This is a genomic window from Paractinoplanes durhamensis (assembly GCF_016862175.1).
In the GTDB taxonomy this organism is placed as follows: Bacteria; Actinomycetota; Actinomycetes; order Mycobacteriales; family Micromonosporaceae; genus Actinoplanes; species Actinoplanes durhamensis.
In genome coordinates this window covers 55,627-165,850 of the sequence record NZ_BOML01000012.1, presented here as the reverse complement: position 1 = coordinate 165,850, position 110,224 = coordinate 55,627, and the positions used below count along the sequence as shown (strand labels likewise).

Sequence of the window (110,224 nt, the reverse complement as noted above, 5' to 3'; positions counted from 1 at the left end):
ACATGGGTGCGCAGGTGTCGGTGCCCGACCTGGTGGAGACCGCGCGGGCGCAGAAGGCCGACGCCGTCCTCGTCTCCCAGGTCGTCACCCAGCGCGACGCCCACCTGCAGAACACCCGGGCCATGTCGGCGGCGTTCCGGGAGGCGCTGCCGGCCGGCAAACGGCCGCTGCTGATCGTCGGCGGCCCCCGGTTCGACGAGCTGATGGCCGACGAGCTGGGCGTCGACCGGATCTTCACCCGCGGCACCACCCCGCGCGAGGTGGCCTCCTACCTCGTGCACGCCATCGTCGGAAGCGAGAGTTCGAATTGATCACCGTGACGCACCGTCGCTACGTGCCGTACTCGCATGCCCACTACGCCGGCAACCTCGTCGACGGCGCCTACTCGCTCGGCCTGTTCGGTGACGTCGCCACCGAGGTGTGCATGCAGCTCGACGGCGACGAAGGGCTTTTCGCCTCCTACGACGACGTCCAGTTCAAGGCGCCCGTGCAGGCCGGCGACGTCCTGGAGATCACCGCGACCGTGGTGAAGATGGGCACCCGCTCCCGCAAGATCGCATTCGCGTCGACGGTGGTGTGCCGGGGCAGCGGCGGCTCCTCGGCGACGGTCCTCGCCGAGCCGATCGTCGCGGTCACCGCCACCGGCACGGTCGTCGTCCCGCCCAAGGCGTGACCGCCTGCACCGAGCGGCACCCAGCGGCACCGAAGAACGGCGTCGCAGGCGAGGGCCAGAAGGGCATGCACAAGGAAGGCACAGCATGACCGCAGCCGTCTGCGTCGATGTCGGCTCCACCTACACCAAGGCCGCCCGCATCGACCTCACCAGCGGGGAGATGACCGGCCGGGCCGAGGTTCCGACAACTTCCGCGAGCGACGTCCTGGCCGGCCTGGATGCCGCCGTCGCGGCCGTCGGCGGCTCCGCCGGGGATGAGGTGTACGTCTGCAGCAGCGCAGGCGGCGGTTTGAGGCTCGCCGTCGTCGGCTACGAGTCGCTGGTCACCGCCGAGGCCGGGCACCGGGTCGGGCTGTCGGCCGGCGCCCAGGTCGTGCACGTCGCCGCCGGCCCGCTCGACGGCGCCGCCGTGGCCGCGCTGCGGGCGGCGAAGCCGGACGTGATCCTGCTGGTCGGCGGCACCGACGGCGGTGACGCGGCGACCCTGCTGCACAACGCGCATCGCCTGGCCACCGGACGGCTGCGGGTGCCGGTGGTGGTGGCCGGCAACGCCGACGCCCGCGCCGAGGCCGCCGCCGAGCTGACCGGCCGCCGCATCCCGGTCACGGTGACCGCCAACGTCCTGCCGCGGATCGGCGTCCTCGACCCCGGCCCGGCCCGCGCCGCGATCCGCGACGTCTTCCTGCGGCACGTCATCGGCGGCAAGAAACTGTCGACGGGCGGCCGGTTCGCCGCCCTGGTCCGCTCGGCCACCCCCGACGCCGTCCTGGCCGGGGTGGAGCTGCTCGCCGACCTGACCGGTGCCGGTGTCCTGGTCGTCGACGTCGGCGGCGCCACCACCGACGTCTACTCCGCGCTCGTCCCGGACGCCGAGGCCGAGAACGGCCCGCAACGCGACGTCGCCGGTACCCTGTGGCGGTCCCGGACCGTGGAGGGTGACCTCGGCGTCGCTGTCGGTGCCGGCGGCACTGTGGCCGCCGCCACAGTCGAGAAATTGGCACTTCCGGTACCCGGAAACGGCCCGTCGGCGGAGCGTGACCGCACCCTCGCCGCCGCGGCCGCCATGATCGCCCTGCGCCGGCACGCCCGCGGTCACTCTCCGGGACCGGGGCAGCCCCGCACCGGCGGCCGCGATCTGCGCGACGTGCGCCTCGTCGTCGGCTCCGGCGGGGTACTTCGCCACGGTGGCGGCGGTTTCGTCCTCGACGCGGTGCTCGCCGACACGGCCGGCGGCTGGGCCGCGCCGACCACAGCCCGTACGGTGATCGACCGGCAGTACGTCCTCGCCGCCGCCGGCCTGCTGGCCGCCGATCATCGACACGCTGCGATCAGTTTGCTGAACACGCTGTAACCCGATCGGGTACGGGACATGACACGCCGAACAACGCGACACGCCAGAGGGCGGGGGAGGCGGTTGACAGCGTGCCGGGGGCCGGACGTACCGTCTTCGAGTCCTGAGCACGGCACGCGATCGATGTCTACTTCGTTCCTCCACCCACTGGCCGCAGTCCTCGCAGGGGTCGCGCGTTCAGCCAGGTCCAGTGGGAGGGGGTCGGCGGGGCGGCAGCGGACCGATCGCACCGTCGGTGGGGCAGGGGGTCGTGACGGCGCCAGTAGACAACGGCTCGGCGGGGGCAGCCAGTCCCCGGTGACTCGGAACGAAGGCGCAGGTGACCACCCGCTGACCCACCGCCCGTGCCCGGGAGCACGGAGAGCACCCGAGGCGCGGCCATCACGGCCGCGCCTTCTCCGTTCCCGCAGTTCCGCGTGGGGGTGCGGCCCGGTAGCCTTCCGCGGGTGGAAATGACGCTGCAGCCACCGGCCGCGCCCCAGGTCAGCGCACCCGGCGACGGCCCCGCACCGCTGCGGCTGAAACTCGCCCTGCCCCTCGCGCTGCTCGCCGGGGTGGCGCTGCTGCTGGCCCTGCCGCCCTACGACCTGTGGTGGCTGTCCCCGGCCGGGGTCGCGCTGCTCGGCGTGGCCACCCACCGGCGCCGCCTGCGGGCCGGTTTCGGCCTCGGCTTCCTGGCCGGCGTCGTGCTGTTCTTCCCCCTGCTCAACTGGACGAGTTTCGCCGCCGGCTGGGCACCCTGGGCGCTGCTGTCGCTGGCCGAGGCGGTCTACGTGGGGCTGACCGGGCTGGCCACCGCCTGGCTGTCACCGATGCTCGACCGCCGCCGCTACCTGTGGCCGCCGCTGCTCGGCCTGCTCTGGGTCACCCAGGAGGCGCTGCGCGACCGGGCCCCGTTCGGCGGCTTCCCCTGGGGGCGGCTCGCCTTCAGCCAGGGCGACGCCCCCAGCCTGCGCCTCGCCGCGTACGGCGGCGCGCCGCTCGTCACGTTCGCCGTGGCCGCCGCCGGTGGCTGCCTGGCTGCTCTCCTATGGCAGCGGCCGTCCCGGCGCGGCCTCGGCTATCTGGCGGCCCTCGCCGCCCTCGCCGTGGCGCCCGCCGCCCTCCCGCTCGCCGGTCAGGGCGGCACCACCAAGGTCGTCGCGATCGTGCAGGGCAACGTGCCGCGCCTCGGCCTCGACTTCAACGCCCAGCGCCGCGCCGTCCTCGACAACCACGCCAAAGCCACCCTGCAATTGGCGGCCGAGGTCAAGGCGGGCACCCAGAAGCAGCCCGACCTGGTGATCTGGCCGGAGAACTCCAGCGACATCGACCCGCTGCTCAACCAGGACGCCGCCCAGGTGATCGCCGGCGCCGCCGACGCGATCGGCGCGCCCATCCTGGTCGGCGCGGTCCTGCGCACCGACAACCCGGCCGACATCAAGAACGCCGGCATCCTGTGGAACCCGGCCACCGGCCCCGACCTCGACCAGACCTACATCAAGCAGCACCCGGTGCCGTTCGCCGAGTACATGCCGATGCGCTCGGTCGCCCGGCTCGTCAGCGACAAGGTCGACCTGGTCCGCAACATGCTCGCCGGCGACCACACCGGCATCATCCGCACCGCCGGGCTCACCCTCGGCGACGTGATCTGCTTCGAGGTCGCCTACGACGGCATCGTCCGCGACACCGTCACCGGCGGCGCGCAGATCCTCGCCGTGCAGACCAACAACGCCACCTTCAACGCCGCCGAGGCCCGCCAGCAGCTCGCCATGGTGCGGCTGCGCGCCGTCGAGCACGGCCGGGAATCACTGATGGCGTCGACGGTCGGAGTTTCCGCATTTGTCGGCACCGACGGTGCCGTGCACGACGAGAGCGGCTTCAATGAAGCATCGGTCATGGTGCGCGACATGCACCTGGACGGGTCGCGTACGCTAGCGACTCGCTTGGGCGTATGGCCCGAGATCGCGGCCGTCGCATTGACGGCGGTGGCCCTGGCCGGGGCATTTCTGCTGCGGCGCAACCGGCGCACCAGCGGAAACAACGGGGAAGAGAAGGCGGAGGCACGGTGAGCGAGGCGGAAGGCTACCCGGGAGTTGGACGGGTCCTCGTGGTCATCCCGACGTACAACGAGGCGGACAACATCCGCAAGATCACCGGCCGGGTGCGCAGCGCCGTGCCGTCGATCGACATCCTCGTGACGGACGACAACTCACCCGACGGCACCGGCACCATCGCCGACGAGCTCGCGGTGGCCGACGACCACATCTTCGTGCTGCACCGGCAGGGCAAGGAAGGCCTCGGCGCCGCCTACAAGGCCGGCTTCGCCTGGGCCAAGAACAAGGGGTACGACGCGGTCGTCGAGATGGACGCGGACGGCTCGCACGCCCCCGAGGAGCTGACCAAGCTGCTCGACGCGCTGCGCGACACCGACGCCGTCCTCGGCACCCGCTACATCCCCGGCGGCAGTGTGCACAACTGGCCGATGCACCGGCTGCTGCTCTCCCGCGGCGGCAACATCTACATCCGGATGGCCCTGGGCATGCCGTTCCGGGACGCCACCGGCGGCTACCGCGCCTACCGGATGCCGGTGCTCGACGCGATCAACGTCGACACCATCGCCTCCACCGGCTATTCGTTCCAGGTCGAGCTGGCCTGGCGCAGCTACAAGAACGGCTTCCGGATGGCTGAGGTGCCCATCACGTTCACCGAGCGCGAACACGGCGTCAGCAAGATGAGCGGCAACATTTTCAAGGAACAGCTGCTCAGGGTCACCATCTGGGGTCTGCAGTCGCGCCGGGCCGCATTGATGAACCGCCTCGGCCGCACGCCGAAGCAGGGTTCCACCTGGCCGTGAGCGGGCACCGGCGTGTCATGCTGGATCGAGAAGGCATGACCCCCGGAGGACAGCATGCAACGTCGAGGAATAGCCCTGCTGCCGTTGGGGCTCGCCGTGCTCGCGATCGCCGAGATCGCCGTTTTCATCAGCGTCGTGCACCTGATCGGCGGCGCCTGGACCCTGCTGGCTCTCGCGGTCGGTGAGATCGCCGGCATGCTGCTGCTGCGCCGCGAGGGCATCAAGGGGTGGCGGGCCTTCCGGGCCGCCGCCGCCGAGGGCCGGCCGCCGGGCGCGCAGGTTGCCAACTCGCTCGCCGGGCTCGCCGGTGCGCTGCTGCTGGCCATCCCCGGTTTCATCACCTCGGTCGCCGGTCTGCTCCTGCTGATCGGCCGGCCGGTCGCGCGGAAGACGATCGAGCGGTACACCGAGCGCCGGGTCGGCGCCGCCGTCGCCGGTGACCTGTTCGGGCCGCGCCGGGTGAAGGTCCGCCGCGGTGAGCCGGTCGTGGTCGTCGAGCACGACGACACCCCCGTGCACGCCCCGTCGGTGCCGGCCGCCGCCATCGAGGGCGAGGTCGTGGAGGGCGAAGTCATCCGCTGAGGCCTCCCGGGGCGAGGGCACGGAAATGCACGAAGGCCGACCCGGAGCGGGTCGGCCTTCGCTGTCGGTGCTTCGTGATCAACGGCCCCGTCGGGTGCGAACCTCCTGGAGCCGCTCGTTGAGGATGTCCTCGAGTTCCGAGATCGACCGGCGCTCCAGGAGCATGTCCCAGTGGGTGCGCGGCGGCTTCGCCTTCTTCTGCTCGGGCTCGCTGCCGTCCACCAGACGGGCGACGCTGCCGTCGAACTTGCACTCCCAGGTGGTGGGCACCTCGGCGTCGACGGCGAACGGCACCTCGAACTGGTGACCCTTGACGCACAGGTACTCTCGGGTCTGCCGGGGCGCCAGCTCGGTGTTGCGGTCGGACTCGTAGCTGACTGCGCCAAGACGGCTGCCGCGCAGCATGCGTTCGCCCATGATTGGCTTTCCCCTCGCTCGTGGTGCTGCTCTCGTTGGTGTAACGAAAGGGACGGCCGCGGGATTCCACGGTCGCCGAGGCTATGGCCCACCGTTGTGACGGTGGTGTTAACGCTACGAGCGTAACCGGCATCGGCCCTTACCGGGCATCGGCCGCCCCCGACGAAGTGGACCTTGGTCCACTTTACGGTGTTATGCGTGTTCTGCAGGTGGTGCGATGTCGGTCACTCGTTGGGTTAACCGGGCAATCCGTCGCCCTGTTTCGCTTCCTGCCCGGAGCTATTCGTCCGGCGTTTGCCGGAACTGAGCGGAGTGCAGCCCGGAGATTGTCCACCTTGGTGGTGCGGAAGCGCTGCCCCGCAGTGAGAATAAGCACTCATCCGGCGGCGGGGGCCGTCTCGGGCGTGCCGGCGCGGGTCGGCTGGGCCGGTGCCGGGCGGGTGCCCAGCGATGCCAGGGCCGACGCCAGATCGCTCACCTGGGTGGAGAGCTGGGCGGCGCGGGTCTGGGCGGTTTCCGCCTCGGCGCGGGCAGCGGCGAGGCGGCGTTCCAGGTCGGCGACGTCCTGCCCGGCGCGGTCGGCGGTGCGCTGCAGGTCGTCGCGGGCCCGGGTGGCGGCGTCGCGTTCGGCGGCGGCCGCCGCCAGGTCCTGCCGGACCTGCGCGATCTCCACCTCGGCCCGGGTGTGTGCGGTGGCGGCTTCCTGGCGTACGGCGGTGAGCTGCTCGGTGAGATCCCGTTGCGCCGCCTTCAGGTCGTCGGACACCTGGCGCAACTCGTCGGCGCGGGCGGTGGCGTTCTGCGCCTCCCGCACCGACCCGGCCAGGTCCCGTTCGATGCTGTCCCGTTCGCGGCGCACGTCCTGCAACTCCCCGCGCACCGTGGCCAGTTCGTCGCGGGCCGACTCCCGGGCGGCGGCCAGCTCCTCGCGGGCGGTGTCGCGCTCGGCGGCCAACTCGGTGCGGGCCGTGTCGCGCTCGGCCTCGGCCCGCTCCCGCAGGGCGGCCGCGGCGGTGGCCTCGCGGCGGGCCTCGTCGCGCAGGGCGGTGGCCTCCTCGGCGGCCTGCACGGCGGCGGTGGCCCGGCGCTCGGCCTCCTCGGCGCGCTGGGCGGACTCGTCGCGTTCGGCGGCGGCGGCCGCGGTCAGCTGCTGGGCGGTGGCGACCGCACCGTCGGCCCGTTCGGCGTCGCGGCGGGCGTCGTCGCGTTCGGTGTGGGCGGCGGCGATCTGCCCGGACGTCTCGGCGCGCAGCTCGGCCAGCTGGCGTTCCACTCCGGCGGGGGAGAGCTCGGAGTGCAGCGCGTCGGTGAGGGTCTCGACGAGCGTGTCGAGCCGGTCGACCACCTCCCAGGTGCGGGCCACCTGCCCGGCCAGGCCGGGCGAGGAGCGGTGCCGCATCCGGGTGTTGCGGGAGGCGCGCTGGCACTCGCCGTCGTTGTCCCGGCAGTACCGGAACGGCCGTCCGGCCGAGGACCGCTGCGGGACGGGGCGTCCACAGTGGGCGCAGGGACGGTTCTCCAGGGTGGCGTCGTTGTCGCTCATCGCCTGCTCACCCTAGGGGCGCCGACCGCCCGAGCCACGCCACCACACCGGCACAAATTTCCCCCGGCGGTATCATCCTAGGACGCTCTACGCGACGTGCGCTACGCCACTCGGGCACGCTCGAACCCAACAAACCAAAAAGGAATCAACGACCAGCCACCTTTTGATTTCCGGGCGGCCGTGCTTTCGGGGACGGCGTCGTCGGGGTGGGGGTCGGGCGAGCGGCTAGTCGGTCGCCGGCTCGACCGGCGGAGCCTCGCCGCGGGCGCGCTCTCGAATGACTCGGTCGCCGGCTCGACCGGCGGAGCCTCGCCACCGGCGGGCTCTCGAATGACGGGGTGCGCGCGGTGACGTCGTATTCGGACGCCCGCGGGCGTGACGACCTCGACGGCTGACGTCCTGCTGCGCGACGATCCGCGCTTCGTGATGCTGCCCGAGCCTGGGCACCGCGATCTGGACGGTTGAGGGCGCGGTGCCCAGGGTGGGGCTCTGTCCGTGGGGCTACGAGGACCGGCGGTGTGTCGCCGCGGCGGTCGACCGCGTGCTTATCGTCTTGTCTCGTAGCGGGTCAGCAGGATGCCGCCGGGGAAGGTCCGGGTCTCGACCAGGCTCAGCTTCACCCAGCTGTCCAGTGCGGTGAAGAACGGCGTGCCTGCGCCGACCAGGACCGGGTGGGTGACCAGGACGTACTCGTCGATCAGGCCGGCCCTCATGGCGGCCGCGGCGAGTGTTGCGCCGACGACGTCCATCGGGCCGGCGTTCTCGGTCTTGAGGCGGGTGATCTCGGCGACCGGGTCGCCGCTGACGAGGCGGGTGTTCCAGTCGACCTTGTCGATCGTGGAGGAGAACACGACCTTCGGCATGTCGCGCCAGCGGCGGGCGTAGTCGATCTCGGCCTTGGTGGCGCCGGGCCGCTGGTCGGCGGTCGGCCAGTGGGAGCTCATCGCCTCCCACAGCTTGCGGCCGTAGAGCGCCGTCGCCGTCGCGGCCACCCGGTCGGACCACCACTGGAAGAGCTCGTCGTTCGCCGATTCGTCCGGTCCGTCGCCTCCGCTCCAGCCGAGGTCGTCGCCGGGTGCGGCGATGTAGCCGTCCAGGGTCACATTCATGCCGAAGGTCAGTTTCCGCATCCTGCCAGCCTCTCGTAAGTCGATCTCATCCGTACAGACCGGCGCGGCGTGGAAATCTCATCGGTGCGCGATCTGCGTCCGCAGTCTCTTCGGGTGCCGCTGGCCCTGGCCGTGCCGCACGGTGACCGCGGCCGGTGTAGCGGGGTCCTGGTGCCGCTCGGATGCGAAAAGCCGGTTTCGGCCTGAGGTGGGTCGTTACCAGGCGATCGGGGACTGGGTCAGGGCTTCGTCGGCCCATCGGGCTGCTACGGCCAGGACGGGGGCGCGGCCGGTGAAGGTGGCTTCGAGGTCGCGGGTGTCGTAGGCGGCTTTGCCGGGGCGGGGGGTTTCGGCTCGCATCAGCATCACGGGGGCCAGCCAGAAGTATTTGGCGGCCCCGGTGGTCTTGATGGCGTGGGTGACCAGGGCCGGGTCGAGGGCGCCGGCCATGCCGTCGGCGTAGGCGGTGGTGACGGTGGTGAGGACCTCGTCGAGGTGGGTGAGGTCGATGAGGCCGTCGAAGAAGGTGTCGAGGGCGAGGTTGGCGGCGTCCTCGCCGATGGCGCCGGGGCCGGGGAAGGACCAGTCGAGCAGGGCGGGGCCGTGGTCGGTGTGGATGACGTTCATCGGCCAGACGTCGTGGTGGCAGAGGGTGCGGGGGAGTTGGTCGGCGAGGGCGAGCAGGTCGTGGCGGTGGGTCCAGAGGCGGTGCAGGGCTTGGCGGAGGGCGGGTGGCCAGGTGGCGACGGCGACCGGGTGGTCGAAGTCGGGGTCGGTGGTGTGGGGCTGGGCGAGGGTGTAGTCGCGTAGCCAGTCGCGGGGGAACCAGGGGGCGGCGGGTGGGTTGCCGAGGTGGGTGGCCTGGGCGGTGCCGAGGCGGTGGGCGAGGTCGGCGAGCTGGGTGGGGGTGCTGTGCCGGCCGGGGGTGCCGTGGACGTCTTCGAGCCACATGGCGATGTGGTCGCCGTGGTCGTCGAGGGCGTGCAGGCGTGGGGCGCTGATGGTCGGGAAGGCGGTGGTGGGGAGGGCGGCGGCGTAGGCCTCGGGTTCGCGGCGCCAGTAGTTGAAGTGGCCGGGGTCGGTGCTGGCGGCGAGGTGCGGGGCGGCGCCGTCGCGGTGGGCGGTGGCGATTTTGAGGATGGCGGTGTCGTGGTCGCGGTGGATGCGCCAGACGCCGCCGGTGACTTCGTTGGCTTTGCTGTGGGTGAGTTCGTCGGCGGTCCAGCCGGGTTGCAGGAGGTGTTCGATCCCCGTTGTCACGGGGCTGATCTTACCTCTGGACAAATTTATTTGTCGGTGGGAGGGTGGGGCCATGCACGACGTCGCAGTGATCGAGGACCCGGCCGCCGCCGAGGTCAGTCTCGACCCCATCCGCAGCCGGCTGCTGGCCGAGCTGGCGGTGCCGGGGTCGGCCACGATGCTGGCCGGCAAGGTCGGCCTGCCCCGGCAGAAGGTCAACTACCATCTGCGGACGCTCGAGCAGCACGGGCTGATCGAGCTGGTCGAGGAGCGCCGTAAGGGCAACGTGACGGAGCGGCTGATGCAGGCGACGGCCGCGTCGTATGTGATCTCCCCGGCGGCGATGGCGGCGGTGGCGCCCGATCCGGGTCGGGCGCCGGACCGGTTGTCGGCGCGCTGGCTCCTCGCCCTGGCGGGGCGGCTGGTCCGGGATGTCGGGTCGTTGATCACCGGGGCGGGGCAGGCGAAGCAGCGGGTCGCGACGTATGCGATGGACGGGGAGGTCCGGTTCGCGTCGCCGGCCGACCGGGCGGCGTTCGCCGAGGAGCTGACCGCGTCGGTGACGCAGCTGCTGGCGAAATACCACAGCGCGGACGGCCGTAAGCATCGACTGGTGGTGGCGGTGCACCCGGCCACCGATTCTCTTTCGGAGCGTTCGGATGGGTAAGGAATTCGAGTCCCGGCACGAGGCGGTCGTCGAGGCCACCCCGGAGCAGGTGTGGGCGGCGATCGCGACCGGGCCGGGGATCACCTCGTGGTTCGTGGGGCGCACCGAGGTCGACGGGGATGTGGTGCGCACCGATTTCGGCGACGGGTGGATCCCGGCGGGCACGGTGACCAGCCGGGACGAGCCGCGGCATTTCGCGTTCGGGGGTGCGCCGGCGGCGGACGGGCGGTTCGTGGCGAACGAGTTCCTGATCGAGGGCCGGGACCGGTCGGCGACGGTGCTGCGGGTGGTCAACAGCGGGTTCCTGCCGGGGGATGACTGGGCCGGCGAGTTCGAGGCGATGCAGTGGGGCAACGCGATGTTCTTCGCGACCCTGGTGGAGTATTTGCGGTTCTTCCCGGGGCGGGCGGCGACGCCGGTGACCGTGTTCGGGCCGCCGGTCGCGGACTGGCCGGCCGCGTGGGCCGCGCTGTACAAGAAGCTCGGCGTCGGACCGTCGCCGCGGATCGGTGACCCGGCGGCGGGCGGTGAGGTGTTCTTCGTGAATGCGCACACGCTGGGGGTGCGTACATCAATCGGCTTCTATCGGTTTTTGCGGGGTTTCCATGGGGCGATGGTCGTCAGCCATGAGTTGTTCGGCGACGATCCGACCGATTGGGCCGCGTTTCTCCGTGAAGGGACCTGAATCATGCCTTCCGTGACCTCTGCCGACGGCACCGTGATCGCTTACGAGACGGTCGGGTCGGGCCCGGCGTTGATCTTCGTCGACGGCGCCATGTGTTATCGCGACAGCGGGCCGTCCCGGGGGATCGCGGCGGCGCTGGCCGACAGTTTCACCGTGTACCTGTATGACCGTCGGGGGCGTGGCGGGAGCGGTGACACGCTGCCGTGGTCGGTGGAGTGGGAGATCGAGGATGTCGCGGCGGTGCTGGCCGCCGCGGGTGGAGAGGCGCCGGTGCTCGGGGTGTCGTCGGGGGCGGTGCTGGCCGCGGATGCCGCGAACCGGTTGCCGGGGATCACCCGGGTTGTTCTCTATGAGCCGCCGTTCATCGTCGACGGCACCCGGGAGCCGCGGGAGGCGACGTTCACCGCGGACACCGAGGCGTTGCTGGCGCGCGGTGACCGGGCGGGTGCGGTGAAGAAGTTCATGAAGCATGTGGGGGTGCCCGGGTTCGTGGTGGCGGTGATGCCGTTGATGCCGCCGTGGCGGAAGATCACGGCGGTGGCGCACACGCTGCCGTACGACCTGCGGATCCTCGGGGACACCGGGCGCGGGAAACCCCTGGATGCGGCGCGGTGGGCGGGGGTGACGGTGCCGGCGCTGGTGATGGACGGCGGGAAGAGCCCGGCGTACATGCGCAACGGGACGCGGGCGTGGAGCGAGGCGCTGGCGAAGGGCGACTACCGCACCTTGCCGGGGCAGACGCACATCGTGAAGCCGGCGGTGCTGGCGCCGGCGGTGACGGAGTTCCTGGCGGTGCCTCGCTAGCATCCGGGCGGTGACGACGACACCTTCGGCGCGCGCCGAGCAGCAGTATGCGAGCTCCACCGGCAATCTGACCGCGCGGATGGCGTTGCACTCCTACGGCACGAACCCGCAGACGTGGTTCTCGTGGCTGGCCGGGCGGCTGTCACCGGCCGGCCGGGTCCTGGAGGTGGGGGCCGGCACGGGGGAGTTGTGGCGGCATCTCGATCACGGCGGCGTGGATCTGACCCTGGTGGATTCCTCGCCGGCGATGTGCGACCGGCTGGCGGGTGTCGCGGGGGCGTCGGTGCACCGGTGCGACGCGGGGGCGTTGCCGTTCGCGGACGGCAGTTTCGACATGGTGATCGCCAACCACATGCTCTACCACGTCGACGACCCGGCGGCGGTGCTGCGGGAGTTCGCCCGGGTCTCGCGGCCCGGCGGCCGCCTCGCGGTGGCCACGAACGGCGGCGGGCACATGCGGGAGATCACCGAGTTGGGTACGCGGATCGGCCGCCCCGACATCATGCTGGGCCGCTCGGTCAGCGACTTCACCGCGGAGAGCGGCCCCGGCCTGGTCGCCGCGGCGTTCCAGGATGTGCGGGTGGAGGAGTTCCCGGGGGATCTGGCGGTGCCGGACGCCGGGCCGGTCCTGGCCTACCTGGGCAGCATGGCCCTGTCCCCGCTGAGCGATGGGGAGCTGGCGGCGGCGCGGGCGATCGTCGAGGAGCGGATCGCCGCGGACGGTGTCTTCCGGGTCCGGAAGCACACGGTGCTGATCACCGCGGCGGCCGGGCGCGGGTGAGGCGACCGGCCGCTGTCTCGTGCGTCAGACGGTGACGGCCTCGCGGGCCGCCTGCTCCCGCACGGGGCGGGTGGCCAGGGCGGCGAAGCCGAGGCCGAGGGCCGACCACATGACGGCCTGGGTGCCGAGCGACGCGATCCGGAAGTTCCACAGCAGGGTCGCCGGGAACGTGTCGGGCACCTCGTCGATGGCCGGCAGCAGCAGGTAGCCGACGGCGACGACGATCAGGAAACCGGCCGCGGCGGCGAGGGCCTGACGCCACTCGGCCGGCTGGGTGCGGGCGGCGATCACCCCGGCCCACACGGCGACCAGGCCGATCACGACGATCGCCAGGTAGCTGATGGTGCGCTGGTTGATCGTGTCCGGGTTGCCGACCGCGGGCGGGTTGGGCGGATATTTCAGGTACGGCACGAGGACGATGCCGAGCAGGGCCGCCCCGGCCAGGCCGAGAGCGGCGCGGGTGTCGCTGGTGGTGCGCAGCCGGCGGCGCAGGACGGTGTAGGCGGTGGCGAGCAGGCCACCCATCGCCGCCCCGTACAGGCCGGTGGCCAGGAACAGGCCGCCCTTCTGCCCGTCGCGGCCGACGAGTTCCTCGTCGTGGTGGCCGTCGGCGGCCGCACCGGCGGCGTGCGCGTTGGCCTCCTCGATGGCGATGGCCGCGTCGACCTTGGGTTCTCCCACGGTGTAGGCGAACACACCCGCCAGCAGGCCGGCGATCAGGCCGGCGAGCAGGCCCCGGAGCAGCAGGGCGCCGTAGGTCGGCGCTTTTCCGGTGGCGCTCAGTGACACGGGACACCGAGGAGGTGCCGGCCGTCGTGCATGAGCTCGTGAAGGTACATCCCGCTGCGGGACACCGCACCCTGGTCGAACGCGACCAGGTAGCTGATCAGCAGCATCAGGGCGACCACGGTGAGCGCGGTGAGCAGCAGTCGCCGGGAGATCGCGGGGGTGCTGATCGGGCGGACCGTCTGGGTGTGTGGCATGGCTCGAGAAACCTCCTTGCGGGATGACGCGTCCCGTTGTGCAGGCTGCGGCGCGCGAGCGTCCTGACTCACGGGAAAACGTTCCCGTTCACAGTGGCGCGACCGCACCGGACTTTCACCGGTTTCCCTCACGACGCCGCAGATTGGTGCCCACAACCTAACCGGGGGTCGTGGGCGGGCACAACCGGGTGTCGCACCCCCTCGGTACCATCCACCGGAATCGTTGGAACGGGGGACAGTGGTGCGCAGGGGAGCTTGGGCGGCGGGTGCGGGCGTGGTGGTGCTGCTGGTGCTGCCGGCACCGGCGGCGTGGGCCGCGAACGTGTGTGACACGGCACCGAAGGCGGCGGAGGTCTTCAAGGGCACCCCCCTCGAAGACCTGGTCTACGGGCCGAAGCGGATCGCTGAGTTCGCCACCGGTCAAGGGGTGCGGGTCGCGGTCATCGACTCCGGAGTGGACGCCGGGCATCCACAGCTCAGGGGCCACGTCGACGACGGCAAGGATTTCCTGCACAAGGACACCGACTCGAAGCAGGACTGCGTCGGGCACGGCACCGGGGTGGCCAGCGTGATCGCCGCGCAGCCGGTCGGCGAGACCGGATTCCAGGGCCTCGCCCCCGGGGTGACGATCGTGCCGGTGCGGATCAGCGAGCAGCAGGAGATCGACGGCAAGGCGGTCGGGGACCGTGGTTCGCCGGCGCAGTTCGCGCAGGCCATCAACTGGGCGGTCGACGAGGGCCGCGCCCAGGTGATCAATCTCTCGCTGGTGATGACCGACCCGAACGACCAGGTCGCGGCGGCCGTCAAACGCGCCCACGACAAAGGGGTGGTGGTGGTCGCCGCGGTCGGCAACCACGCCAAGGAGGGCAACCCGACGCCCTATCCGGCCGACGACGACGGCGTCATCGGGGTCGGCGCGGTCGACTCGTCCGGGGAGCTGGCCGATTTCTCCCAGCACGGCGACTACGTCGACCTGGTCGCCTACGGCAAACCGGTGACGGTCGCGGCCCGCGGTCAGGGCCACGAGAACCAGCAGGGCACCAGTTTCTCCGCGCCGTTCGTGTCGGCGACCGCGGCGCTGCTGCTGCAGAAGTTCCCCGGGCTGAGCCCCGATCAGGTGCTGCGGCGCATGCAGGCGACCGCCGACCCGGCGCCGGGCGGGTCCCGCAGCGACGAGTACGGTGCCGGGCTGCTCAACCCGTACCGTGCGCTGACCGAAACCCTCGGGCCGGGCGTGCACGAGTCGGTGGCTCCGGTGGTGATGAGCCCGAACGACCCGGCCGCCGAGGCCCTCGCCGCCCGGCGGGCGAAGGCGCAGGACGCGGCGTTGCTGTTCGCCGGGATCGGCGGCGGCCTGGTGCTGCTGATCGGCATCGCCGCCGTCATCATCCGCCAGGGCCGCCGCCGCGGCTGGCGCCCGGCCGGACCGGACGCCCCCTGACCTCTCAAGCCGGCCGGATCTCCACGAACGCGATACCCGGGTTGGGCAGGTCGACGGTGACCTGCTCGCCCGGTCCGAGGCGGCGGGCCGGTGCGGCCTCCGGCAGCACGTCCGCCGCCGTCAACGACGCCCACTCCTGATCGGTCGGCCACTCGCCCTGCCAGTGGGCGGCGATGTTGCCGTGGACGGCGTCGACCCGCCACAACCGCAGCGTGTGCGGGCCGGGCAGGCCCGGGTTCAGGTGCACCCGCCGGTTCAGCTCCGTGCAGCCGGCGGTCTTGCTCTGGTCGAGGGTGCTGTTCCACACCAGCACCCCGACCCCGCCGTCCGGGTAGCGCGACGCCCACGCCTGCACCAGGCTGCCGCCGCCGTCCCCGGACACCGTCACCGGCAACTCGACGTCGCCGAGGCGCTGCGCCAGCCACAGCGCCCAGAACTTCGGCTTCGCCAGGTTCCCGACCGTGAGCAGCCCGAACCCGCCGTGCAACAGCCGCTGCGGGCGGCCCAGCTCCTCGAAATGATCCGACGCCACCCACGGTGCGAGGGCGGCGGTGCGGCCGGCCGCCGAATGCATGCCGGACAGCAGGAACGCCGCCGCGAACACGGAATCGTTGACGGCGCTGCCGTGGGTGGCGGTCACCCCCCACTCGGTCCACAGGATCGGCCGGCCGTCCGCCCACGGCCGCAGGTCCAGCGGCAGCGTCCCGTAGACGTGGGTGGACAGGAAGTCGACCGGGGCGTCGACCTGGAGCTGGTCGTCGATCCAGCCGACCGCGGCGGTCGCCGGGCCACCCACCCGCAGCTGCGGATCGACCGACTTGATCGCCCGGGCGGCCTCGGTGTAGAGCCGCCAGTAGTCGGCGGGGGTGCCGGACCAGAACACCGACAGGTTCGGCTCGTTCCACACCTCGAACCGCCACCGCGCCCGTAACTCCGCCACGCCGTAGCGGTCGGCGAGGTGGGCGGTGAACGCCCGGATCAGGTCCGCCCACCGGGACCAGTCGGCCGGTGGGGAGATGATGCCGCGGTAGGTGAACACCGTCGCCGACGGGTCCGCGGCCAGGGCGCCGGGCATGTAGCCGAACTCGACGACCGGGACCATGCCCAGGGACAGGACGGTGTCGTACACCTCGTCGACCCGGCGGAAGTCAAAGCCGTCGTCGCGGCAGATGGCCAGGTCGTCGCCGAGGATCGCGTGCGCCCGCACCGACCGCACCCCCAGCTCGTCATGCACCCGCCGCAGCGCTTCGCGGAGTTCGGCGCCGATCGGGCGGCCGCCGGTCGTGTCCGTCTGCAGGAGGTGGCTCAGGTGTTCGGAGCCGACCATCTCCTGCCAGATCCGGTGCAACGGCATGCCCTGCGCGCCGACCGTCACGGTGACCGCCGGGGACGGGCCGCCGCCGTACGGGCCGCTCGGCGCGACCCGGGTGCCGAGCGCCGCCCCCTGCACCTGCACCGCCGGATGGGCGGTGACCGGGACCGGGTCGGACAGCGGGCCGATCGCGTTGACCGTCCGTAGCGCGGCGACCGCATACCAGCCGCCGCGGCCGTCGGTGGTGTCCGTGTACGGGCCGTGCGGGACGGCCAGGACGTCACCGCCGCCATGATCGACGACGGTGAACGGGCCGGACCGGGACTCGGCGCGGTGCACGGCGTAGCCGATCGCCCCCGGCACCGGCTCCCACCGGAGGGTCACCTGGCCACGCCCCGACACCGCGCTGACGCCGGCCGGGGCGGGCAGGCCGGCCGCGACCGGCTCGCCGGACGTGCGGTCCTGGGCGCCGCCGCCACCCATCAGCGCCGCCCACTGCGCGCGGGCCTGCTCCTCGATCGTCATCGGCGGCCACCGCCGAGCTGCGGCAGGCGCTGCCCGGCCGGCACGTTGAACGTCTCCTGCGCCAGCAGCGGCCGCACCGCCCGTTCGAAGTCGCGGGTCACGAACGCCCGGCGCAACACGTCGTGGGCGAGGACGTTGCCGACCGCGCCCATGATCATCGACTGGTCGAGGGACAGGTAGCGTTTCGCGACCGTGCCCGACCGGACGGCTATCGAGTCGTAGAAGCCGCCCGGGCCGTACGCGTCGAAATCGGATTTGATCTTCGCAAGGTTGTCGGTGGCGGCCTTGCGGGCATACGGCAGGGCCAGGAACGCGGCGTGCGGGGTGATGACGCCGTCGCCGTAGACCGCGGCCGGGCCCGGTGGGCGGCAGTCACCGAAACCGGCGTCGTACCTGCCGCCCTGCACGTCGGAGGGGTAGCCGTCGGTGTCCATGCCCATCGCGTCCACGCCGTAGGCGGCGTAACCGCCGAACGGGTTCGACGCGGGGGAGAAACCCCAGTAGCCGTAGCCGGCGTCGCCCAGGCCGTGTTCGATCTGCGCGGCCACCGTCGCCGGGTGGTTGCGGCCCCAGCTGTTCGGGCCCCACGTCTCCTCCGGCACGAACAGGTCGGGCATCAGGGCCTCGAACATGTCGCCGCCCCAGCTCGGCACGAACGTGATCCCCCGGTACCGGTAGGAACCCTCGTACACGGTGCGGCCCAGATGGGTGGTGGTGAAGCCCTGCGGCTGCATCTCCTGCCAGGCGTAGTCGCAGGAGTCGGGCAGGGTGCGCATCGCGTCGAAATAGGCGGTCGCCGGGATCTGGCCGGCGCCGATGCCCAGGTAGGTGGCGATCCGCGGCTCGGTCACCGTGATGTCGTAGTGGTTGCAGGTGAACCACACCCCGTCCTGGGCGACCGAGCAGCCGGGGGGCCGGGTGTCCCAGAAACCGCCGCGGATCAGGCCGCGGGTGCCGATCGGGGAGGTGGCGGCCGGGTTGAAGAAGAACCCGAAGTTCATCGTCGACAGGATCCTTGTCGCCTGCGGCTTCAGCGACGGGACCGCGCCGGCGACCACGTGCAGGGCGGCCGCGAGCCAGCCGTTGTCGACCGACGACAGGAACGGGGTGACCGTCGAACCGTCCTCCGGCCAGGTGGTGACGACCGCGCCGGTGTGCGGGTCGTACCAGTTGTAGAACATGCCCGAAATTTCGTGATGTTGCAGGGTGCTGAGGGTGGTCAAAGTCTGGTTTATCCGGGCAGTCGCTTCCCGGGACGAGATGATCCCCAGCTCGCGGGCCACCACCGCCGACCACAGGTAGCCGCCGATGTTGGTCGGCGAGGTGTAGGTGGATTTAGTGGACAAATCCCCGGACAGGTTGTCGGCGACCAAGCCCGTCGCCGGGTCGGTCATCGCGACGAGGGAACGCCACGTGTCGCGGGCATAGCCGCGCAGCGGGTCGGGCCTGGTGGCCGCCGACATGCATGCCAGAAGGACCACGGAGGTCAGAACAACCAGTAGACGTCTCAACGGAACCGCCTCACTTGAGTCCGGTGGTCGCGATGCCGCGCAGGAAGTGCCGCTGCAACGCGAGGAAGACGATCAGCACCGGCAGCACCACCACGACGGCCCCCGCCAGGAGCAGCCCGAAGTAGATGCGGTTCTGCCCGATGCTGTAGAGGGCGAGCGCGACCGGCAGCGTGTACTTGTCGTCGGTCGTGGCCACGACGAGGGGCCACAGGAAGTTGTTCCACGACGCCAGGAACGTCAGGATGCCCAGCGTGGCGAGGGCCGGTTTGCACAGCGGCAGCACGATCCGCCAGAAGATCCGCCACTCGCCGGCGCCGTCGACGCGGGCCGCCTCGATCAGGTCGTCGGGGATGGCGAGGAGGAACTGCCGCATCAGGAACACCCCGAACGGCCCGGCGAGGAACGGCAACACCAGGCCGGCGTACGAGTTGGCCAGGCCCATGTTGCTGATCAGCACGAACTGCGGCACGAACGTCACCATGCCCGGCACCATCAGCATCCCCAGCACGGTCAGGAACAGCGCCTTACGGCCGGGGAAGTCGAGCTTCGCCAGGGCGTAGCCGATCAGCGAGCAGAACAGCAGATTCCCGAGCGTCACGATGATCGCGACGATCGCCGAGTTCGCGAAGTACTGCGGGAAATCGAGGCGGGAGAACAGGTCCCGGTAGTTCGTCAGGGTCCAGTGCGACGGCCACCACGTCGGCGGCACCGACCGGATCTCGCCCTCGCTCTTGAACGACGACAGCAGCATCCACACGAACGGGCCGACCACCACGATCAGCGCGGCGACCAGCACCGCATAGAGAACGATCTTCGCGTACCGATCCCGTCTAGTCATTGCGGCTCCCCAGCAGGCGGAACTGCAGCACCGACAGGGCGACGATCGCGACGAACAGCACGTAGGAGGCGGCCGCCGCGTAGCCGTAGTTGCCGAACCCGAACTGGTTGTACACGTGATACGACACCGACAGTGTCGATGACAGCGGCCCGCCCTGGGTCATCACCAGGGGTTCCTCGAACAGCTGCAGGTAGCCGATGCCGGTGATGACCGCCCCGAACAGCAGCGCCGGGCGCATCAGCGGCAGCGTGATCCGCTGGAACTGCTGCCACCGGCCGGCGCCGTCGAGGGTGGCCGCCTCGTACAGATCGTGCGGAATGCCCTGCAGCGCCGCCAGGAAGATCACCATGAGGGAACCGAAGTTCCGCCACGCCGCCATCACGATGATCGACGGCAGCGACGTGCGGGGATCCTGCAGCCACGCCGGCCCGTCGATCCCGGCCGCGGCGAGGAGGCTGTTGACGATGCCGGCCTCCGGGTCGAGCAGGAACCGCCACACCACCGCGATCGCGACGATGCTGGTCACCACCGGCAGGTAGAACCCCACCCGGAACAGGCCCCGCAGCCGGATCAGCCCCGAGTTCAGGCCGTTCGCCGCGGCCATCGCCGCGACGATGGTCAGCGGCACCCCGATCACCACGAAGATCAGCGTGTTGACCGCGGCCCGCCGGAACAACTGGTCGTCGAACAGCCGCAGATAGTTGTCGAGCCCGACGAAGTTGACCGCGAGGGGGTGGCGCAGGTCGGTGGCGCGCAGGTCGGTCACGCTCATCACCAGCGACGCGACCACCGGCAGCAGCGCGAACACCAGGAACAGGGCGGTGAACGGGGCGGCGAACGACCAGCCGGTGACGGCCCGCCGCCAGCGCGGCACGGTCGCCGGCACGTCAGGCCCCGGTCCCGATCGCCGACGCCTGCTGCTGCACGTTCCTCAACGCCGCCGCCGGGTCCTCCCCGCCGACGCACACCTTCTCCACCTCGGTGTCGAACACCGCCGACACCTGCTCCCACGTCGGGTACGACGGTGGTGCCTTCGCCGACTTCAGCTGCGTACCGAAAACCTGCAGGATCTTGTCGCCGGACAGCGCCGGATCGTCCCAGGCCTTCTGCACGGCCGGCAGGTCGGCCGCGGCCTGATACCACTTGACCTGGACCTCCGGCCGGGCCAGCCAGGCCAGGAACTTCCACGCGCCGTCGCGGTTCTTCGCGTCCTTGAACACGGCGATGTTGCTGCCGCCGATGAACGACGTCGACGACTTCCCGGCCGGCATGCCCACCACCGAGTACTTGCCGGCGAAGTCCTTGCCGCCCTGCTCGTTGAGGATCCCCACATGCCACGGCCCGGACATGAACGCGCCGATCTCCCCGCGCACGAACGCCGGCTCCAGGGCCCCCTGCGGCAGGTTGTCGGGCGCGATTTTCTGGGTGAAGAACGACTGGTAGTACTTCAGCGCCTCGGTCAACTCCGGGGTGTCGAACGTGTACCTACCGTCCGCGGCGATCTCCGCGCCGTTCGACCAGCCGAACGGCAGCACCGACTGCCAGCTGCCCGTCTTGCCCGGCTGAATGTTCAGCCCCCACTTCGCGCCGGCCTTGGACTGCATCGCCTTCGCCATGGCGGTGAGGTCGTCCCACGTCTTCGGCCCGTCCGGGAAACCGGCCTTGGCGGCCAGGTCGGTGCGGTAGTAGATGCCGCGGGTCTCCACATACCAGGGCACCCCGAACGACGTGCCGTTCACCAGCGTGGTGTCCCAGGCGCCCGGGAAGAACGCGTCCTTGCCGAACAGATCGGCCGGCGTCGGATCGAGGGCGCCGGTCTTGGCGAACTCGCCCTGCATCGTCGTGCCGATCATCGACACGTCCGGGGTCTGCTTCGCCGCGATCGCCCCCGAGATCTTCTGGTGCGCGGCATCCCACGGCACCGCCGTCACCGACACCTTCGCGTCCGGGTTCTCGGCGGTGAACGCCTTCGCGAACGCGGCGAGCTTCTCACCCTCCGTACCCATCGCCCAGACCGTGATGTCCCCGCTGGCCTTGCCGTCGCTGACCGCCTTCGCGGTCTCCTTCTCCGTGCCTGCGTCACGGCCGCAGCCGGCCGCGCCGCTCAGCACGATCACCGCGGCAGCGGCGACGGCAACGATCGATCGTTGGTTCATCGGTGAACCTCCGGGGAGTGGATGCCGCAGCTGCGCCGGACGACGAGCTGCGTCGCAAGGACCCGCCGCCGGGCAGCGGCAGGCATGTCGTCGGTGATGCGCCGGTTCAGCCAGCGGGCGGCGGTCGCGCCCAGCTCCCGCATCGGCTGGCGCACCGTGGTCAAGCCGGCGAACCGGGCGGCGAGCAGGTCATCCCAGCCCGTCACGGCCAGGTCCTGCGGAACCCGCAACCCCGCCTCCTCGGCGGCGAGCAGCACACCGAGCGCCAGTTCGTCGTTCGCGCACACGACTGCCGTTCCTGGTTGCAGGGCCTTCGCTGCTTCTTTCCCGGCTTCAAGATCAAAACCTTTGGTGGGTACGAGGTCAGCAGGCTCGACGCCCGCGCGTTTGAGGCCCGCGCGGACGCCGTCGTAACGCCCCCGCACGTCGGGGGAGCCGGCCGGGTCGCCGAGGAACGTGAACCGGCGGTGCCCGTGGCCCAGCAGATGCTCCACCAGGCTCCGCGCCGTCCTCGCGTTCTGCGCCCGGACCGTGTCCACACCGGGCACCGGGTCGCGGGCCAGCAGCACCACCGGCAGCCGCAGCTCGGCGATCACCTCGTCGGAGACGGTCTGCCCCATCACGGTCAGCCCGTCCACCCGGGTCGCCAGCTCCCGCACCGCGGCGTCGGCGTCGGTGCGGCCGCCGGTGGCCAGGATCAGCACACTCGACCCGAACCCGGCCGCGGTCGCCTCGTAGCCGAGGATCACCTCGGCGTAGTAGGGGCCGACCAGATCCGGGAAGACGATCCCGTTGGCCGCGTGCCGGCCCTCAGCCAGCGACCGGCCCGCGCGGCTCGGCGTGAACCTCAACTGTTTCGCCGCCGCCAGGACCCGTTCGCGGGTCTGCTCGGTGACCAGATCGGAATCCCGCATCGCCCGCGACACGGTGGCGATCGACACGCCCGCCAGCTGCGCGACCTGATAGATCGTCGCCTTTGAAAGCGCTTTCATCGCCATCGCCGGAACGTAACCCCGGGGCGACAATGCCGAAACTCGGGAAATTCACGGATTCACGATCCGCGATTTCCGCCAAACCCGGCGGCCCGCTCCAGCGCCCCTGCGGGCGCCGTGACCGCCGGACTCGGTGCACTGCGCGACCAGCGCGTCCGCGTGAACCGTGTGGACAGACCATGCCGGACACTCTCGCGGACGCTTGCCGATCCGTGCTAACCATGAGGCGTGGCGTCCACGCGCACCGTAGTCCGGGCCACCGGCCGTGCCCTCGCGAGCCTGGCCCTGATCGTGGCCGGGCTCTACCTGGCCTGGCGTGGTTTTCTGCTGCTGCACGCACAACTCGCCACCGCCCACGCCAAACCTGTCTGGGGTGGGCTCGGGCTGTGCGCCGCCGCCGTGGTCGCGGTCGCGTGGGGACTCAGGATGTACCTTCCCCGCCCCCGGCTGCCCCTCCTGCTCGGGTCGGCCGTGGCGATCGACGCCGGGCTGACCGTCCTGGGCGGTGCGTGGCTCGTCCACGACCAGGCCGTCGCCGGGGCGATCGCCGGTGGGGTGGCCGCCGTCGTACCCGCGCTGTTCCTCCTCGGTCTGATGGTCTTTCTGGGGGACTGGGAGCTCTACGAGGACGACACCTGGCAGATGGGCATCGCCGCGGCCGTCCTGGCCGAGGCGACCGCGATCGCCGTGGCCGTCACCGCCGCGGTGGGCGGCCACCCCGCCCCGGCGTGGATCTTCGGATCGGTGGCCGCGCTCCCGGTCGCCGCCTGGCTCGCCTACGCCCTGTTCCGCATGGTGGCCTCCGCGCTGCGGGTCAGCGGCCGGCGCACCCCGCCGCCGCTGACCACCCAGCTCGCCGGGCTGCTCGTGCCGGCCGGTGCGATCGTCGCCGCCGGGATCGTGCAGACCGGCAACCCCCTGCACCGCGACCTCGGCAGCCTGTTCGGCACGTTCGGCACCTGGGCCCTCGTGCTGGTCGCGGCGTTCACCGTGCAACGGCTGGTGCTCAACTGGGTCACCGTCGACATCGCCGCCGAACCCCGCTACGAACCGGCCGGCGGCGACTACCGCCGCCGGGCCGAGATCGAGGACGAGATCGGCCGGCTCCAGCAGGAGATCGGCCGCCGGAACATGCGGGCCGCCGACTACGACACCCTGCGCCGGCTCGAGGACCGGCTGCGCGACCTGGAACGCGAACCCTTGATCCGGCCGAGCCGCCGGCCCCACCTCCGCGACACCCTGGCCCGGCCGGCGATCACCGACGGCATGCTCGAAGCGGTCGAGGTCACCGCGCACCGCACCGGCCTCGGCCTCACCGCCGTGTGGCCCCGCATCGAACTGGTCCTGCCGGCCGAGGCCCGGGCGCCGTTCCGCCGCGGCGAACGCTCCGTCAACGCGCTGCGCGTCGGCGTGGCCGGCGCGGTCACCACCGCCCTCGCCGTCCTGCTGCTCACCCGGGACACCGGCCCGTCCACCCTGCTCACCGCCGTTCTCGGGCCGCTGCTCGTCGGGGCCGCCCTGCTCGCCGGGCTGCGGCAGAGCGCCACCACCCTCTACGGGCAGCGGGCCGCCGCCGTCGAGCTCTACCGGTTCGACCTGGCCCGGTCCCTGCACCTGCCGATCCCGCGCGACCCCGAGGAGTTCCGGCGGGCCGCCCCCGTCCTGATGGGCCGGGTCCGCCCCGACGAACTCGTGCCCACCGACACCACCGGCCCGGCGATCGTCAACATCGAACAGTTCAGCGGCATCCGCGACGACATCGCCGGCGAGATCCACCGGACGCTGCTGCCCGAGATCCGTGACCTCCAGCAGCGCCAGGACCGGCTCGCCGCGCAGATCCGCAACCCCGAACTCGACGACGCGCAGATCTCCGCCCTCGCCGCGCAGGCCGCCGAACAGCTTTCCTTCGACGTACGCGAACGCATGGAAACCCTGCAGCAGGCGTTCTACCAGCGCGTCGGCAAACTCATCGAGGACGGCATCGAAGCCGCCGTCATCGGGCCCGCACCCGCCAACTTCACCGGCTTCATGGTCATCGACCGCAAGGGCGACGTCGGCCGGCCGTCCGCGACCCCCGGCGAGATGCTCACCGCCACCGCCGGCAGCATCCTGCAACTGTCCTTCTTCGTCATGAACGACGAGAACGCCCGCGGCACCGCCCCCACCCTCGAATCCGGCGACCAGTTCTTCATCGCCGAACCGATCACCATCGACGGCGGCCGCCCCGAACGCAACGTGGAATTCGACGCCGTCGCCGACAGCCCCACCCTCAAACCGGTCCCGAACCGGCGCGGCATGACCGTCGCCCTGCCGGCCGGCGTCGCCGAAACCGTGTTCGCCTTCCAGATCCCCGACGAGGCCGGCCGGCACGAGATCTGGTTCCAGCTCTACCAGGCCGGCCGGCTCGTCCAGGCCGTCGTCGTGCACGTCCGCGCCGTCCTCGCGCCGGTGCACGGGTGAGGCGTACCGCCCCGGCCGTCACGATCCGCACGGTGCGCGCCAACGACGGCCTGTATCTGCACTTCCACGCGGCCCGCCCCGGCTGCGCCGACCTGCGGATCACCCTCGACGACGAAACCGTGCTCCGCGCGGCCCGCACCGACCTCGACCAGCGGCTCACCGCTCTGAAGGACGAGTTGTCCGGCATGGAGGTCACCGACGCCGACGCCGCCGAGGTCTACCGGCGGTTCTGGCAGATCGGCAACCGGCAGCTCTTCCTGATCTTCCACCGCCGGGTCGCCGCCGAACTCACCCGCTGGTGGCGCAGCGCGCTGCCGGCCGCCCGCAACCCCCGCTTCGTCCCGATGATCGAATGCGTCGGCGAGCTGGGCGCGATGCTCCCCATCGAATACCTGCCCCTGCTCGACCCCCGCCCCGCTGACGTCCGCACCCGCGCCGACCTGGTCCGGGCATGCCGCAACGTGGTCGGCTTCACCGCCATGGTGCGGCGCTCCTTCGGCAACCTGCCGGTGCCCCAGAACATCACCCTGCGCGCCACCGAACACGGCCGCCTGCCGGTGCGTTTCTTCCAGCACGACGGCCTGCCCGGCGCCCGCCTGGAACTGAAATGGTTCACCACCGCCGCCGAACAACACGCCCAGGTGACCACCTTCCCCACCGCGGAAACCGACGGCCCGACCCTGGCCGACCAGATCAGCGCCCCGTGCCCCGCCGCCGGCGGCACCCCCGACGCCCTGCAGCATTTCGCCTGCCACTGCTACACCAGCGCGGACCGGCCGATGGCCAACGAGATCGAGCTGTCCGGCGGCGGCCGCACCGTCCGGGTGACCCTCGACGACCTGATCACCACCGCCGCCGGCCATTTCGGACGAGACGACACGCCCGCCGAGATGCCACTGGTCATGATGAACGCCTGCGGTGCGTCCCGGCTGGCGGCCGGCAGCGCCCTGTCGTTCCCATGGTTCTTCCTGCGCAACGACAACCGAGGTTTCGTCGGCAGCGAGATCGAGATCCCCGACGACGTGGCCGCCGAATTCTCCACGGCCCTCTACACCAGATTCATCCTGCTGCGCGAGTCCCTGGGCGAGGCCGTCCACCACGCCCGCAACCACCTGCTGGACCGCTACGCCAACCCGTTGGGCATCAGCTACTCGACATACGCCGACCCGGACCTGCGCGTCGGCCCTCACCCCAGGAGCGACCAGTGACCGACCCCACCGACCAGCCCGGCCCCGAGCAGGCCGGCCCGCCCGTCGTCCGGATCTTCGGGCTCGACGACGGCGACGCCGGCCGGGTCGACCGGCGGCCGTTCCAGCGGGCCGACGACCTGCGGCTGGGCTGGGGCGAAGTGCCGGTGGACAAGTTGCGCCAGCGCGTCGGGGAGTTCCTGACGAGCATGCGCGCGGTGCTGGCCGACGTGCCGGCCGGCATCGGCGAATACCGCCTCGACCAGGTGCAGATCAGCGCCGAGGTCAGCGCCAAGGGCCAGATCTCGCTGCTCGGCACCGGCGGCGAGCTGGCCGGCAAGGCCGGCCTGACCTTCACCTTCAAACTCGACGACAAGGAGTAGCCCCCCTTTCCCGCGCGGCGATCATCCGATGGTCACGCCCCACCCGGGTACGGGACGGCGGCCCGGGCGGCACGCAATGCCTGCGCCCACCACGACAGCTGGCCCAGAAGCGTCTTGGCGTAGGCGGCTGCCGCGGCGTCCCGCGGGGCACCGTCCTGCCAGGCGGTGAAGTAGTTGGGGAAGGCCAGGCCGTCGCGGATGGTCACCGCGTGCAGTTCGGTCAGCACGTTCTCCAGGTGAAGCACCGCGTGCCGGCCACCGGCCGCACCGCCGTAGCTGACGAACGCCACCGGTTTGGCGGTCCACGGGGTGAAGTGCCAGTCGATGAGCGCCTTGAGCGACGCCGGATAGCTGTGGTTGTACTCGGGAGTGACGATGATGAAGGCGTCGGCCCGCGACAGCGTCCTGGCGAGGTCCTTCATGCCTTCCGGACGGGGGTAGTCGTCCCCGGCGAACTTCGGCGAAGCGGCCGGCAGCACCAGCGGAATGTCCACCCCGGCCAGATCGACGAGGTCGACGTCGAAACCACCGTGCGACCGAATCTGCTCCGTCACCCAGGAGGCGACGACCGGCCCGAACCTGCCCTCACGGACGCTACCGACGATGACCACGAGTCTGCTCTTGTCGCTCATGCCGTCGACGATCTGTCGTTTCCGGGCGAGCAGCCAGACCGGGTGCAGGCTGGCCCCCGCAGGGCCACCCTGCAACCGCCGGCCGGACGTAAGCTCCCCGGTATGGGTACGCCGCTGGGGGACTTCGTCCGGGCCAAGCGCGACAGCATCCGACCGGACGAATTAGGCTTTCCGGCACTCCTGCGACGACGTGCTCCCGGGCTACGACGTTCGGAGTTGGCCTCGCGGGCCGGGGTCAGCGTCGAGTACCTCACCAGAATCGAACAGGGCCGCGACCGCAACCCGTCGCGTTCGGTCGTCAACGCCATAGCTGCTGCGCTCGATCTCGACACCGCCGAACGCACCCATCTGGGCTACCTCGCGAAGATCACTGGTGGTGCGTGCGCCGGGCACGCCCGGCCGACACCGCCCGAGCGCACCGTGCGGCCGGCCGTCCGCCAGATACTCACCCTTCTGGAGCCGGGCATCGCCTTCGTCACCAACCGCACCGGTGACGTGCTCGCCCATACCGACGGCTTCGGCACGGTCATGCGCGACACCGGCCTGCTGGACGCCGACGAGCCCAACCTCACCAGGTATGTCTTCACCCATCCTCAGGCCAGGACCACCTTCGTCGACTGGGACCAGATCGCCGACGAGCAGGTCTTCAACCTGTGGCTCGGGCCCTCGGCCGAAACCTTCGCATGGTTCACCGCCGATTTCGCGACCGTGGCCGGCGCCGAGTTCACCCGGCGGCTGCACCGCCACGTCCCGCCGGCCCGGGTCCCGCTGAGGATGACGCACCCGCGCGCGCCTCACCTGCGATGGGATCGGGAGGTCCTCGAGCTACCTGCCGCGGACGCCCAGCAGCTGATCCTTCTCCTGCCCGCTGATGACGCGACCGCCGCGGCGCTGGATCACCTGCGTGAGCGCCCACCCCGCCCTGCCCTGCGCGCTGTCTGACGCCTGCGCGCCCGCGGAAGCGACGGGATTGTTCTTCGACGGCATCGGGGTCCGGAAGCCGTCGAAGGTCTTGCCGACGGGCCCGCCCGGTGGTGGCGCGCGGAGCTTTCGTTGCAGCCGGCGGGGCTGAGCGCCGGGGACTCGTCCGGCGCTCGTACTCACAAAGAAGCCGGCGGCTGGACGCCTGGCTGATGGATCTCGGACAGCAGACGCAGCGCGTCGGCGGTGGATTCCTTCGCCGCCGGCATCAGCGGCAGCCGCACGTCGGGGGTGGGGATGCGGTTCTGGGCGTGCAGGACGGCCTTGATCACCGTCGGGTTCGGCTCGGCGAACAGGGCGGCCGACAAGCGGGCCAAGCGGTGGCCCAGCGGGCGGGCCGTCGCCACGTCGCCCTGCCGCCAGGCCTTGATCAAGGTGGCGAAATCGGACGTCGCGACGTGGGCCGAGGCCAGGATGCCGCCCTCGGCACCCAGTGCCAGCAGCGGGGAGATGACGATGTCGTCGCCGCCGAAAACGCCGAAACCGGCGGGTGGGGCGGACATCAGGGCGATCACATCCGGGTCGATGCTTCCGGTGGCCAGCTTCAGGCCGGCCACCCCCTCGACGGCGGCGATCCTGGTCAGCGCCCGCGCGGTCAGCGGCTGGGCCGTGCGGTACGGGACGTGGTAGACGATCAGCGGGACCGGGGACGCCGCCGCCAGGGCCGTCAGGTGGGCCAGCACACCCTCCTCGCCGGGGCGCAGGAACGGCGGGACCAGGCTCAACGCGGCCGCCACCGCCGGACGGTCGGCGAGGATGCGCAGGTCGTCGGCCGTGTTGGCGCCGACCGTCAGCGGGGCACCGTGCTCGCGGCAGACCGCGGCGAGCAGGTCCAGGACGTCGCGGCGCTCGTCGGCGGTCAGCGAGCCCGGCTCGCCGGTCGTGCCCAGCGCCACCAGGCCGGTCGCGCCCTCCCGCAGGACATCGCGGGCCAGCGCCTCCAGCGCCGGCCAGGCCACGGCGCCGGCCTCGTCGAAGGGGGTGATCATCGGAACGTGCAGGCCGGTCGGAAGCATGCGTCCCACGCTGCCGGTCCGGACGGGTTAGGTCCAGTTAATTCTGCTGCCTCATGCTTAAGCAGCACTTAAGCATGAGGTTTTGCTGATTTCCGCCCTCCGTGCGCGGGCGGGCGGAAAGACGGCAAACCATGGTGCCGGTCCGCACCGCGGCGAACACATCGGCGTGCACGCCACCGTCGTCTGTTCGGCCCCGGGCGACGGCGGCCACGAGCCCGAGATCGGCCTCCAGTTCATGATCACCGAACCGGCCCTGGAGCAACGACTTTCGGCGTACGTCCAAGGCGTCCTCGACGTCGTCGTCGGCTGATCCTTATCCGTCGCTGCCGCGAGACCCGGTTACCCCGTTTCGCTGGCCGGCGTCGACGCCGGCCAGCACGCGACGCCCTTGCGGCGGTGATCAAAGCGGTCGACGGCAGCATGCAGGACGTACGGCTGTCCGCGGGCGAGATCCTGATCATCGACAATCTGCGCAGCGTTCACGGCCGGCGCCCATTCACAGCGCGCTACGACGGCCGTGATCGGTGGCTGCGGATCGTGCAAGAAGCCGCCGACCTACGCCGGTCCGAGGGTCTCCGTACCGGTGACCACGGTCGTGCCGTTATCGCTGACCTGGGCCTGGTCGACCGGTAGGGCGTTCTCCCACAGCTCCTTGAACCGTTCGACACGAAGCAGGGCCTCTGTCTCGTCGAGCAGGATCCGCGTGGTCAACCGCCGGGGAGCACTCGGCGCTTCGGGGCGAGTCACCTGTGTCGTGTCGTAGCAGATCTGCGCGTCGAAGACCACGAAGTCGGAGAGCCCGCCGTGCTGTGCCTTCTCGCTTTCCTGGCTGATCCGCACCTGGACGCCGGCGCTGCGCTGCATCTCGATGGTCCTGCGCAACTCCGGCTCATTGATCAGACCCGGGGATTCGACGACGAAGATCCGTCGAATGTCCACATCGCGGCGGACGGCGGCCCTTTGCACATCGAGGTAGCGGGCACCGAGGTCGCTCAGCCAGAAACCGGCCTCGATCCCGACGACATCCGCACTGACCGTTGCCCAGCTGACGGCGAACAGCGAACTGCTCGTGCCGCGGGCCAGCGCGAGGATGAACTCGCGATCCTCACCGTCGTAGAAGAGTTCATGGCCGTCGGACAATGACTGCAGCGTGTCGGCCAGACGTCTGGTCTCGCTCTCGGCCAGGAACCGGACGAGCGGCAATGTCCGGGGTGTGATCCGCGCGGACCTCCGGATGACCTGCTTGAGAAGGTCGTGCCGGATGATCGACTGCTCGATCTCGGACATCAGTTCGGTCGCTTCATCGACGCTCGCGAAGCCGCGTCGAATCAAGCTGTGCAGATTTTCGACGGCATCGCGCTGAACGCGCTCGGACTCGTCGATCCGGCGCTCGAAATCGGCGAGGTACTGAACCAGGAGAGCGACTCCGCCGATCAGGACCGTCACGATGAGCTGCTCGGCGAGACCGACTTCGAAGACCTTGTCGAGCATTCCGGTGATGCTGAAACTGAGGAAACCGGCGAGCAGTGTCCAGGCGATCTTTCGCAGGAGGCTGGTGCCGTGGGTCATCGCGACTCCCCTCTCGCCCCGATGGTATCGACGAAAACCAACAGGCAGGGTTTGAGTACGGTGGGTATATGTCGACGGCTACCGCGTGGGGAGTGGACGCGGCCGAGAAGTCGGCGGCGTACGGCTGCGATGTGATTTCGCCGGCGCCGGCCGAGCAGTGGTTTCGCGGGGTCGGCGTGCGGGCGCCGCAATCGCATGTCTTCCGGTGGCTGTGTCAGCTGCGGGTGGCGCCCTACAGCTACGACTGGGTCGACAACCGTGGGCGGCGCAGCCCGCGGGAGCTGACCCCCGGCGTCGAGCAGCTCGAGATCGGGCAGCGGTGGATGACCATCTTCACCCTCGCCGGGTTTGAGACCGGGCAGGCGCTCACCTTCCGGATGACGGCGCCCGGGGCGCTGCTCGCGTTCGGGCCGCTCAGCCTCACCTACGCGTTGTTCCCGGCCCCCGCGGCGACCCGGCTCGTGGTGAAGATGAACCTGGGCGCTCGCGGGGACGGGGTGCCGCAGTGGGCGCGGCGGCGCCTGCTGGCCTGGCCGGACCTCGTGATGATGCACCGGCAGCTGACCAACCTGCGCGACCTCGCCGAGCAGACCTACGCGCGCTGACGCTCCGCCCGCTGCCGGGCCAACTCCTCGACGGCGCTCGGCAGGGTCGTCTCGAAGTCGATCAGCTTCGCCCACGTCGGCGTCACCACGACGCGGACCATGCCGTCGTGGTACAGCGAACGCACCTCCGCCTCCCACTCGACGCGTTGCTCGGCGCCCATCTGGTCGGAACGTTGCGGGGAGTGCCGTCCTTGGCGACGTAGGCGAGACGGGTCAGGTCGCGCCCGAGCAACTCCTGACTGATCGGACGGCTGAGGATCTCGGCGAGCTCCGCGAACCGCATTGCCGGATAATTATCGGATTACGATTAACGGTAATCCGATAATCCAAAAACGGACATAACGTTGATTGCACCATAATGACAGTTATGTTGTCTTCGGCTGGATGATCTCGTACTCGCCCGACGTGGACACGACGGTTCTTGTCTCGCCGGCCTCGATGCTGACCAGGTAGCCGTCGACCCGGACGGTGGTCGCGCCGCGGAACCGCACCGTGCGGTTCAGCCGGCCACCGGGGGCCGGGTCGATCAGCCGCAGCCTCGTCGTCTGCGGCTTGGCCGCGGTCGGTGTCGCGGCCGCGCGGCGCAGATAGTCGACTGCCGCCAGCAGGCTGTCCTCGCGATCGCCGAAGTGACCCAGCGCCGCGTTGCATCCCGTGCACAGCAGCCCCCGCACCGCGCCGGTCGCGGCCGCCACCGTAGACGCGGGGTACGACGGGGAATCTTCGGAAGTAGCCGTCGTGGAGGGCGGGGTGGGGCTTTCATGGGGAGAAGACGACCCATGACGGCTGTTTCGGGGGACCTGTGACGATCGAACACACCGGGCTTACGGCGCCGGTCACCTTCGGGCCCACCGTCGTTGAGCTCTCGCGGCGGGCCCGGCTGGCGGTCACCGATGCTCAGCGGCTTGTCGAAGCGGCCGTGGAGGCCGGCTGGGACAACCCGGACGGGTTCGCGGCCGGGGACCCGCATGCCGCCGTCGACGCCGCGCTGTGGCTGTGGACGCTCAACTCGTCGGCGCTGCCCGGTGTCGCGGTGCTCTCCGACGGCGGGGAGGCCGGGTTCTCCCGGGTGCCGGGGCGCGGCGGGGACGTGCCGGACTTCGCCGCGCTGTTCCCGGATGCGGAAGCGTCGTGGCCGGTCACCCCGCGGACCGCGGCCCGGCTGTGGCGGGTGCTGCGGCGGCTCGCCGAGCAGGCGTACGGCGACGTCGACAAGCACGGTGACGAACCGGTCGGGGCGGCCGTCGACTGGGATGTCTTCGACCGGCTGCCGAGTGCCACCTGGGGGCAGGACGGGCCGTGGCGGCGTGGCTTCGGGCGGGCCGCGGAGGACTTGGCCGGTGATCTCGCGGCCGGCCGGCTGCCCCGCGCGCGCTGTATCGCCGAGGAGTTCTGCCTGCATCTGGGGATCGCCGACGGGCGTGAGTCGGCCGACGACCCGGGGCGGGGGCTGCCGAAGTACTCGCACGACTTCGCCTGGGACGAATGTGCCGACGCGTTGTTCCGGGACCTCGACGCGGCGGCGGCCGGACCGGACTCCTGGTTCGTGCCGTTCGGCAGCGCGGAGGTTCGCCGCTGAGGATCTACCCTCTGCGATGTGCGGATCGAATTCACGTTCAGCCGGGGGCCGGACTACTTCTCGACGATCATGGTGCCGGGCAATGTGCTGCGCACCCGGCCGCTGTGGGTGACCGGCTGGTTCGGCGTCGTCGCCGGGCTGGCCCTCGCGGTGCTGCTCGGCGGGGAGTTGCGCGCGCTGGGCGTCGGCGCGGGGCTGGTCCTGGCGGGTGCGGCACTGCTGCTCGTTCGCACCTGGTTGATCCGGGCGGACCGGGTCCCGGAGTCGTTCCTGTCGTCGCGGCGGTGGCTGCTCACCGATGAGTACGTCGAGTCGCGCACCGACCTGACCGTCGCCCGGCACTACTGGGCCGGTTTCCGGGCCGCCGCCATCCTCGACCACCTCTACATGCTGTTCTGCGACCGGGGGCCGATGCTCGACGTGCCCCGCGAGCCGCTCACCGCCGAGCAGGACGAGCAGTTCGCCGCGTTCCTGCGCGGCCGCGGCCTGCTGGGCGCGCAGCGATGACCGACATGCGCATCGAGGTGTCCTCGGACCTGCCGCCGGTCGGGACACCGCCGGACGGCAAGGTGCCGGTCTGGGTTTGGGCGGTCTCGGCGGCGATGATCGGATCGGCCGTCGCGGGTGCCGGGTGGGCGGGGGTTCCGCTGCCGGTGGCGCTGATCGCGGCCGTCGTTCTGCTGCTGGTGCTGGCCCTGGCGAACGTCCGCCGGTTCGCGCCCGTCCGGCGCCGGCCCGCTCCGCCCCGGGTGGAGCGGCGCTGGATCGTCACCGGGACGGGCATCGAGCTCACCGAGGCCCAGGCCGTGTCGGGCTGGCGCTGGCCGGCGCTGGTGGCGGTCGACGAGACCCCGGCCGCCTACGTGTTCCGGCAGGCTGACCGCCGGACGGTCAACCTGCCACGGGCGGGCCTGACCGAGGAGCAGGAGACGCAGCTGCGCACCTTCCTCAGCGAGCGCGGCCTGCTGATTTAAAACCTTTCGGGGGGTACGCCGTGGGACGGCCGGTCGTGCATTTCGAGATCGGTGATCGGGCCGCGGCGGCCGGATTCCGCATACCTTCCTCCATCAGGGACATCAGATCGTGATCAGCCGCAAGCTGCCGGACGGCCCATCGAAGGCCGAGTGCCGCGCCGCCCTGATCGCGGTTTTCCATCCCTGACACCCGTCACATCCGGCGGCCCTGGCTCGTCCCTTCCGAAACCGATCCGGGGGAGAGCTTGTGTACGTCATCGTCACGATCATTGCCGCGTTCGTCAACGGCAGTGCGGCCGTCACCTATCTGATCGGCCATGACTATCCGAAGGCGCAGGCCGACATGAAGCGCATCCCGCGCTCGTGGGTGCCGGTCCTCGGCTCGCTGCTGGCGGCCGGCACCGCCGGTCTGCTGGCCGGGTTCGCGGTGCCGCTGCTGGGCATCCTCGCGTCGGCCGGCCTGGTCCTCTACTTCACCGGTGCGCTCGTCGCCCACCTGCGGGTCGGCTCGCGCAACCTGATCGGCTGGGCGGTCTTCTTCGTGACCGCGGTCGCGGCCCTGGTGGTGAACGTCGCGTTGCACGGCTGAGACGCCTATAGGCGCAGGGCGAGCGCTTGTGTACGTTCGTACGTATCTTGCCAGCGCCCAACCAGAAGGACCCCCGCTCGTGGATCTCGCCACGTCTCGCCGCCGCCTGGCCCTGTTCGGCCTGTTCCTGATCCCCGGGCTGGCCCTGTCGTCGTGGGTGACCCGCACCCCGGACATCCGGGACCTGCTCGGCGCGTCGACCGCCGAGATGGGTCTGGTGCTGTTCGGGCTGTCCGCCGGGTCGATGATCGGCATCCTCAGCTCGGGTGCGCTGGTGACCCGGTTCGGCACCAAGCCGGTCATCGCCGTCGCCGCCCTGACCATCGTGTCGTGCACGCCGGTCGTCGGGCTGGGCGCGGCGATGTCGCAGAGCATCGTCGTGGCGGCCGGGCTGTTCCTGCTCGGGCTGGGGTTCGGCGGCGGTGAGGTCGCCATGAACGTCGACGGCGCCGACGTGGAACGCATCATCAGCCGGCCGGTGCTGCCGATGATGCACGGCAGTTTCAGCCTCGGCACCGTCGTCGGCGCGCTGATCGGCATGCTGTTCACCAAGCTTGAGGTGCCGGTGGTGTGGCATCTGGGCGGGATGGCCCTCGTCACGCTGCCACTGTGCCTGTTCTCGCTGCGCTGGGTGCCCGGCGGCACCGGCCGGGAGGAGCAGCACGCGGCGAAGGTGCCCGGCCCGCCCGTGTGGCGTGACCGGCGGCTGCTGCTGATCGGCGTGATCGTGCTGGGCATGGCCCTGGCCGAGGGCGCGGCCAACGACTGGCTGCCACTGATCATGGTGGACGGGCACGGTCTCGACCCGGCGCTGAGCTCCGGCGTGTACGTCGTGTTCGTGGCGGCCATGACGATCGGCCGGTTCACCGGCGGGTTCTTCCTGGACCGGTTCGGCCGGGCGGCGGTGCTGTGCGCCAGCGCCATCATCGGCGCCGTCGGCCTGGCGGTCGTGATCGCGGTGGACAGCCCGATCGCGGCCGGCGCCGCGGTGCTGCTGTGGGGGCTCGGGTCGGCGCTGGGCTTCCCGGTGGCGCTGTCCGCGGCCGGTGACTCCGGCGCCAACCCGACCGCGCGGGTGTCGCTGGTCGCCACGGTCGGCTACGTGGCGTTCCTGGTCGGCCCACCCGGCCTCGGCTTCCTCGGCGAGCACTTCGGGCTGCGCGGCGCGATGCTGGTCGTCCTGGCGTTCCTGGTGGCAGCAGCCGCGGCCGCACCGGCGCTGGGCGGCCGGAAGCCGGCCGCGGCGGCGCTCTAAAATCGTCGACCATGCGGCTCTACGTGGGATGCGCGATGTGGTCGCACAAAGCCTGGCAGGGCAAGGTCGTCTCGGCCGACGGCAAACCGCTTCGGGCGTACGCCGGGTGGTGCAATGCCGTGGAAGGCAACACGACGTTCTACGCCACGCCGTCGCCGGCCACGGTGGCGTCCTGGGCCGAGCAGACGTCCGCCGATTTCCGGTTCCTGCTCAAGCTGCCGAAGCCGGTCACCCATGAGCGTCGGCTGGTCGGTGCCGAGCCGGAGGTGCAGCGGTTTCTGCAGGTGATGGCGCCGCTGCGGGAACGCATCGGTGCCTACTGGATCCAGCTGCCCGGTTCGTTCGGGCCGGCCGAGCTGCCGGTGCTGCGGCGGTTCCTGCGCGAACTGCCGGCCGGGCATCGCTATGTCGTCGAGGTCCGGCATCCCGATTTCTTCGCCGAGCCCGGCGACCTCGAAGATGTGCTGCGTGGTGCCGGGGCGGAGTGGGTGCCGTTCGACACGACGGCGTTCTTCGCGAAGGCGCCGACCAGTGACGCCGAGCGGGACGCGTGGACGAAGAAGCCGCGCATGCCGCGCCGCGACACCGCGCTGACCGCGCATCCGGTGGTCCGCTATCTCGGCCGGGACGACACCGCCGAGACGGTCGCGGGCTGGCAGCCGTGGGTGCGGGCGGCCGCGGCGTGGCTGCGCGAGGGCCGCGAACCCACCGTCTTCCTGCACACCCCGGACAATGCGGATGCGCCGGCGCTGGCCCGGATCTTCCACGGCGAGGTCCGGGCGCTGGTGCCGGAGCTGGATCCGCTGCCGGCCCCCGAAACGGTCGAGCAACCGTTGACACTGTTCTGATGACCCGCCTCGCCGCCCTGCTGTTGATCACCGCGATGCTGGCCGGTTGCGCCGGCGGCGAGGACGAGCCTGCGCCGGCGGCCTCGAGCGCGGCGGTGACGTCAAGCCCAGCGGTGACGCCGAGCCGCGACGCGACGCCAAGTCCGGCGGCGGCGCCGGAACAGGCCTGGGAACTTCCGCCCGCCAACGGGCGGTTCGACTATCAGCTCGGCGGCGCCTATCCGCCGGACACAAACGTCAAGATCGTCGACCGGGACCGTACGGCAAAGCCCGCGCCCGGCGTCTACTCGATCTGTTACGTCAACGCGTTCCAGACGCAGCCGGGTGAGAACTCCTGGTGGCAGCGGCACCACAACGATCTGCTGCTGCGCGAGAAGGACGGCTACGTCGAGGACGAGGACTGGCCGGACGAGCGGCTGCTCGACATCTCCACCGCCGCGAAGCGCACTGCCCTGGCCGGGATCATCGGCGGCTGGTTCGCCGACTGCGCGAAGGCGGGTTTCCGGGCGGTCGAGCCGGACAACCTCGACTCGTACACCCGCTCGAAGGGACGTCTGCAGCGGGACCAGGCCATCGCGTACGCGCAAATGTTGAAAGCAAAAGCCCACGGCGCGGGCCTTGCCATCGCGCAGAAGAACGCGGTGGAGATGACCGGGCTCGGGTTCGATTTCGCGGTGGCCGAGGAGTGCGCGGTCTATGACGAGTGCGGCGGCTATCTGAAGATCTACGGCGATCTGGTGTACGAGGTGGAGTACACCGACAACGGGGTGGCCGCCTACCGCAAGGCGTGTGCCGGCCATGGCGCCCGGATCTCGATCATCCTGCGGGATCGGGATGTCGTTCCGGTCGCCACGGCCGGCTACCACTACGAGTTCTGTTAGCGGGTCACCTTCACCGTGGTCTGGGCGGTGGCGCCGGTCTCGTAGCGGGTGCGCACGGTCAGCGTGTGTTTGCCGCCGGCCAGTTTGACGGTCCGGCTGCGGGTGGCGGCGCTGACGGTGACCCATTTTCCGGTGTCGGTGCGGACGTCGTAGCCGGTGACCGCCGGGTCGCCGGTCTTGACCGCGGGGGCCGCCCATTTGAGGGTGACCGACGCGGCGACCTTGCCCGCCTTCGGGGCGGTGATCTTGGCGGCGGTGGCGGTCCAGGTGCGGGCCACGGTCACCGTGGAGGTGGCGGCGGCGGAGGCGACCCCGCGGGCGTCGTAGGAGCGGACCGCGACGGTGTGGGTGCCGCGGGCCAGGGTGAGGACCAGTCTGGTGGTGCCGGCCGGGACGGTCGTGGTGATGCCGCCGACGGTGACGGTGTATTTGGTGGCGCCGGTGGTGGCCTGCCACCGCAGCACGGTCCTGGTACTGCCCTGCGGCGGGAGGGTGACCTTGGGGCTGGCCGGGCGGGTGACGGCGATCGCCGCCGAGGTGAGCGGGGTGCCGGTGGTGTCGTCGGCGGCGACCGGGGTGATCCGGGCGTAGTAGGTGCCGGGCTGCACGGCGACGGTCGCGCTGGTGGCGGTGGTGCCGGTGGAACTCCACACCTGGTCGCCGCTCGCGGTGGTCAGTTCGGCGTGGTAGGTGGCGGCGGTGCCGGCCCAGGTCACCGTGATCGCGGTGGCCGAACTGGCTGCCTGGCTGCCGTTGACCGACGTGACGGTGGGGGTGGGTGCCGGGGTGGGTGCCGGGCTCGAGCTCGACGACGACGGGCTCGGCTGCGGGGCGGAGCTGCTCGCGGTGAACGTGCGGGTGGTGGTGGCGAACCGGCCCTGCACACCGATCGTGGTGACGCTGATCTGGTGGGTGCCGGCCGCCAGGCTCAGCTGCCGCACCCGCATCTCCGGCGTCGTCACGTACTGGGTGCCGTCGACGACGAGCAGGTACCCGGCGATCGCGTCGGCGCTGGTGGTGGCGGGGGCGTTCCAGGTGACCGTGGTGGTCAGCGGGGTGGTGGCGCCGGCCGCCGGGCTCTGCACACCGGGCGCGGCGACCGTGGTGGCGGTGGCGGCGCGCAGGTAGACGACGGCGCCGCCGGCACTCTCGGACTGGTTGACGACCTCGTAGCCGGTGCCGGGCAGCGCCATCGCCCGCCCGGACGGCAGGGCCGAGCTCTGCGGGTCGGAGTCGTCGGTGTAGCGCAGCCCGGGCAGCACGGTGCTCAGCCCGCCGGCGCTCTTGCGGATCTGCACGCCCGGCGACGGGGTGTCCCCTTCGCCGGCGACGGTGCCGTTCGGGTTGGGCCGGAACTCCACGTAGTAGGTGCTGCCGCCGCCGGACACCTTGAGGGCGCGGACGCCGTTCCGGGCCGACCGCGGCGCGATGGTGACCTTGGTGCCGGCCGCCGGGGTGACCGAGTTGAGCAGGCCGAGCTGGTCGGCCTTGGCGGTGTTGAGGCCGGAGCCGTCGCCGTAGCGGGCGTAACCCATCACGTCGTAGTCGCCGTATTCGACGGTTTCGCAGTTCTGCGTGACGGTGCTGCCGGACACGGCGAACGCGCAGCTGCTGTCGCCGGCGTGGTCGAGGCCGAGGTTGTGGCCGAATTCGTGTTCGAGGCCGTCGGCGTAGTTGTACCCGTTGAGCCAGATGATGTTGCCGGGCTGGTAGCCGAGCCCGGCCCAGGTGCAGGTGCTGGCACCGTCGGCCATGTAGACGACGAGGTGGTTGCGGCCGGTGAAGTCGGCCTCGGTCTTGCCGAGGGTGTCGAGGGCGGCGGCCTTCCACTGGTCGGCGTCGCAGTCGTTCGGGGTGACCTGCGAGCTGGTCGCGGTGACCCAGGCGTGCACGTTGATGCCGCTGTCGGCGACGGTCAGGCCGCCGGAGGTCTGCGCCGACCAGAAGTCCCCGAGCTGCCGGCCCATGGTCTGCAGCCGGGTCACGGTGGTGCCGTCGTCGCTGCCGAGGCTGATCGGGACGATGGTCAGGGTGTGCGCGCCGGCCAGCGCGGACGGCAGCGCCGCGGAGGTGGCGGCGGCCGCGGTGACCTCGGCCCGGCCGTCCTGCACGGCGTCGGCGACCTGCCCGGGGGTGCCGGTGGCGCCGCGGACGGTGGCGGTGACCTTCTGCCCGGGGGTCAGGTCGTCGGTGACGGCCGGGTCGACGGGAACCGTCTGCTCACCCATGACCAGCACCGGCTGGGTGCCGCCGCCGGCAACGGCGTCGGCGAGCAGGGTGTACGTCGCTGCGACGGTCGTGACCGGCTCCGCGTGGGCGGGGGCGGCCGCGGTCAGGGCGGCGATCAGCGCGGTGGCGCCGACGGCAGCGGTACGAACGATCATGGGTTACCTCCGACCGCGAGAGATCGGCGGCACCGCGGGCGATGTGAAGGATTCGGCCCCGGTATCGTCGGAGCGTTGCGCGGAAGGAGCGTTGCCGGATGGACGACCAGCGGTGGATGAGCCACGCGATCACGCTGGCGCACCGGTCGCCGCGGTCGGCCACGGCGTTCGCGGTCGGTGCCGTCCTGGTCGATGAGACCGGCGCCGAGATGGCGGCCGGCTGGTCCCGCGACACCGACCCGCTCGTGCACGCCGAGGAGTCGGCGCTGCTGAAAGCGGCCGGTGATCCGCGGCTGGCCGCCGCGACGCTGTACAGCACCCTGGAGCCGTGTTCGAAGCGGGCGCACCGGCCGGACGCGACCTGCACGGCGCTGATCCTGGCGGCGCGGATCCCCCGCGTGGTGCTCGCGTGGCGTGAACCGGACGTCTTCGTCACCTGCGAAGGGGTGGCGTTGCTGATCGCCGCCGGCGTCGAAGTGGTCGAACTGGCCGAGTTCGCGGCGGCGGCCCGGGCGGTCAACGGTCACCTGCCGGGCGTCTGATTTCGGGCGGGGTGCCCGGTTGTGGGAAGATCCCCGCCGTGGGTGACACCGAAGGGCCGCTGAGCCCCCGCGACCTGGTCCCCGCCGCCGGCGGGGAGTGGCACGGGCTGCTGTTCGACAATCAGACCGTCGGCCTGCCGCCGGCGCTGACCTGGAATTTCCGGGTGCCGTTCGCGCCGGTCGGCGGCCGGCCGGCGGAGCTGACCGTGGAGTGGCTGCCCCTGGCCGCCAACAGCTGGCAGGACCTGGCCGGGCGGTCGTCGGCGTGTGATGCGTTCGCCGAGCCGGCCGAGGCCAGCGTCCACCACACCGGTCATCACCGCTACGACCGGGTCGAGCTGCGGGTGACCGAGCAGGACGGGCCGCGGATCCGGGTGGCGGTCACCGTCGCCGGGGACATCGACGGCCTCGGCCCGGCCGAGATCACCGCCGACGCGTGGCTGACGTTCACCGGGATAACCGTGCAGCTCAGCGGGGCCGACACGGCCGCCGCCGGCCTGACCCGCCTCGCCGAGTTCACCGATGTCACCGGGCTGATCGAGGTGCCGGACCCGCGCGGGATCGCATTCCGGTTCGGCCCCGCGCCGGGCTGAAGCGCATCGATTTCTGTCGTAGGGTCGCGGCATGACTACCGATGTCGTGGTGCTTCCGGGCCGGATGGGCGGCACGCTCTCACCACTGCCGCTCTACACCAGCGATGCGGCGGAGGCGCGCGGGGCGACGGTGCACCGGCACGAGTGGGTGGCCACCCCGCCGGGTATTCCCGAGGTGTACGAGCCGAGCACGATGGAGTGGGTGCGCGGTGAGGTGACGCCGCTGCTCGACCGGGTCGGCGGGCGGCCACTGCTGATCGGTAAGTCGCTGGGCACGAACGCGTCGGTGCTGGCCGCCGAGCGGGATCTGCCGGCGATCTGGCTGACCCCGCTGCTGCACCTGCCGCACGTGGTGGCGGCCCTGGAACGGGCGACCGCGCCGATGCTGCTGATCGGCGGCACCGGCGACCGGTCGTGGGACGGTGCCGTGGCGCGGCGGCTGACCCCGCACGTGTTCGAGGTCCCGAACGCCGATCACGGCATGTATGTGCCGGGCCCGGTGGTCGCGTCGATCGGCGTGCTCATCCAGGTGGTGCAGGCGACCGAGGAGTTCTTCGACGAGATCGGCTGGCCGCACGATATTTCGGTGTCGCGATCGGGGGCCGGGCCGGATACTGGCCGCCGGTAGTCAGCGACGAAAAAGGGTGAGACAGATGAGCCGGACTGTCCGGGTCACCGTGCGGGGTGCGTTCGACAAGCTCAGCGCCGGCCAGCAGGCCGAGCTGGTCGCCGAGCAGGAGCAGCACACCCTGCATCACACCGAGTACACGGCGGACGGCTATCTGGCGTACGACCTGCCGGGCCGGCCGTTCTTCACGTTCCGGTTCCTCGCCGAGGCGCAGCAGGAGGACGAGATCCCCCTGCTCGCTCTGGAGGCCGAGGAGAAGGCGGCGGCGTGGATGGCGCAGCGGGGTTATCCGGTGAAGAACCTGACCTCGCAGTCCGTCGACATGTCCGAGGTGCCCCTCGGCAAACGCGGCCGCCGCGAGGCCGACAAACGCGCCTGAAAGGCCCCACGGGCGGGGTTTAGTCGGCTGGGGGCTCGGTGAGTGGGCGGTCGGCGGCGCGGGCCACCCCGTCGTCGGGATCCAGGCGGAGCTGGGCGAGCACGGCGGCGGGGGCCTTGGGGTTGCCGGCCACCGCTCGGCGCACGCTCGGCCGGCGGTCGGTGGCCAGCCGAAGCAGCAGGGCTTCGCCGGCGCTGCGCTTGCGGGCCACCATCTCCCGTACCCGCACGTCCGGGTCGGCGGCCAGCAGCTCCAGCACCGAGCGGGGCACGGTTTTGTTCTGTGCCACCCAGAAGCGCATCTCCGGATGGGTCGCGACGACCTGGAGCCACACGTCGAGCGGCGCCGGCTCGTGGGCGGCGCGGCGGTACTCCTCCGGCACCTCGCTGGTGCGCAACCGGACGAACTCCTCGGCACTGGTGATCATTGGATCGGGATCAGCTCGGACCAGGGGATGAACTTGCCCGTAGGCCCCTTGTGCTTACCCACGATGAAGTCGCCGAACTCGTCGGCGTCCGCCTTCCAGTGCAGGCCGTCATTGCCCTCCTCGAAGACCTTCCACTTCGAGCCGCCGTGCCCCTCGGTGTCGCGGGACCACCACAGCCCGTCGCTCTTGGACTTGTCGTAACGGCCCATCTTCCCGCGCCGGGACTCGGCTGTGCCTTCCTTCGTGATCTTCCATTCGCCGCGCTTCTTGCCGCCGCCGCCACCGCCGCCTCCCCCACCGCCGGACGCGTTGCGGAACATCGCGGCGGCCAGCGCGCCGCCGTGCACGACCACGGCCGTGCCGGCGGCCACGGTCACCACTGCCACCGGCATGATCACCAGGCCGACGCCGCCGGCCGGGGTGGTGGCGATGCCGACCATCATCTCGCCGGCCCCGCCGGCGACGATCGCGGCGCCGCCGACGATCTCGGCGGCCGCCTGCAGCAGCGAGAGCAGGTGCCCGCCGCCCCGGCCGATCCGGTACGCCACCGAGTCGGGCGGGATGCCCAGCAGCGTGGCCAGCGGCTGCTCGTGCGGCGGCAACCCGAGCGCGGCCCAGTTGTCCTCGAGCCACGCGTCCACGACGCCGACCGCGGCGTAGCCCAGACCCTTCAGCGCGTCGCCGATGTCGTCGATGATCGGGATGCGGACCGGCTCGATCGGCTTCTCGTCGACGAAGACGATCTCGCCGGCGGTGTTCCGGATCTCGGTGTAGCCGCCGCTGGACCGCCCGTACGCCACCACCAGGCCGCCGCGGTGCGGATCGCGGATCGGCTCCCAGCGGTCGCGCTCGCCCCACACGACCTTGCCGTCGACCTCCTTGCCGATCTTCTCCTTTTCCTCGGCGCCGGTCTTCTCCCACTCCGAGGCGGTCAGCCGGAACGCCGGGCGCCACTTGGGCAGCAGCGTGCTGTAGAAGACCTCGACTGAGTCGTGGCTGAGGTAGTTGATCGGGACGGTGGTGATGCCGTACAGCTCGAGCGAGATCTGCTCGTCGGTGTAGTCGCCGAGGACGCGGATCTGGGCCGGGCTGACCGGCATCGGCTCGAGCAGCACGTCGCCGGGCGTGCTCACGAGCCGGGCGATCGCGGCGTTCCCGCCGTCGGCCGGCACCGGCGCGCTGCGGGCTGCGGCCGGCGTCTTCTCCAGGAGTCTTTCCCGGTCCACGACCGACAGTCTGGCATCGATAGCGGGCCGGCGCGTTGTTGTAGACCACGACGATGCAGAACGTGGCATGCCCGACGATCACCGAGAACAGGCCCTTCGAAGTTCCGCGATCCGGACGCGATCGCCCGCGAGAAGGTCGCACCGGCGGTCCACCAGGCGCTGCTCGGCCGGCCCCTGTTTGTGGTGCTCGGTCAGCTACACAAGCGCGTGGCCTGAAACCGGTTGCGAGGGCCACCACTGCCCTGATCTGCTGATCCGGCCACTGCCGAGCGAAAGGAAACCGAGATGCGCGCTGCGTTCATGTCCGACCTGGAAGGAATCCGGCTCACCGTGAGGGACATGACGCTTGCAAACGCTCAATCTCGGCATCCTGGCGCACGTCGACGCCGGTAAGACCAGCCTCACCGAGCGGCTGCTGTACGCCGCCGGTGTCATCGACGAAACCCTGATCTTCGTGCACAAGGTGGCCGGGGAGAAGGTCGCCTACCTGCGGATGTTCGCCGGCACGCTGCGGGTCCGCGACACCGTCGGCGCGGACCGGGTCACCGGCCTGCAGGTGTTCGCCGACGGCGCGACCCGGGCGGCGGCGGAGATCCGGGCCGGTCAGATCGGCACGGTGCGCGGCCTGACGAAAATCAAGATCGGGGACCCGGTCGGCGTACGCCATCAAGCAGCGCGGAAAGCGCAATTCGCGCCGCCCAGCCTGGAGACCGCGGTGCTCGCGGCCCGCCGGGCCGACCTGCACGCCGCCCTCGCCGAGCCAACCCGTTCCTGGCCACCGCCGGTCCGCGGGCCGGCGCCGTCGCGGGACCGCACGGGTCCGGATCCGCAGAATCGCCGGGAGTATCTGTTGCGTGTGGTGCGCCGGGCCGGGGCCAGGGAGGCGTCATGAAGTTGCGCGACGGGGAACTCGACATCACCGCGGGCCTGGCCCGAGGGCTGGTCGACCGGCAGTTCCCGGGGTGGGCCGGGCTTCCGCTGCGGCCGGTGCCCGACGGTGGCACCGACAACGTCATGTTCCGGCTCGGCGAGGACCTGGTGGTGCGGCTGCCGCGGATGCCGCACGGCGGGGACACGGTCCGGATGGAACACCGGTGGCTGCCCTATCTGGCGCCGCGGCTGCCGCTGGCCATTCCGGAGCCGGTCGGGCTGGGTTCGCCGGGCGTGGGGTATCCGTTGCCGTGGTCGGTGTACCGGTGGCGGCCCGGTGATCACCGCGCCGGCGACCTCGGCGACACGGCCCGCGCGTTGGGCGGGTTCGTGGCCGCCCTGCAGAAGGTTCCGGTCCCGGCCGGTGCGCCGGCGGCCTACCGGGGTGGCTCGTATCGCGGCGCGGACGACGGGGTGCAGGCCGCGCTGCGTGACCTGGACGTGCCCGGCGCCGCTCCGGTGTGGCGGGCGGCCCTCGACCTGCCGGGCTGGGAGCGGCCGCCGGTGTGGGTGCACAGCGACCTGCTGCCGACCAACGTGCTGTTCCGGGCGGGCCGCCTCGACGCGGTCATCGACTTCGGGTGCGCGGGGGTCGGGGATCCGGCCTGCGACCTGATGGCCGCGTGGGCGATCCTCGACCCGGCGTCGCGGCCGGTGTTCCGGGCTCAGCTGGACGTCGACGACGTGACCTGGGAACGCGGCCGCGGCTGGGCCCTCGTCTTCGGGCTGGGCGCCTGGCACTACTACCTGACCCGTAAGCCCGGCTTCGCCGCGCTGGGGCGGCGCACCGTCGAGCAGGTATTGATGACCCCCTGACGGATGTCATGGCGCAGTGATGACGCGTGGCCCCCGGTCCGGCAACCGGGCCGGGCCAGGATGATTGACATGACCCTCACCGCTTCACCCGGCACCACGGGCCGCGACACCGCGGACCTCGCCGTCGACCTCGACGGCGTGGTCAAGCGCTACGGCACGGTGACCGCCGTCGACGGCATCAACCTGAGCATCCGGCCCGGCGAGGTGGTGGCGCTGCTCGGCCCGAACGGGGCCGGCAAGACCACCACGGTCGACATGCTCCTCGGCCTCGCCCAGCCCACCGAGGGCACCGTCCGCGTCTACGGCCGTAAACCGCACAACGCGGTCGCGCTCGGCCTGGTGTCGGCGGTCATGCAGACCGGTGGGCTGCTCAAGGACTACACGGTCGAGGAGACCGTGAAGCTGACCGCGGTGCTGTTCGGCAAGCCGCCGTCGGTCGTCGGTGAGGCCCTGGAGCGGGCCGGGATCGCCGACATCGGTAAACGCCTGGTCGGCAAGTGCTCGGGTGGGCAGCAGCAGCGGCTGCGGTTCGCGATGGCGTTGCTGCCGGACCCGGAGCTGCTGATCCTCGACGAGCCGACCACCGGCATGGACGTCGGCGGGCGGCACGACTTCTGGCAGGCCATCCGCCGGGACGCGGCCGGCGGGCGGACGGTCATCTTCGCCACCCACTACCTGGAGGAGGCCGACGCGTACGCCGACCGGGTGGTGTTCGTGCGCCGCGGGCAGATCGTCGCGGACGGGACCGCGTCGCAGGTCAAGGCCCTCGCGTCCGGTCGCACCGTCCGCGCCACCCTGCCGGGGGCGGTGGCGTCGGAGCTCGAGTCCATCGCGGGGGTGGACACGGCCGAGATCCGCGGCGACACCGTCTACCTGCACGGCCGTGACACCGACGACATCGCCCGCTACCTGCTCAACTCCACCGCCGCCCGTGATCTGGAGATCACCTCGCGGAACCTCGAAGAAGCCTTCCTCACCCTGACCGCCGACGATGCCGGGGGCTCCCGATGACCACTGTTGCCGCACGCTCGCTGCCCCGCTTCGGCGGGTTCACCCTCGGCATGATCCGCCTCGAACTGCGGCGGATGGTCCGCAACCGACGCACCGTCATCTTCACCCTCGTCATGCCGGCCGCGTTCTTCCTGCTCTTCGGCACCAACGCCGCCTCCCGCACCGAGAGCATCGGCGACGGCGGCAACGTCACCGGATACATCCTGGTCAGCATGGCCGTCTACGGCGCGATGCTGGCCACCACCTCGGGCGGCGCGATGGTCTCCATCGAACGTGCCGCCGGGTGGAGCCGGCAGCTTCGCCTGACCCCGCTCAAACCGATCGCCTACATCGCCGTGAAACTCGTCCTCGCGATGATCATCGGGGCGGTGTCGGTGGCGGTCGCGTTCCTGGTGGGGTCGGTGTCGGGGGCGAAGCTGCCGGTCCACGCGTGGATCGAATGCGGTCTGCTGGCCTGGGTGTGCGCGCTGGTGTTCGCCGCGTTCGGCCTGTTCATGGGCTACCTGCTGCCGAGCGAGAACGTCATGCAGATCCTCGGCCCGGTCCTGGCGGTGCTGTCGTTCGCCGGTGGCCTGTTCGTGCCGGTCGACAACCTCGGCCACACGTTCGCCACCATCGCCAAGTTCACCCCGGTCTACGGGGTCGGCGAGATCGCCCGCTACCCCCTGACGCACGACGGGAACCTGTGGCTGGCGGCGCTGAACGTGATCGTGTGGACGGCGTTGTTCGCCGCCGGCGCGATCTGGCGATTCCGGCGCGACACGGCCCGGGTCTAGCCTCATGGCCATGACCGGTGCGGCTGCTCCCTACTCGCGGGCGCGGTTCGGGTGGGTCTTCGCGGCGATCTGGCTGTTCTACCTCGGTGACACCCTCGGCCAGCTGGTCAAGCAACCGGACCTGGTGTGGCGCACGGTCGGGATCGTGGCGCTGGTGGCGTTCGCGGCGAGCTACCTGTACATGGTGCGGCTCGCCGCGACACTGCGGCAGTCGCTGGCCCTGCCCCCGGGCTACCTGACCCGGGCCGCGCTGGGCATCGTGGTGATGCTGGCGCTGTTCGGCCTGCAGATCCCCGGCGCCGGCGCACACGCCCTGACCTGTTTGGTGTATATCGCGGCGTTCGGGATGATCAGCCTGCCGCTGCCGGTGGCGATCCCCCTGGCCGTGGTGCTCACCGCCACCGCCGAGGCGCTGCCGGCGGTCGTGCCGGGCTGGGACGACAACGGCTACGGCCTGGCCGTGCTCCTCGGGTCGCTCGCGTCCGGCGGGTTCCGGCTGGCCGCGGTCCGGCAGGGCCGGCTTACCGACGCCCAGCAGGAACTCGCCGACCTGGCCGTGCAGAACGAACGGGCCCGCATCGCCGCCGACCTGCACGACATCCTCGGCCACTCGCTGACCGTGGTGACCGTCAAGGCCGAGTTGGCGCAGCGCCTGCTCGACGTCGACCTGGAACGCGCCCGACGCGAACTCGCCGACCTCGAATCCCTCGCCCGCGACGCGCTCGCCGACGTCCGGTCGACCGCCATGGGGGTGCGCGGCATCTCGCTGCCGGGGGAGATCGCCGCCGCCCGTGAGGCCCTGGCCGCCGCGAACGTCGAGGCCGTCCTGCCGGGGGCGGCCGACGAGATCCCCAGCCGCAACCGGGAGTTGTTCGCCTGGACGATCCGGGAAGCGGTCACCAACATCGTCCGGCACAGCCGGGCCCGGCATGCCTTCGTCAACCTGACGCCGACGGCGGTGGAGATCCTCGACGACGGCGTCGGCAACGCCGTGGTGTCCTCCACCGACGGGCAGGGCCTGACCGGCCTGCGCCGGCGGGCCGAGGCCCTCGGCGCCGAACTCACCGTCGGCCGCCGCTCCGACCAGCCGGGATTCCGGGTACGCGTGGAGGTCCCCTCATGATCAAACTGTTGCTGGCCGACGACCAGGCCCTGGTCCGCGGGGCGATGGCCGCCCTGCTCGACATGGAGACCGACCTGAAAGTCGTCGCCGAGGTCGGCCGCGGTGACGAGGTCCTGGCCGCGGCCCGCGACCACGACGTCGACGTGGCCCTGCTCGACGTGGAGATGCCCGGCCTCGACGGAGTCGCCGCCGCCCGGGAGCTGCACAAGCACCTGCCCGCGGTGAAAGTCCTGATGGTGACCACCTTCGGCCGGGCCGGCTACCTGCGGCAGGCGATGGCAGCGGGGGCCAGCGGCTTCATCGTCAAGGACACCCCCGCCCGGCAGCTCGCCGACGCCGTCCGCCGCGTACAGGAAGGCCTTCGGGTGGTTGATCCTGAACTTGCGGCCCAATCGCTGGCCCAGGGGGAGTCGCCGCTCACCGACCGTGAATCGGACGTGCTGCGGGCCGCCCGAGACGGCGGAACGGTCGCCGACATAGCCCGTGACCTGCGACTTTCCGAAGGAACGGTCCGTAATCACCTGTCCTCGGCGATCGGCAAGACCGGCGCCCGCACCCGCGCCGAAGCCGTCCGCCTCGCCCTGGACAACGGCTGGCTGCTTTCTTGAGAAGAAATTCCGGCTGCTACTGACCCGCAACCATGAGTGACCGTTAGCTGCACCCGGCGCAACGAAAAGTTCCCCCTGCAACCAACAACGGGGGGATCTGAACATGAGCGCCGCGACGAACATCGTTACCCGCGAGCAGGAGACGCTGATCCGCGAGAACATGGCCCTGGTCGGCCACATGGTCCGCGAGATGCTGTTCAAGGTTCCGCCGCACGTGCACCGCGACGACCTCGCCTCGGCCGGCTACACCGCCCTGGTGACCGCGGCCAAGGCCTTCGACACCGGCCGGGGCATCCCGTTCGGCAAGTTCGCCGCCATGCGGGTCCGCGGCGCCCTGCTCGACGAGCTGCGCGGCATGGACTGGGCGACCCGCTCGGTCCGGGCCCGCGCCCGCCGCGCCGACGTGGCCCGCCAGGAGCTCACCACCCAGCTCGGCCGCACCCCCACCCCGACCGAGCTCGCCGAACTGCTCGGTGTCGCCGTCGCCGAGCTCGTCACCGTCGACGAGGACGTGCAGCGCGCCGCCGTGCTGTCCCTGCAGGGCTTCGCCACCGGCAGCGACGACATGGTCACCGAGAGCGCCCTGAACCCGGAGGAGATGCTGCTGCACCGCGAGCGCATCGGCTACCTGCACGACGCCGTCGCCGTGCTGCCCGAGCGGCTGCGGTTCGTCGTCGAGGCGTCCTTCCTGCAGGAACGCCCGCTCGTCGAGGTCGCCGCCGAGCTCAGCGTCACCGAGTCGCGGGTGTCGCAGCTGCGCACCGAGGCCCTCGCCCTGCTGAAGGACGGCCTGGCCACCCACATGGAGCAGCAGGAGACCGGCAAGGCCAAGGACGGCTGCGTGTCGCGCCGCCGGGCCGTCTACGCCGCGCAGATCGCCGCCCGCAGCACGGTGGCCACCCGCCTGTCCGCCACCGACGCGCACGGTGAGCGCCGGTTGATCGCCGCCTGAGCGGTGGGCCCCCTTGTGATCAACTCGTAGGATCGGTCCTCGTGACCGACACGACAGTGGTGAGCCTGCAGGACATCCGCGACGCGGCCCACCGGATGGCCGGGGCCGTGCACCACACCCCGGTGATCCGGTCCCGCACCCTCGACGCTTTGCTGGGCTCGCGGGTGTACCTGAAGGCGGAGAACCTGCAGCGCATCGGCGCGTTCAAGTTCCGTGGCGCCTACAACGCCATCGCCCAGCTCAGCCCGGCCGAACTGTCGCGGGGCATCGCCGCCTACTCGTCCGGCAACCACGCGCAGGCCGTCGCCCTCGCCGCCGCCGAACTCGGCAGCACCGCGGTCATCCTGATGCCCGCCGACACCCCGGCCGTCAAACTCGACGCGGTCGCCGGGTACGGCGCCGAGATCGTCACCTACGACCGCTACACCGAAGATCGCGTGCAGATCGGCGCCGCACTGGCCGCCGACCGTGGCCTCACCCTGATTCCGCCGTACGAGCACCCGCACGTCATCGCCGGGCAGGGCACCGCCGCGCTCGAACTGCTCGACGAGGTCGGCGACCTCGACGCCCTCGTCGTCCCGGTCGGCGGCGGCGGGCTCATCGCCGGCAGCGGCATCGCCGCCAAAGGCCTGCAACCCGGCATCCGCCTCGTCGGCGTCGAACCCGAAGCCGGCGACGACACCCGACGGTCCCTCGCGGCGGGGGAGCGGGTCAGCATCCCGGTGCCGCGCACCATCGCCGACGGGCAGGCCGCCGCCACCCCCGGCGAACTCACCTTCTCCATCAACCGGCACCTCATCGACGACATCGTGCTGGTCAGCGACGACGAGATCCGCGACGCGCTGCGGTTCGCCGCCGACCGGCTCAAACTCGTCCTGGAACCCAGCGGCGCCACCGGCCTCGCCGCGCTGCTCGCCGGCCGGCTCACCCCCGCACCCGCCCGCATCGGGGTGATCCTCTCCGGCGGCAACGTCGGCGCAGCCCGCCTCGGTGAGCTACTCGCCTAACACCTTCGCCTCGATCGCCGGGTCGAGGCCGACCTGGTCCCGGTCCGCCCGCAGCGGCGCGTCGCCCGGCAGCGACCGCAGCCACTGCCAGGTGTCGGCGACCGTGTCGTAGATCGGCCGGCACCGCAGCCCCACCTTGAGGGCCTTGGTGACGTCGCCGCGGTGCAGGAAGTCGTGGTCCGGGCCCGGCGGTAACCAGATCGGCAACTGCGACCAGCCCGCGATGCCCGCCGCGGCGATCACCGACGGGTCGGCCCACCGCAGCTGCGCCCGGTTACCGGTCACCTCCCGGGCCACCTCCAGCAACTCACCCATCGTCGTGTGACCCGGTTCGCTGACCACGTTGTACGGGCCCGACAACTGCGAGACCGCCGCGTTCAGCATGAAGATCGCCAGGTCGCGGGCGTCGATGTACTGCAACGGCAGCACCCGCGGCCCCGGCGCCAGCGTCGGCCCGCCCCGGGCGAGGCGGTTCAGCCACCACGGCAGCCGGCCGATGTCCTCGTGCGGGCCCAGGATCAGCCCCGCCCGGCCCAGCATCACCGGCCCGTCGAACGAATCGGCGGCGTTCTCCCCGCGCACCTTGTCCCCGGCATAGCCCGGCTCCCGCGGGTCGGCGAGGGGGGAATCCTCGGTCAGCGGCAGCGGCGTACCCCACCGGTACACCGACCGGCTCGACACATACCCGTAGTGGCCGGCCCGCCCGGACAGCAACCGTGCGGTCCGGCCCACCGCACCGGCCCCCGCCGACCACGTGTCGATCACCGCGTCCCAGCTCTGGTCGACGTTCAGCGCGGCCAGGCCGTCCGGGGACATCCGGTCGCCGTGCAGCACCCGCACCCCGGCCGGAGTGCCGCGCTGCCCGCGGTTGAAGACCGTGACGTCGTCCCCGCGGGCGACCGCTTCCTCGGCGACCGAGCGACCCACAAAACCGGACCCACCCAGAATCAGCAGTCTCATGGCGATCGACCATGCCCGATGTCTGCCGGTCTCAGGAAGGGCTATCGCTCAGAGCGGAACCTTTTCAGTGCGCTCACCACGAGGGCGTGGTCGTCGGCCTGGGGGAGTCCGGACACCGTGACCACCCCGACGACCCCGACATTCCGGATACGGATGGGGAAAGCGCCCCCGTGCGCCGCGTAGTCGGCCGGGTTCACCCCCATCCCCGCATCCAGCTCCTGGCCCTTCGCCGCCAACCGCCGTCCCACGAGGTAGGACGACGCTGCGTAACGCTCCACCACCCGCACCTTCCGGGCGATCCACGCATCGTTGTCGGCCGCACTGCCTTCCAGGCCCGCATGGAACAACTGCTGCGTTCCCCGCCGGATGTCGATCGCCACCGGCAACTCACCGGCCATCTCCACCAGCAGGCAACCCAGCCGCCACGCATCCGCATTCGAGAAACCGTCGAAGACCAGGTCGCGCTCCTGCGCCTCCAGCTCCGAGATCACATCATCGCTCATGGCGATCATTATCGGCGGCGCTGCTTCTGCAACCAGATCCCCAGCGCCGCGACCACCACGAAGATCATTGCCGAACAGCAGAGCAACTTGATGAACAACTGCGCCTCCCGGTTCGTTAGGGTCGGTACTCGTGCGACTGGCCACCTTCAACCTGCTGCACGGACGGTCACTGTCCGACGGCACCGTACACGCCGACCGGGTCCACGCCGCCATCAAAGAACTCGACGCCGACATCCTCGGCCTCCAAGAGGTCGACCGCGCCCAGCCCCGCAGCGGCCTGCTCGACCTCACCGCCATCGCCGCCGACGCCCTCGGCGCCCACACCCACCGCTTCGCCGCCGCCGTCGTCGGCACCCCGGGGGAGACCTGGCACCCCTGGCGCAGCGACGACGACAACGCCCACCCCCTCTACGGCATCGCCCTGGTCAGCCGCTACCCGGTGCTGCGCTGGCAGATCACCACCCTGCCCGGCGCACCCATCCGCTCCCCGGTCTACACCGGCGACGGCATCCGCCTGCTCAAGGACGAACCCCGCGTCCTGCTCGCCGCCGTCCTCGACACCCCCGCCGGGCCGGTCACCGTCGCCACCACCCACCTCAGCTTCGTCCCCGGCTGGAACCTGCGGCAACTCCGCCACGCCGTCCGCGCCCTGCGCACCCTGCCCGGCCCGCGGCTGCTGCTCGGCGACCTCAACATGCCCGCCGGCCCGGCCCGCGCCGTCACCGGCTGGCGACCCCTCGGCAAAGCACCCACCTACCCCGGCCCGTCACCACGCGCCCAGCTCGACCACATCCTCGCCGACCCGCGCGCCGCCGCCCGCCTCGGCCGCGTCGTGCAGGTCGCCACCCCACGCCCGGACATCTCCGACCACCGGCCACTCATCGTGCAGCTGGACGCATGAAGACGTCCTCCAGGCCGTCCTCCGGATCCCACTGCTCACCGATCTTCTTGAACCCGAACCCGGCGATCGTCGCCCGCGACCCGGCATTGTCCGGCCGGATACTCGCCCGCACCGCCGTCACCGACGGGTCGGCATCCACCCGCGCGAGCAGCGACCGCAGCATCGCCTTCGCGTAACCACGCCGCCGGAACGCCGGATCCACCGAATAGGCGACCTCCACCACGCCTTCGGTGTCCGGCGGGCCGTGGAACCCTCCGTGACCGACGACCTGACCGTCCGTGACCGCCGCCCGGGCGATCCAGTCCGCGCTCGACGGGTCCTCGCCGATCTGCTCCAGCCGGATCCGCCACAACCAATGCTCATCCACCAGGTACTGCGACAGCGTGGCACCGGCGGACACGCTCGCCGCCGATAGGTCCCCGTCGATCAGCAGCTGCAACGTCGCGGGGGAGAGCTTCACCCAAGTGATGTCGGACACGCCAGGCATGATCACACAGGGTGGTGATCAATGCCACGTTAGTTGTGCACAACTGAATTGGGCACTACCGTTCTCCCCATGGAGGACGCCGACACCACCGGACTCGAGCAGATGATCTGCTTCGAGCTCTACGCCGCCAGCCGCGCCATGACCGCCCTCTACCGGCCCGCCCTCGACGACGCCGGCCTCACCTACCCGCAATACCTCGCCATGCGCGTCCTCTGGCACCGCGCACCGGTCACCGTCCGCGACCTCGGCCAGATCCTCCACCTCGACAGCGGCACCCTCTCACCGCTGCTCAAACGCCTCGAAACCGCCGGCTACCTCCGCCGCGAACGAGGCACCACCGACGAACGCACCGTCTTCCTGCACCTCACCGACGCCGGACACCTCCTGCAGAGCCAGGTCGAAGACGTACCCGAGCAGATCATCTGCGCCCTCGACCTCAACCTCGACGAATACCGGCAACTGCACCACCTCCTCGGGCGCATCCGCGCCGCCACCCCCGGAAAGGACCAGTAATGGCCAGCGTCTACACCGCCTCCTCCACCGCCAGCGGCGACGGCCGCAACGGACACGTCCGCTCCACCGACGGCGTCCTCGACCTCGACCTCGCCGTCCCCAAGGAGATGGGTGGCCCCGGCGGCGCCCTCACCAACCCCGAACAACTCTTCTCGGCCGGCTACGCCGCCTGCTTCCACAGCGCCCTCAAAGCCGTCGCCCGCGCCCAGAAGATCACCCTCACCGACACGGCCGTCACCGTCGACGTCGGCGTCGGCCCCAACGGCAACGGCGGCTTCCAGCTCGAGGTCGCCATCGAAGCCGAGATCGGCGGCGTCGACGAAGCCACCGCCAAGGCCCTCATCGAAGCCGCCCACCAGGTGTGCCCCTACAGCAACGCCACCCGCGGCAACGTCGAGGTCGCCCTCTCCGTCGCCTGATCCGTTACAGCCCCCGCAGCGCGCGGTTCGTGCGGTTCGCCCGCACCGCCGCGCGCTGCTGCTCCGCCGTCACCTCGATGTAGCCCTGCGACGTCGTCAAACTCGCGTGCCCCAGCAGGCGCATAATCTCCGACGCGTTCGCGCCGTCCTCCGCCAGCCGCGTCGCGAACGTGTGCCGCAACGCATGCAACTGCGCACCCCGCGGGACCCGATCGGTCACCCCGGCCCGCCGGTAACACGACTCCACCAGATACTGCAGACCGCCGCGCTTCAACGCCGCACCCTTGCGATCCACCAGCAACGGCGCATGCGACCCGGCCCGCCCGAAACGCAGCCGGCGACTGTCCAGGTACCGCTCGATCAACACATCCAGCTCCGGCTCGATCGGCACCGTCCGCGGCCGCCCACCCTTACCGGCCACCTCCACCCGGCGCTCACCCGGGCGGCCCAGCACATCCCCGGTCCGCAACGCCAGCAACTCCGACAGCCGCAAACCCGCACACAACGCCAGCGCCAGCACCGCCACATCGCGCTCCGGCCACGGATCACGCTGCCGCTCATCCACCTGACTGACAGCGGAGAGTAACTGCTCCGGCGTGTCCTCACCGCGCAGCGGCTTAGGGGAGTGGGCCGGCAATCTCGGCTTGTCGACCGCCGACATCGGATTACCCGGCAGCACCTGCTCGGTGACCAGGAACGTGAAGAACGCATTCCACGACGACCAGGCGCGGGCCACCGACGCGGGGGCGCGGTCGGCGGCGAAACGGGCGAAAGCGCCCCGCAGCGAGCGAGGGGAGAGGTCACCCAGAGTGACTATCTCCGGGCCCAGCAAACCGACGATCGACAGCAAATCCCTTTGGTACGCCTGGAGCGTGTGTTGCGAGGGCTTCCGGGTGGCGCGGGCCGCCAGGAAGTCGTCGATCAGTACGTGTACCGCCGAACCCGATTCTTGCTGCATAAGTCATATTATGCAGCGTTTAGACGTTTTTGGGCAGGTAGATCCGGGCGTCCTGTTTGGGTATTTGAGACGTGTGCTGCGCAGTTCGCTGTCGCACGCCGCCATCGGCTCGGTTCGGCTGTCGCTTCGCCGACCCGCACGCTGCCGCCGCGCGATGGCGGGAAGCCCGCTAGTGCGGGGCCGAAGGACTTCAGCGACAAGTGGATCTGGATCTTGACGGGGATCGACGGCTTCTGGGTATCGCCGGGGCTTATCCGAGCAGCGCCAGGCGCTCATTCCGCCTCAAAGCCGGCCGGAATGGCTGGGCCGGCTGGGCGAAATCTTCTCTCCGGCGTTCCTGGGGAACTTGTCGCGGCTCGAGCTCGTTCCGGGTGATCCGGTGCGGTGCCAGGGCTCGGAACTGCACGGCTCGGGCTCGGGTCGGCGTGGGCCTGGAACTGCCGGCGACCGACGCGAGCGGCGCGAGAGCCCGCAGTCTGCGGTCGGCTCGGACCTTGCGCCGGTCTCTCGGGCCGCGCGGATCTCCGCGGCGCTGGATGCGGTCGCTGGTAGCTCTCGTTCGGGTGACGGTCCTCGGCATGAGCAGGTCGGGGCTGCCTTATGCCGCGTGGGGAGTCGTCACGCGTACTCCTCGCTTGATCCTCTGAATTTTGGTTCTAGTTGACATAATGTCAATTATCGACCTGGAAGATGATCTATGGATCGAGCAGGAAATCGGCCAGGATTCGCGCGTGATTGAGCTGTGGGTCGCGCACGCTGTAGAGCAGCGTCACGGTGTCGGCCGGCTCTCGTAGCTCGGCGACCGCCGGGTTGGCCGACAGCTCTGCCCGATAACGCCGCGCGAACTCGTCGAACTGGTCGGTGTGCGCGTGGAACCACGTGCGCAGCTCCGTGCTCGGCGCCACGTCTTTCGCCCAGGCGTCGAGGTGTGCGCGTTCCTTCGTGACGCCGCGCGGCCACAACCGGTCGACGAGGATGCGGCGCCCATCCCCCGGGCTCGGCTCGTCGTAGACGCGTTTTGTCCGGTAAGTCGTCATCCGGCCTCCAGGATGGCCAGGTCGCGTTCGGCGTAGAGTCGGTGGTGCCACTCCTCGTTCAGGAGCACCAGCAGGCATTTGCGGACCGGGAAGCTCTTCGGTGGCGGCCAGCCCGGCGCCTCGACGGCAGGCGTGTCGATGTCGAGCTGTTCGGCGGTCAGGCCGGCCAGGAGGCTGCGCACGCCGGCCGCCCGATCCTCGCGCAGCGCGAGAACGGTTTCCAGGGGCGGCTGTGCGGTGCGGTCGCGGGGAACGCCGGGTATGTCGGGCATCTGCTCCCACGGGAGCGCCAGCGGGTGCCATGGTGCCGGCTGGCGCTGGATGGCGCGGCGGACCCAGCAGTCGGTCACGAACACCATGTGGCGCAGGGTGTCGATGAAGGACCACTCCCCCTCGACCGAGGTGTGCAGCAGGGCCGGGTCGAGGCGGCGGGCGCGGGTGAGGGTGTCGGCCCAGAGTCGTTCGGTGATGGCGTGGGCCTCGCGGAAGCCGTCGGGGGTGGTGGGGCGCATCTTGGCGCGGTCGGGGTGGTGGGGCGCATCTTGGCGCGGTCGGGGTGGTGGGGCGCATCTTGGCGCGGTCGGGGTGGCGGCGGTCGAGTTCGGCTTCGATCAGTGGGGCGATGTCGATGCCGTTGACGATGACGCGGGTCAGGTGGCCGTCGATGGGCGGGTGGCGGGGCTTGCGCGGGCTCACGGTTTTGCCGATGTGGTCGGGGTGGGCACGTCGCCGGGGCTGGTCGAGCGGGCGCGGCGGGATCTGCCGGATGTGACGTTTCGGGTGCTGGCCGAGCCGCCGCTGCTCCCCTGGGCTGATGCGAGTTTCGATGCGGTGTTGCTGCTGGCGGTGCTGACGTGTGTGCCGTCCGATGCCGGTCAGCGGCGGCTGGTCGGTGAGTTGGCGCGGGTGTTGCGGCCGGGTGGCGTGCTGTATGTGAGTGATCTGGTGTTGCAGTCGGACGAGCGGAGCCTGGCGCGTTATCGGCGGGATGCCGGGGTGTATGGGACGTATGGCGTGTTCGAGGTCGGTGATGGTGTGGTGTGCCGGCATCACCGTGCTGAGTGGCTGCGTGGTCTTCTGGAGGACTTCTCGGTGGTCGCGTCGCGGGCGCTCGTGGTCGAGAGCATGAATGGGCATCCGTTGGAGGCGTTGCAGTTGCTGGCTCGTTTGCCTGACGTGTAACCCATTGGTTACGCTTCCGGGTGTGGACGAGGTGGTGGGGGCGATCGCTGACCCGGTGCGGCGGGAGATTCTGCTGATGCTGCGGGATGAGTTGCTCTCGGCCGGGGAGATCGCGGAGCGGTTCGCGATCAGCCGGCCTGCGGTGAGCCGGCATCTGCGGGTGTTGCGGGAGGCGGGGCTGGTGCGGGACACCGCCGATGGGCGTCGCCGGGTCTATGCGCTGGTGGCCGGGCCGCTGGACGAGTTGTCCGGGTGGTTGGCGCAGCTGGTGCGGCCGTCCGGCTGGGAGCACCGTTTCGACGCGTTGGAGACCGAGGTTTATCGCACTCGCCGTTCGCGGCAGTCGGCCGTGCGGCGGCCGGAATCCCATGAGGAGATCGCATGAGTTTGACCCCTACCGGCCGGTTGTTCGGTACGGACCTGGTGCTGACCCGTACGTTCCGGGCGCCGGTGGCGGATGTGTGGGCGAGTGTGACCGATCCGGAGCGGACGGCGCGCTGGTTCGGCCCGTGGGAGGGCGAGGCGGGGCCGGGACGGACGATCAAGGTGCAGATGGTGCAGGAGGAGGGCAAGCCGTGGATGGACATGACCATCGAGGCGTGCGAGGAGCCGTCGCGGCTGGTGTTGTCGGCCGGTGACGAGGGCGACCGGTGGCTCCTCGAACTGGCGCTGTCGGAGGCGCAGGGGGTGACCGAGTTGCGGTTCACGCAGCATCTGAGCAGCACCGGAGCGGTCGGTGAGGTGGGTCCGGGCTGGGAGTTCTACCTGGATGTGCTGGTGGCGTCCCGCGATGGTGAGCCGGTGCCGGTGTTCGGCGACTACTACCCGGCGATGAAGGAGTATTTCGAGGCGCAGCGGTAATTCGGTGTCGGGGTGCGGCCGGGTGGTGGTAGACACCCGGGCGTGCAGACGACGCTGGGGTTTTCCGAGGTGCTGGGCGCGCTGCGGGCGGCCGGGCCGGACGCCGGGTGCTGGACCTGGTGGGATCGGGCGGAGTCACCGCGGACCAGTGGTGCGGTGGCCCGGCATCAGCTGCAGGAGGTGGCGGTGCACACCTACGACGCGCAGTTGGCGGCAGGTGCGCCGCAGCCGCTGCCGGGGCGGATCGCCGTCGACGGTGTCGACGAGTTCTTGCAGACGTCCTGTGCGGGGGCCTACCGCTGGCCGTACGGGCCGGCGACTCTCGACTATGTCGCCGAGGGGCATTCGTGGCGTCTGGAGCTGGGGGCCGACGGGGTGCGGTTGGTCCGCTCCCCCACCGGTGTTGCCGGCACCTCGGTGCGGGCGACCGCCGGGGAGCTCGTGCTGGCGTTCTACGGCCGGGTCGAGGTGGACGCGCTGAAGGTCGAGGGTGATCCGCGGCTGCTGGACCTGCTTGTGGAGTGGGATCCGGATGAGCCGGTCAATGGTTGATGCAGCCGCCCTGGATGGTGGTGGTCTGCAAGACGTCGCCCGAGCTGGGGTCGATCGCCACGCTGACGGAGCCCGAGCCCGGTAGGCGATTCAGGTAGGCGCAGATGTCCTCGTTGAAGGTGTCCGGGCTGGTGCCGGGCTCGCCGGGGAGGCTGAGCAGGGCCAGCGCCGCGGCCAGCATGATCGGGACGCGCCGGCTCCGGGTCGGGGCGGGTCTGGCTGGGGCGTCGAGGTCGATGACGGGCACGCCTGGGATCCTAGGGGCCGGCGGCGAAGGGGTGCGGGTATGCGGGTGCGGTGGGTTACCGGGTTTCTGGACTCCCCTACCAGCGAGGTGGAGTCGTTCTGGCTGGCGGTGACCGGGACGACCCTGTCGCCGCGGCGTGGTGACGGGGCCTTCGCGACGCTGCTGCCGGCCGACGGGGACGCGTTCCTCCGGGTCCAGGTGATCGGGTCGGGGCGGCCCGGGTCGCATCTGGATCTGCACGTCGACGATGTGCCTGCGGCTGCCGCGGAGGCGCAGGGGTTCGGGGCGTCGGTGGTGTCCGTGCAGTCGGATCTGGTGGTGCTGGCGTCCCCGGCCGGGGTGGTGTTCTGCCTGGTGCGGTGGGATGGCGAGGCGGTGCGGCCGGCGGCGGTGGAGTGGGCCGGCGGGCAGCGCAGCCTGGTGGATCAGTGGTGTCTGGACATCCCGGCCGTCGACCATGACGCGGAGGTCGCGTTCTGGGCGGCGGTGACCGGGTGGGAGCGGCGGGCGTCGGATCTGCCGGAGTTCTCGTTCCTGCAGGGGGACGCGTCGCTGCCGTTGCGGTTCCTGGTGCAGCGTCTCGGGGACGGTGCGGCGGGCGTACATCTGGATTTTGCCTGTGATGGGGTTGATGCCGAGGTGGCGCGCCATGTCGGGCTGGGGGCGTCGGTGGTGCGGCGGGTGCCGGGTGACTGGACGACGTTGCGGGATCCGCTGGGGCGGGAGTATTGCGTTACCGGGCGGGCGCCGTTCCGTGGGCGTGGATGATCTGCCGGTGGGTGGTGACGGCGGCGGTCAGGTGCCGGCCGGGCAGGGCTTCGGGTTCGGCGGGCTGCCAGTCGGGCACGTGTGGGAGCCAGTACCGGTGTGGGCGGTGTCGGTCCACCGGCCGGTCCATGTCGATGACGGTATTGGCGGGGGCAACCGGGTTTCCGGTGCGGCGCGGGTGACAGGATCTTGCCGGGTGCGGGAAATTGTCGGTGCCTCCTGCTAAAACTACTGGAACAAACGTTCGAATGATCGGAGTGGTGGCGTGGCCCCGGGTTTGAGCACCGATGAGTTGACGGCGATCCGTGACGGGGTGGCCGCCGGGCGGAAGCCGCGCGTGCAGTTCACCGAGGCGGCCGGGCAGGTCGCCGGGAAGATCGGGCAGGTGGTGTCGTTGGGCGACCCGGCCGAGACCGACGATTTCCTGGTGGTGCGGTTCGGCCGTGACGAGTTGCCGTTCTCCCCCGCCGACCTGCGGGTCGCCCCGCGTGGGGCGGTGGTCAAAAAAGCGGAGCCGCCGGCCGCTCCGCCGGAGCCGGAGTTCGTGATCGACAAACCGTTGCCCAGCGTGGCGCCGGCCCCGGCCCAGCGGAGCAGGGGTGAGGATGGTGCGGTGCGCAATGGTGGAGATGACGTGCCGGCCCCGGCCCCTCGCAAGGTGACCCCGGCCCGGCCGGTGAAGACGAAACCGTCGCCGGCGCTGACGGTCACCCTCGCCTATGGGGAGGGTGAGTGGACGGTCGCGGCCGCGCAGGGCAGCAAGGTCCTCGCCAAGCCGTATGTGATTCGCCCGGCCGAGGCGCTGCGGATGGTGTCGCTGGTCGACGTCCCCGGTGTGCAGGAGGCCGTCGAGCACATTCTGTCGGCGGAGCGGGCCGAGGCGGAGAAGGAAGCGCAGCGGCTGCGTGCCGAACTGGCCGAGGTCGAGGCGCGGCTGGCGGAGCTGGGTGAAGTCGGCGGTTCAGGTGTCGAGGTCGGGCGGTAGCGGCAGGCCGAGAGCGGTGACGAAGCGGGCGGTCTTCACCTCGGCGAAGACTTCCGCGTCGTCGAGGTCGCCGTCATCCAGGTCGTCGTCCTCCGGGTCGACGTCCTGGGCGAGGAACGTGACGATCTGCTCCTCCGTGGCGAGCTGGTCACCGCCGGGGTGGAGCAGGGACCGCCAGGCGGCGATTCCGGCCGCTTCGCGGAAGACGTCGGTCGGGGCGGACGCGGCCGGGTCCTCGAAGTAGGTGCGCGGGGTGATCCCGAGGTAGGCGGTGCCCGCGCCGGGCGGGGCCGGGTCGTAGGTGACGATGGTGAAGTCGCTGTCGTGGATGTCGAGCAGCATCCATGGCCGGTCGTCGGTGGGGCGGCTGTCGGGGTCGGCGTCGTGCCAGTGTTCGCCGTCGTAGAGGTATGTCCCGAAGAACCCCATGCTTTGCCCTTCTGCGCGGCGCCCGTCCACCCCGAGGATGGCAGTTCGGGTGTCAGGCGGGGGCGGAACCGGGCGACACCGACGGTCCGGGGTCGACGGCCGGCAGCGGCGGCAGGGTCCGGCCGGGCCGCGGCCGGACCCGGGTGTAGTCCTGGGTGCGGGTTTCGTCGACGATGTGCGGGAGTTCCATCTCGCCGTCGCGGAGCTGGGCGAGGGTGTCGTCGATGCCTTCCATGATCAGGCGGGTGGCCTGCATGGCGCGGGCGCCGGGGGTGCCGGTCACCGTCGACAGGTCAACCGGCTTCGACCCGAAGCGGACGTGCACGACCGGCCGGTGGCGCATCGCCTGCCACAGCGAGCGGAGCAGGTTGTTCGGGGTGTCGTAGGGCAGGACGGCGTGCGCACCCCACTGGGCGACCGGCAGCACCGGCGCGCCGGACAGTGCCGCCATCCGGGCCACGCCGGTCTTGCCGCGTTCCGGCCACATCCACGGGTCGAGGCCGATGCGGCCCTCCGGGTAGACCAGCACCATCGCCCCGCCGGCCAGGGCGTCCGCGGCCGACGGCAGCGCGTCGGCGACCCGGGTGGTGCCCCGGTCGACGCGGATGTGCCCGGCCGCGCGCATCGCGGCCCCGGCGATCGGGGCGTCGAAGATGCCGCCGGTGGCCAGGATCCGCGGCGCGATACCGATCTTGTGGCAGGCGGCGGTCATCACGATCGGGTCGAACGGGCTGACGTGGTTGGCGGCCAGGATCACCGCGCGGCCCCGGAATTCCGCGGGCACGTCACCGGACACCCGCAGCCGGCACAGCGGCCACACCAGAAGCCGGCCGAGGACCAGCATGAACCGCCACATCGTGGGGGTCCGCCAGGTAGAGCTCTCCATAAGGCCGTCAATAATCGCATGCGGCGGCGCCGAAATCCGAACGGTGCACCCGGGTGGCAAAGCCGCGGAACAGCTGTAACCGGATTGGCGTCCAGTTGGACTCGGCGGTCCGGTACCGGCGGTGCGATCATGTCGGCCATGAGGGCGCAGACGGCGGCGGTCGAACGTGTGGTGACGCTGCCGGACGGGCGGCGGATCGCGGTCCGCGAAGGCGGCGACCTCGACGGTGTGCCGGTGCTGTTCCAGCACGGCACCCCCGGGTCGCGGCACCAGGCGGGGCTGGTCGAGGCGGCGGCCCGCCGGTGCGGGGTGCGGCTGATCTCGGCGAACCGGCCCGGCTACGGCACCACCCCGGACACCGCGCCCAGCCTGACGTCGGTCGGTGCGGACGCGATGCTGATCGCCGACGAGGTCGGCGTCACCCGGTTCGGCGTGGCCGGGGTGTCCGGCGGCGGGCCGTATGCGCTGGCCACCGCCCTGGCCGGGCCGCACCGGGTGAGCCGGGTGGCGGTGGTGGCGGGCATCGGGCCGTGGCGTGGCCTGCGGCCGGCGGTGCCCGGCGACCCGGAACGTGACCTGCTCGACCTGGCCGACCAGGGCCGCGTCGAGGCGGCGCTGACCGGGTTCCGGGCCCTGTTCACCACCGACCATCGTGGGCTGCTCGACATCGAGGACGACGAGGCCCTGGTCGACGCCTATCTCGACGGGGCGCCGGCCGCCGATCTGGGCTGGCTCGACCGGGAGAAGAAGCTGAGCTGGGCGGCCGACCTGCGTGAGGCGCTGACCCGCCCGGACGGCTACGCCCGCGACAACGTCGCCTGGGGCGGTGACTGGGACATCGACGTCACCGCGGTGACGTGTCCGGTGCGGCTCTACTACGGCGGCGACGACCGGCTCGTCCCGGCCGCGCACGGGCACTGGCTGGCCGACCGGCTCCCCCTGGCGACGATGGTGCTCTACCCGGCGGCGGGGCACGGCACGACCAGCTTCGCCTACTGGGACGAGGTACTGCGGGCGGTAACCGAGTAGACCGGCTGCTGCGCGCCCAGCAGTCCGGGCCGGGCCGGACCGCGCACTTCCGGTTGTTCTCGGCTGCCTGGTGTCCTGTGTCAACCCTGAGCGTCTGGGTGGGCTGCGCTGAGCGGCCGGCAGCGGGCCAGCGAGGGTGCGGCGGCGCCGGAGACGATCTCGGTGGCGACCAGGCGGCCGACGGTGGGAGCGAGGCACACGCCCGAGTGCATGACGGCCGCGTAGACGTCCGGGGTGAGCGGGCCGATGATCGGGCCGCCACCAGGCATCGGCCGCACCCCGACCCGCCATCCCGCGAGCCGCGGCGGCGGGCCGTCGAACGTGGTTTCCAGTTCGTGCAGAGCCTTGGCGGCCAGCTCGCGCTGCTCGGACCACGACCACCGGCCCCCGGGTGCGAGCGCGGCGGCGATCAGCAGGTCCCGGTCGCGGACCTCGCGCACCTCCAGGCCCGGCGTGGCCACGATCCCCCGCACCAGCCCGGCGTGCCGTGCCCGCACCCGGATCAGCAGCGCGGGCGAGGTGGCACCGAGCCGGGCCTCTCCGCGCGAGGGGGACAACGAAGCCAACCGCACGGTTCCTGCCCCGGCCGCCAGCACGACAACCGACGCCGGGAGGAACCCGGCCGACGTCTCCACCCCGCCGGTCCGCATCCCGCGCACGGTAACCCCGCTCACCACATGCGCGCCGAGACCGCGGGCCGCGATCAGCAACGCCCGAGCCGCTCCCGCCGGATCCACACCGCCATCCTCCGGGGCATAGATCGCCCGGTCCGGAAGTGCGCGCAGATGCGGCTCGAGCGAGCCGATCGCCGCGGCGCCGACCTGATAAGGGCCGCCGACACGCACGTCATCGACATCCGGGCCGCCGGCGCCGGTGACCGGCCACCGCAGCGACCCGGTCCAGCGCACCCCGACCCCCGGAACCTCCGCGGCGAGCCGCCGCCAATCGCCCAGCACGGAACCGGCCAGATCCGCCGCCCCGCCCGGCCAGTCCCCGCGCTCGTCGCCGCCGATCCACCCGAACGACGCCGCCGTCACCCCGGCATCGCGGCCGACCGCGACGACCGGCTCACCGAGCCGGGCCAGGTGATAGGCGATGGACGCGCCCACGATGCCGGTACCGACGACCACGACCGGTTTCACCCGGCGGCCATGCCCTCTTCCGCGACCGTCAGCCACTTCTCGACGGTGGCCGCGTCGTGGTGCCGGATCGACCAGTCGACCTGCCGCAGGCTCATGTGCGCCCAGTAGGCCCGGCGGCGGCGTTCGGAGATCAGCGCGAGCCGGTCGTCGACCATGCCGGTCAGGTGCGGCGCGACCCCGCCGAGGTAGAACCGCAGCGTGGTCAGGTCGAGGTGCCGGTCACCGCGGACCGCGCCGTCCCAGTCGACCACCCCGGTCAGCCGGCCGGCGTCGACGAGGACGTTCCCGGCGTGGAAGTCCATGTGGACCAGGTCGTCACCGATCATCTGCGACCCGGACGAGGCACCCACCGACCGGATCCAGGCGAGGAGCCGCGCCGACCGGGCACTGTGGGTTTCGAGGGGACCGTGCAGGCAGAACCCGGGCCCGTCGCCGGTCAGATACAGCTCGGCGGGCTGCTCCGGCGGCGGCCCGGCGAACAGGTCGGCGAGCTGGCCGTTGACCTGCAACATCTGCCGCACCACGGCGGCGTCGACGGTGGCCGGCGGCGCCCCCGGCAGCCGCTGCTGGACCACCACCCGGACCCCGTCGACGCGGGCGGTCAGCTCGTGGCGGGCGGTCGGCACCCCCGCCGTGCGGGCCCGGTCGGCGAGCGGACCACATTGGGTCCGCGCCGCGGTCAGCACCGACCGGCGTCCGTCTGGCCAGCGCACATAGGCCGCGCCGACCTCACCGCCCGGGCACGGTCCTTCCAGGACCAGCCGCACCCCGGTGATCGCGAAGATCCGGTCGAGGACGCGCGGTGCGTCGAGGCGCGCCGCACGTGGCCACGCCTGGGTGGGCCCGGCAAAGGTCACGACGGCCCCCGACTCGTGACGGCAACAGAATCCTGCCGCATCGACCCTAGTCCTGCGGGCCGCGCTGCGGTGTCAGCCAAACGACCGTAGTCGATCCGGGCTGAGACGGCACTGAGATTATTGGCCGGGGCCGCGTTGCCGCAGGTAGGCGAGGACCGCTTCGCGGGTGGTGCGGACCCCGAACAGGGCGCGGGCCTCGGCGATGCGCCGGTTGGCGGTGCGCAGCGACAGGAACTCCGCCGCCGCGGCGGCCGCGATCGTGTCGCCGGCGGCGAGCCGGTCGAGCAGCGCCCGCTGCTCCGGCACCAGGTCGGCGGCCGCGTTGCCGTCGGTGCCGGGCTCCGGTGCCGGACCTTGGCGGACCGGGCCCAGCCGGGTCAGATCGTCCACGAGTGCCCTCCCCAGGGTCGACTCGGCGTCGCAGATCGCCACGACGCCGGCACCGCGCGCGGCCGCGAGGACCGCCAGCTGCAGGCTTTCCGGGTCGGTGATCCGGCCGTGCAGCACGAGCCGGTTACCGGTCACGTCCCAGGCCGGGTCGGGCAGGGCGAAGCCTTCGCGGGCCACCCAGCCGTCGCGGATCAGGCGGCGCAGCACGGTGTCGGCGTCGCCCGGGTTGGCGACGACGTGGCGAGGGGCGTCGGGCTGTCTGGTCACCGGCCATCCTTGTGCATCTCTGGGGAACTCGGGAAGGTGGCGAAGGCGAGGGCGGCGGCTTCCGTTCGTGTCCTGGCGCCGAGCTTGCGCATGCCGGCGCGGATGTGGGTGTCGACCGTCTCGGCGGAGATGCCGAGCTGCCCGGCGATGCGCCGGGTCGGTTCCCCCGCGGCGACCAGCTGCAGCACGTCGGTTTCCCGGCGGGTCAGCTGGTCCCCGGAACGGGGGCTTCGGGTGTCGCGGTGCACATGATGCCGGCGCAGACCACGCCGGGCACGCCCGGCGAGAACGGTCAGCCCGGCCGCGTCGGCGAGCCGCTCGGCGTCGAGCAGCGCGGCGACGGCCCGGCCCGGGTCGGCTTCGGTCAAACCGGCCGCGAGCAGGCACCGCACCTGCTCCCGCAAGGCGACGGGCCGCCACCCGTCGGCGGCTGCCGCAAATCCGGTACCGGTCGCCCACGCGGTCAGGGTGCGCCGCGCGGGAGTCGGTAGCCCCGGCGGAATCGGTGGAGCACCCACCGCGCCGAGATCGTAGGCGGCCCATCGGGCCGTGATCGCATGAAGCCCGGCGAGAAGGCCGGCGCTGTCGGAGGCCGTGTCCTTGGCGGCCCGGTCCGGTTGCCCGTCGAGCCACGCGGTCTCCCGCGCCACCCATCGGGTCGCCGGATGCTGCGGCCCCGCGTCCAGCCGGGCACGTGCCGCACCCAGCAACCCGGTGTCGGCCTCGACCAGCGCGGACGCCGCGGTCGCATAACCCCGGGCTTCGTCGGGGATGGCCCGGTCGGTCAGGTTCCCGGCCCGCCGGAGAACATCATCGGGCCCGGCCTGCGGGATCAGGTTCCCGCCTTCTTCGAGTACGCGGCCGGATCGTTCCCCATCAGCAGTGGCCGAACCCGCCGCTGCGCCGGCCTGAGCGGTCGGCACGCTCACCGCGCCGCTACCGGCGGCGTGCGGAGCCGGCACCTGCGCCCGCCCCGACACCGACCCACCCGGAACCGGCACACCCGGCCCGTCCGAGCCGAATTCGGCCGGGGGCAGGATCACCTGGCTGCTGCCGTGCAGGGCGATCGCCCAGTCCGCGGCCGCCGCGAACCGGGTCTGCCAGCCGTACGCCAGGTCGGCGGCGCAGTCGTCGGCCGCCCGCAGCGCCGCGGTGGCCGCTTCGGTGAGCCGGCCGTCGGCGGCGAGGTGCTCGACCAGCAGCCACGCCGTCCACCGGCTGATCTGCGGGTCGCCGCCGCCGGTCGCGACCGCGGCCAGCGCGGTGTCCCAGCCGGGCGTGTGGTTGGCGGCCTGCACGGTCGCGACCGCCGCGGCAACCCCTTGCGGCGGGTGCGGGTAGCGGGCGCTGATCTTCCCGGCGAGGTCGAGGGCGCCGGCCGGGTCGGTGGCGAGTTCGGCGAGCAGCAGCACCCGGTCCCGGGCGGCGAGGACCGGCGCCGGCGACGCGTCCGGCACCGAGGACACCGCCGCCCGGGCCGCGGCGGGTGAGCCGGCCTGCAGCAGGGCTTCCCCGCGCAGCACGTCGGCCTCGACCCCGAGGGGGGTGCCGGTGGTCAGCACCTGGGCGGCGGCCGCGGCCCGCCCGGCGGACAGGGCCGCGTCGGCCGCCGCGAGCCGCACCCGCGGGTCGATCGGGGTGTCCAGGTCGCAGGCGAACAGCAGCAGCGCCGCCCGGTCCCCGCCGGACGCCTGATCGGCGGCGGCCAGGGCGGTGCGGTGCGCGCCGGCGAGGTCACCGGCGGCGGCGAGGTGCCGGGCCGCCTCGGCCGGCGGGGTGAGCTGGGCGAGGCGGGTGTGCAGCTCGACCCGGCCGGCCGCGTCGAGCAGCCCGGCCGCGGTCTCGGCCACATACGTCGAGGTCGGCAGCAGTGACCCGGCCGGCCCGGCGGTGATCAGCCCGGCCGCGTGCAGGTCGGCGGCACCGGCCCCGAGCAGCGCGCCCGGCGCGGGCCGGCCGAGCAGCCCGAGCGCGGCCAGGGCGGTGCGGGCCGGGCGGGGCAGGTCGGCCAGGGCGGTGGCAATGGCGTACGCCACCTGGTCCATGCCCGCGGCCCCGGCGGCGCGGCCCGCCGCGGCCTGCCGGGCCAGCGCGGTGATCGCGAGGGGGTTCCCGCCGGCCCGGTCGGCGACCGCGGACAGCGCCTCCTCGGACAGGCCACCGGCGGTGCGCCGGGCCAGGTCGAGCGCGGCCGCCCGGTCGAGCGGCGGCACGGTCAGCCAGGCCGCAGCGGCGGCGCGCAGGGCGTCGGCGACCGGGCCGGGCAGCCGGTGCGGGGTGCGTAACGCGACCAGGACCCGGCAGTGGCCGGCCAACAACGGCAGCGCGGCCAGGGTGGCCGGGTCCGCGTACTGGATGTCGTCGAGAACGAGCAGGCCACCGCGCACCCGGGACCGGACCGCTTCGGCGAGCAGGTGCACGTCGTGGGCCGGCAGCCGGGCCCGCACCGCCCGGGACAGGGCGAGGGCCGGGGTGGACCGCAGCATGGCCAGGCCACCGCCGGTGTGCGCCGGGCCGGGCACCTCGGCGGTCAGCCGGCGCAGGCCGGTGGTGCGGCCGCTGCCGGGCGGGCCGGTGAGCACGACCAGGCCGGGACGGTGCAGCAGGGCAGCGGCGGAGGCAAGCGGGTCAAGATCTTCCGCCACCTGGGCCCCTCCCCTTCGCTACGTCGACCGGCTGTGGCACGAACACGGGATCCCGTGCCGGACGGTCGTCCGTAGGCTGTGCCGTGGCGGGCACCGGCTCGCCGCGTGAGCGGGAGGGCAGAGGTGACAGCCGTGGTCTTGCCATTGTCGCCGACAGTGTGCACGGCTGACGAGTCGACATGAGCGGCCCCCTCAGTTCGACCGTTGCCACTCTCTGTGACGAGATTGCCGGCAAGATCGGCCCGGAAGCCGGTGGCCAGCTCAGACAGATAGGTGAGCGTCTCGGTGAGCCGTTACGCGTCGCAATCGCCGGTCGTCTAAAAGCCGGAAAGTCGACACTCGTCAACGCCCTGATCGGGCGGCGGGTGGCACCCACGGCGGTGGGTGAATGTACGAGAGTGGTCACCCGCTTCCGGTACGGGCCCGCCGACCGGGTCGATGTGGTGTGCCGCGACGGCCGGCGGATCAGCCTCCCGCTCGACGACGACGGCATGATCCCGCAGCGTCTGGGCGTGCCCGCTACCCGCGTCGCCTACGTGGACGTCACCCTCACCAGCGAGAAGCTGCGCGACCTGACCGTGGTCGACACCCCGGGCCTGGCATCGACCGACACGATGGTGTCGGCCCGCGCCGAGGAGGCGGTCGGGGTGTCCACCGCACCGTTCGACGCCGACATCGACGCCGACTCCGCCGGCGAGGTCGCCGCGGCCGAGGCCGTCGTCTACGTGTTCACCCAGGCGGTCCGGGCCGACGACGTGCGCGCCCTGGACGCGTTCCGGGACTCCTCGGCCCGGCTCGCGTCGAGCCCGATCAACGCGCTCGGCGTGTTCGGCAAGGTCGACACCCTGGTCGGCGGGCCGGGTGACCCGTGGCCGGTGGCCGGGCCGCTCGCCGAGCAGCAGGCCGGCCTGCTCGCCCGCACCGTCTCCGACGTGGTGCCGGTGGTGGCGTTGCTGGCCGAGACCGCCGAGGCGGGCCGGCTCACCGCCGCCGACGGCGCCGCCCTGCGTGAGCTGGCGGAACTGCCGATGGAGCAGCTGCGGGTGATGCTCGCCTCGGTCGACCTGTTCCGCACCCGCCCGGCCCCGCTGGACGCCGCCCAGCGGGAGCGCCTGCTTTCGCTGCTCGACCTGTACGGCATCGGGTTCGCCCTGGCGCAGTACGCGGCCGACCCGCAGCTGAGCACCGGTGAGCTGGTGCGCCGGCTGGTCGCCGCGTCCGGGTTCCCGCGGCTGCGGCAGACCCTGCAGGAGTCGTTCCGCTGGCGCGCCGACGCGATCAAGGCCGGGTGGGCGCTGGGCCGGCTCGAACGGCTCGCCGGGCACACCCGCGACGAGAAGGACCGGGAGATCCTGCGCGACGCCGTCGAACGGCTGCTGCGCGACCCCGCCTACCACCGGCTGCGGCTGCTCGACGCCGCCCAGCGGGTCGCCACCGGCACGGTGCGGCTGCCCGCCGACTGGGAGGCCGAGCTGACCCGCCTGGCCACCTCGGAGGACCCGCGGTGGATCCTGCGGCTGCCGAACGCGAGCGCCGACGAGCTCGCCGCGGCCGCCCGCGACGCCGCGAACCGGTGGCGGGTGTACGCGGTGGCCGGCGCCGGCCCGGCCCAGTCCCGGATCGCGCAGGTCGCGCACCGCGGCTTCCACCTGCTCGCCCAGCAGGTGACCCGATGACCGCCGACCTGACGAAAACCCTCGACACCACCGTCCGCGACACCCTCGCCTACGTGCGCGCCCAGGACCCGGACGCCGGCGCCGACCTGGCCGAACTGCGCCGCCGCGAGCTGATCCGCCCGTCGCTGGTGGTGGTCGGCGAGACGAAACGCGGCAAGAGCTCACTGATCAACGCGCTGATCGGGGTGCCCGGCCTGTCCCCGGTCGACGCGGCCGTCGCCACCGCCACCTACCTGCAGTTCGTCCCCGGCCCGTATGAGGTGCGGGCCTGGCTCGCCGGATCTGCCGACCCGATATCGGTCGACGACCTGCGGCACTGGGCGACCGGCGAGCAGAAGGCCCGCCGCATCGAGGTCCAGCACCCCGCGCCGCTGCTGCAGTACGTGAGCCTGCTCGACACCCCCGGCGTCGGCGGCCTCGACCCCGCCCACGCCACCGTCGCCCTCGCCGCCGTCGACAAGGCGACCGCCCTGCTGTTCGTCGCCGACGCGTCCGCGCCGCTGTCCGAACCGGAACTGACGTTCCTGGTCGCCGCGAGCGAACGGGTCGACGCGGTGGTGTTCGCCCTCACCAAGATCGACGCCTATCCGGGGTGGCGGCGCATCGCCGACGACAACCGGGCCCTGCTGCGCGCCCACGCCCCCCGCTTCGCCGAGGCCCCCTGGTTCCCGGTGTCGTCCGCCCTCGCCGAGTTGGCTCTGGTCTCTCCGCCCGGCGAGCAGGCCGCCCTGGTCGACGCGTCGCGGATCGCCGAACTGCAGCACGCCCTGGTCGACCTGGCCGGCCGCGGCCACCAGCTGCAACTGGCCAACGTGCTGCGCACCGCCCGCGGCGAACTCGCCCGCCTCACCGCCATCGCGACCGGCAAGGTGCAGGCGGCCGAGGCCGACCCGGCCCGCAACGCCGCCGTCCGCGCCGAACGGGCCGCGCTGGCCGCCCGCAAACGCACCGAGTCCCGGCAGTGGACGCTGCTGCTGAGCACCGAGACCCAGCGGGCCCGCATCGACACCGTCGGCCGGCTGCGGTCCCGGGTCGCCACCCTGCAGCAGGACTTCTCCGCCCGGGTCGACACCGGCCGCGGCGAAGCCCTGACCAAACTGCCGGACGCGGTCGACGCCGAGCTGCAGGCCCTCGCCGCCGAGCTGTCGCAGGGTTTGCAGGACACCTTTCACCAGGTCGCCGAGAAGGTCCTCGCCGAAGTGTTCGACGACCAGGAACGGGCCGGCATGCTGGGCCGGCTCAACGCGACCCTGCGGCACGCCCTGGCCGCCGCACCACCACGCGACGGGTCCGGCGACAACATGCTGATCGCCCTGTCGGCCGGCGGGATAGCGTTCATGGCCGGCCGCGGCGCCATCCTCGGTGCCTCCGCCCTCGCCGTCGGCGGGGTGCTCGTCCCGGTCGCCGGTATCGGCCTCGGTCTCGCCGCCGGCGGGTACGTGTTGTGGCGGCGGCGGGTGCAGACCGACCGGCAACAGGCCCGGATCTGGCTGCGCGACGTCCTCGGCGAGGCCCGCGCCGCCCTCGCCGACGAGATCGCCAACCGGTTCACCGACCTGCAGTACGCCCTGTCGGTGGCCGTCGACGACGCCGTCGAACGGCGGCTGCGTGACCTGGACGCGCACATCGCCGACATCGACGCCGCGGCCGCCGAGGACGCGGCCGGCCGGCAGAAACGCCGGCAGAGCGCCCAGCAGGAGCTCGACAGCGTGCGCGGGAAACTACGCCACGTGGACGACGTGCTGATCCGGGCGCGGGCGCTGACGCCCGTCCCGCAAGACGAGGAGAACCGATGACGGATCACCACGACTTCGCCGACCACTTCGGCGACGACCACCACGAGGCCCTCCCGTTCGAGGACCAGCCGCTCGCCGAGGACCACGAGGTCCACGACCTGTGGGACCACACCACCGACGACCAGCACCATCTCGAGCTGCCTGACCACGAGGACGACCAACCCGCGTACGTCGCCGACGACCACGCGGACGTTGCCGAGCCTGCCGAGGCCGTACACCAAACCGGGGTTGATCTGCCGGAGGCGGATCTCAGCGACAGCGTCTTCCCGCCCGCCGTCGACGTCGGGGAACTCCCCGAACCGGTCGACGGATTCCCGTGGATCGACTCCGGCAGCCTCGGCCTCGCCGACATCCAGGCCGCCCTGCACGAAGCCGACACCACCGAAGCCGTGCAGCCTGGCGACCTCGCCGAATATGCCGCCACCGACCTGCCGCCCGGCGCCGACCCGTGGGCCCACCTGGCCGGATCCGACGACCCGGCCACCGCCGCCCTCGCCAAGTGGTGGTCGCAGCAAAACTGAGTACCCGGCACCTCCCGCTCGCCGCCTGGGGGATGGCAATATGACCCGGCCACCGATCGACGACCGGGAGACAGACCCCCATGGCCGCACCCACCGGCACCCCCACCGACAGACCCGCGGCCGGCCGCCGGGAACGCACCGGCTGGTACTTCTACGACTGGGCCAACTCGGCGTTCTCCACCACCGTCCTGACCGTCTTCCTCGGCCCGTTCCTGACCACCGTCACGAAGCTGGCCGCCGGCTGCGAGCTCGGCGCCGACGACTGCACCGGCCGGGTCCACCCCCTGGGCATCTCGGTCGCGGCGGGTTCCTTTTATCCGTACGTCGTATCGCTGTCGGTGTTCCTCACGGTTTTTGTTCTTCCGGTGATGGGGGCCATCGCCGACCGGGCGCCGCGCAAGAAACTGCTCCTCGCCGTCAGTGCGTTCACCGCGTCCGCCGCGACCGTCTGCTTCGCGTTCGTCACCGGTGAGCGGTATCTGCTCGGCGGGATCCTGTTCCTGATCGCGAACATCGCCGGCGGCGCGTCGATCGTCGTCTACAACTCGTTCCTGCCGCAGCTGGCCGGCCCCGACGAACGCGACAAGGTGTCCTCGCGCGGCTGGGCCCTCGGCTACCTCGGCGGCGGTCTGCTCCTGGCGTTCAACCTGGTCGCGGTGACGATCCTGTCGATCGACGGCAACGACCAGCGCACCCTCGACATCGCCCGCTGGTGCATCGTGTCGGCCGGCGTCTGGTGGGCGGTCTTCACGGTGATCCCGCTCGCCTGGTTGAAGGAACACCCGGGTGCGGAGTCGAGCGCCGAACGCGGCAACGTGCTCATCGACGGGTTCCGGCAGCTCGGCGGGACGATCCGTAACATCCGGGCGTACCCGTTGACGTTGTTCTTCCTGCTGTCGTATCTGATCTACAACGACGGCATCCAGACCGTCATCGCCCTGGCCAGCCAGTACGGCACCGAGGAACTCGAACTCGGCCAGTCCACCCTGATCATCACGATCCTGCTGGTGCAGTTCCTCGCGTTCGGCGGTGCGCTGCTGCTGGGTGCGATGGCCGCGAAGGTCGGCGCCCGCAAGACCGTCCTGTTCAGCCTCGCCCTCTGGCTGGGGGTGGTGGTCGCCGCCTACTGGCTGCCGGCCGGTGAACCGCTGCCGTTCATGCTGCTCGGCGTCGCCATCGGACTGGTCCTGGGCGGTTCGCAGGCGCTGAGCCGCTCGCTGTACTCGCAGCTCATCCCTTCCGGGCGGGAAGGCGAGTACTACGGCTTCTACGAGATCAGCGACAAGGGCACCAGCTGGCTCGGGCCGCTGCTGTTCGGCCTGGTGTTCCAGCTGACCAACAGCTACCGCTTCGGCATCATCTCCCTCGTGGTGTTCTTCCTCGTCGGTGGCGTTCTGCTCGCGCTGGTGCCGATCCGCCGCGCCATCGTCGCCGCCGGGAACACACCCCCCAAACTGCTCTGATGGACATCCACATCGACCCCGACTCGGCGACGCCGCCCTACGACCAGGTGCGGCGGCGCATCGCCGAACTGGCCGCCGACGGCACCCTGCCGGCCGGCACGAAACTCCCACCGGTGCGCACGCTGGCCGCCGACCTGAGCCTGGCCACGAACACGGTGGCCCGCGCCTACCGGGAGCTGGAGGCGGCCGGCCTGGTGGAGACCCGGGGCCGGCTCGGCACGGTGATCACCGCGCGGGCGACCGGCACGAGCGTGCAGGCCCAGCAGGCCGCCGAACGCTACGCCGAACGCACCCAGGCCCTCGGCGTCGCACCGGAGACGGCGTTGTCGCTGGTCAGGGCCGCACTGGGTCTCTGAAGCCTGGGTCTCTGAGTTCGGTGATCAGGCGGGTCACCAGCGGGCGCAGCGCCGCCGACCGGGCGCGGCGCCACGCGGAGATCTGCGGCATGACGGTGTCGGGGACGGTCGCGGCGCGGATGGCCCACATCCCGGCCAGCCCGACGACGAACCGTGACGCCTCCGGCGGCAGGGTCCGTAACAGCCGATAGGCGCGGTCGGTCGCCGCCTGCGGGCCGAGGGTGTGCCCGGTGCCGACCACGTCCGCCGCCAGCTGGGCGAGGTCGATCCACGGGGCGCCGGCGGCCGCGTACGCCCAGTCGAGCAGCACCGCCGCGTCGCCGTCGACAGTGGTGTTGTCGAGGCGCAGGTCGCGGTGGACCAGGGCGTCACCGGCGGTCCAGCGTCCCCACCCGGTCACCACCTCGGCAGCCGGCCCGGCGTGCGCGGTCTCCCAGTCGTCGGCGGTGCCCAGCCCGAGCAGCCGGGTCCAGCCGTCGAAGTCGAAGATCCGCTCGGCGACCGGCGGCAGAGTGTCCGGCGCCCGATGCCCGCTCGCGGTCGCCCTTTTTCTTGATTCCGGGGTCTCGCAGCGGGTCGGAGGCACCGATTTTCAGGATGTCGGGCTCTGTGCTCGCGGCGAGGCCCCGAGGTTCTGGAAATCGGTGTGATCGGGCCTCGGGAAGATGTCCGGTCCCCTGGCTCGGCGACCAGGACGGAGCTCGGGTGCCGGTCGGGAGGTGTGGCGTGGCTCCGCGAGCTGGAAGCGGCCGGACCCGGGTAAACGTGCGGCCGGCTTGGCATGGTGGTCGACGACCGGCCCGAGAGCGTGCCGGGCCGGCCTTGGCACCCCGGTTCGGCGGCAACTCGCCCGCAGACAGCGTCGTCGAGGTTCAGAGGCGTTCGCGGACCTTCAGAGTGGCGGCGCGTGGGTGTGGTGGCCACAGGCGGCGGCGGGACGGGCGGCGGGGCGGGGCCGGGATGCGGGGCAGGCGGACGGTGAAGGTGGCGCCGCGGCCCGGGTGGCCCTCGGCGGTGATGGTGCCGCCGTGGCCGGTCACCACCTCCTTGAGCAGGGCCAGGCCGAGACCGAAACGGCGGTCGCCGGCGGCCGGGCCGCGGTGGAAACGGTCGAACAGCCGGTCGGCGTCGGCCGGGTCGAATCCGTCGCCGGTGTCGGCCACCACCACCTCGGCGGTGTCGCGGACCGCCTTCACGGTCACCGTGATCTCGCCTCCGGCCGGGGTGTGGGTCAGGGCGTTGGCGAGGAGTTCGGCGATGACCCGGTGCAGGGCGGAGCGGATCCCGGCGACCGGCAGCGCAGCGCCCGGGGTGGACAGGGTGACCGTCACCTGCCGTTCGGCGGCGCGGGCCGTCTCGGTGGCGGTGACGTCGGTGGCCAGGGCGGTCAGGTCGACCGGTTCGCGGGCCGGGCCGTCGTCGGGGGCGGCGGCCAGGCGTGCGGACAGCAGGAGTTCGTCGACGATCTCGCCGAGGCGGCGGGTGGTGCCGACCAGGCGTTCCAGGTCGCGGCGTTCGGCGGGGGCGCTGTGTGAGCGGCGGGCGATCATCTGGGCGCGGGTGTGCACCTGGGCGATCGGGGTGCGCAGCTCGTGGCTGGCGTCGGCGACGAACCGGCGCTGCCGGGCCAGGGCCTCGGCGAGCGGGGCGACCGACCGGTGCCCGACGATCCAGCCGGTGACCGACGCGGCCAGCAGGCCGAACGCGGCGGCCAGGGTGAACGCCCACAGCAGGTGCCGGCGGTCGGCGATCTGGTAGCGGGCGTCGAACACCACCTGCACGGCGCCGGTCGCCGTGGCCTGGGTGCGCACGTGCAGGACGGTGCCGGGCACGTCGACGGTGGTGATCTGGGTGGGGGCGCCGGCGGCGACGTGGTCGAGGGCGTCGCGTTGCGGGAAGCCGGGCGGCGGCGGCACCGGCCCGGCCCGGACGATGCCGTCGTCGAGGCGGATGATCCAGTTGCAGCCGACCGGGCCGGAGATGCTGCCGTATGTGGCGCCCCAGGCGAGTTCCCGCTGGATCTGCCGTTCCTGGCTGGTGACCAGGGTGGCGTAGGCGATGGCGCCGACCACGGTGAGCAGGGTCCCGACGGCGAGGCCGACGAACACCGCCATCCGCAGCCGGGCCCGCGCGACCATGGCCCGCTCGGAGGAGATCACAGCGCCCCCAGCCGGTAGCCGAGGCCGTGCACGGTGCGGACCACGTCGCGGCCGAGTTTGCGGCGCAGGTAGTAGACGTACGTGTCGACCAGCGACGCGGCGGCGGCCTCGTCGAAGACCCGGGTGCGCAGCTGGGCCCGGGAGTGGACCTGGTGCGGGCGGGCGGCGAGCACCCGCAGCAGCTCGAACTCCCGGGCGCTGAGCGCGACCCGGCCGCCGCCGGGCAGCACGACGTCGCGGACGGCCAGGTCGATCAGGCCCTGCCCGACGCGCAGCGCCCCGGCGGTGTCGGGGACGCGCCGGCACAGGGCGCGCAGCCGGGCGCTGAGCTCGTCGAGGTCGAACGGTTTGGCCAGGTAGTCGTCGGCGCCGGCGTCGAGCCCGGCGATCCGGTCGGCGACGGTGCCCAGGGCGGTGAGCATCAGGGCCCGGGCCGGGACGGCGCGGGCCCGGAGTCGGGCGAGCAGGTCGAGGCCGTCGAGGGCGGGCAGCAGACGGTCGATGACCATGACGTCGTAGGACCGGGTCAGCCCGAGGTGCAGGCCGCGCTGTCCGTCGGCGGCCCGGTCGACGGTGTAGCCCTCGTCGGTCAGGGTTTCGGTGAGCATCTCGGACAGTTCCGGATCATCCTCGACCAGCAAGAGCCGCATTCATCGATACTGGTCGATAAGGGGATCTTTGTACAGCCAAAGGTTGCTCATTCAACAAAAACACCCTATCCGACAAGTACGGGTTCGGCGACGGGCGCGGGCCGGCGGCGTTCGATCCAGCTCAGCAGGGGTGTGGTCATGATCGTGGTGACCAGGGCGACCAGGACCAGGACGGTGAACAGTGACGGGTTGACGATCCCGGCTTCCAGGCCGACGTTCAGGGCGATCAGCTGCATGAGGCCGCGGGCGTTCATCAGGGCCCCGACCCGCAGGGCGACTTCCTGGGGTTCGCCGCGTAGCCGGGCGGCGGCCCAGCAGGCGCCGAACTTCCCGGCGATGGCCAGGGTGACGCAGGCGAGGGCGAACAGCAGGACGGCCGGGTCGCCGAGCAGCGCGAATTCGGTGCGCAGGCCGGAGAAGGTGAAGAACAGCGGCAGGAACAGGGCGGACGCGACCGGGGTGAGGGTGTCGATGATCCGGTCGGCCGGTTCGCCGTGCGGCATGACCGCGCCGACGACGAACGCGCCGAACACAGCGTAGAGGCCGATCTCGTCGGTGTAGAAGGCGACCAGGAACAGCACGGCGACGGTGCCGATCATCCGGATCGGTTCGCCGAGGCCCAGGACGGTGCCCATCACGCGGCGGCCGAGGAACCAGGCGGCCAGGCCGAACAGGATCGCCCCGCCGGCGGTGACCACGGCCGGGCCGGCCTTGCCGGAGGCGACGGCGAGGACGACGGCGAGCAGGATCCAGGCGACCATGTCGTCGATGGCGCCGCTGGCCAGGGCGAGGGAGCCGTGCCGGGTGCCGGCGTGGCCGCGTTCGGTGATGATCCGGGCGAGCATCGGGAACGCGGTGATGGCCAGGGCGACCCCGACGAACGCGGCGGACACGCCGAGCGACACCCCGGCGGGGCGGATGTCGACGGTGTTGCCGGCGACCAGCACCAGCAGGACGCCGAGGATGAGGGGGACGGTGACGCCGGCGAGGGAGACGGCGCCGGCGGTGCCGGCCATCCGGGTGGGGCGGTGGCCGGTGAACGCGTAGGAGACGGCGCCGGCGGTGCCGGCCATCCGGGTGGGGCGGTGGCCGGTGAACGCGTACCCGGCCTGGAACATGAACAGCACCAGGCCGACCTGCCCGACGACGTAGAGGATCGGGTAGAGGGCGGGCGGGAACAGGGCGGCCTGCACGCCGGGCAGCAGCAGGCCGAGAAGGGACGGTCCGAGCAGGACCCCGGCGAGCATCTCGGAGACCACCGGGGGCTGGCCGGCCTTGCCGAGCAGCCACGAGACGAGTTTGCAGAAGACCAGGATGACCGCGACCGCGATGAAGAATCGCGGTGCCAGCTCGGTGGGGGTCACTGCCGTACCTCCTCGAAGTAGGTGGTGCACAGGCGTTGCCGGCGGGCGTCGGCGACCATCCAGGTGCCGAGGGCGAGCTGTTGCAGGGACCGGCCGGCGTCGGCCCACCGGTCCCGTAGCCGCATCAGCGCCAGCCGTACGCGGCCCGGGCCGCCCACGCCGGCGGGGGTCAGGTAGGCGGGGCCGCGGCTGGGCAGCGACCGGGTGTGCGCGGCCGACGAGGCGACGGTGTAGCGGCGCAGGATCTCCCGGGTGGCGGCGCGCAGCATGACGGGGGCGACGCCGCGGGCCGGGCAGGCCCGGTTCGCGGTCACGCCGTACGGGATGAAGTGGGCGTCCTTGCGTTTGATCGTCAGCCACCGGTCGGGGTCGAAGGTGTCGTCGGCGGCGGGGCCGGTGCGCTGGAAGGCCAGGTAGTTGAACAGCAGCACGGATCCGGCGGGCAGCGTCGTGTCGTCGTCGACCTTGATGGGGGCGGAGGTGATGCGGTGGGCGATGCCGAACAGCGGGTGTATGCGCAGGGTTTCGTCGATGAGCCGGTCGAGGGCGGCGTCGTCGTCGACCTGAACGGTGCGGCCGGCGGCGCAGAGCAGGATGTGCGTCATGGCTTCGGACATCTGCACGACGGCGGTGTTGAAGAACGCCCCCTGCAGGTACCAGGCGGTTTCTTCGGTGGTGAAAGGGCTGGGCAGTGTGACGGGGCAGGTGCCGGCGTCGAGGCGGCCGATGAGATAACGGGTGAGGCGGTCACGGCGGTCCATGTGCCGCAGCCCGGTGCCTTTCAAAGCGGTGACGACGTCGTCGGCGTTGGCGACGATCAGATCCCGTACGTCAGGCGGGCATTTTTCTTGAAAGACAACCTCGTAGTAGACGTCGGCCCAGATCGGCATCATCAGATCCCGCAGTCGCACGCTCAGCCGCCGGTCCGGCAGCCCGTCCAGAAAACGGCGGGTGGCGGCGGTGGCGAGGTCGTCGCTGCGCTGCTGGGGAAGGGCGAGGACCTGCCGGGTGGTGCGGGCGACCGTTGTGTACCGCTCCCCCGGTTCGAGGTGTTCCTGGTGCATCTGCGGGCCGGGGGCGAGCCAGTACCAGAACAGGTCGGACAGTCCGGCGCCGCGGCTGCGCCCGTCGGCGGCCGGGTCGGCGTAGACGCGGGCGAAGTGTTCGGCGCCGACGAGCGGTCCGGGCACCGGGATCCCTTCGGTCCCGTTGACCCGCGTGAAGATCCACTGGCGGAGGCGGATCACGGCGGGCGGCAGCCACCGCGGCACCGTCCACGCCACCACGACCAGCACAATCACGGCGACGGCGGTCATGCGATCAGGTCCGGGCTGAGGTCGGCCGGTCGCTGCGCTCCGGCCAGGGCGAGGCTGTGGTCCAGCTGGGCGCGGAGGGTTTCGAGTTTTTCCTGTACGCCGTGGGCGCCGCCCCCGGCGAGACCCCAGATGACCGGGCGTCCGACCGCAACGGCTTTCGCGCCGAGGGCGAGCGCGACGAGGATGTCGGTGCCGGTGCGGATCCCGCCGTCGATGAGCACCGGGATCCGCCCGCCGGCGGCGGCGAGGACGGCGGGCAGGGCGTCGAGGGTGGCGATCGCACCGTCGAGTTGCCGGCCGCCGTGGTTGGAGACGATCACCGCGTCGGCGCCGTGCTCGACGGCGAGCAGCGCGTCGGCGGGGTGCAGGATGCCTTTGAGGACGACCGGCAGGCCGGTGCCGGCGCGCAGCCGGTCGAGGTGTGCCCAGCTGAGTGTGTCGTCCATCGTGATGTCCCGGACCACACCGGTGTCGTCGCGCATGTTCTCGCAGGCCAGCCCGGGCGGCAGGTCGGTGAACCCGGTGCGCAGGTCGCGGCGCCCGTGGCTGAACACGGGTGAGTCGACGGTGACGACGAGCGCTTTGACCCCGGCCTTGGTGACCCGTTCGAGGAGGGCGTCCTGGAAGGTGAGGTCGGGTTGCGGGTAGAGCTGGAACCACAGGGTGGCGCCGGTGGCGGCGATCTGCTCGATCGGCCGGGTCGCGGCCATGCTGACGATCATCGCGGTGCCGGCGGCGGCCGCCGCGGTGGCGGTGGCGACCTCCCCGTCCGGGTGGGCGAGTGAATGGAACGCGGTCGGGGCGATCAGCACCGGCATCGACAGGTCGGTGCCGAGCAGGGTGGTCCGCAGGTCGCGCGGCCCGGTGCCGCGCAGCACCCGCGGGATGATCCGGCGGCGGGCCCAGGCGTCCTCGTTGGCGCGCAGGGTGCGTTCCTCCCCGGCGCCACCGGCGAAGAAGTCCCGGTGGACCGGGTCGAGGCCGGTCATAGGTGGCGGGCGAGGAAGGCGGTCAGCGGCGCGACGTGGACGTCGGGCCGGTCCCACCGGTTCTCCAGGTTCTCGGCGAGGTGGTGCGTGCCGGCCAGCTGCCCGCCGGCGTAGGCGCGGACGACGGGGTGCAGGTAGGCGGCGTCGTGGGCCTGTCCGGGGGTGTCCTGGGCGATGCGGCTGACGGTGATGTCGAACGGGTCGACCTGGTCGTGGTCGGGCCCGTATTCGAGGGTGACGACGAGGCCGTCGGGGTGGTTGTCGTGGAACAGGGCGACGGGCATTTCTTCGAGGTAGCGGCCGTCGGGCAGGACGATGTCGGCGAGGAACCCGAACTGCTGCCACAGCGCGGAGGACCGGTTGACGCGTTCGATGACGGCGGCGGTGATCGCTGCGGCGGTGGGGTCGACCTGGCGGGCCGGCCACTCCTGCTTGAGGACCTTGTGCAGTGCCCGGACCGCGTACCGGAAGCCGTGGATGAAACCGCTGGTGGATTTCTTGAAATCCCGCTGCTGGGTGATGGTGCCGGCGAAATACAGGCCGGGAATGTTGACCGATTCCCAGGCGGCGGTCTGCGCCGGGAACCGGTCGTTGATGGCCAGTTCCGGCCGGCAGGTTTCGTCGAAGACCGACGCGTCGAACGCGAATCCGGTGCAGGCGAGGACCCGGTCGTAGCGCAACTGTTTGGTGACCTCGTTCGCGCGGGAGAACGCGAACGTGACGACCAGTTCGTCGCCGTCCTTCGCGATGCCGCGCACGGTGCCGTCGAGGACGGCGTTGGCGGATTTCAGCTGGTAGGTGTCGAGGAAGTTGTTGTTGACCGCCCGCAGGTGCCCGACGAAATGGGTGCGCCAGGCGAGCCGCACCGAGCTGGGCCCGGCGACGTGGATCAGGGTGGTGGTCTCGATGAGCGCGTCGGCGGTCTCGAACGCCGAGTTGCCCTTGCCGAGGATCAGAACCCGCTGGTCTTCGTAGCCGGCCGGGTCGGTCGGCATCGTGTCGTAGCGTTCGGCGAGCTCGATGCCGGGAATGTCGGGGATGTTCATCCGGGACACACCGGTAGCCATGATCACCCGTCGGGCGTGATGCTCTTCGCCGCCGGCCACCACGACGAACACGCCGTCGCGGCGGAAAACCCGCGTGACCCGCGCGTTGTACCGGATCTTCACGCCGGTCTTGGCGGCGAAGTCGGCCAGGTAGCGGACCATGACGTCGGCGTCCGGGAAATACCGGCCGGTGTAGCTGGTGAACAACAGGTCCTCGCTCGACAGCAGCGAATTCCAGTCCAGGCGCAGGTTCAGCTCCGGGTCGCTGGTCCCGGTGTGCGGCTTGTTGATGGAGATCAGTTGCCGGTGCCGCGGGAATGTGCGGAAGAACGCCCCGGGCACGTCGGCCGCTTCGAGGATGAGGTAGTCGCTGTCGCCGTCGGCTTCCAGCAGCGCGCCGAGCTGCAAGCCGGCCGGCCCGGCCCCGATGATCAGGTAATCGAGCGTCACGGTCGTTGACGGTAGGAACCGGAAATCAGAGAAATATCAGTACCGGTCGCAGCAGATCGCCGCGGCGGTGCGCACGTCCTGCTCCAGGGGCCGGTCCGGGTCGACCGGCGCGATCTGCTCGAGATCGGCGAGCAGCGCGCTCGTCCCGCCGGCGGTGGGGCGGCGGGCACCGACGTGCACGGCCTGCCGCAACCCGAGCGCGAGGGATCCGCAGAGCAGCCGCAGCAGTGCGGTCTGGTCGAGGGCGCGCAGGGCGGCCTGGGTGCCGAACGGGACGACGTCCTGGTTGTGCAGGTTGGTCGGCAGGCTCTGCATCCCGGCCGGCATCGCGTCGCGGCGGATCTCGGCGATCAGCGCGGTGGAGGCGAGCTGGACGCCTTGCAGGCCGTGCTGCCGGCCGGGCCCGGCGGCGAGCATCGGCGGGAGGCCGCCGTTGCGGTTCGGGTCGACGAGCAGGTCGAGTTGCCGTTCGGCGAGGTTGCCGATCTGCGCCTCGACGCCGGTGAGCAGGTCGGCGGCGAACGCGGCGGGCTGGCCGAAGAAGTTCCCGCCGTGCACGACGGTGTCGTCGCCGGGGAAGAACAGCGGGTTGTCGCTGACCCCGGCGAGGTCGGCGTCGACGACCCCGTCGATGTAGCGCAGGGCGTCCTCGGCCGCGCCGAGCAGTTGCGGGGAGCAGCGGATGCTGTACGGCTCTTGTAGCGGCCTTTTTGTAGTGGGCGTGCAGCCGGTGAGGGTGGCGCGCATCCCGTCGGCGACGGTGACCGCGCCGGGGTGCGCGTAGCGGCGGATCAGCCGGTCGTCGAGGAACTGCGGGTCGCAGCCGAGCAGGTCGGCGAGCAGGCAGGTCAGGTCCTGCATGGCCCGGTGCGCGGCCCTGGTCCGGGTCACGGCCAGGCTCAGCGCCGCGGTGGTCAGCGAGGTGCCGTTGACCAGGGCGAGCGCGTCACGGCCGTCGAGCGGCAGTTTCGTCAGGCCGGCCTGGTCCAGGGCTTGCGCTGCGGGCATCCGCACGCCGTCGACGTTTGCATATCCGTGCCCGCGCAAAGCCTGCGCGGCCGCGCCCAGCGGGATGAGGTCGCCGCTGGCGCCGACCGACCCGTAGCGGGGCACGGCCGGGGCGAACGTGGTGCCGAGCATCGCGATCAGCGCGTCCACCACGTGCGGGGACACCCCCGACGCGCCCTGAGCCAGGGACCGGGCCCGGACGAGCAGGGTGGCGCGGACCAGCGCCGGGTCAAGGTCGGGGCCCTGCCCGGCGCCGAGATGCGCGAGGGTGTTGTCGGCCTGATCCCGCAGATCGGCCCGGCCCGCATACCCGACGAGGGCGCCGAAGCCGGTGGTGCTGCCGTAGACGGCCCGGTCGTCGCCGAGCACCTTGGTCAGGAAATCCCGGCCCTGCGCCAGGATTTCCCGCCGGTCGGGGCCGAGGGTGACGGTGATCGGGTGGCGGGCGGCGGTCAGGTCGGCCGGGTGCAGCGCGGCGGCGAGGTCCATGCCGGCGGACGGTAGGGACGGAATCTCAGAACCCTCTGAAATCGCCTGCGTACGTTCCGGGCATGACGCACGACTACCTGATCATCGGGGCTGGTCCGGCCGGGTTGCAGCTGGCGTCCCTGCTGGAGCGCGACGGCCACGACTATCTGGTCCTCGAAGCCGGGCCGGCGGCCGGAACGTTCTTCCGCACGTATCCGCGGCACCGGCAGCTCATCTCGATCAACAAGGTGTGGACCGGGTCGGCCGATCCGGAGTTCAACCTGCGCTCGGACTGGAATTCGCTGCTGCTCGACGACCCGGCGCTGCTGTTCAAGCACTACAGCGACCGCTATTTCCCGTCCGCCGACGACCTGGTCCGCTACCTGGGTGACGTCGCGGCCGGCCTGGCGGTCCGCTACGACGCGCGGGTGACGCGGGTCGTCAAGGACGACGACGAGTTCGTGGTCACCGCGGGTGATTCCTATCGGGCCAAACGGGTGATCATGGCGACCGGGGTGTCCCGCATGCACATCCCCGACATTCCCGGCATCGACCTGGTGGAACGCTACGACACGGTCAGCGTCGACCCGGCCGGCTTCGTCAACCAGCGGGTCCTGATCATCGGCAAGGGCAACTCCGGGTTCGAGACCGCCGACGCCCTCGTCGAGACCGCCGCGGTCGTGCACGTGGCCGGCCCGCACTCGATCAAACTGGCCTGGCAGACCCACTACGTCGGGCATCTGCGCGCGGTCAACAACAACTTCCTCGACACCTACCAGCTGAAATCCCAGAACGCCGTCCTCGACGGCACCGTCGAGAACATCACCCGCCGCGACGGCGGCGGCTTCCAGATTTCCTTCCGGTACGCGCGGACCGTGGAGAAAACCAGACTGCTCAAGTACGACCGGATCATCGCGTGCACCGGTTTCGCGTTCGACGCCTCGGTGTTCGACGCCTCGTGCCGCCCGGAACTGGCGATCAACGACCGGTTCCCGGCGCAGACCCCCGCGTACGAGTCGGTGAACGTGCCCGGCCTGTACTTCGCCGGCACCGTCACCCAGCAGCGCGACTTCAAGAAGTCGACGAACGGGTTCATCCACGGCTTCCGCTACGGCACCCGGGCGCTGCACCGCATCCTCAACGCCCGCCACCACGACCGGCCGTGGCCGTCCACCGCGCTGGAACCGACGCCGGAGGCGATCACCGACGCGGTGATCGCCCGCATCAACCGCACGTCCGGCCTGTGGCAGCAGTTCGCGGTGATGGCCGACGTGATCCTGCCCGACGGCCGCTACCTCGAAGAAGTCCCGGTGGCGCTGTTCCACCAGGAGTACGGCGACGGTTTCGTGGTGACCCTCGAATACGGCCCGGACCACGACCAGGTAGACCCGTTCGACATCACCGTCCCCCGGGTGGCCGAGAACGACGCGGACGCCGCCGCCGACGCGTCCTACCTGCACCCGGTGGTCCGCGCCTACGCCGCCGGAAAGCTGGTCGGCACCCACCACATGGCGGAGAACCTGGAGAACGAGTGGAACCTGCCACCCGTGCACCAGCAGCCCCTCGCCGCTTTCCTCAAGACCGTCCTCTGACATGTGGCCCCAGGCCGTTCTTGACCTTCTGGAGAAGGCCGGCGACCGGACCGTGTTCGAGCACGGCGACCGGCACGTGTCGGGGACGCAGATGTCGTCGCTGATCCGCCGGGTCGCGGCCGGCCTGCGCCGCCTGGGGGTCCGGCCCGGGGATGGCCTGGTGCCGGTGCTCGGCGTCGACCCGGAGGCGTTCGCCGCGGTGATCGCCTCCTTCGCGGTCGGTGCCCGGGTGGTGGCCTGCCGCCCCGACCAGGTCCCGGACGTGCTGGCGTCGACCGACGCGTCCCTCCTCGACCCCGACCGGCTCGCCGGGCTGCTGGACTTCCCCGACGACGGTGTGCCGCTGCACGCGTCCGGCCGGCCGGCCGGCCCCGCCCGGGTGATCTACACCAGCGGCAGCACCGGCGACCCGAAGGGCTGCGTCCAGACGTACGCGGCGATGTCCGCCGCCTGGGCCGCCCACCCCGACCGGTGGCCACCCGCGATCCGCACACTGGCCGCCGGCCTCGGCCGGTACCTGGTGTTCGGGTCGCTGACCAGCCAGGTGATGCTCGAGTACGGAATCCTGTCGCTGGCCGCCGGCGGAACCCTGGTGTCCGCCCTCCCGCCCGGTTACCCGGCGGCGATCACCCGGCACCGGGCCACCGCCGGCGTGATCACCGTCGGCCGCCTGCACCAGCTCGTGCACGACCAGCAGCAGAACCCGGCCGACCTCGGTTCGCTGCGAGCCCTGATGGTGTCCGGCTCACCGCTGGACCCGGGCCGGCTGCGGACCGCCCTGGACGTGCTCGGCCCGGTGATCTTCCACGGCTACGGCCAGACCGAAACCGGCATGATCGCCATGCTGACCCCCGCCGAGATGCTGGCCGACCCGGCCGCCCTGACCACCGTGGGCCGACCGCCGCCCGCGGTGCAGCTGTCCCTGCGCGAGGGCGAGCTCTACGTCCGCACCCCCGCCCAGGCGAGCGCCTACTGGAACGACCCGGCCGAGAGCGCCGGCGTGTTCACCGGCGGCTGGGTGCGCACCCGCGACCTGGCCGAGTTCGACGGCGAGGGCCGGCTGCGGCTGGTGGGCCGGGCCCGGGACGTCATCATCGTGCACGCCGAACTGGTCTACGCCGGCCCGGTGGAACGCGCCCTGGCCGCCCACCCCGACGTGGCCGAGGCCTACGTCGTCGGTGCTCCCGACGACGAGACCGGCGAGGCCGTCCACGCTTTCGTCGTCGCTGCCCCGGGCACCACCCCGGACCCGGACGCGCTGCGCGCCCTGGTCTCCGGTTCCGGGCGGCCCAGGACGGTCACCGTGATCGGCCGGGTCCCGCTGACGCCGGCCGGGAAACCGGACAAGGCCGCCCTACTGACGAATCCGGCCCCGACGGTGGACGTCGGGGCCGGGCTCGGACCGGGCTGAGCTGGGCGGTCAGCGCGCGGGGGGCGGCGGGCGGTTGCCGTTGCGGGAGCGCGGGCCCGGGAACTGCAGGGTGACCTCTTCGACGGTCATCGGTTCCCCGTGCCGCGGGGTTCCACCGTGACTCGGCTGCCGGCCGGACACGACCGGCACGACCGGTGCCCCGCCGAGGCGGCCCTCGCCGAGCGGCCGCACGTGGGCACTGCCGGGCGGGTAGGCCCCGCCGCCGCGGTTGACCGGGTAGACCGCCCCGGCCGGCCGCACGACGGCGTGTCCACGGTTCGGCTGGTAGGCATTGCCGGCCGGGTAGGGCCGAGCCGCGCCGACGCCCACGAGCACCTCGGTGTCGACCAGCGACATGCCGGCCGGGGCGGGTGAGACGGGGGCGGCCGGCGGGGTCTCGGGGCGGCTGCTGCCGGCCGAGGTGGGCCAGGGCAGGAAGCGGGGCTTGCGCTTGGCGGCGAGGTCCTCGACCCAGCCGAAGATCAGCACCGCGTTGCACAGCAGCCCCAGCGCGATCGCCACGTACCCGATCTCGAAGTACTTGCCGAGCCGCCACACCTCCAGGGCGTCCCCGACCGGATAGCACAGGGCGATCGCGACGTTGTTCCACAGGTAGATCGTCACCGCCCGCGAGTTGATCAGCGACACCCACTTGGTGAGCCCCTGACGCCGGCCCAGCCACTCCATGCTCGGGCTCCACCGCAGCAGCGCCAGGACGAACCCGACGTTGTAGATGGCGTAGGCGACCGGGATGTACTTGAGCCCACCGGCGTCCGGGTGGGTGTGCGACCAGTAGAGCCCACCACCGACGCAGGCGGCCGCGATCGGGATGACCACCATCGCCGGGATGCGGCGCAGGGTGCCGTCGCGGTGCGCGAACCCGATGATCCAGCAGGCGGCGAAGACGAGAACGTCGGTGACGACCTCCTCGATCGCGTCGGCCGGCCAGATCGGCCACACGGTCAGCGCCGCCATCGCGGCGATCGGCAGCAGGATGGTGACGAGCCGGGCCCGCCGGTACATCCACAGCATGATCGGCGACAGCAGGACCAGCCACAGGTAGGTGACCAGATACCAGAGCACCTCGGCGGCCTGCATGCCGAACGTGCTCGACGGCGGGTCGGCGAACGGCACCAGCCAGGTGACCAGATGCCACAGCGCCGGCTTCTGCTCCCAGCCGACCAGGAACATCGCCGGCACGATCACCGCGGCCAGCACCCACAGCGCGGGCAACAGCCGTCGCACCCGCCCCCGGATCACCTTCAGCGGGTGGGGTTGCTTCATCAGGGAGTTGGCCATCAGTGACCCGGCGAGCGCGAACATGACGCCCATCGACGGGAACGCCAGCTCGAGAACGACGAACGGGAACATGTGGAACACCGACACGCGCACGATCGCCAGAACTCTGAGCAGATCGAAGTAGCGGTCACGGGTGGGTTGAGCCACGACGCCCTCCCGGGCACGAGCAGGAGTCGGGGCGTCGACCAGCACGGCCCCCGGCGGCCGGGAAGAGCCGCGGCGTCACGCTATGACCGCGTTTTTGGCATTCGCTGTGCCGTACCTGTCAGGAGCCACAGCAGTTAATCTTGCGGGCATGCCCGCCTCCCCTTACGTGACGGCCATGCGCGAGCACGTCGGCCACGATCTGCTCCTGCTGCCCGGTGCCGGCGCCGTGGTCCGCGACGACGAGGGCCGCATCCTGCTGATGCGCCGCGGCGACGACGGCCGCTGGGGTCTGCCGGCCGGCATGATCGAACCCGGTGAGCAACCCGCCGACGCCGCGCTGCGCGAGGTGTTCGAGGAGACCGGGATCGTCGCCGAGATCGAACGCCTCGGCGGGGTCGGCACCCACGAGACGGTCTACCCGAACGGCGACCACTGTTCGTACCTGACGGTGTGGTTCCGCTGCCGGGCAGTCGGCGGCGAGGCCCGACCGGACGGCGACGAGTCCCTGGAGGTGGGCTGGTTCTTCCCGGACGCCCTGCCGCCGCTGGGCGAACGCACCCTGCTGCGGATCGCGACGACCGAGGACGCGATCGCCCCCGCCTGGTTCCCGCCGCCGGCCGCCTAGAGGGAATCGGGCCTGGTCAGGGCCGGATGCACAGCACCACCGGCCGGCTGGAACCAGACCTGCCCGGACACGGCCGTGGAAAGCCGCAATTGACCCCACTCGTCGAGCGGCGGCAACGCATCCAGCGCGAACCACCCCACGTCGAGGGATTCGTCCCCGTCGGCGGCGAGCACCCCACCGACGGCCCGGCACCGGAACCATATGTTCAGGTACTCGCAGCGGTCCCCGTTCGGATACACCACCGGGTGGGTGGCCACCCCCGCCACCGCGAGAATCTCGGCCACGATCCCGGTCTCTTCGAGGACCTCCCGCAGCGCCGCATCCGACGGCTGCTCCCCCGGATCGACCATCCCGGCCGGCAACGACCACTGCCCGTTGTCCCCGCGCCGCAGCAACAGCACCCGCCCGCCGCCGTCGAAAACCACCGCGGTGGCCCCGGGCAGCAGAATCAGCTCCTGCCCGACGGAGGAACGCAACCTGTTGACGTACGCCGGAACAGCCACCCCGTCAGGGTAGGGCCCACACCCAGTCGGGCCCGTCCTCACCGGCGACGTCCAGATCCACGGCCCGCAGCAGCCCCGCCCGCGCCGCCACCCGGGCGGACGCGACGTTACCCGGCCGCACCCGCGCGATCAGCGGATACGGCAACCCCCGGGCCGCCCCGACCACCGCCGCGACCGCCTCACCGGCCAGCCCGGCGCCCCAGGCGGCCGGCTCGAGCCGGTAGAACAGGTTCAGCATCGTCGTGTCGTGCAGCCGCACCAGCTTCACCCCGCAGAACCCGATCACATGCTCCGATTCGCGGCGCCGCAGCACGTGATACCCGAACCCGTGCCGCTCCCAATGCCCGATCCACGCATTGCACCGGGCGACCGCCTCCGCCCGCCCGCCGATCATGTCCCCCGGGTTGTGCTCACAGGCGAGCGGATCCCGGTGAATACGCAGAATGGCGTCCGCATCCGACGGAACCGGCCGGCGCAGCCACAGCCTGGCGGTCAACACCGGGAGGTCATTTCGCCGAGATCGTGCCCGTGGCCAGCAGCACGATCAGCAGCGACCCCAGCACCACCCGGTAGAAGATGAAAATGCTGTAGGAATGCTTCGAGATGAACTTGAGCAGCCACGACACCGCCAGATAACCCACCACGAACGACACGATCGTCGCGGTGATCGTGTTGACCCAGCCCACCCCCGCCGAAATGTTCCCGGCCTCGTCGTGAACCTGCAGGATCGTCGCCCCGAACAGCGCCGGCACCGACAGGAAGAACGACAACTTCGTCACCGTCACCCGATCGAAGTCGCGCAACAGACCCGCCGACATCGTCGCCCCCGACCGCGACACCCCCGGAATCAGCGCCAGACACTGCGCCGTACCGATGATCAGGGTGTCCTTCCAGGTGATGTCACCCTCGTGCCGCACCTGCGTCGCCGCATGATCGGCGAACGCCATCGCCCCCGACCACAGGATCAGCGCCCCCGCCACGAACCACAGACTCCGCAGCGTCGTCTCGATCGTGTCCTGGAACGTCAGCCCGACGATCCCGACCGGGATCGTCCCGACGATCACCGCCCAGCCGAACCGCCAGTCCGGGTTCTCCCGCGCCTCCTTACTGAACAGCCCCCTGATCCAGGCCGGCACGATCCGCGCGATGTCCTTCCACAGGAAGATCAGCGTCGCGAACACCGCACCCGACTGGATGATCGCCGTGAACGCCGTGATATCCGGATCATCGATCGTGTAGCCGAGCAGCTTCTCCACGATGGTCAGGTGACCGGTGCTGGAGATCGGGAGGAACTCGGTGAACCCCTCCACCGCACCCAGCAGCACCGCCTCGACAATGTTCACACCCGACCGCCTTTGTCCCGAACCCCTGACCGCGGATGAGCATAGGGGGACCCGTCATCCCCCAGCGCGGCGGGCGCGCGCCGCGGCCAGGGTGTACGCCGGATCACGATCAAGGTTGTGCCGGTCCCGGTCATAACGGCGCGTCGTCCGCGGGTCCGCGTGCCCCATCGCATCCTGCACATCCTCCAGGGGTACGCCCTCCGAGCGGGCCGCCGTCGCGAACGCGTGCCGCAACGAGTGCGGCGACAACCGGTCCGCCGCCGGAATACCCGCCTCCCGCGCCAGCCGCCGCACCAGCCGGAACACCGCATGCCGGTCGATCCGCCCACCCGTCGACGTCAGGAACAACGGACCGTCGTCCGCACCGCGCAACCCCAGGTAATCATCGAGGGCCGCCGCCGCATCCTCGGTCAGCACCCGCCGCCGCGGCCGGCCGCCCTTCCCGATGAACCGCACCGTCCGATGCCCGCGTTCCCTCCCCACATCGGCCAGGTCCAGCCCGACCAGCTCCCCCACCCGCAGTCCGAGATCGGCGAGCAACGTCACCACCGCCCGGTGCCGCGGCCCGGCTGCCCGGGCAGCCGCCAGCAGCGCATCAACTTCTTCCGGCGCGAGACCCACGGTCGCCGAATGATCCCGCGACACATACGGCCGATCCGCGCCACCGACCGGATTCGCGTCCACCGCCCGCAACTTGACCAGGAAGTCATACCAACTCGACAACCCCGACAACTTCCGGGCCACCGTCGCCGCCGCCAGCTTCCGCGCCTCCAGACCCCGCGCATAACCGTTCACATCCAGGAACGACGCCCGCAACGGCTCCACCCCGCGCTCGGCACACCACGCCAGCCACCCGGCCACATCCCGCCGGTACGCCGCCCGGGTGTGCTCCGACAACCGCCGGTTCGCCAGCCACGCCTCGGTGACCTGCTCCGCCGCACCCAACTCGGCGACCGCGCCGCCACCCTGCCTCGGCACCACCTGCATGCCGCCCATCGTCTCAGCTCTCGGTCACCCGACCGACCGCGACATGCCAGCGCCGCCCATACCCGACCGCCTCCGCGAAATACCGGTCGTGCGTCACCGTCAGCACCGTCCCCCGGAACCGCCGCAACGCCTCCTCCACCACATCCAGAGCATCGAAGTCGAGGAAGTTCGTCGGCTCGTCCAGCACCAGCACCCGAGCCGGCCCGTTCACCAGCACCGCGAGAACCAGCCGCCGCAACTCCCCGGCCGACAGGCTCCGCGTCCGCGCATCCCACTGATCCGGCCCGAACTGATGCCCCAGCAGAAGTCGTTCGGCATCGTCCACGTACACCGGAACCCGCTGCCGGAAAAACTCCATCACCGTCGCATCCGACCGCAGCCCGTCCCCGGTCTGCGGCAACACCGCTACCTCACCGCCGCCGGCCTCGGCCAGCGCCCGCATCAGGGTGGTCTTACCGGCCCCGTTGCGCCCGGTCACCAGCACCCGGTCCCCGCGCCGCACATCCAGATCGACCCCGTCGAGAAGAACCCGCTCCCCGAACGCCACCCGCAGATCGCGCACCTTCACCACAACCTCACCGGCCTCGGCCACGTCGACCGGAAAGGCCAACGTCAGCGGCGGCCGCGTCGTCGGCCGGGCGATCCACCGCACCGACTCCATCTGCCGCCGCAACCGCCGCTCCCGAACCTTCGCCTTCCGCGCCACCAGCCGGGACACCCGCCGCAGATGCGGACCCGCCACCCCCAGCCCGGACGCCAACTCGACCCCGCGCGCCTGCTCCTTGGTCCGCTCGATGTCCGCCTCCCACCGCCGGCGGTCCTTCTCCTGCGCCTCGAAATCCAGCAGCAACCGCTCCCACCGCCGCTGCTTCTCCGCCCGGTACGCCGTATACCCGCCACCCGGATAGTCCTGCGGCTCGTCATGAATGCCGTCCAGCTCCACGATCCGCCCCACGGTCGCGTCCAGGAACGCCCGATCGTGACTGACCACCAGCACCCCACCCGGGAAACCACCGAGCCACTCCTGCAGCCAGGCCGCACCCTCGGCGTCGAGATGGTTGGTCGGCTCGTCCAGCAGCAACAGATCCGGCTCGTCCAGAAGCGCCCGGGCCAGCAACAACCGCGCCTGCTCCCCACCACTGACCGAGGACAGCGCCAGCTCGTCGGGAAGCTCCGCGATGTCGAGCCGCTGCCGGATCTCCAGCAGCCGCGACTCGGCGGTCCACCCCTCGAGCGCCGTCCAGCGTTCCTGCACCGCCCCGAACTCGGCGAGAACGTCCTCGCCGGCCGCCAGCCGCGCCTCCAGACCGCGCAGGGCCACGGTGACCTCGGCCAACTCGCCCAGCCCGCCGGTCAGGAACTCACCGACCGTGCCGTCGGCCTCCGGCATCTGCTGCGGCACGTATCCGGCCCGGGTGCCCGGCCCGTGGGTGACGCTGCCGCTCATCGGGGTGAGCTCCCCGGCGAGCAGCCGCAGCAGCGTGGTCTTGCCGGCGCCGTTGGGCCCGACCACCCCGATCCGGTCGCCGTCGCCGAGCACCAGGTCGAAACCCGAGAACAGCAGGTCACCGTCGTGGGCGAAGGAAAGAGAAACAGCTTTGAGCAAGAAGACCTCCAAGAGCAGACACCGACATGGGTACGCCGTGGCGAGTCGCTGTCACATGGAGATTGAACCTTTTTCAACGTGGCCAGGGCGGCAGCGCCTGGCGCCGGTCATCGAGCCGGAACCGCAGGCCCGTCGCCAGGTTGAAAAAGGTTCATTGCCGCTCCTCGGGTTCGACAGAAGGTCGGTGCCAACCCTGCCCACTCGCCGGGGCGGGCGCAACCGGTTTAGGTCACTCGACGGAATGACAGCCCGAAACGGCGCGGCCCAACCGTGCGGACCGGGCACCCGTCGACCGCCGTCGCTGACCCGACTCGTACGGCAAGGCCTCTGACCTGCCCGGGTGGATGTCGTTGATTCCTTTTTGTTCTTAAAGGGTGCGCCGGTGATCAGGTGCACCACGTCTAAGGCATCCTAGGATGGAGGATTGGTTACTGCGTTCTCGCTCACGTGCCGAGGGCTGCCCGGCAGGTGGTGGAAATGCACCGATGCACAATGGGCGGCGTGCCGCGACCTTTGTCCCTTTCCCCGCCGATCCGGCACACCGCCGATCCCGCCGGTACCCGGGAGGATCTCGCCGAACTCCGGCCCGATCTGCTCGAGCGCTACGACACCGCCCTGCCCGGCGCCCGCGCCGCGGTGATGGGCCGGCTCACCGGCGCCCTCGACCGGGAGACACTGCCCGGCCTGGTCACCCGGGGCGGCGGATCGGTGACCTTCCAGGGCGTCACCGTCCGGTACTCGCCGGAAGCCGCAGCGGCGTTCGCGGCCACCGAGACCGGGCAAGGCGTGACCGTGCGAGCCGGCAACGGACTGCGCGCCGGCGGCCCGATCCGCGAACGCCCCTCGCCACGCGGCCGCCACGAACGCGGCACCGACGACTTCGACCTGACCGAGGAGGTCGACGAGCCGGGCGCGTTCATCACCGACCCCGGCACCCTCATCCGGGTGCTCTGGCCCGGCAGCGACCTGGCCACCGAGATCGACAACAGCGTCGCGAACATGGCGCTGGCACGCGCCGCGGGCCACCCCCACCAACTCCCCCGGGCCGGCGACCCGGACGGCCTGGCCCGCGCCGAGCAGTCCATCACCGACGGCCACCCGCTGCACCCGTGCGCCCGCACCCGCGGCGGCATGACGGTCGCCGACATCCTCGCGTACGCCCCGGAACACTCCCCCGTCATCCGCCTGCGCCGCCTGAAGGTGCCGGAGGACCGCTGGTACGGCTCGGCCGAACCGGTCCTGCTCGCCCACCCCTGGCAGGCCGGGCACCTGCGCGACCGCTACCCGTGGCTGACCGACGACGGCGAGACCCCACCGGTCCGGCCCCTCATGTCGCTGCGCACCGTCGCCGCCGTCGGGGGCGGCGGACCGCACGTCAAGACCGCCGTCGACGTCCAGATGACCTCCGCCGTCCGGACCGTCTCCCCCGCCGCCGTGCACAACGGCCCGGTCCTGTCCCAGCTGCTGAGGCACCTCACCGCCGACCTGCCGATCGAGGTGCTCGCCGAGACCGCCGCCGGCGCCGTCCTCGTCGACGGCCTGCCGCAACGGCACCTGGCCTACCTGTGCCGGGACGCACCCCGGCTGGCCGACGGCGAGACGGTCGTCCCGGTCGCCCTCTACGGCGCGTCCCCGACCCTGCTGTCGACGGTCGCCGACCCGTACACCTTCCTGCGGCTGATGAGCGCCCTGCTGTTCGCGCCCCTGCTCAGCGTGCTCGACCGCGGCGTCGCGCTGGAGGCGCACGGGCAGAACACCCTGGTCGTGCTGCGCGACCACCAGCCGGTCCGGATCCTCTACCGCGACCTCGGCGGGGTCCGGGTCAGCGCCCGCCGGCTCGCCGCCGCCGGCCTCGACGCCCCCCGCATCGACGGCGACCTGCCCAGCGACGACCCTCAGGTGCTGCGCACCAAACTGTCCGCGGCCGCGTTCGGCACCGTCGCCGCCGAACTCATCGCCGCCCTCACCCGCCACCACGGCGCCGACCCGGCCCGCCTGTGGGGCATCGTCGCGGCGGCGATCCGCGACACCGGCACCGACGACGCGCCGCACCTGCTGCGCGACCCGCTGCCGGTCAAGGCGACCACGGCCATGCGCCTGGCCGCCGACCCCCTCGACGATGTCTGGGCACTGCTGGAGAACCCGATGGCGGCACACGCATGACGCGCAGCATCTCCACGGCCCGGGTCGCGCACACCGAAGCCGCCCTGGCCGTGCACGCACCCGCCCTGGTCGACGGCTTCCTCGCCGCCCTGCCGGAGGCCGCCGACACCGTCGGGCGGCGGCTGCGCGGCGCGCTGGTCCGCGAAGGCATCCGGGACGCCGGCCCCGGCGAGCGGCACGCGTTCGGCCGGGTCGAATACCCGGCCGCCGGCGTCGCCGACCCGGTCGACCTGCTCGACGGCATCGACGCCCCCGGCTTCGCCGCCGAACTGCGCAACGCCGTCGTCAACCTCGCCATCGCGATGGCCCGGCCCCAGGCCCCGATCGGCGACGGCCCCGACTGGCAGGCGATCGGCTGGGAACGCCTCGCCGTCGCGGGCCACAACCTGCACCCCTGCGGCCGCACCCGGCTCGGCTGGGACACCGGCGACGTCCTCGCCTACGACCTGGAGACCGAGCAGACCCGGGTCGGGTTCGTGGCCGTCCGCGACGAGTTGCACCTGGGCGACGACGTGTGGCCGGAGATCAAATCTCCGGCCGGCTGGACCGTCCAGCCCGTACACCTGTGGCAGCGCGACATGGTGCTGCCCGCCCGCTACGGCGACCTGCTGCGCGACCGCTCCCTGATCGTCCTCGACGACGAGGTGCCGGCGGTGCCGACCGCCGCCCTGCGCACCCTGCTGCTGCCCGGCACCGGCGAATACCTGAAGGTGTCCCTCGACATCCAGGTCACCTCCACCCGGCGCAGCATCAGCGTCGCCAGCACCCGCAACGGCCCGGCCGTGTCCCAGCTGCTGCACCGGCTCGTCGCCGCCGCCCCCGGCGGCGACCGGCTGCTGCTGATGGCCGAGACCGCGGGCGCGGCCGTGCCGGTCGGCTCCGGCCGCGACCTGTCCGCGATCCGCCGCGACGGCCTCGCCGGCCGCCTGCAACCCGGCGAACAGGCCATCCCCGGCGGCGCCCTGCCGTTCCTGCTCGACGACCTCGTCGGCGGCGACCCGGCCGGCTGGCTCCGCGACTACGCCCACCTGCTCCTCCCGCCGCTGATGCGCCTCGCCGCCCAGGGCGTGGCCCTGGAGGCGCACCTGCAGAACTGCCTGCCCACCTTCATCGGCGGCCGCCCGCACCGGCTCGCCCTGCGCGACTTCGCCGGCCTGCGCCTGCACCTGCCCCGCCTCCAGGCGGCCGGCCACGACATCAACCTGTGGCCCGGCTCGGTCGTCGGCACCGACGACGTCGACGTCATGCGCGCCAAGATCGGCTACACCCTGTTCCAGGCCCACCTCGGCGAGATCGTCCTGCGCCTCGACCTCGACGAGACCCAGGCCTGGCGGATCATCCGGGAGGTCCTCGACTCCTGCTGCACCGGCGACGACCACGCCGCGTTCACCGCCCCGATGGTGCCGCACAAGGCCCTCGTCCGGATGCGGCTGGCCGGCGACGGCGACGTCCACCTCCCCGTCCCGAACCCGCTGCATGCACGCTGACCTGCTGCGCAGCCTGCCCAAGCCGGTCTGCGCCTACCTCTACGACACCGCCGCGCTGCGCGAGCGAGCGGCGTCGGTGCGGGCTGCGCTGCCCACCGGCGCTTCCCTGATGTACGCCGTGAAAGCCAACGGCCACCCGTCGGTCGTGCAGACCATGGCCGCGGCGTGCGACGGTCTCGAGGTGGCCTCCGGCGGTGAGCTCGCCCTGGCCGTGGACGCCGGCGCGAAACGGATCGTCTTCGGCGGCCCCGGCAAGACCGACGCCGAGCTGGCCGCCGCGGCCGCCGCCGGCGCCCTCATCAACGTGGAGAGCCTGCACGAGCTGCGCCGCCTCGCCGCCCTCGGCACCGCCCCACCGGTGTGCCTGCGCGTCAACCGCCCCGGCGGCGGCCTGCACGGCAGCCACACCATGACCGGCACCCCCACCCCGTTCGGCATCGACGAGACCCAGCTGGGCGAGGCGATGACCGTCCCCGGCGTACACATCATCGGGTTTCATCTTCATGCCGTTTCCAACAACCTCGACGGCGCCGCGCACGCCGCCTTCGTCACCGACGCCCTGACCTGGTCCCAGCGGGCCGCCGGCGAACTCGGCATCGACCTGCGGGTGGTCAACGCCGGCGGCGGCTTCGGCGTCGACTACCTGTCCGGCGCTTCGATGGACCTGACCCCGCTGTCCGCGGTGACCGTCCCACCCGGCCTCGACCTGATCTTCGAACCCGGCCGCTACCTGGCCGCCGACGCCGGCTGGTACGCCGCCGAGGTCCTCGACCTGAAAACCACCCACGGCCGCACCTTCGCCGTCCTGCGCGGCGGCACCCACCACTTCCGCCTGCCCGCCGCGTGGGGTTACAGCCACCCGTTCACCGTCGTGCCGGTCGACGAGTGGCCACACCCCTATCCCCGCCCTTCGGTGCGCGACACCGCGGTCGATGCGGTCGGCGAACTCTGCACCCCCCGCGACGTGCTCACCCGAGGCCGGCACGTGGACACCCTGCGGGCCGGCGACATCCTGGTCTTCGCCCGCACCGGCGCCTACGGCTGGGACATCTCCCACCACGAGTTCCTGCGCCACGACCCGCCCCGGTTCGTTCTAGTTCCCGACGCCGAGCGATGACATGAACGCCGCCGGATAGCGGTCACCACGAGCCGACCCCTTCGGCACCGCCCGCTCGATCTCGGCCAGATCCTCGCTCGTCAGCTTCAACTCCAGCGCCGGCAACGCCTCCGCCAGCCGCTCCCTCGTCCGCGCCCCGACGAGAGGCACGACGTCGTTCCCCTGCGCCGCCACCCAGGCGATCGCCAGCTGCGCCACCGTGCACCCCTTCTCCCCGGCCACCCGCCGCAACGCCGCCACCAGCGCCAGGTTGTGCTCCCCGTTCTCCCCGGCGAACCGCGGACTGCCGTTACGCGGGTCACCGGCCTTCCCCGGAGCCCAATTCCCGGAGATCAACCCCCGACTGAGGATTCCGTACGCCGTGAGCCCGACCCCCAGCTCCCGAAGCGTCGGCAGCACCTCCGCCTCGACCGCCCGTGACAACAACGAGTACTCGATCTGCAGGTCGGCGATCGGATGCACCGCATGCGCCCGCCGCACCGTCACCGCATCAACTTCGGACAGCCCGATGTGCCGCACATAGCCGCCCTCGACGAGCTCCTTGAGCGCCCCCACGGTGTCCTCGATCGGCACCGCCGGGTCCAGCCGCGCCGGCCGGTAGATGTCCACGTAGTCAACACCCAGCCGGGTCATCGAGTAGAGCAGGAAGTTCCGCACCGAGGCGGGCCGGTTGTCCTGCCCACCGAACGTGTTGCCGGGCCCGCGCTGCTGCCCGAACTTCACACTCAGCACGTAACCGTCCCGATCCCGCCCCCGCAGCGCCTCGGCCAGAAGCATCTCGTTGTGCCCCATGCCGTAGAAGTCACCGGTGTCGATCAGCGTGACCCCCGCGTCGAGCGCGGCATGCACGGTCGCGATGGCCTCCCCACGATCGGCCGGACCATAACTGCCCGACATGCTCATCGCCCCCAAGCCCAGCGCCGAGACGGCCGGACCGGTGCTGCCCAGAGTTCGTGTCCGCATCGCAAGCTCCTTCGTCGTTGCCTTCCCCACCACCCTGCGCCCGTTCCGGCCGGCCCGGGAGCGGAGCGCTGATCGTGGGAGGGGCACTCCCTGGATCCACGGCAACCCCGCGAGGCAGCATGGAGACATGCAGCGTGAGCAGCTAGCCGACTTCCTGCGCCGCCGGCGCGAAGCGATCCGCCCGGCCGAGGTAGGCATCGCCGACGGCCCCCGCCGCCGCACCAACGGCCTGCGCCGCGAAGAGGTAGCCATGCTCGCCGGCATGTCCGTCGACTACGTGGTCCGCCTGGAACAGGCCCGCAGCAGCCAGCCGTCCACCCAGCTGCTGGGCGCCCTGTCCCGGGCCCTGCGCCTCTCCGACGACGAACGCACCCACCTGTTCCACCTGGCCGGCCACCAGCCACCGCCGGCCGAGGGCACCGCCCGCCAGGCCCGCTCCGGCCTGCTGCGCATGCTCGACCTGCTCGGCGACACCCCGGCCCTGGTCCTCTCCGACCTGGGCGAGGTCCTGGCCCAGAACCGAGCCCACACGCTCCTGGCCGGCGAACACACCAGCCGCACCGGCGACCGCCGCTACCTCGCCTATCGTTGGTTCACCGAGCCATCGGTCCGCGAGGGCCAGCCGGCGGAGGAGCAGTCCCGCCACTCCCGCCAGCTGGTGGCCGACCTGCGCGCGGTGGCCGGCCGCCGCCCCACCGACCCCACGGTCACCGGCCTGCTCACCCGCCTGCAGGCGGCAAGCACCGAGTTCCGCACCCTGTGGGCCGAACACGAGGTCGCCGTCCGCCGCGCCGACCGCAAGACGATCGTCCACCCGAGAGTCGGCCGCATAGTCCTGGACTGCGAAACCTTGATGACCCCCGACCTGGGCCAGGAACTGGTGGTCCTGACCCCGGCCGACGACGAGGCCCGCGAGAAGCTCAACTTGATCCGAGTGCTCGGCACCGAGGAGTTCCCCAGCGCGGTCCCGGCGCGGCCTTCCCCCAACGGATGACCGCACCCAACGGGCCCGCCGCGGTGGGCGTCAGTGGGGCATCCGGTTGAATCGGCGGATGATGCGGTCGAAGATCCGCGCCGGACCCGGGTGACCCGCCTGTCGAACCTGGCCCTGCTACGCGGTGTGCTGGCCCGCCAGGACCCGAAGAAGTACCTGTTCTTCACCCGGACCGCGAACGGGCGGCGCGCCGCCGACGAGTTCCTCGCCCGTCTGCAGGAACGCACCCAGGACCGCGACATCCCCGTCTCGCTGAGCACCTACCGGGCCCAGTTGCGCGCCGTCAACCGCTGGGGCCGGGCCGCCACCGCGGACCTCTCCCCGATCGGCCGGCCCACCCTGGTCGCCAACGGCGAACACGACGTCATGGTGCCCACCGCCAACTCCGTCGACCTGGCCGAACGCCTGCCGAACAGCGAACTCGTGCTCTACCCCGACGCCGGGCACGGCGGCATCTTCCAGCACCACGCCGCCTTCACCACCACCGCTCTGGCCTTCCTGGCCCGCTGACTACCACCCGCCACGTCGTTGCCGGGCCGGCGACGACCTCCGATCCTGGTGAAGGAACCCGATCGCCGCCGGCGCGGACGGGGTGGAGATCGGCGGCTACCGGCACGCAGGCACGGTGAGCAGGGTCGGTCTCCTCCGGGTTCCCGGGTGGATGCCGTCGATTCCGTTCTGGTTTCACCGGGACGGCGTGACCGAGCGCACCCCGCGTAGAGCATCCTAGGATGAAGATTGGCTGCTCCACGCACGCTGAGGCGATCCTTCGGTGGGCGCCGAACCGTCGGCGGGACATGATCGGGGCATGGATGCTGCCGTGGGGCTCGCCGCCTGGGCCGGGCTGCTTGCCGATCGCACGCGGGCGTCGTTCTGTCTTGCGCTTCTTGACGGGCGGGCCTGGACCGTCGGTGAGCTGGCCAAACACGCGGGTGTCGCGCTCTCGACCGCGAGCGAGCACGCCGACCGGCTCGTCGCCGGGGGCATGCTCGCGCAGCGCCGGCAAGGGCGGCACCGCTATCTCGAACTGGCAAACCCGCAGGTGGCCGCGCTGATCGAGACGGTGGCAGCGGCCCATCCGAGTGCGCGCAACGGCACGGGCACGCCGGTCACCACGCTCGCGGCCGCGCACAAGCGTCGCAATCTGGCCTTCGCCCGCACCTGTTACGACCATCTCGCCGGCTATCTCGGGGTGGCGATCGCCGACGCGATGGTGGGGAACGGCTTTGTCACCCGTACCCATGGAACTGCTCTGACGCCTCGCGGTGTCGCCTGGCTCGGGCAGCTTGGGGTTGATCTGGGGAAGCCCGGGCGGCGGGCGGTGTTGCGCGACTGCCTCGATTGGACCGAGCGCCGCAGTCACCTCGCCGGCGTGGCGGGCAGTGAGATCTGCCGGCACGCGTTGGCGGCGGGGTGGGTGGTGCGGATCGGCAGTGGGCGTGCGGTCAAGGTCACGCCCGTCGGGGAACGCGCGCTCGCGGATCAGCTCGGGCTGGTCATCGGCGCTGCGGGGACGGACTCACCCGGCGCAGCTCACGCAATGCCTGCCGGCGCACGTCGCCGGTGAGCGTGTCGATGTAGAGCGTGCCGGCCAGGTGGTCGGTCTCGTGCTGCAGGGCGCGGGCCAGGAAGCCGGTGCCCTCGATGATCAGCGGCTCGCCGTGCTGGTCGAAGCCGCGGGCCGTCACCGACATCGCCCGCTTCGTGGGGAACCCCAGGCCGGGCAGGGACAGGCAGGCCTCCTCGTCGTCGTCCTGCTCGCCCTCGAAGCCGGACAGCACCGGATTGACCATGTGGCCGACCTGTCCGGCCACGTTGTAGGAGAAGACCCGCAGGCTGACGCCGATCTGCGGGGCGGCCACGCCGGCCCGGCCGGGCTCGCGGACGGTGTCCTCCAGGTCGGCGACGAGCCGGCGCAGCTCCGCGTCGAACGCCGTCACCGGGTCGGCCTCGGTGCGCAGGACGGGGTCGCCGTAGATCCGGATCGGCCTCACTGTCATGCCCACAAGGCTAAATGGTCGTTACTCAACCCGCGAAGAGGGCCAGCTGGTCGGCGGCGAGCAGCTCGCGCAGCTTGGTCAGGGAGCGCCTGGTCTGGCTCTTCACGATGCTGACCGGGACCTCCAGCACGTCGGCCACCTGCTCGACGGTGTAGTCCTCGAAGTAGCGCAGGATGACGATGGCCCGGTCGCGCTCGGGCAGCCTCGCCAGCGCGTCGAGCATGGTCAGCCGCAACTCCGGGTTCTCCCGGTAGGCGGGCTCGTGCAGCACGCCCGGGGTCGACTCCGTCGACGACCGGCGCCGGCGGTGGTCGAGGTAGGTGCGCAGCAGGATCTTCTGGGCGTACGCCGTCAGGTTGTCGGCCTGCACGGCCCGGCGCCAGCTCAGGAACAGTTTGGTCAGCGCGGTCTGGGTCAGGTCCTGGGCCAGGTGCCAGTCGTGGCAGAGCATGAACGCGGTGTTGCGCAGGCGTTCGGCGTGGGCGTTCGCGAACTCGGCGAACTCGTCGTCCTCGGTCATCGGTTGAGCACCGGCACGGCCGGGAAGAGCTTGGCCCCGTCGGCGACCAGGCCCGGGTCCATCGCGACGCCCCAGCGCGGGTCGGCGGCGATCCGGATCGCCTCGTCGGTGGTCAGCGCGGGCCGGCTCGGGCCGCCGGCGGTGGCCGGGCAGGTGGGCACCTCGACCTCGACCAGGGTGCCGTCGGGCCAGGTGGCGTCGACGGCGAGGGTGGTGCGGCAATTGCCGGGATTACTGCTGATCGTCACCTGGGCGATGCCGGCGTGCGGCGGCTCGTCGCCGAGCGGAACGATCTTGTCGACCGCGACCCGCACCATGGCCGGGCCCCGGCCGTCATCGAGGGACAACTGCACCAGCAGATCATCGTCCGCCGAGACGCCGTAGTGACTCGTCCGTCCGGGTGGCAAAAGCATGGTCAGAAGGTGAAGCATGGCCGCTGATGTCGCTTTCGTCCGCGTTCCCTCGGCACGCACCGTGCCACTGTGGATCGTCAACGTACGCGCCTGGACTGCGGCCATCGGGGCGGTGGCGCCGGGTGGCACGGTTTGGGGAGACAGCGCGGCGGGCCGCTCGACGCGCTCCGGCCGGACCCGATCACCCACGATGACGCCACCGGCCGCCAGCAGGGCGATCACCGTCACGGCCGAGCCGATCCGGCGCTTGCGCCGCAGGCGGCGGCCGTCGCGGATCGCGGCGCCGACCACGTCACCGAGCGGCGGCGGGCACTCGGCGTGCAAGCCGGCCTGCAGGTCGGCCCGCAGCCGCGCCTGCAGTTCCCGCGCCCGCAGATCTTCCGTCAACGCCAGCGACCCCCTCTACCCGCATGGACGGGGTGAACATGCGTTCCGGTGACACGAACCGTTGAAAAGAGTTACGGACCATCGGGGGTTTCCGGCCGACCGGTTGTCCGACCGGTTTTTGTCGTACCCCGATGGCAGGGTGTGGTGGTGCCGAAGACGCAGTACTACACCGCGACGACGATCGACGGTTTCATCGCCGATCCCGACAATTCGCTCGAGTGGTTGTTCGCGGTCGAGGAGGGCCGGGAGGACGAGTCGGGCGCCAACCCGTTCAGCACGTTCTTCGCCGGGGTGGGGGCGTTCGCGATGGGCGCCACGACCTACGAGTGGATCCTCGAGCACGAGTCGCTGCTGACCAGGCCCGAGAAGTGGCAGGAGTATTACCAGGACATCCCGGCCTGGGTCTTCACCCACCGCGACCTGCCGCCGATCCCGGGCGCCGATCTCACGTTCGTCCGGGGCGATGTGCGCCCGGTGCACGCGGCGATGACCGCCCGGGCCGGCGGGAAGAACATCTGGGTGACCGGCGGCGGTGAGCTGGCGGGTGCGTTCGCCGACGCCGGCCTCCTCGACGAGCTGATCCTCGGCGTCGCCCCGGCCACGCTGGGCGCGGGGGCACCGCTGCTCCCCCGCCGCTTGATGCCGTCCCGCATCAAGCTGACCTCGGTCGAGCAGCGAGGCCAGTTCGCCTACCTGAGCTACGCCCTCGGCCCGCCGCCGGCCTGACCGCACGCCTGACGGCGCCATGCTCAGCGCTATGCGGCGAGCGCCGCACGGATGGGCGCCGCCTTGGCGGCGGCCTCCTCGACCTCGGCGGTGGGGTCGCTGTCCCAGGTGATGCCGCCGCCGGCCCAGGCATGCACCCGCTCACCGTCGACGGCCACCGTGCGGATGCTCAGGCCCAGATCCAGGTAGTCGGGGGCGACCCAGCCGACGCCGCCCATGCTCACGCCCCGGCCCACCGGCTCCAGGGCGTTGATCTCGGCCAGGGCGGCCAGCTTGGGCGCGCCGGTCACCGAGCCGCCGGGGCAGACCGCGCGCAGCAGGTCGGCGAGGTCCAGCGGGGCCACGATCGGGGCGGAGACCACCGACTCGGCCTGCCACAGGTTCACCCAGCGGCGGACCGCGAACAGTTCGTCGACCGTGACCGGGCCCAGTGCGGGCAGCCGGGCCAGGTCGTTGCGTTCGAGGTCGACGATCATCACGTGTTCGGCCCGCTCCTTGGCCGAGGCGAGCAGCTCGCGGCGGCCCTGCTCGGTGGCCGGCCGGGTGCCCTTGATCGGCCGGGTGATGACCCGGCCGCCGCGCACCTCGACCAGCGTCTCCGGGGAGGCGGTCGCCAGGGCCCAGCCGTCGCCGGTCAGCACGCCGCCGTAGCGGGCGCCGGGCAGCGCGGCCACCCGGCGCAGCGCCGCCGCCGGATCGCCCCGGTACGGCGCACTGGCGTGCCCCACGACGTTGACCTGATACACGTCACCGCGGCCGATCGCCTCCCGGACCGCGTCGACGGCGGCCGCGTGCTCCTTGGGCGTCCAGCTCGGCGCCCACTCGCCGAGCCACCACTCGCCGAGCCCTTGATCACCCGGCCGCCATTCGCCGGACTTGTGCGCTTGGGCGGGTGATTGCACCGATGGCGCACCATCGGCGGTATGGACGTGGACCACGGCGTAGACATCCGGGATCGCGGGCACCGGAGTGGGCGGCCCGGATGGGCCACCGGCCATTACGGAACCGGCGGCCGCGGACACGTAGAGTGCCGCGCCGCAGAGACTGCCAGCACCGGTCGGGTGAACCTGGGTGGCCGTTCGGCCAATGTTTCGCACGTCCAGTCCGTTGCCGGCGAGGAACTCGGCGACAAGCTTCGCAGGGTCACCACCGTCACAGCAGAACCATTCGAATGCTGTTAACGCACGGTGACGGCCCTGGCAGGACGCCGGAGCACCCGGAAGTGAACCCGAAGGAGGTGTCGGGAAGTGGTCGGCAAGCGGGGTTTCGTGGACCATTGGAACCGAGGATTCTTTCAATGGAACGCCGTCACCCGCGCAATCCGCCGTCGTTCGGATTGAGGTAACGTCCGTCACCGTCGTTGTGAATCGTCACACACCGCCCCCTGACCGGAGACCCCAGATGTGCCAGCACCAAACCCCCTGTCCCAGCGCCGAAGCCATCGATCGGGAAGCGGCCCGCATTCTCGCCGCCTTCCCCGAGCAAGGCTGGAGCCTTCTCTGCAACGGCGTCATCGTCTTCGAGGACACCGGTGAGATCCTGCCGGACGGCACGATGATCGCACCGCACCGCGGCCCCGCCCGGCACGCCCTCGCGGCCTGACCGGGCCGGACCCGCCCGACGGCATCGTCGCCGCCCGGCCTGAGCCCGCCGCCGCTACGCACAGTAGCCGCGTGACTCAGAAGCTCAACGCCGAGCCCATCACCGTCAGTAACGAGTCCGACCCCGCGAACAACGACGACACGCGGCGGGCGCCGATCCCGTGCGGCCTCATCCAGGCCCGCGCCGGGTGAAAAGGCCCCCGCCGCACCATGAAATCAGATCCGGCCACCCGCGCTGAGCCCCGGTGGCGCTGTCAGATCTGGTACGCCGCCACCGTCGCCTGCAGCTCGGCGGCCGTGCGGGCCAGCTCCGCGGCGGTCTGCTGGGTCTCGGTGGCTCCGTCGGTCACCTGCCGGGCCGCCTCGGCCACCCCGGCGATCGTCTCGGCGATGCTGGACGTGCCCTCGGCCGCGTGCCCGACGCTGCGGGAGATCTCGGCCGTGGTGGCCGTCTGCTCCTCGACCGCGGCCGCGATCGTCGTCGTGTAGTCGCTGATGGTCGTGATGACCGAGCCGATCTGCGCGATCGCGTTGACCGCGTTGCCGCTCTCCGCCTGGATCGCCGACACCTGCGCGGTGATCTCCTGGGTGGCCCGGGCGGTCTCCTGGGCGAGATCCTTCACCTCGGAGGCGACCACCGCGAAGCCCTTGCCGGCCTCCCCGGCCCGGGCCGCCTCGATGGTGGCGTTGAGGGCGAGCAGGTTGGTCTGCTCGGCGATCGAGGTGATCAGCGCGACGACCGTGCCGATCTGGCTGGAGGCGTCCCCCAGCCGGGCGACACTCGCGTTGGTGGTCTCCGCGGTGCGGGCGGCATCACCGGCCACCGAGGCTGCCTCGTTGGCGTTGTTGGCGATCTCCCGGATCGAGACGCCCATCTCGTCGGCGCCGGCCGACACGGTCTGCACGTTGAGCGAGACCCGGCCGGCCGCCTCGGACACGGTGCCGACCTGCGCGGACGTCTCCTCGGCCGAGGCGGACAGCTGCAGCGACACCGCGGACAGTTCCTCGGAGGCCGACGCCAGCATGGTGGAGCTGTCCTGGATGCGGCCGACCATGCCGCCCACCGCCGCGGCGGTGTGGTTCAGCGCGGCCGACATCCGGCCCACCTCGTCGTTGCTGTCGACCTCGACCCGGGCGGTCAGGTCACCCTTGCCGATCCGCTCGAGGGCCGCCACGCAGCGGGACAGCGGCTTCACGATCAGCCGCGCGGTGGCCAGGGCCAGGCCGACGGCGAGGATGGTGCTGCCGATGACGAGGCCGAGCACCCAGCCCTTGGTCGACTGGTAACGGTCCTCGGCGGTGGTCATCTGCTCGGCGCCGGCCGCCGTGGTGAGGTCGGCGAGGGAGGTCAGGTCGGCGCGGACGGCCTTCTGCACGGTCGCCAGGTCGCCGGTGCGGGCCGCGGCGACCCCGGCGGTGTTCCCGGCCGCGGCCAGCGGCAGCAGCGTGGAGGCGGTGAGCGTGTCGTAGGACTTCCAGCCGACCTGGAACGAGTCGACCGCGGTGCGGGCGCCGCTGCCGAGCGAGTACGCCTCGTACTCGGACGCGTAGCCGATGACCTGGGTGTCCGCGGTGTCGATCGCGGTCTTCGCGGCGGTCCGCCCGGCGGTCGTGGTGGCCAGGAAGTAGTCGTCGAGGCCGAGCCACGCGCGGTTGACCGCGGCCCGCAGGTTGCCGATGGTCTTCAGCTCCTGGTTGTGCCCGTAGACCGCCTTGACCTGGTCGTTCGTGGCGGCAAGGCTGGTCAGGGCATAGCCACCGTCGATCATGCCGAAGCCGGCGACGACGCCGACCGCAATCATGATCTTCGTGCCGACGCGACGGTCGGCCAGCAGGCGGAATTTCGGCACCGGGGATACCTCGATCGGTCGGGTTGATACGTCCGACCGTGAAACTCGGCACTCGCCCCGCCACCTTCAGCAAGTCCGCGGGTGCTTTCCGGTGAGCGTCCCGGTGCCGCCGGCAACCCGCCGCCGGCACCGGGGCACACCGTCAGTCCTCGAACGCCTCGGGCGAGGGACAGGAGCAGACCAGGTTGCGGTCGCCATATGCGCCGTCGATCCGGCGCACCGGAGGCCAGTATTTCGCGGTCCGGTCCACGCCTTCGGGGAAACCGGCGATCGAGCGTGGATACGGGTGATTCCACTCGTCGGCGGTGACCGCCGACGCCGTGTGCGGAGCGTTGGCCAGGGGGTTGTCCCCGGCCGGCCAGACCCCGGCGGCGACCTGGTCGATCTCCTTCTTGATCGCGATCATCGCGTCGCAGAACCGGTCGAGCTCGGCCAGGTCCTCGCTCTCGGTCGGCTCGACCATGAGCGTGCCGGCCACCGGGAACGACATGGTCGGGGCGTGGAAGCCGTAGTCGATAAGCCGCTTCGCGACGTCGTCGACGCTCACGCCGGTGGCCTTGGTGATCGGCCGCAGGTCGAGGATGCATTCGTGCGCGACCAGGCCGCCGGCGCCCGCGTAGAGCACCGGGTAGTGGTCGCGCAGCCGGGACGCCACGTAGTTGGCGGTGAGCACGGCGACGCCGGTGGCGGCGGCGAGCCCGTCCGGGCCCATCATCCGCAGGTAGGCCCAGGAGATCGGCAGGATGCCGGCCGAGCCGTGCGGGGCGGCCGAGACGGCGTGGTGGTCGCCGGGCAGCACCGGGTTGCCGGGCAGGAAGTCGGCGAGGTGCGCGCGCACGGCGACCGGCCCGACGCCGGGACCGCCGCCGCCGTGCGGGATGCAGAACGTCTTGTGCAGGTTGAGGTGCGAGACGTCGGCACCGAACCGACCCGGTTTGGCGTAGCCGACCAGGGCGTTGAGGTTGGCCCCGTCGACGTAGACCTGACCGCCGGCGTCGTGCACCTTGCCGCACAGCGCGGCGATCGAGGCCTCGTAGACGCCGTGCGTGGACGGGTAGGTCACCATGATCGCGGCGAGCGACGAAGCGTACTGAGTGATCTTGGCATCCAGGTCGGCAAGATCGACATTGCCGAGGGAGTCGCAGGCCACGACCACGACCCGCATGCCGGCCATCACGGCGCTGGCGGCGTTGGTGCCGTGCGCGCTCGACGGGATCAGGCACACGTCGCGGTGCAGGTCACCGCGGGAGCGGTGATAACCGCGGATGGCGAGCAGGCCGGCGAGCTCACCCTGGGAGCCGGCATTGGGTTGTACGGACACCGCGTCGTACCCGGTGATCTCGGCCAGCCACTCCTCCAGCTGCGCGACCAGGTGCTCGTAACCCTGGGTCTGCGAAGCCGGGGCGTACGGGTGGATGTTGGCGAACTCGGGCCAGGTCACCGGTTCCATCTCGGTGGTGGCGTTGAGCTTCATCGTGCAGGATCCGAGCGGGATCATGCCGCGGTCCAGCGCGTAGTCGCGGTCGGCGAGTTTGCGCAGGTAGCGCAGCATGCTGGTCTCGGAGTGGTGGGTGCGGAACACCGGGTGGGTGAGGAACTCGGTGGTCCGGCCGAGCGGCTTGGCCCCGCATTCCGCGGCGGCCGAGAGGGGTACGCCGAAGGCGGCGAGCACGGTCGCCACATGCGCGGCGGTGGTGGTCTCGTCGGTCGAGACCGACACCCGGTCGGCGTCCACGAGCCGCAGGTCGACGCCCTGCGCGGCGGCCGCGTCGACGATCGCGGCGGCCCGGCCGGGAACCACCGCGGTGACGGTGTCGAAGAACGCGCCCGAGGTGACCTCGACGCCCGCGGCGGTGAGGCTGCCGGCGATGGTCAGCGCGTGGTCGTGGGTGCGCTTGGCGATCTTCCGCAGCCCGTCCGGGCCGTGGTAGACGGCGTACATGCTGGCCATCACCGCGAGCAGGACCTGGGCGGTGCAGATGTTGCTGGTGGCCTTCTCGCGGCGGATGTGCTGCTCGCGGGTCTGCAGGGCGAGCCGGTAGGCGGGCGCACCGTCGGCGTCCTTGGAGACGCCGACCAAGCGGCCGGGCAGCGAGCGCTCCAGGCCGGCGCGGACGGCCAGGTAGCCGGCGTGCGGGCCGCCGAAGCCGAGCGGCACCCCGAAGCGCTGGGTGGTGCCGGCCGCGATGTCCGCGCCGATCTCGCCGGGGGCGCGCAGCAGGGTGAGCGCGAGCAGGTCGGCCGCGACCGTGACCAGGGCCCCGATCGCGTGGGCGGCGGTGACGAGGGCGGCGTGGTCGCGGACCGCGCCGGACGCGCCCGGGTATTGAAGATGCAGCCCGAAGTACTCGTCGGGAAGCGGCTCGCCGGCGTCGAGGTCGACGATCGCCAGCTGGATGCCGAG

Annotated in this window: 116 protein-coding genes, 1 pseudogene and 1 riboswitch (2 of these 118 running past the window's edge); of the genes and pseudogenes, 62 read left to right on the top strand and 55 right to left on the bottom strand. The window is 71.7% G+C overall.

The window, feature by feature from the left end; all coding sequences use genetic code 11:
• From kamE to Adu01nite_RS06595, 6 genes are all read left to right on the top strand, one after another.
• A protein-coding gene (gene kamE, locus Adu01nite_RS06620; RefSeq protein WP_203725619.1) for a lysine 5,6-aminomutase subunit beta crosses the window boundary here: on the top strand, positions 1-311 show its 3' portion. Its footprint begins 430 nt before the window's first position; only the last 311 of its 741 coding nucleotides appear in the window; the start codon falls outside the window, past its left edge; it ends in the stop codon at positions 309-311.
• The gene (gene kal, locus Adu01nite_RS06615; protein WP_203725618.1) at positions 308-673 is read left to right on the top strand and encodes a 3-aminobutyryl-CoA ammonia lyase; all 366 of its coding nucleotides are present in this window, start codon (positions 308-310) and stop codon (positions 671-673) included. The genes kamE and kal overlap by 4 nt, the downstream gene beginning before the upstream one ends.
• 85 nt (positions 674-758) lie before the next feature.
• Positions 759-2,024, top strand: a complete 1,266-nt coding sequence (locus Adu01nite_RS06610) for a glutamate mutase L (protein WP_203725617.1) — start codon at positions 759-761, stop codon at positions 2,022-2,024.
• Between the two features lie 452 nt (positions 2,025-2,476).
• Positions 2,477-4,075 carry an apolipoprotein N-acyltransferase gene (gene lnt, locus Adu01nite_RS06605; protein WP_203725659.1) on the top strand — a complete coding sequence of 533 codons (1,599 nt, stop codon included), beginning with the start codon at positions 2,477-2,479 and terminating at the stop codon, positions 4,073-4,075.
• A complete protein-coding gene (locus Adu01nite_RS06600; protein WP_239132180.1) occupies positions 4,072-4,860 on the top strand; it encodes a polyprenol monophosphomannose synthase in 789 nt (262 codons plus the stop codon). Before lnt ends, Adu01nite_RS06600 begins: the two co-directional genes overlap by 4 nt.
• A gap of 54 nt (positions 4,861-4,914) precedes the next feature.
• On the top strand, positions 4,915-5,442 hold the full coding sequence (locus Adu01nite_RS06595) for an FxsA family protein (protein WP_203725615.1): 528 nt from the start codon (positions 4,915-4,917) through the stop codon (positions 5,440-5,442).
• Between the two features lie 78 nt (positions 5,443-5,520).
• On the opposite strand, the gene Adu01nite_RS06590 is transcribed toward Adu01nite_RS06595, so the two are convergent.
• From Adu01nite_RS06590 to Adu01nite_RS06575, 4 genes are all read right to left on the bottom strand, one after another.
• The gene (locus tag Adu01nite_RS06590; protein WP_020517072.1) at positions 5,521-5,859 is read right to left on the bottom strand and encodes an RNA polymerase-binding protein RbpA; all 339 of its coding nucleotides are present in this window, start codon (positions 5,857-5,859) and stop codon (positions 5,521-5,523) included.
• 376 nt (positions 5,860-6,235) lie between these two features.
• The gene (locus Adu01nite_RS06585; protein WP_203725614.1) at positions 6,236-7,402 is read right to left on the bottom strand and encodes a coiled-coil domain-containing protein; all 1,167 of its coding nucleotides are present in this window, start codon (positions 7,400-7,402) and stop codon (positions 6,236-6,238) included.
• A 545-nt stretch (positions 7,403-7,947) separates the two neighbouring features.
• Positions 7,948-8,532 carry a dihydrofolate reductase family protein gene (locus tag Adu01nite_RS06580; RefSeq protein WP_203725613.1) on the bottom strand — a complete coding sequence of 195 codons (585 nt, stop codon included), beginning with the start codon at positions 8,530-8,532 and terminating at the stop codon, positions 7,948-7,950.
• 195 nt (positions 8,533-8,727) lie between these two features.
• Positions 8,728-9,771, bottom strand: a complete 1,044-nt coding sequence (locus Adu01nite_RS06575; RefSeq protein ID WP_275414620.1) for a phosphotransferase — start codon at positions 9,769-9,771, stop codon at positions 8,728-8,730.
• 52 nt (positions 9,772-9,823) lie between these two features.
• On the opposite strand from Adu01nite_RS06575, the gene Adu01nite_RS06570 reads away from it, so the two are divergent.
• Genes Adu01nite_RS06570 through Adu01nite_RS06555 form a run of 4 tightly spaced genes read left to right on the top strand, consistent with a single transcriptional unit; the run spans position 9,824 to position 12,687 of the window.
• Entirely contained in the window at positions 9,824-10,417 is a 594-nt protein-coding gene (locus Adu01nite_RS06570; protein ID WP_203725612.1) for an ArsR/SmtB family transcription factor, read from the top strand.
• On the top strand, positions 10,410-11,102 hold the full coding sequence (locus Adu01nite_RS06565; RefSeq protein ID WP_203725611.1) for an SRPBCC family protein: 693 nt from the start codon (positions 10,410-10,412) through the stop codon (positions 11,100-11,102). Before Adu01nite_RS06570 ends, Adu01nite_RS06565 begins: the two co-directional genes overlap by 8 nt.
• A gap of 3 nt (positions 11,103-11,105) precedes the next feature.
• Positions 11,106-11,906 carry an alpha/beta fold hydrolase gene (locus Adu01nite_RS06560; RefSeq protein ID WP_203725610.1) on the top strand — a complete coding sequence of 267 codons (801 nt, stop codon included), beginning with the start codon at positions 11,106-11,108 and terminating at the stop codon, positions 11,904-11,906.
• Between the two features lie 10 nt (positions 11,907-11,916).
• On the top strand, positions 11,917-12,687 hold the full coding sequence (locus Adu01nite_RS06555) for a class I SAM-dependent methyltransferase (RefSeq protein WP_239132179.1): 771 nt from the start codon (positions 11,917-11,919) through the stop codon (positions 12,685-12,687).
• 24 nt (positions 12,688-12,711) lie between these two features.
• On the opposite strand, the gene Adu01nite_RS06550 is transcribed toward Adu01nite_RS06555, so the two are convergent.
• The gene (locus Adu01nite_RS06550) at positions 12,712-13,476 is read right to left on the bottom strand and encodes a CbtA family protein (protein WP_239132178.1); all 765 of its coding nucleotides are present in this window, start codon (positions 13,474-13,476) and stop codon (positions 12,712-12,714) included.
• Entirely contained in the window at positions 13,467-13,670 is a 204-nt protein-coding gene (locus tag Adu01nite_RS06545; protein ID WP_203725609.1) for a CbtB domain-containing protein, read from the bottom strand. Before Adu01nite_RS06545 ends, Adu01nite_RS06550 begins: the two co-directional genes overlap by 10 nt.
• Before the next feature lie 8 nt (positions 13,671-13,678).
• Positions 13,679-13,825: riboswitch (adenosylcobalamin (AdoCbl) riboswitch) on the bottom strand.
• Between the two features lie 86 nt (positions 13,826-13,911).
• Here Adu01nite_RS06545 and mycP point away from each other — a divergent pair.
• A complete protein-coding gene (gene mycP, locus Adu01nite_RS06540; RefSeq protein WP_203725608.1) occupies positions 13,912-15,111 on the top strand; it encodes a type VII secretion-associated serine protease mycosin in 1,200 nt (399 codons plus the stop codon).
• 4 nt (positions 15,112-15,115) lie between these two features.
• Here mycP and Adu01nite_RS06535 read toward each other — a convergent pair whose 3' ends face one another.
• The 6 genes from Adu01nite_RS06535 to Adu01nite_RS06510 are packed head-to-tail and all read right to left on the bottom strand — an operon-like array spanning position 15,116 to position 22,451.
• Positions 15,116-16,948, bottom strand: coding sequence for a GH39 family glycosyl hydrolase (locus Adu01nite_RS06535; protein ID WP_203725607.1), 1,833 nt, complete (start codon positions 16,946-16,948; stop codon positions 15,116-15,118).
• A complete protein-coding gene (locus tag Adu01nite_RS06530) occupies positions 16,945-18,429 on the bottom strand; it encodes a DUF3131 domain-containing protein (protein WP_239132177.1) in 1,485 nt (494 codons plus the stop codon). The genes Adu01nite_RS06535 and Adu01nite_RS06530 overlap by 4 nt, the downstream gene beginning before the upstream one ends.
• Before the next feature lie 40 nt (positions 18,430-18,469).
• Positions 18,470-19,297, bottom strand: a complete 828-nt coding sequence (locus tag Adu01nite_RS06525) for a carbohydrate ABC transporter permease (RefSeq protein WP_203725606.1) — start codon at positions 19,295-19,297, stop codon at positions 18,470-18,472.
• On the bottom strand, positions 19,290-20,183 hold the full coding sequence (locus Adu01nite_RS06520) for a carbohydrate ABC transporter permease (RefSeq protein WP_203725605.1): 894 nt from the start codon (positions 20,181-20,183) through the stop codon (positions 19,290-19,292). The genes Adu01nite_RS06525 and Adu01nite_RS06520 overlap by 8 nt, the downstream gene beginning before the upstream one ends.
• A gap of 1 nt (position 20,184) precedes the next feature.
• Positions 20,185-21,453: a sugar ABC transporter substrate-binding protein gene (locus Adu01nite_RS06515; protein WP_203725604.1), complete on the bottom strand. Its 1,269-nt coding sequence runs from the start codon at positions 21,451-21,453 to the stop codon at positions 20,185-20,187.
• A complete protein-coding gene (locus Adu01nite_RS06510) occupies positions 21,450-22,451 on the bottom strand; it encodes a LacI family DNA-binding transcriptional regulator (protein ID WP_203725603.1) in 1,002 nt (333 codons plus the stop codon). Before Adu01nite_RS06510 ends, Adu01nite_RS06515 begins: the two co-directional genes overlap by 4 nt.
• Before the next feature lie 222 nt (positions 22,452-22,673).
• Between Adu01nite_RS06510 and Adu01nite_RS06505 the strand changes: the two genes are divergently transcribed.
• From Adu01nite_RS06505 to Adu01nite_RS06495, 3 genes are read left to right on the top strand one after another with little or no spacing between them, the layout of a single operon-like run.
• On the top strand, positions 22,674-24,905 hold the full coding sequence (locus Adu01nite_RS06505) for a hypothetical protein (protein ID WP_203725602.1): 2,232 nt from the start codon (positions 22,674-22,676) through the stop codon (positions 24,903-24,905).
• Positions 24,902-26,113 (top strand): CHAT domain-containing protein, encoded by a 1,212-nt coding sequence (locus tag Adu01nite_RS06500; protein WP_203725601.1) that lies wholly within the window; start codon positions 24,902-24,904, stop codon positions 26,111-26,113. Before Adu01nite_RS06505 ends, Adu01nite_RS06500 begins: the two co-directional genes overlap by 4 nt.
• Positions 26,110-26,475 carry a Pepco domain-containing protein gene (locus Adu01nite_RS06495; RefSeq protein WP_203725600.1) on the top strand — a complete coding sequence of 122 codons (366 nt, stop codon included), beginning with the start codon at positions 26,110-26,112 and terminating at the stop codon, positions 26,473-26,475. Before Adu01nite_RS06500 ends, Adu01nite_RS06495 begins: the two co-directional genes overlap by 4 nt.
• A gap of 32 nt (positions 26,476-26,507) precedes the next feature.
• Here Adu01nite_RS06495 and Adu01nite_RS06490 read toward each other — a convergent pair whose 3' ends face one another.
• Positions 26,508-27,107: an NADPH-dependent FMN reductase gene (locus Adu01nite_RS06490; protein WP_203725599.1), complete on the bottom strand. Its 600-nt coding sequence runs from the start codon at positions 27,105-27,107 to the stop codon at positions 26,508-26,510.
• 102 nt (positions 27,108-27,209) lie between these two features.
• Here Adu01nite_RS06490 and Adu01nite_RS06485 point away from each other — a divergent pair, with 102 nt between their 5' ends.
• The gene (locus Adu01nite_RS06485) at positions 27,210-28,049 is read left to right on the top strand and encodes a helix-turn-helix domain-containing protein (RefSeq protein WP_203725598.1); all 840 of its coding nucleotides are present in this window, start codon (positions 27,210-27,212) and stop codon (positions 28,047-28,049) included.
• Positions 28,050-28,207: 158 nt separating this feature from the next.
• On the opposite strand, the gene Adu01nite_RS06480 is transcribed toward Adu01nite_RS06485, so the two are convergent.
• Complete coding sequence (locus Adu01nite_RS06480; protein WP_203725597.1) at positions 28,208-29,104, bottom strand: dihydrodipicolinate synthase family protein; 897 nt, start codon at positions 29,102-29,104, stop codon at positions 28,208-28,210.
• A 183-nt stretch (positions 29,105-29,287) separates the two neighbouring features.
• Between Adu01nite_RS06480 and Adu01nite_RS48835 the strand changes: the two genes are divergently transcribed.
• Positions 29,288-29,737, top strand: coding sequence for a TauD/TfdA family dioxygenase (locus tag Adu01nite_RS48835; RefSeq protein ID WP_203725654.1), 450 nt, complete (start codon positions 29,288-29,290; stop codon positions 29,735-29,737).
• Here the strand turns inward: Adu01nite_RS48835 and Adu01nite_RS06470 are convergent.
• The gene (locus tag Adu01nite_RS06470) at positions 29,660-30,673 is read right to left on the bottom strand and encodes a hypothetical protein (RefSeq protein WP_203725596.1); all 1,014 of its coding nucleotides are present in this window, start codon (positions 30,671-30,673) and stop codon (positions 29,660-29,662) included. The two genes, Adu01nite_RS48835 and Adu01nite_RS06470, sit on opposite strands and share 78 nt — an antisense overlap.
• 68 nt (positions 30,674-30,741) lie before the next feature.
• Between Adu01nite_RS06470 and Adu01nite_RS06465 the strand changes: the two genes are divergently transcribed.
• Positions 30,742-31,278 (top strand): hypothetical protein, encoded by a 537-nt coding sequence (locus tag Adu01nite_RS06465; protein ID WP_203725595.1) that lies wholly within the window; start codon positions 30,742-30,744, stop codon positions 31,276-31,278.
• Here Adu01nite_RS06465 and Adu01nite_RS06460 read toward each other — a convergent pair.
• Together Adu01nite_RS06460 and Adu01nite_RS06455 are read right to left on the bottom strand one after the other, a co-directional pair.
• Positions 31,266-31,439, bottom strand: a complete 174-nt coding sequence (locus tag Adu01nite_RS06460; protein WP_203725594.1) for a hypothetical protein — start codon at positions 31,437-31,439, stop codon at positions 31,266-31,268. The genes Adu01nite_RS06465 and Adu01nite_RS06460 overlap by 13 nt on opposite strands.
• 204 nt (positions 31,440-31,643) lie before the next feature.
• Positions 31,644-31,973 (bottom strand): endonuclease domain-containing protein, encoded by a 330-nt coding sequence (locus Adu01nite_RS06455; protein ID WP_203725593.1) that lies wholly within the window; start codon positions 31,971-31,973, stop codon positions 31,644-31,646.
• 107 nt (positions 31,974-32,080) lie between these two features.
• On the opposite strand from Adu01nite_RS06455, the gene Adu01nite_RS06450 reads away from it, so the two are divergent.
• From Adu01nite_RS06450 to Adu01nite_RS06420, 7 genes are all read left to right on the top strand, one after another.
• Positions 32,081-32,857 (top strand): hypothetical protein, encoded by a 777-nt coding sequence (locus tag Adu01nite_RS06450; protein ID WP_203725592.1) that lies wholly within the window; start codon positions 32,081-32,083, stop codon positions 32,855-32,857.
• A gap of 18 nt (positions 32,858-32,875) precedes the next feature.
• Positions 32,876-33,364 carry a YcxB family protein gene (locus Adu01nite_RS06445; RefSeq protein WP_203725591.1) on the top strand — a complete coding sequence of 163 codons (489 nt, stop codon included), beginning with the start codon at positions 32,876-32,878 and terminating at the stop codon, positions 33,362-33,364.
• On the top strand, positions 33,361-33,831 hold the full coding sequence (locus Adu01nite_RS06440; RefSeq protein WP_203725590.1) for a YcxB family protein: 471 nt from the start codon (positions 33,361-33,363) through the stop codon (positions 33,829-33,831). Before Adu01nite_RS06445 ends, Adu01nite_RS06440 begins: the two co-directional genes overlap by 4 nt.
• Before the next feature lie 247 nt (positions 33,832-34,078).
• The gene (locus Adu01nite_RS06435; RefSeq protein WP_239132175.1) at positions 34,079-34,420 is read left to right on the top strand and encodes a DoxX family protein; all 342 of its coding nucleotides are present in this window, start codon (positions 34,079-34,081) and stop codon (positions 34,418-34,420) included.
• A gap of 79 nt (positions 34,421-34,499) precedes the next feature.
• Positions 34,500-35,675 carry an MFS transporter gene (locus Adu01nite_RS06430; RefSeq protein WP_203725589.1) on the top strand — a complete coding sequence of 392 codons (1,176 nt, stop codon included), beginning with the start codon at positions 34,500-34,502 and terminating at the stop codon, positions 35,673-35,675.
• An 11-nt stretch (positions 35,676-35,686) separates the two neighbouring features.
• Complete coding sequence (locus Adu01nite_RS06425) at positions 35,687-36,523, top strand: DUF72 domain-containing protein (protein WP_498371274.1); 837 nt, start codon at positions 35,687-35,689, stop codon at positions 36,521-36,523.
• Complete coding sequence (locus Adu01nite_RS06420) at positions 36,523-37,404, top strand: endo alpha-1,4 polygalactosaminidase (protein ID WP_239132174.1); 882 nt, start codon at positions 36,523-36,525, stop codon at positions 37,402-37,404. The genes Adu01nite_RS06425 and Adu01nite_RS06420 overlap by 1 nt, the downstream gene beginning before the upstream one ends.
• Here the strand turns inward: Adu01nite_RS06420 and Adu01nite_RS48390 are convergent.
• The gene (locus Adu01nite_RS48390; RefSeq protein WP_203725588.1) at positions 37,401-39,788 is read right to left on the bottom strand and encodes a hypothetical protein; all 2,388 of its coding nucleotides are present in this window, start codon (positions 39,786-39,788) and stop codon (positions 37,401-37,403) included. The genes Adu01nite_RS06420 and Adu01nite_RS48390 overlap by 4 nt on opposite strands.
• A gap of 98 nt (positions 39,789-39,886) precedes the next feature.
• On the opposite strand from Adu01nite_RS48390, the gene Adu01nite_RS06410 reads away from it, so the two are divergent.
• From Adu01nite_RS06410 to Adu01nite_RS06395, 4 genes are read left to right on the top strand one after another with little or no spacing between them, the layout of a single operon-like run.
• The gene (locus Adu01nite_RS06410; RefSeq protein WP_203725587.1) at positions 39,887-40,330 is read left to right on the top strand and encodes a cytidine/deoxycytidylate deaminase family protein; all 444 of its coding nucleotides are present in this window, start codon (positions 39,887-39,889) and stop codon (positions 40,328-40,330) included.
• Positions 40,331-40,368: 38 nt separating this feature from the next.
• Positions 40,369-40,923: a hypothetical protein gene (locus Adu01nite_RS06405; protein WP_203725586.1), complete on the top strand. Its 555-nt coding sequence runs from the start codon at positions 40,369-40,371 to the stop codon at positions 40,921-40,923.
• Positions 40,924-40,954: 31 nt separating this feature from the next.
• Positions 40,955-41,551, top strand: a complete 597-nt coding sequence (locus Adu01nite_RS06400) for an alpha/beta fold hydrolase (protein ID WP_203725585.1) — start codon at positions 40,955-40,957, stop codon at positions 41,549-41,551.
• Between the two features lie 25 nt (positions 41,552-41,576).
• Positions 41,577-41,930 (top strand): DUF6204 family protein, encoded by a 354-nt coding sequence (locus Adu01nite_RS06395; protein ID WP_203725584.1) that lies wholly within the window; start codon positions 41,577-41,579, stop codon positions 41,928-41,930.
• A 19-nt stretch (positions 41,931-41,949) separates the two neighbouring features.
• Here the strand turns inward: Adu01nite_RS06395 and Adu01nite_RS06390 are convergent, their stop codons facing one another.
• Both Adu01nite_RS06390 and Adu01nite_RS06385 read right to left on the bottom strand, forming a co-directional pair.
• The gene (locus tag Adu01nite_RS06390) at positions 41,950-42,357 is read right to left on the bottom strand and encodes a HEAT repeat domain-containing protein (RefSeq protein ID WP_203725583.1); all 408 of its coding nucleotides are present in this window, start codon (positions 42,355-42,357) and stop codon (positions 41,950-41,952) included.
• Entirely contained in the window at positions 42,354-43,583 is a 1,230-nt protein-coding gene (locus Adu01nite_RS06385) for a hypothetical protein (RefSeq protein ID WP_203725582.1), read from the bottom strand. Before Adu01nite_RS06385 ends, Adu01nite_RS06390 begins: the two co-directional genes overlap by 4 nt.
• A gap of 346 nt (positions 43,584-43,929) precedes the next feature.
• Here Adu01nite_RS06385 and Adu01nite_RS06380 point away from each other — a divergent pair.
• The 8 genes and pseudogenes from Adu01nite_RS06380 to Adu01nite_RS06345 form a co-directional block, all read left to right on the top strand.
• Positions 43,930-44,025 (top strand): annotated as a pseudogene (locus tag Adu01nite_RS06380) (GTP-binding protein); the annotation flags it as partial.
• Positions 44,026-44,471: 446 nt separating this feature from the next.
• Complete coding sequence (locus Adu01nite_RS06375; RefSeq protein ID WP_203725581.1) at positions 44,472-45,329, top strand: aminoglycoside phosphotransferase family protein; 858 nt, start codon at positions 44,472-44,474, stop codon at positions 45,327-45,329.
• A gap of 69 nt (positions 45,330-45,398) precedes the next feature.
• Positions 45,399-46,340 carry an ABC transporter ATP-binding protein gene (locus Adu01nite_RS06370; protein WP_203725580.1) on the top strand — a complete coding sequence of 314 codons (942 nt, stop codon included), beginning with the start codon at positions 45,399-45,401 and terminating at the stop codon, positions 46,338-46,340.
• The gene (locus tag Adu01nite_RS06365) at positions 46,337-47,116 is read left to right on the top strand and encodes an ABC transporter permease (protein WP_203725579.1); all 780 of its coding nucleotides are present in this window, start codon (positions 46,337-46,339) and stop codon (positions 47,114-47,116) included. The genes Adu01nite_RS06370 and Adu01nite_RS06365 overlap by 4 nt, the downstream gene beginning before the upstream one ends.
• Positions 47,117-47,126: 10 nt before the next feature.
• Positions 47,127-48,239, top strand: coding sequence for a sensor histidine kinase (locus Adu01nite_RS06360; protein ID WP_203725578.1), 1,113 nt, complete (start codon positions 47,127-47,129; stop codon positions 48,237-48,239).
• Positions 48,236-48,847 carry a response regulator transcription factor gene (locus tag Adu01nite_RS06355; protein ID WP_203725577.1) on the top strand — a complete coding sequence of 204 codons (612 nt, stop codon included), beginning with the start codon at positions 48,236-48,238 and terminating at the stop codon, positions 48,845-48,847. The genes Adu01nite_RS06360 and Adu01nite_RS06355 overlap by 4 nt, the downstream gene beginning before the upstream one ends.
• A 103-nt stretch (positions 48,848-48,950) precedes the next feature.
• Positions 48,951-49,799 carry a sigma-70 family RNA polymerase sigma factor gene (locus Adu01nite_RS06350; RefSeq protein ID WP_203725576.1) on the top strand — a complete coding sequence of 283 codons (849 nt, stop codon included), beginning with the start codon at positions 48,951-48,953 and terminating at the stop codon, positions 49,797-49,799.
• Positions 49,800-49,840: 41 nt separating this feature from the next.
• Positions 49,841-50,806 (top strand): pyridoxal-phosphate dependent enzyme, encoded by a 966-nt coding sequence (locus Adu01nite_RS06345; protein ID WP_239132173.1) that lies wholly within the window; start codon positions 49,841-49,843, stop codon positions 50,804-50,806.
• On the opposite strand, the gene Adu01nite_RS06340 is transcribed toward Adu01nite_RS06345, so the two are convergent.
• Positions 50,795-51,766: an NAD-dependent epimerase/dehydratase family protein gene (locus Adu01nite_RS06340; protein WP_203725575.1), complete on the bottom strand. Its 972-nt coding sequence runs from the start codon at positions 51,764-51,766 to the stop codon at positions 50,795-50,797. The genes Adu01nite_RS06345 and Adu01nite_RS06340 overlap by 12 nt on opposite strands.
• 41 nt (positions 51,767-51,807) lie before the next feature.
• Positions 51,808-52,269, bottom strand: coding sequence for a heme-degrading domain-containing protein (locus tag Adu01nite_RS06335; protein ID WP_203725574.1), 462 nt, complete (start codon positions 52,267-52,269; stop codon positions 51,808-51,810).
• Between the two features lie 130 nt (positions 52,270-52,399).
• Between Adu01nite_RS06335 and Adu01nite_RS06330 the strand changes: the two genes are divergently transcribed.
• Positions 52,400-53,170, top strand: coding sequence for an endonuclease/exonuclease/phosphatase family protein (locus tag Adu01nite_RS06330; protein WP_203725573.1), 771 nt, complete (start codon positions 52,400-52,402; stop codon positions 53,168-53,170).
• On the opposite strand, the gene Adu01nite_RS06325 is transcribed toward Adu01nite_RS06330, so the two are convergent.
• Positions 53,148-53,657, bottom strand: coding sequence for a GNAT family N-acetyltransferase (locus Adu01nite_RS06325; RefSeq protein ID WP_203725572.1), 510 nt, complete (start codon positions 53,655-53,657; stop codon positions 53,148-53,150). The genes Adu01nite_RS06330 and Adu01nite_RS06325 overlap by 23 nt on opposite strands.
• A gap of 69 nt (positions 53,658-53,726) precedes the next feature.
• Here Adu01nite_RS06325 and Adu01nite_RS06320 point away from each other — a divergent pair, with 69 nt between their 5' ends.
• Together Adu01nite_RS06320 and Adu01nite_RS06315 are read left to right on the top strand one after the other, a co-directional pair.
• Positions 53,727-54,170, top strand: a complete 444-nt coding sequence (locus Adu01nite_RS06320) for a MarR family winged helix-turn-helix transcriptional regulator (RefSeq protein ID WP_239132172.1) — start codon at positions 53,727-53,729, stop codon at positions 54,168-54,170.
• Complete coding sequence (locus tag Adu01nite_RS06315; protein WP_203725571.1) at positions 54,170-54,589, top strand: organic hydroperoxide resistance protein; 420 nt, start codon at positions 54,170-54,172, stop codon at positions 54,587-54,589. The genes Adu01nite_RS06320 and Adu01nite_RS06315 overlap by 1 nt, the downstream gene beginning before the upstream one ends.
• A 4-nt stretch (positions 54,590-54,593) precedes the next feature.
• On the opposite strand, the gene Adu01nite_RS06310 is transcribed toward Adu01nite_RS06315, so the two are convergent.
• The 3 genes from Adu01nite_RS06310 to Adu01nite_RS06300 all read right to left on the bottom strand — a co-directional run bounded on the left by Adu01nite_RS06310 (position 54,594) and on the right by Adu01nite_RS06300 (position 57,096).
• The gene (locus tag Adu01nite_RS06310) at positions 54,594-55,547 is read right to left on the bottom strand and encodes a tyrosine-type recombinase/integrase (protein WP_203725570.1); all 954 of its coding nucleotides are present in this window, start codon (positions 55,545-55,547) and stop codon (positions 54,594-54,596) included.
• A 695-nt stretch (positions 55,548-56,242) separates the two neighbouring features.
• Positions 56,243-56,584: a DUF488 domain-containing protein gene (locus Adu01nite_RS06305; RefSeq protein WP_203725569.1), complete on the bottom strand. Its 342-nt coding sequence runs from the start codon at positions 56,582-56,584 to the stop codon at positions 56,243-56,245.
• Positions 56,581-57,096, bottom strand: a complete 516-nt coding sequence (locus Adu01nite_RS06300) for a DinB family protein (protein WP_203725568.1) — start codon at positions 57,094-57,096, stop codon at positions 56,581-56,583. The genes Adu01nite_RS06305 and Adu01nite_RS06300 overlap by 4 nt, the downstream gene beginning before the upstream one ends.
• A 73-nt stretch (positions 57,097-57,169) precedes the next feature.
• Between Adu01nite_RS06300 and Adu01nite_RS06295 the strand changes: the two genes are divergently transcribed.
• Genes Adu01nite_RS06295 through Adu01nite_RS06280 form a run of 4 tightly spaced genes read left to right on the top strand, consistent with a single transcriptional unit; the run spans position 57,170 to position 59,179 of the window.
• Positions 57,170-57,766, top strand: a complete 597-nt coding sequence (locus tag Adu01nite_RS06295; protein WP_239132171.1) for a class I SAM-dependent methyltransferase — start codon at positions 57,170-57,172, stop codon at positions 57,764-57,766.
• Positions 57,767-57,788: 22 nt separating this feature from the next.
• Positions 57,789-58,151 carry a metalloregulator ArsR/SmtB family transcription factor gene (locus Adu01nite_RS06290; RefSeq protein ID WP_203725567.1) on the top strand — a complete coding sequence of 121 codons (363 nt, stop codon included), beginning with the start codon at positions 57,789-57,791 and terminating at the stop codon, positions 58,149-58,151.
• The gene (locus tag Adu01nite_RS06285; RefSeq protein WP_203725566.1) at positions 58,148-58,627 is read left to right on the top strand and encodes an SRPBCC family protein; all 480 of its coding nucleotides are present in this window, start codon (positions 58,148-58,150) and stop codon (positions 58,625-58,627) included. The genes Adu01nite_RS06290 and Adu01nite_RS06285 overlap by 4 nt, the downstream gene beginning before the upstream one ends.
• A gap of 42 nt (positions 58,628-58,669) precedes the next feature.
• Positions 58,670-59,179 (top strand): maleylpyruvate isomerase N-terminal domain-containing protein, encoded by a 510-nt coding sequence (locus Adu01nite_RS06280; RefSeq protein WP_239132170.1) that lies wholly within the window; start codon positions 58,670-58,672, stop codon positions 59,177-59,179.
• Here the strand turns inward: Adu01nite_RS06280 and Adu01nite_RS06275 are convergent.
• Positions 59,169-59,426: a hypothetical protein gene (locus Adu01nite_RS06275; protein ID WP_203725564.1), complete on the bottom strand. Its 258-nt coding sequence runs from the start codon at positions 59,424-59,426 to the stop codon at positions 59,169-59,171. The genes Adu01nite_RS06280 and Adu01nite_RS06275 overlap by 11 nt on opposite strands.
• A 39-nt stretch (positions 59,427-59,465) precedes the next feature.
• Between Adu01nite_RS06275 and Adu01nite_RS06270 the strand changes: the two genes are divergently transcribed.
• Entirely contained in the window at positions 59,466-60,194 is a 729-nt protein-coding gene (locus Adu01nite_RS06270; RefSeq protein ID WP_203725563.1) for a VOC family protein, read from the top strand.
• Here Adu01nite_RS06270 and Adu01nite_RS06265 read toward each other — a convergent pair.
• The gene (locus Adu01nite_RS06265) at positions 60,160-60,324 is read right to left on the bottom strand and encodes a hypothetical protein (protein ID WP_203725562.1); all 165 of its coding nucleotides are present in this window, start codon (positions 60,322-60,324) and stop codon (positions 60,160-60,162) included. The two genes, Adu01nite_RS06270 and Adu01nite_RS06265, sit on opposite strands and share 35 nt — an antisense overlap.
• A gap of 135 nt (positions 60,325-60,459) precedes the next feature.
• Between Adu01nite_RS06265 and Adu01nite_RS06260 the strand changes: the two genes are divergently transcribed.
• Positions 60,460-61,179 (top strand): hypothetical protein, encoded by a 720-nt coding sequence (locus Adu01nite_RS06260; protein ID WP_203725561.1) that lies wholly within the window; start codon positions 60,460-60,462, stop codon positions 61,177-61,179.
• Here Adu01nite_RS06260 and Adu01nite_RS06255 read toward each other — a convergent pair.
• Both Adu01nite_RS06255 and Adu01nite_RS06250 read right to left on the bottom strand, forming a co-directional pair.
• On the bottom strand, positions 61,156-61,608 hold the full coding sequence (locus Adu01nite_RS06255; protein WP_203725560.1) for a hypothetical protein: 453 nt from the start codon (positions 61,606-61,608) through the stop codon (positions 61,156-61,158). The genes Adu01nite_RS06260 and Adu01nite_RS06255 overlap by 24 nt on opposite strands.
• A 52-nt stretch (positions 61,609-61,660) precedes the next feature.
• The gene (locus Adu01nite_RS06250) at positions 61,661-62,494 is read right to left on the bottom strand and encodes a lysophospholipid acyltransferase family protein (protein ID WP_203725559.1); all 834 of its coding nucleotides are present in this window, start codon (positions 62,492-62,494) and stop codon (positions 61,661-61,663) included.
• Positions 62,495-62,632: 138 nt separating this feature from the next.
• On the opposite strand from Adu01nite_RS06250, the gene Adu01nite_RS06245 reads away from it, so the two are divergent.
• On the top strand, positions 62,633-63,523 hold the full coding sequence (locus Adu01nite_RS06245) for an alpha/beta fold hydrolase (RefSeq protein ID WP_203725558.1): 891 nt from the start codon (positions 62,633-62,635) through the stop codon (positions 63,521-63,523).
• A gap of 80 nt (positions 63,524-63,603) precedes the next feature.
• Here Adu01nite_RS06245 and Adu01nite_RS06240 read toward each other — a convergent pair whose 3' ends face one another.
• The 4 genes from Adu01nite_RS06240 to Adu01nite_RS06225 all read right to left on the bottom strand — a co-directional run bounded on the left by Adu01nite_RS06240 (position 63,604) and on the right by Adu01nite_RS06225 (position 68,824).
• Complete coding sequence (locus tag Adu01nite_RS06240) at positions 63,604-64,665, bottom strand: NAD(P)/FAD-dependent oxidoreductase (protein ID WP_203725557.1); 1,062 nt, start codon at positions 64,663-64,665, stop codon at positions 63,604-63,606.
• The gene (locus tag Adu01nite_RS06235) at positions 64,662-65,522 is read right to left on the bottom strand and encodes a phosphotransferase (RefSeq protein ID WP_203725556.1); all 861 of its coding nucleotides are present in this window, start codon (positions 65,520-65,522) and stop codon (positions 64,662-64,664) included. The genes Adu01nite_RS06240 and Adu01nite_RS06235 overlap by 4 nt, the downstream gene beginning before the upstream one ends.
• A gap of 117 nt (positions 65,523-65,639) precedes the next feature.
• On the bottom strand, positions 65,640-66,179 hold the full coding sequence (locus Adu01nite_RS06230; RefSeq protein ID WP_203725555.1) for a LuxR family transcriptional regulator: 540 nt from the start codon (positions 66,177-66,179) through the stop codon (positions 65,640-65,642).
• The gene (locus Adu01nite_RS06225; RefSeq protein ID WP_203725554.1) at positions 66,176-68,824 is read right to left on the bottom strand and encodes a LuxR C-terminal-related transcriptional regulator; all 2,649 of its coding nucleotides are present in this window, start codon (positions 68,822-68,824) and stop codon (positions 66,176-66,178) included. The genes Adu01nite_RS06230 and Adu01nite_RS06225 overlap by 4 nt, the downstream gene beginning before the upstream one ends.
• A gap of 179 nt (positions 68,825-69,003) precedes the next feature.
• Here Adu01nite_RS06225 and Adu01nite_RS06220 point away from each other — a divergent pair, with 179 nt between their 5' ends.
• The 5 genes from Adu01nite_RS06220 (at position 69,004) to Adu01nite_RS06200 (ending at position 74,636) form a co-directional block, all read left to right on the top strand.
• Positions 69,004-70,500: a dynamin family protein gene (locus Adu01nite_RS06220; RefSeq protein WP_203725553.1), complete on the top strand. Its 1,497-nt coding sequence runs from the start codon at positions 69,004-69,006 to the stop codon at positions 70,498-70,500.
• Positions 70,497-72,296: a dynamin family protein gene (locus Adu01nite_RS06215; RefSeq protein WP_203725552.1), complete on the top strand. Its 1,800-nt coding sequence runs from the start codon at positions 70,497-70,499 to the stop codon at positions 72,294-72,296. Before Adu01nite_RS06220 ends, Adu01nite_RS06215 begins: the two co-directional genes overlap by 4 nt.
• On the top strand, positions 72,293-72,817 hold the full coding sequence (locus Adu01nite_RS06210) for a hypothetical protein (RefSeq protein WP_203725551.1): 525 nt from the start codon (positions 72,293-72,295) through the stop codon (positions 72,815-72,817). Before Adu01nite_RS06215 ends, Adu01nite_RS06210 begins: the two co-directional genes overlap by 4 nt.
• 80 nt (positions 72,818-72,897) lie before the next feature.
• Positions 72,898-74,280: an MFS transporter gene (locus tag Adu01nite_RS06205; protein WP_203725550.1), complete on the top strand. Its 1,383-nt coding sequence runs from the start codon at positions 72,898-72,900 to the stop codon at positions 74,278-74,280.
• Positions 74,280-74,636: a GntR family transcriptional regulator gene (locus Adu01nite_RS06200; RefSeq protein WP_203725549.1), complete on the top strand. Its 357-nt coding sequence runs from the start codon at positions 74,280-74,282 to the stop codon at positions 74,634-74,636. The genes Adu01nite_RS06205 and Adu01nite_RS06200 overlap by 1 nt, the downstream gene beginning before the upstream one ends.
• On the opposite strand, the gene Adu01nite_RS06195 is transcribed toward Adu01nite_RS06200, so the two are convergent.
• The 8 genes from Adu01nite_RS06195 to Adu01nite_RS06160 all read right to left on the bottom strand — a co-directional run bounded on the left by Adu01nite_RS06195 (position 74,614) and on the right by Adu01nite_RS06160 (position 84,107).
• Complete coding sequence (locus Adu01nite_RS06195; protein ID WP_203725548.1) at positions 74,614-75,222, bottom strand: phosphotransferase; 609 nt, start codon at positions 75,220-75,222, stop codon at positions 74,614-74,616. The two genes, Adu01nite_RS06200 and Adu01nite_RS06195, sit on opposite strands and share 23 nt — an antisense overlap.
• A 286-nt stretch (positions 75,223-75,508) precedes the next feature.
• The gene (locus Adu01nite_RS06190) at positions 75,509-76,795 is read right to left on the bottom strand and encodes a sensor histidine kinase (RefSeq protein WP_239132169.1); all 1,287 of its coding nucleotides are present in this window, start codon (positions 76,793-76,795) and stop codon (positions 75,509-75,511) included.
• Positions 76,792-77,445 carry a response regulator transcription factor gene (locus Adu01nite_RS06185; RefSeq protein WP_203725547.1) on the bottom strand — a complete coding sequence of 218 codons (654 nt, stop codon included), beginning with the start codon at positions 77,443-77,445 and terminating at the stop codon, positions 76,792-76,794. The genes Adu01nite_RS06190 and Adu01nite_RS06185 overlap by 4 nt, the downstream gene beginning before the upstream one ends.
• 65 nt (positions 77,446-77,510) lie before the next feature.
• Positions 77,511-78,809, bottom strand: a complete 1,299-nt coding sequence (locus Adu01nite_RS06180) for a cation:proton antiporter (RefSeq protein WP_203725546.1) — start codon at positions 78,807-78,809, stop codon at positions 77,511-77,513.
• On the bottom strand, positions 78,806-80,125 hold the full coding sequence (locus tag Adu01nite_RS06175) for a cytochrome P450 (protein WP_203725545.1): 1,320 nt from the start codon (positions 80,123-80,125) through the stop codon (positions 78,806-78,808). The genes Adu01nite_RS06180 and Adu01nite_RS06175 overlap by 4 nt, the downstream gene beginning before the upstream one ends.
• Entirely contained in the window at positions 80,122-81,114 is a 993-nt protein-coding gene (locus Adu01nite_RS06170) for an alpha-hydroxy acid oxidase (protein WP_203725544.1), read from the bottom strand. Before Adu01nite_RS06170 ends, Adu01nite_RS06175 begins: the two co-directional genes overlap by 4 nt.
• The gene (locus tag Adu01nite_RS06165; protein WP_203725543.1) at positions 81,111-82,610 is read right to left on the bottom strand and encodes an FAD-dependent oxidoreductase; all 1,500 of its coding nucleotides are present in this window, start codon (positions 82,608-82,610) and stop codon (positions 81,111-81,113) included. Before Adu01nite_RS06165 ends, Adu01nite_RS06170 begins: the two co-directional genes overlap by 4 nt.
• Positions 82,611-82,646: 36 nt before the next feature.
• Positions 82,647-84,107: an aromatic amino acid ammonia-lyase gene (locus Adu01nite_RS06160; protein WP_203725542.1), complete on the bottom strand. Its 1,461-nt coding sequence runs from the start codon at positions 84,105-84,107 to the stop codon at positions 82,647-82,649.
• 62 nt (positions 84,108-84,169) lie between these two features.
• Here Adu01nite_RS06160 and Adu01nite_RS06155 point away from each other — a divergent pair, with 62 nt between their 5' ends.
• On the top strand, positions 84,170-85,678 hold the full coding sequence (locus Adu01nite_RS06155) for an NAD(P)-binding domain-containing protein (RefSeq protein ID WP_203725541.1): 1,509 nt from the start codon (positions 84,170-84,172) through the stop codon (positions 85,676-85,678).
• Position 85,679: 1 nt separating this feature from the next.
• The gene (locus Adu01nite_RS06150) at positions 85,680-87,089 is read left to right on the top strand and encodes a class I adenylate-forming enzyme family protein (RefSeq protein ID WP_203725540.1); all 1,410 of its coding nucleotides are present in this window, start codon (positions 85,680-85,682) and stop codon (positions 87,087-87,089) included.
• Between the two features lie 9 nt (positions 87,090-87,098).
• On the opposite strand, the gene Adu01nite_RS06145 is transcribed toward Adu01nite_RS06150, so the two are convergent.
• Positions 87,099-88,535, bottom strand: coding sequence for an acyltransferase family protein (locus Adu01nite_RS06145; RefSeq protein ID WP_203725539.1), 1,437 nt, complete (start codon positions 88,533-88,535; stop codon positions 87,099-87,101).
• Positions 88,536-88,683: 148 nt separating this feature from the next.
• On the opposite strand from Adu01nite_RS06145, the gene Adu01nite_RS06140 reads away from it, so the two are divergent.
• Positions 88,684-89,160, top strand: coding sequence for an NUDIX hydrolase (locus Adu01nite_RS06140; protein ID WP_203725538.1), 477 nt, complete (start codon positions 88,684-88,686; stop codon positions 89,158-89,160).
• Here the strand turns inward: Adu01nite_RS06140 and Adu01nite_RS06135 are convergent.
• Genes Adu01nite_RS06135 through Adu01nite_RS48385 form a run of 5 tightly spaced genes read right to left on the bottom strand, consistent with a single transcriptional unit; the run spans position 89,157 to position 93,599 of the window.
• Positions 89,157-89,663, bottom strand: coding sequence for an NUDIX hydrolase (locus Adu01nite_RS06135; RefSeq protein ID WP_203725537.1), 507 nt, complete (start codon positions 89,661-89,663; stop codon positions 89,157-89,159). The genes Adu01nite_RS06140 and Adu01nite_RS06135 overlap by 4 nt on opposite strands.
• Positions 89,664-89,667: 4 nt before the next feature.
• Positions 89,668-90,162: a GNAT family N-acetyltransferase gene (locus Adu01nite_RS06130; protein WP_203725536.1), complete on the bottom strand. Its 495-nt coding sequence runs from the start codon at positions 90,160-90,162 to the stop codon at positions 89,668-89,670.
• A gap of 7 nt (positions 90,163-90,169) precedes the next feature.
• On the bottom strand, positions 90,170-91,006 hold the full coding sequence (locus Adu01nite_RS06125; protein WP_203725535.1) for an undecaprenyl-diphosphate phosphatase: 837 nt from the start codon (positions 91,004-91,006) through the stop codon (positions 90,170-90,172).
• Between the two features lie 54 nt (positions 91,007-91,060).
• On the bottom strand, positions 91,061-92,002 hold the full coding sequence (locus Adu01nite_RS06120; RefSeq protein ID WP_203725534.1) for a tyrosine-type recombinase/integrase: 942 nt from the start codon (positions 92,000-92,002) through the stop codon (positions 91,061-91,063).
• A 4-nt stretch (positions 92,003-92,006) separates the two neighbouring features.
• Positions 92,007-93,599, bottom strand: a complete 1,593-nt coding sequence (locus Adu01nite_RS48385) for an ABC-F family ATP-binding cassette domain-containing protein (protein ID WP_203725533.1) — start codon at positions 93,597-93,599, stop codon at positions 92,007-92,009.
• 501 nt (positions 93,600-94,100) lie between these two features.
• Between Adu01nite_RS48385 and Adu01nite_RS06110 the strand changes: the two genes are divergently transcribed.
• The 3 genes from Adu01nite_RS06110 to Adu01nite_RS06100 are packed head-to-tail and all read left to right on the top strand — an operon-like array spanning position 94,101 to position 98,366.
• On the top strand, positions 94,101-95,762 hold the full coding sequence (locus Adu01nite_RS06110) for an IucA/IucC family protein (RefSeq protein WP_239132168.1): 1,662 nt from the start codon (positions 94,101-94,103) through the stop codon (positions 95,760-95,762).
• Positions 95,759-97,249: an IucA/IucC family protein gene (locus Adu01nite_RS06105; protein WP_203725532.1), complete on the top strand. Its 1,491-nt coding sequence runs from the start codon at positions 95,759-95,761 to the stop codon at positions 97,247-97,249. Before Adu01nite_RS06110 ends, Adu01nite_RS06105 begins: the two co-directional genes overlap by 4 nt.
• A complete protein-coding gene (locus Adu01nite_RS06100; RefSeq protein ID WP_203725531.1) occupies positions 97,239-98,366 on the top strand; it encodes an alanine racemase in 1,128 nt (375 codons plus the stop codon). Before Adu01nite_RS06105 ends, Adu01nite_RS06100 begins: the two co-directional genes overlap by 11 nt.
• Here the strand turns inward: Adu01nite_RS06100 and Adu01nite_RS06095 are convergent.
• Complete coding sequence (locus Adu01nite_RS06095; protein ID WP_203725530.1) at positions 98,343-99,329, bottom strand: aldo/keto reductase; 987 nt, start codon at positions 99,327-99,329, stop codon at positions 98,343-98,345. The two genes, Adu01nite_RS06100 and Adu01nite_RS06095, sit on opposite strands and share 24 nt — an antisense overlap.
• Before the next feature lie 127 nt (positions 99,330-99,456).
• Here Adu01nite_RS06095 and Adu01nite_RS06090 point away from each other — a divergent pair, with 127 nt between their 5' ends.
• The 3 genes from Adu01nite_RS06090 (at position 99,457) to Adu01nite_RS06080 (ending at position 101,890) form a co-directional block, all read left to right on the top strand.
• On the top strand, positions 99,457-100,323 hold the full coding sequence (locus Adu01nite_RS06090) for a helix-turn-helix transcriptional regulator (RefSeq protein ID WP_203725529.1): 867 nt from the start codon (positions 99,457-99,459) through the stop codon (positions 100,321-100,323).
• A 33-nt stretch (positions 100,324-100,356) separates the two neighbouring features.
• Positions 100,357-100,833: an alpha/beta fold hydrolase gene (locus tag Adu01nite_RS06085; protein WP_203725528.1), complete on the top strand. Its 477-nt coding sequence runs from the start codon at positions 100,357-100,359 to the stop codon at positions 100,831-100,833.
• 298 nt (positions 100,834-101,131) lie between these two features.
• Complete coding sequence (locus Adu01nite_RS06080) at positions 101,132-101,890, top strand: ArsR/SmtB family transcription factor (RefSeq protein WP_203725527.1); 759 nt, start codon at positions 101,132-101,134, stop codon at positions 101,888-101,890.
• Here Adu01nite_RS06080 and Adu01nite_RS06075 read toward each other — a convergent pair.
• From Adu01nite_RS06075 to Adu01nite_RS06065, 3 genes are read right to left on the bottom strand one after another with little or no spacing between them, the layout of a single operon-like run.
• Positions 101,820-102,323, bottom strand: coding sequence for a peptide deformylase (locus Adu01nite_RS06075; protein ID WP_203725526.1), 504 nt, complete (start codon positions 102,321-102,323; stop codon positions 101,820-101,822). The two genes, Adu01nite_RS06080 and Adu01nite_RS06075, sit on opposite strands and share 71 nt — an antisense overlap.
• A 25-nt stretch (positions 102,324-102,348) precedes the next feature.
• Positions 102,349-102,843, bottom strand: coding sequence for a SigE family RNA polymerase sigma factor (locus Adu01nite_RS06070; protein WP_203725525.1), 495 nt, complete (start codon positions 102,841-102,843; stop codon positions 102,349-102,351).
• Positions 102,840-103,643 carry a hypothetical protein gene (locus tag Adu01nite_RS06065; protein ID WP_203725524.1) on the bottom strand — a complete coding sequence of 268 codons (804 nt, stop codon included), beginning with the start codon at positions 103,641-103,643 and terminating at the stop codon, positions 102,840-102,842. Before Adu01nite_RS06065 ends, Adu01nite_RS06070 begins: the two co-directional genes overlap by 4 nt.
• Before the next feature lie 147 nt (positions 103,644-103,790).
• On the opposite strand from Adu01nite_RS06065, the gene Adu01nite_RS06060 reads away from it, so the two are divergent.
• Positions 103,791-104,369: a dihydrofolate reductase family protein gene (locus tag Adu01nite_RS06060; RefSeq protein WP_203725523.1), complete on the top strand. Its 579-nt coding sequence runs from the start codon at positions 103,791-103,793 to the stop codon at positions 104,367-104,369.
• 29 nt (positions 104,370-104,398) lie between these two features.
• Here the strand turns inward: Adu01nite_RS06060 and Adu01nite_RS06055 are convergent, their stop codons facing one another.
• On the bottom strand, positions 104,399-105,646 hold the full coding sequence (locus Adu01nite_RS06055; RefSeq protein ID WP_203725522.1) for a chorismate-binding protein: 1,248 nt from the start codon (positions 105,644-105,646) through the stop codon (positions 104,399-104,401).
• Between the two features lie 124 nt (positions 105,647-105,770).
• Here Adu01nite_RS06055 and Adu01nite_RS06050 point away from each other — a divergent pair, with 124 nt between their 5' ends.
• Positions 105,771-105,971, top strand: a complete 201-nt coding sequence (locus Adu01nite_RS06050; RefSeq protein ID WP_203725521.1) for a DUF5999 family protein — start codon at positions 105,771-105,773, stop codon at positions 105,969-105,971.
• A 253-nt stretch (positions 105,972-106,224) separates the two neighbouring features.
• Here Adu01nite_RS06050 and Adu01nite_RS06045 read toward each other — a convergent pair whose 3' ends face one another.
• Both Adu01nite_RS06045 and gcvP read right to left on the bottom strand, forming a co-directional pair.
• On the bottom strand, positions 106,225-107,820 hold the full coding sequence (locus Adu01nite_RS06045) for a methyl-accepting chemotaxis protein (protein ID WP_239132167.1): 1,596 nt from the start codon (positions 107,818-107,820) through the stop codon (positions 106,225-106,227).
• Positions 107,821-107,962: 142 nt separating this feature from the next.
• On the bottom strand, positions 107,963-110,224 hold the 3' portion of the coding sequence (gene gcvP / locus Adu01nite_RS06040; RefSeq protein WP_203725520.1) for an aminomethyl-transferring glycine dehydrogenase. The gene runs 543 nt beyond the window's last position; 2,262 of the gene's 2,805 nt are visible here — the last part of the coding sequence; the start codon falls outside the window, past its right edge — the gene reads right to left on this strand; its stop codon occupies positions 107,963-107,965.

Coding starts and splice junctions, on each gene's coding strand:
- Adu01nite_RS06610 (WP_203725617.1), top strand. CDS start 759: ATGACCGCAGCCGTCTGCGTCGATGTCGGCTCCACCTACACCAAGGCC.
- lnt (WP_203725659.1), top strand. CDS start 2,477: ATGACGCTGCAGCCACCGGCCGCGCCCCAGGTCAGCGCACCCGGCGAC.
- Adu01nite_RS06595 (WP_203725615.1), top strand. CDS start 4,915: ATGCAACGTCGAGGAATAGCCCTGCTGCCGTTGGGGCTCGCCGTGCTC.
- Adu01nite_RS06590 (WP_020517072.1), bottom strand. CDS start 5,859: ATGGGCGAACGCATGCTGCGCGGCAGCCGTCTTGGCGCAGTCAGCTAC.
- Adu01nite_RS06585 (WP_203725614.1), bottom strand. CDS start 7,402: ATGAGCGACAACGACGCCACCCTGGAGAACCGTCCCTGCGCCCACTGT.
- Adu01nite_RS06580 (WP_203725613.1), bottom strand. CDS start 8,532: ATGCGGAAACTGACCTTCGGCATGAATGTGACCCTGGACGGCTACATC.
- Adu01nite_RS06570 (WP_203725612.1), top strand. CDS start 9,824: ATGCACGACGTCGCAGTGATCGAGGACCCGGCCGCCGCCGAGGTCAGT.
- Adu01nite_RS06565 (WP_203725611.1), top strand. CDS start 10,410: ATGGGTAAGGAATTCGAGTCCCGGCACGAGGCGGTCGTCGAGGCCACC.
- Adu01nite_RS06560 (WP_203725610.1), top strand. CDS start 11,106: ATGCCTTCCGTGACCTCTGCCGACGGCACCGTGATCGCTTACGAGACG.
- Adu01nite_RS06545 (WP_203725609.1), bottom strand. CDS start 13,670: ATGCCACACACCCAGACGGTCCGCCCGATCAGCACCCCCGCGATCTCC.
- Adu01nite_RS06535 (WP_203725607.1), bottom strand. CDS start 16,948: ATGACGATCGAGGAGCAGGCCCGCGCGCAGTGGGCGGCGCTGATGGGT.
- Adu01nite_RS06525 (WP_203725606.1), bottom strand. CDS start 19,297: ATGACTAGACGGGATCGGTACGCGAAGATCGTTCTCTATGCGGTGCTG.
- Adu01nite_RS06515 (WP_203725604.1), bottom strand. CDS start 21,453: ATGAACCAACGATCGATCGTTGCCGTCGCCGCTGCCGCGGTGATCGTG.
- Adu01nite_RS06510 (WP_203725603.1), bottom strand. CDS start 22,451: ATGGCGATGAAAGCGCTTTCAAAGGCGACGATCTATCAGGTCGCGCAG.
- Adu01nite_RS06490 (WP_203725599.1), bottom strand. CDS start 27,107: ATGAGCGACAAGAGCAGACTCGTGGTCATCGTCGGTAGCGTCCGTGAG.
- Adu01nite_RS06485 (WP_203725598.1), top strand. CDS start 27,210: ATGGGTACGCCGCTGGGGGACTTCGTCCGGGCCAAGCGCGACAGCATC.
- Adu01nite_RS06480 (WP_203725597.1), bottom strand. CDS start 29,104: ATGCTTCCGACCGGCCTGCACGTTCCGATGATCACCCCCTTCGACGAG.
- Adu01nite_RS06470 (WP_203725596.1), bottom strand. CDS start 30,673: ATGACCCACGGCACCAGCCTCCTGCGAAAGATCGCCTGGACACTGCTC.
- Adu01nite_RS06465 (WP_203725595.1), top strand. CDS start 30,742: ATGTCGACGGCTACCGCGTGGGGAGTGGACGCGGCCGAGAAGTCGGCG.
- Adu01nite_RS06460 (WP_203725594.1), bottom strand. CDS start 31,439: ATGGGCGCCGAGCAACGCGTCGAGTGGGAGGCGGAGGTGCGTTCGCTG.
- Adu01nite_RS06440 (WP_203725590.1), top strand. CDS start 33,361: ATGACCGACATGCGCATCGAGGTGTCCTCGGACCTGCCGCCGGTCGGG.
- Adu01nite_RS06425 (WP_498371274.1), top strand. CDS start 35,687: ATGCGGCTCTACGTGGGATGCGCGATGTGGTCGCACAAAGCCTGGCAG.
- Adu01nite_RS06420 (WP_239132174.1), top strand. CDS start 36,523: ATGACCCGCCTCGCCGCCCTGCTGTTGATCACCGCGATGCTGGCCGGT.
- Adu01nite_RS48390 (WP_203725588.1), bottom strand. CDS start 39,788: ATGATCGTTCGTACCGCTGCCGTCGGCGCCACCGCGCTGATCGCCGCC.
- Adu01nite_RS06410 (WP_203725587.1), top strand. CDS start 39,887: ATGGACGACCAGCGGTGGATGAGCCACGCGATCACGCTGGCGCACCGG.
- Adu01nite_RS06400 (WP_203725585.1), top strand. CDS start 40,955: ATGACTACCGATGTCGTGGTGCTTCCGGGCCGGATGGGCGGCACGCTC.
- Adu01nite_RS06395 (WP_203725584.1), top strand. CDS start 41,577: ATGAGCCGGACTGTCCGGGTCACCGTGCGGGGTGCGTTCGACAAGCTC.
- Adu01nite_RS06390 (WP_203725583.1), bottom strand. CDS start 42,357: ATGATCACCAGTGCCGAGGAGTTCGTCCGGTTGCGCACCAGCGAGGTG.
- Adu01nite_RS06375 (WP_203725581.1), top strand. CDS start 44,472: ATGAAGTTGCGCGACGGGGAACTCGACATCACCGCGGGCCTGGCCCGA.
- Adu01nite_RS06370 (WP_203725580.1), top strand. CDS start 45,399: ATGACCCTCACCGCTTCACCCGGCACCACGGGCCGCGACACCGCGGAC.
- Adu01nite_RS06365 (WP_203725579.1), top strand. CDS start 46,337: ATGACCACTGTTGCCGCACGCTCGCTGCCCCGCTTCGGCGGGTTCACC.
- Adu01nite_RS06360 (WP_203725578.1), top strand. CDS start 47,127: ATGACCGGTGCGGCTGCTCCCTACTCGCGGGCGCGGTTCGGGTGGGTC.
- Adu01nite_RS06355 (WP_203725577.1), top strand. CDS start 48,236: ATGATCAAACTGTTGCTGGCCGACGACCAGGCCCTGGTCCGCGGGGCG.
- Adu01nite_RS06350 (WP_203725576.1), top strand. CDS start 48,951: ATGAGCGCCGCGACGAACATCGTTACCCGCGAGCAGGAGACGCTGATC.
- Adu01nite_RS06340 (WP_203725575.1), bottom strand. CDS start 51,766: ATGAGACTGCTGATTCTGGGTGGGTCCGGTTTTGTGGGTCGCTCGGTC.
- Adu01nite_RS06335 (WP_203725574.1), bottom strand. CDS start 52,269: ATGAGCGATGATGTGATCTCGGAGCTGGAGGCGCAGGAGCGCGACCTG.
- Adu01nite_RS06325 (WP_203725572.1), bottom strand. CDS start 53,657: ATGCCTGGCGTGTCCGACATCACTTGGGTGAAGCTCTCCCCCGCGACG.
- Adu01nite_RS06320 (WP_239132172.1), top strand. CDS start 53,727: ATGGAGGACGCCGACACCACCGGACTCGAGCAGATGATCTGCTTCGAG.
- Adu01nite_RS06315 (WP_203725571.1), top strand. CDS start 54,170: ATGGCCAGCGTCTACACCGCCTCCTCCACCGCCAGCGGCGACGGCCGC.
- Adu01nite_RS06310 (WP_203725570.1), bottom strand. CDS start 55,547: ATGCAGCAAGAATCGGGTTCGGCGGTACACGTACTGATCGACGACTTC.
- Adu01nite_RS06305 (WP_203725569.1), bottom strand. CDS start 56,584: ATGACGACTTACCGGACAAAACGCGTCTACGACGAGCCGAGCCCGGGG.
- Adu01nite_RS06300 (WP_203725568.1), bottom strand. CDS start 57,096: ATGCGCCCCACCACCCCCGACGGCTTCCGCGAGGCCCACGCCATCACC.
- Adu01nite_RS06285 (WP_203725566.1), top strand. CDS start 58,148: ATGAGTTTGACCCCTACCGGCCGGTTGTTCGGTACGGACCTGGTGCTG.
- Adu01nite_RS06270 (WP_203725563.1), top strand. CDS start 59,466: ATGCGGGTGCGGTGGGTTACCGGGTTTCTGGACTCCCCTACCAGCGAG.
- Adu01nite_RS06265 (WP_203725562.1), bottom strand. CDS start 60,324: ATGGACCGGCCGGTGGACCGACACCGCCCACACCGGTACTGGCTCCCA.
- Adu01nite_RS06255 (WP_203725560.1), bottom strand. CDS start 61,608: ATGGGGTTCTTCGGGACATACCTCTACGACGGCGAACACTGGCACGAC.
- Adu01nite_RS06250 (WP_203725559.1), bottom strand. CDS start 62,494: ATGGAGAGCTCTACCTGGCGGACCCCCACGATGTGGCGGTTCATGCTG.
- Adu01nite_RS06245 (WP_203725558.1), top strand. CDS start 62,633: ATGAGGGCGCAGACGGCGGCGGTCGAACGTGTGGTGACGCTGCCGGAC.
- Adu01nite_RS06220 (WP_203725553.1), top strand. CDS start 69,004: ATGAGCGGCCCCCTCAGTTCGACCGTTGCCACTCTCTGTGACGAGATT.
- Adu01nite_RS06215 (WP_203725552.1), top strand. CDS start 70,497: ATGACCGCCGACCTGACGAAAACCCTCGACACCACCGTCCGCGACACC.
- Adu01nite_RS06210 (WP_203725551.1), top strand. CDS start 72,293: ATGACGGATCACCACGACTTCGCCGACCACTTCGGCGACGACCACCAC.
- Adu01nite_RS06205 (WP_203725550.1), top strand. CDS start 72,898: ATGGCCGCACCCACCGGCACCCCCACCGACAGACCCGCGGCCGGCCGC.
- Adu01nite_RS06200 (WP_203725549.1), top strand. CDS start 74,280: ATGGACATCCACATCGACCCCGACTCGGCGACGCCGCCCTACGACCAG.
- Adu01nite_RS06185 (WP_203725547.1), bottom strand. CDS start 77,445: ATGCGGCTCTTGCTGGTCGAGGATGATCCGGAACTGTCCGAGATGCTC.
- Adu01nite_RS06175 (WP_203725545.1), bottom strand. CDS start 80,125: ATGACCGCCGTCGCCGTGATTGTGCTGGTCGTGGTGGCGTGGACGGTG.
- Adu01nite_RS06170 (WP_203725544.1), bottom strand. CDS start 81,114: ATGACCGGCCTCGACCCGGTCCACCGGGACTTCTTCGCCGGTGGCGCC.
- Adu01nite_RS06160 (WP_203725542.1), bottom strand. CDS start 84,107: ATGGACCTCGCCGCCGCGCTGCACCCGGCCGACCTGACCGCCGCCCGC.
- Adu01nite_RS06155 (WP_203725541.1), top strand. CDS start 84,170: ATGACGCACGACTACCTGATCATCGGGGCTGGTCCGGCCGGGTTGCAG.
- Adu01nite_RS06150 (WP_203725540.1), top strand. CDS start 85,680: ATGTGGCCCCAGGCCGTTCTTGACCTTCTGGAGAAGGCCGGCGACCGG.
- Adu01nite_RS06140 (WP_203725538.1), top strand. CDS start 88,684: ATGCCCGCCTCCCCTTACGTGACGGCCATGCGCGAGCACGTCGGCCAC.
- Adu01nite_RS06120 (WP_203725534.1), bottom strand. CDS start 92,002: ATGGGCGGCATGCAGGTGGTGCCGAGGCAGGGTGGCGGCGCGGTCGCC.
- Adu01nite_RS06105 (WP_203725532.1), top strand. CDS start 95,759: ATGACGCGCAGCATCTCCACGGCCCGGGTCGCGCACACCGAAGCCGCC.
- Adu01nite_RS06100 (WP_203725531.1), top strand. CDS start 97,239: ATGCACGCTGACCTGCTGCGCAGCCTGCCCAAGCCGGTCTGCGCCTAC.
- Adu01nite_RS06095 (WP_203725530.1), bottom strand. CDS start 99,329: ATGCGGACACGAACTCTGGGCAGCACCGGTCCGGCCGTCTCGGCGCTG.
- Adu01nite_RS06090 (WP_203725529.1), top strand. CDS start 99,457: ATGCAGCGTGAGCAGCTAGCCGACTTCCTGCGCCGCCGGCGCGAAGCG.
- Adu01nite_RS06080 (WP_203725527.1), top strand. CDS start 101,132: ATGGATGCTGCCGTGGGGCTCGCCGCCTGGGCCGGGCTGCTTGCCGAT.
- Adu01nite_RS06075 (WP_203725526.1), bottom strand. CDS start 102,323: ATGACAGTGAGGCCGATCCGGATCTACGGCGACCCCGTCCTGCGCACC.
- Adu01nite_RS06070 (WP_203725525.1), bottom strand. CDS start 102,843: ATGACCGAGGACGACGAGTTCGCCGAGTTCGCGAACGCCCACGCCGAA.
- Adu01nite_RS06055 (WP_203725522.1), bottom strand. CDS start 105,646: ATGGTCCACGAAACCCCGCTTGCCGACCACTTCCCGACACCTCCTTCG.
- Adu01nite_RS06050 (WP_203725521.1), top strand. CDS start 105,771: ATGTGCCAGCACCAAACCCCCTGTCCCAGCGCCGAAGCCATCGATCGG.